Consider the following 114,491-nt stretch of genomic DNA (forward strand, 5'->3'; position numbering starts at 1 on the left):
GAATCGACAGATGTTGTAGGTCAATTCGCAAGCACGGGGTTTGACTCACGGCCCTCGCTGGTCGAAGCTTGCCGTTCTGCTATAGAACGCCAGTTCACGGAAATCTGCATGCCTCAGTCCCGCCGCTACCTGCTCATCAGCCTTGGCCTTGTGCTGCTCGTCGTCATTGCCTGGTTATCCCTGCGCTCCACCGCCCCGGTGGTGCCGGAAGCGATCAAGCGCGGCTACAGCGAAGCCCTGACGGCCGCCCGTTCCGGTCAGCCGGGAGCCGCGCGGCAGTTGTATCAGCAATTGGGTCGCCCGGACCTGTCGGTCAAACGCAGTGTCTGGCTGCTGGCCGAGCTGCCCAACTATCCGAGCCCGCAAGCGCTGAAACTGGCCGACGCCCATCTGCAGAACGAAGCCCCCGAAGTACGGCTGGCAGCGATTCAAAGTGTGGTCGGACTGGTGCCCGGCGGGCAACGCAGTCTGCTGCTCGGGCCGATGCTCGACGATGAGGACCAAAACGTACGGTTCGCTGCGATCAATGCCCTGCTGGGCCTGACGCCGGATGAACTGGGGCTGTATTTCGCCCCGCTGCAGCAGGCGATCGATGGCTGGGAACAAGCGCTCAAGGGACAGCCGGAAAGCGCCGCCACCTATGCGCAACTGGCACGCCTGTATCTGCACAACGCCGAACTCAAACAGGCCCAACAAGCGCTGGACAACACCCTGCGGCTGGAACCGGGCAACCTGCCGGCACTGGTGATGCAGATCGATGTCCTCGACCGCCAGGGTCAGAGCGACGCCGCCCGCCAGTTGCTCGCCAAACAGTTGCAGGCGCAACCGGATTCCGCCTACCTGCAACACGCGCTCGGACTGTGGCTGTTGCACCACGGCCAGCGTGAATTCGCCCTGCTCGGCTTGTCCAAAGCGGTGGAACTTGAGCCTGACAACAAGGATTACCGCTACGACCTCGCCACCACCCTGCACGCTGCCGAAGAGCTGGAAGCGGCGCAAAAGCAGTTGCAGGAAGTCGTCCAGCGTCACCCAGCCGACCGCAAGACGCGAGTGCTGCTGATCAATTACTGGAAGGAAAGCGGCCAGTTGCAGAACGTGCAGATTCTGCTCGCGCAACTGGAGCAGATGAACCCTGATGACCCGGCGTTACAGCAGGGACTCTGAGCCCTTACCCGCTGATTCAATGACATTTTGATATCGAAACATCGGAACCGTCATGACTGGCAGCGGTCAAGTAATCAGGTAGAGCACAACGGCTGATACAGCCTGCTGCCTCGATTCCCCTAGTCATGAGAGGGCATTCTTTGTCTACGTCCAACGAGTTGATCAGTGCAAAAGCCGCCACCGGCATCATTGGCCTGGATGACATCCTCGCCGGTGGTCTGTCCCGAGGGCATGTGTTTTTGCTCGAAGGTGAACCCGGTACAGGCAAAACCACCGTCGCGTTGCATTTCCTGATGGCGGGCGCCCGTGCCGGCGAACGCTGTCTCTACATCACGCTGTCGGAAACCGAGCGTGAATTGCGTCAAGGCGCGGCCTCCCACGGCTGGGAGCTGAACGAGAACATTGAAATCTTCGAGCTGACGCCACCCGAAAGCCTGCTCAACGCCGAGCATCAGCAAAGCCTGCTGTACTCGTCCGACCTTGAGCTGGGCGAAGCCACCAAGCAGATTTTCGAAGTGGTCGAGCGCTTCAAGCCCACCCGCGTGGTGCTCGACAGCCTGTCGGAGATCCGCCTGCTGGCGCAGAGTTCGCTGCGCTACCGCCGGCAGATTCTGGCGATCAAACATTACTTCGTGCGTTACGACGCCACCGTCCTGCTGCTTGACGACCTGACCACCGAGTCGCTCGACAAGACCGTGCACAGCGTCGCCCACGGGGTGATCCGCCTCGAAGAACTGACGCCCAATTACGGTGCCGAGCGCCGCCGCGTGCGCATCGTCAAGTATCGCGGCCAGAAATACCGTGGCGGTTACCACGACTTCACCATCATGGGCGACGGCGTCCATGTGTTCCCACGACTGGTCGCCGCCGAACACCGCAGCGACTACCCGCGCCTGCAACTGAGCAGCGGGATTCAGGAAATGGACGCCCTGCTCGGCGGCGGGGTCGAAACCGGCTCCAGCACGCTGATTCTTGGCCCGGCCGGTACCGGTAAATCGCTGATTTCGATGATCTTCGCCGCTGCGGCAGTGGCCCGGGGCGAAAAAGCGGCGCTGTTCATCTTTGATGAAGAGCTGGGCTTGCTGTTCGAGCGCATGAAAAACATCGGCATCGACCTCAAGGCCCTGCAAGCCACCGGCAACCTGCTGATCGATCAAGTGGACGCCGCCGAGCTGTCCCCCGGCGAGTTCTCGCACCGGGTGCGTCGTTGCGTAGACGAAGGCAACATCAAGACCGTGGTAATCGACAGCATCAACGGCTATCAGGCCGCGATGCCGGAAGAAAACGCGCTGGTGCTGCACATGCATGAGCTGCTGCTGTATCTGAACCGCAAAGGCGCGGCGACCTTCATGACCGTTGCCCAGCATGGCCTGGTCGGCGACATGCAGGCGCCGGTCGACATCACTTACCTGGCCGACACGGTGATCCTGCTGCGCTACTTCGAAGCCATCGGCAAGGTCCGTCGAGCCATTTCCATTATCAAGAAACGCACCGGCAGCCACGAATCGACCATCCGTGAATACCGCATTTCCGGCCAGGGCATGACCATCGGCGAACCGCTGGAAGCGTTCCAGGGCGTGTTGCGTGGCGTACCGACTTACCTCGGCGCGAGCAATCCGCTGTTGCGGGAAGAAACCTTGTGACAGTCTCCGTATCACTGCCAGAACGGGCGCTGATTCTGGCGCCCATGGGTCGGGACAGCCAAGTGGCGCTGATGATCCTCAATGAGGCGGGTTATGGCGGAGTCATCACCCCGGATCTGGGCGCACTGTGCGCAGAACTGGAGCCTGGCGCCGGACTCTTGTTGATTGCCACCGAAGCCCTGCGCGGCCCCGAGCTGGAAAGTCTTCTGCATTTTCTGGAGCAGCAGCCGGCCTGGTCCGATCTGCCAATCGTCTTGCTGACCCACCACGGCGGCCCGGAACCGGGCCCCTCCTCGCGCCTGAGCAAACTGCTGGGCAACGTCACGTTCCTTGAGCGCCCGTTTCATCCGGCGACCCTGGTCAGTCTGGTCTCCACCGCCCTGCGCGGGCGACGACGACAGTACGAAGCCCGCGACCGACTGATCGATTTGAGTGAAAGCGAACGCCGACTGCAATCGACCCTGGAAACCCTTGAGCAACAGGTCGAGGAACGCACCGCGCAACTGCGCCACAACGAAGAAGCCCTGCGCCAGTCACAGAAAATGGAAGCGGTCGGTCAGTTGACCGGCGGCATCGCTCACGACTTCAACAACATGCTCACCGGGATTATCGGCAGCCTTGAACTGCTGCGCCGGCGTCTGGCTCGCGGACGCCTTGATGACCTCGACAGCCTGATCGATCTCGGTGTCACTTCAGCCAACCGCGCGGCCGGCCTGACCCACCGTTTGCTGGCGTTTTCCCGCCGGCAATCGCTGGACTCCAAAGCCGTGCAGATGAACACACTGGTGCTGTCGATGGGCGAGCTGCTGCAGCGCAGCCTCAACGAAAGTATCCAGCTGGACATGCGCCTCAACGACCAGTTGTGGATCGCCGAAGCGGATCCCAATCAACTGGAAAGCGCCCTGCTCAACCTGGTACTCAACGCCCGCGATGCAATGCCCGAGGGCGGCAAACTGGTGGTCGAAACCAGCAATCAGGTGCTTAAGCCGGAATTCACCGAGGCCTACCCGAATCTCGAACCCGGCGACTACGTGATGCTCAGCGTCACCGATAACGGCAGTGGCATGGCCCAGAGCGTGGTCAGCCGCGCGTTCGATCCGTTCTTCACCACCAAGCCGATCGGCCAGGGCACCGGGCTGGGTCTGTCGATGATTTACGGCTTCAGCAAGCAGTCTCGTGGTCACGTCTCGATCGACAGCGAAATCGATCAGGGCACCACGGTCAAACTGTACCTGCCGCGCTTTCGCGGCGAAGAGCTGGAGCATCCGGTGTCCGATGCTCAGCAGGCCCCGGAAGCAATGGATGGCGAAACCGTGTTGATCGTCGAGGACGACCCTGCCGTACGCGTACTGGTCAGCGCGGTGCTCAGTGAGTTGGGTTATGCGTTTGTCGAAGCCGGCGATGCCGACGGCGCCGTGCCGATCCTCAACTCGACACAGCGCATCGACCTGCTGATCAGTGACGTCGGCCTGCCAGGCATGAACGGCCGGCAACTGGCGGAAATCGGCCGGCAGTATCGGCCGGGGCTGAAGGTGTTATTCATTACTGGGTATGCCGAGCACGCGGCAGTGCGCGGTGGTTTCCTCGACCCGGGCATGCAGATGATCACCAAACCGTTCACTTTCGATCTGCTGACCGCCAAAGTCCGCGAGATGATCCAGAACTGATCCCCCAAAACGACTGTAGGAGCTGCCGCAGGCTGCGATCTTTTGATCTTGTTTTTTAAGATCGAAAGATCGCAGCCTGCGGCAGCTCCTACATGGGGAGCATCAGCCGCTATAGATCAGGCCAGCAATTCCTGAATCTTTTCCTGCAGCACGTCCAGATCGAACGGTTTTTCCAGGATCGGCGCCTTGCGCGTGATCGGGCTGCCGGTCTCGCGGATTTCCTGCGGGTAACCGCTGATGAAGATCACCTTCAGATCCGGGCGCAGTTTTACTGCCGGCTCCGCGATCTGCACGCCGGAGATCCCGCCCGGCAGGCGGAAGTCAGTGATCAGCATGTCCAGATGCGGCTTGCTCGCGAGGATCTCGAACGCCTGCTCGCCGTTTTCGGCCTGCAACACGCGGTACCCCTGCCCCGACAGGTAATCTGTCAGCACCATCAAGATAACCGGTTCGTCCTCGACGACGAGTACTACATCTTGTGCATCTACGCTCATGGGAAGCCTTTGTTCGGTCAATAGCTGCTGATACGACCGTGCGGTCACTCAGAGGTTGCGTCGGATATGCCGTTTTCCTGGATTGGCAGACAAACGCGAAACAGGGCGCCTTCGTTGATTTGACTCTCGACGACGATGGAACCGCCATGGGCGGCGACGATCTGCTCGGAAATGAACAGACCCAGCCCGAGACCAGCCACTACCGTCTTGGCGGAAACCCGTTCGAACTGTTGGAAAATGCGCTTCTGGTTCTCTTCGCTGATGCCGATGCCACGGTCCTGAACCTCAACCCGCGCCTCGTCGCCTTCACGGTACACGCGCACCTGAATCGGGCTGCGGCCACCGTAGCGCAAGGCATTGGTCAGCAAATTGGAGACCACCTGCTCGATGCGAAATTCGTCCCAGTAACCTTCCACCGGCTGCGGCGCGGTGAACGACACTTCGGTCTCCGCCGCCTCTATCTGCTGGGCGAAATTCTGCAGCAGGTTGCTCACCAGTTGCGTCAGGTCGAAACGATTCGGCCGGATCGACAGCTTGCCGGTGCGGATGCGCGAAACGTCGAGCATGTCTTCGATCAGCCGGATCAGACTTTTGATCTGTCGCTCGTCGCGATCGACCATCGCGTGCATCTTGTCGAGGGTGAACGCCGCGGCGTTGTCCCGCGCCAGGTGCATCTTGCGCAACTGGGTTTCGAGTATCAGGCCATTGAGCGGCGTGCGCACTTCGTGAGCGACGATTGACATGAAGTCATCGCGCATGCGCACCGCCTGCTCCAGCTCCAGTTGCGTACTTTGCAGTTGTTGCAGCAGCGCTTCCTGCTCGCGACGCGCCTGCTCCAGGGCTTCGACCTGTTGTTTCATGGCCTTGCTCTGGCGGTACAGGTCGACGAACACGTTGACCTTGCTCTTCACCGCGTGGATATCCAGCGGCTTGTGCAGGAAGTCCACCGCCCCGCTCTCGTAGCCCTTGAACGCGTAGTTCAGTTCACGGCCGGCGGCGCTGACGAAAATGATCGGAATGTTCTTGGTTTTCTCGGTGCCGCGCATCAACTCGGCGAGCTCGAAGCCGTTCATCCCCGGCATCTGCACGTCGAGGATGGCCATGGCGAACTCGTGTTGCAGCAGCAGCGAAAGTGCCTCGTCCGCCGAAAGCGCCTTGTACACCGTGCGGTCCTCGCGCTTGATCAGCGCTTCGAGGGCCAGCAGGTTCTCCGGCAGATCGTCGACGATCAGCAATTTGGCCTGGATATTACTCAGCATGCGATTCGTTCCAGCTCGACAAGCAGACGGCCGATGCCGTGAATGGGTAGGACATGGTCAGGCTGCTGAATTTTCAGCGCAGCCAGAGGCATGGTGGCGACCTGCGCGTCCTGCGGGTCTTGCACGATGGTCAGTCCGCCACGCTGCTTGACTTGCGCCAGGCCGCGAGCGCCATCGTGATTGGCGCCGGTCAGCAACACGGCAGCCAGGGTTTCGCCGTAAACATCAGCGGCGGATTCAAACAAGTAATCAATGGCCGGACGGGAATGGTGCACGCGGTCTTCAAGACTCAGCGACAGACTGCGATCCTGTTCCACCGACAGGTGATACCCGGGCGTGGCGAAATAAACCGTGCCGGGCATGATGTCTTGCTTGTCGGTCGCCTCTGCCACCGGCAGCATAAGGCGCCGGGAGAACACTTCGGCCAACTGACTGCGGCGCTCCTCCGGCAGGTGCAACACAACAATGATCGGCAACACGTAACCCTGGCGCAAAGGCGCGAGCAAAGTCAGCAGGGCCTCAACCCCACCGGCTGAAGCACCGACCACGATGGCCTCGACACGAGGCAAATCCACGGCATCGTTCATAATTTGCGGTAGATCCGTTCTTGTTTGACCAGCGGCTCGAACTGGTTCGAGTAGCCGGAGAAATCCAGCGTTTCCTTGCTGCCCAGCACCAGAAAACCACGGTGGCACAGCGATTCGTGAAACAGACCGAAGGCACGATCCTGAAGTTTCTTGTTGAAGTAAATCAGTACGTTGCGGCAGGAAATCAACTGCGTTTCGGAGAACACGCTGTCCGTCGCCAGGCTGTGATCGGCGAAGGTCACGTTCTCGCACAGGCTCTTGTCGAAGATCGCGTAGCCATAGGCTGCGGTGTAGTAATCGGCAAAGGAACGCTGACCGCCGGCTTGCTGGTAATTGGCAGTGTAGGCCCGGACATTCTCCATCGAGAAAATGCCCTGTTTGGCCTTGTCCAGCGAGCGCGGGTTGATGTCGGTGGCGTAGATGATCGTACGGTCGAGCAGGCCTTCTTCGCGCAGCAGAATCGCCATCGAGTAAACCTCCTCGCCAGTGCTGCACCCGGCGATCCAGATCTTCAGCGACGGATAGGTGCGCAGCAGCGGCACCACTTCCTTGCGGATTGCCAGGAAGTGCGACGGGTCGCGGAACATCTCGCTGACCGGGATCGTCAGCAACTGCAGCAACTGCATGAACGCCGTGGGATCGTGCAGGACTTTCTCTTGTAACGCCGAGATCGTCGCGCATTCGAACTGACTCAAGGCGTGCTGCACCCGGCGCTTGATCGAAGCGCCCGAGTAATCACGAAAATCGTAGCTGTACTTGAGGTAGATGGCCTCAATCAACAGGCGTAATTCGATTTCGCTGTTGCGCTCCGCGGAGTGACTGCTATCCACTAAATGCGTTCCATCTTCGGTAACCACACGCGAATCAACGAGAACAGGCGATCCAGATCGATCGGCTTGGCCAGATAATCGTTGGCGCCCGCCTGCAGGCAGCGCTCCTGATCGTCTTTCATGGCCTTGGCCGTCACTGCGATGATCGGCAGTTTGCGCCAGCGCGGATCCTTGCGGATTTCAATGGTGGCTTCAAAACCATCCATCTCCGGCATCATCACGTCCATCAGCACCAGGTCGATGTCCTCGATTTCATTCAACTTATCAATCGCTTCGCGACCATTACGGCCGATCACCACGACTGCGCCCTTGTGCTCCAGCGCACTGGTCAGGGCGAAGATGTTGCGCACATCGTCGTCCACCAGCAGCACCTTACGGCCTTCGAAGACCTTGTCGCGGCTGCGGGCGGTCTTGAGCATCTTCTGCCGTTCATGGGACAACTGCGATTCGACTTTGTGCAGAAAGAGTGTCACCTCATCCAACAGGCGTTCCGGCGAGCGCGCGCCCTTGATGATGATCGAGCGCGAATACTTGCGCAGCTCGGCCTCTTCATCGCGGGTCAGGTTGCGTCCGGTGTAGACGATCACCGGCGGGAACGAGCAGATGTCCTCGGTCGACATGCGCTTGAGCAGATCGTTGCCGAGCATGTCCGGCAATTTCAGGTCGATCACCATGCAGTCGTAAATCGTCGTGCGCAGTTTCTCCAGCGCGTCTTGCGCCAGACCGACCGCGGTGATCTCGATGTCCTCATCACCGATCAGGCGGGCAATGCTTTCGCGTTGCAGATCGTCATCTTCGACCAGCAGCACGCGCTTGACCTTCTGAGTCAGCTTGGCTTCGAGACGGGCGAACACGTCCTTGAGCTCTTCGCGGGTGGTCGGTTTGACTGCGTAACCGATCGCCCCCATGTGCATCGCCGCTTCAACGCGGTCTTCGACCGAGATCACGTGCACCGGGATGTGCCGGGTTTCGGCGTGTTCTTTCAGGCGTTGCAGCACGGTCAGACCGGAGTGATCCGGCAGACGCATGTCGAGCAGGATCGCGTCCGGCACGAACTCGCGGGCCAGGTCATAACCTTCATCCGCTCCGTGCGCCACCAGACACTGATAACCCAGTTCGTGGGCCAGGTCGTAAAGGATGTGGGCGAAATTCGGCTCGTCTTCCACCACCAGAATGCAGCGCGTGGCGAACGGCGCCTTGCCACGGTCATCGGCAAAACGCGGGATGTGCACCGGCGCCAGCGGCGACACCGCGATCGATGGCGGCTGCACCACCGGGGCCGGGGCCGATACCGGCGGCGTGAAGGTCAGCGGGATCGCAGGGCTGTCACCCGGCTCGCTGTATTGCTGCGGCAGCACCAGGGTAAACACACTGCCCTGCCCCGGCGCGCTGCTGACGCTGATCGAGCCACCGAGCAAGGCCGCCAGATCACGCGAGATCGACAAGCCCAGACCGGTGCCACCGTACTTGCGGTTGGTGGTGCCATCGGCCTGGCGGAACGCTTCGAAGATGCTTTCCTGCTGATCTGCAGCGATACCGATCCCCGAATCGCGCACGATGAACGCAATGCGTTCGTTCGGCTGGCCGGCGATGGTCAGGCTGACCGCGCCGTGTTCGGTGAACTTCACGGCGTTGGACAGCAGGTTCTTGATCACCTGCTCCAGACGCTGGCGATCGGTGTACAGCATGATCGGCGCATCCGGCTGCAACTCGACGCTGAACGTCAGTTGCTTGTCCGCCGCCAGCGGTTCGAACACGCTGCGCAGGCCGTCGGCCAGCCGCGCGACACTGGTGTTTTCCGGGATCACTTCCAGCTTGCCGGCCTCGACCTTGGAAATGTCGAGAATGTCGTTGATCAGGTTCAGCAGATCGTTGCCCGCCGAATAGATCGACTCGGCGAACTTGACCTGCTCGGCCGTCAGATTGTCCTGCGGGTTCTCGGCCAGCAACTTGGCGAGGATCAGCGAACTGTTCAGCGGCGTGCGCAGTTCGTGGGACATGTTGGCGAGGAATTCGGACTTGTACTTGCTCGAACGCTGCAGTTCTTCGGCGCGTTCTTCGAGCTGCACCTGAGCCTGATTGAGCTCTGTGTTCTTCTGGTCCATGGCGTCGCGCTGCTCGGCCAGAGTCTGCGCCTGTTCGGCCAACTGCTCGTTGGTCTGCTCCAGCTCGACTTGCTGGGTTTCCAGATGCGCCTGGGATTCCTTGAGAATACGCGACTGTTCTTCCAACTCCTCGTTTGCGGTTTTCAGCTCTTCCTGCTGCACCTGCAACTCTTCGTTGAGCTGCTGGGTTTCGGCCAGCACTTCCTGCAGACGCTGGCGATAACGCGCCGCTTCGATCGAGGTGCCGATGTTGCCGGCAATCAGTTCCAGCAAATCGATATCGCGATCGGTGAGCGGGCGCAGGAAGCCCAGTTCGATCACCCCGTTGACCCGGTCATCATCACTGGTCGGCACCACCAGCACACTGTGCGGCAGACCTGCGCCCAGGCCGGAGCTGACTTTGAAGTAGTCGGCCGGAACCGAATCCAGGCGAATCAGTTGCCCCTGCTGGGCAACCTGGCCGACGATGCCTTCGCCGCTGTAGATCTGCTGATCTTTTTCTTCCTGTTCGCGGGAGAATCCATAGGACGCCACGCGCTTGAGGCCGCCGTGTTCTTCGCGTACGTACAGCGCCGCCACCGCAGTGCCCAGATATTGTGCGCAAAACTGCAGGATGTTGCGCCCCAGCAGGTTAAGCGTCAGTTGCCCCAGCACCTGTTCCGCCAGTTCGGTCTGGCCGCTGCGCATCCACGCCTGGCGCTCCAGACGCTCGGCGCTGGCTTGCTGCGCCGCAAGGTTGGCGCTGTAGCTGTCCGACAGGCTGACCAGATCGCGGCGACCGACATACGCGAGCAAACCGCTGATCCCGGCTATAAACAGCAGATAAAGAGTGATGCTCCAGATCGTGGTACGGCGCACCTCTTCGTTGCGCGTGGTGCGCAACTGCTGCTCCATGTCGATCACGTCTTCGAACTGCTTGCGGATCTCATCGGTCAGGCGCTTGCCGCGCCCGGCCTTGACCGCGCCCCGGTAGTCACCGCTGGAGCGCTGCAGATCGATCATCGATTGCGCGTAGTTGCTCCACTCAGTCTGCAAGGCCTGCAGACGCCGCAACCGGTCGGTCTGGATCGGGTTGTCGGCAGTGAGTTCGAGCAAGGTATTGAGCGCCACGTTGATCCGCGGCTTGGCAGTCTCGTAGGGGTCGAGGAAGTGCTCGTCGCCACTGAGCAGGAAGCCGCGCATGCCGGTTTCCAGATCAACGGTGAGTTTCACCGCTTCGTTGGCGTTATTGATCACCCGGTCGGTGTGTTCCACCCACTGGATCACCGAGAGCAAATAGGTGATCAGCGAAATGAAAAACACTGCACTGATCGCGCCGACGCCCAGGGGCAGACTGATGTTGCGCGTCAGGAGTTTACGGAACCGTGTTTCGTCAACTGTAGACCGAGTGGACATGGGGCAGCCTTGTCGAACTGTCGAAACCCGGGAGTTTGCCCCAAAACGGTACTATGGATCCATTTTTCTCACCGCCATGATGGCAATTTCCTACATTTGCTGCACTTCCCGATCAGGCAACGGGTATCCTTGCCGCCCCGATTTGCAGCTAATCTTTTTCGTATCCGCTCGGGAACTTGTGGCCATGCGCCACTTACTCATGCAAGAGCCCGGCATTTTCGACCGGTCGCCGTTCCGATTTCATTTCTTGAGAGCTATCCCTATGTCCACCCCAGCGTCCACCATCCTTGTAGTAGAAGACGACGACATCGTACGCATGCTCATCGTCGATGTGCTCGAGGAGCTGGAATTCAGTGTGTTGGAGGCCGATGACGGCGAGTCTGCGCTGGAGATTCTCGGGGATCAGAGCAAGGCTATCGACTTGATGATGACTGACTACGGCCTGCCGGGCATGACAGGCAGTGAACTGGCCGGCAAGGCACGTGAACTGCGCTCCACCCTGCCCGTTCTGTTCGCCAGCGGTTACGCCGAAAACATCGACGTTCCCGCCGGCATGCACGTGATCGGCAAACCCTTCTCGATCGATCAACTGCGTGACAAGGTCAAGGGCATTCTGACCGAGTGATTGGCTTTGATCCGGCAGCGGCTGCAGATGTGCTCTAATTGCGCGCCATTTTCAGCCGCCAGCCTGCAAGGATTACTCGTCAATGACTGCATCACCTGCCACCAAAGTTCTGGTCATCGGTTACGTCTGGCCCGAACCGCGCTCTTCGGCAGCCAGCGGGCATGTGATGCAGATCCTCGAGACGTTTTTGCAGCAAGGCTGGGACATCACCTTCAGCAGCCCGGCCGGCCCGGGCGAGCACAAGGCTGACCTGACCGCGCTGGGCATCCGCGAAGTGCCGATCGAACTCAACAACAGCAGCTTCGATAGTTTCATCAGTGAACTGGCCCCGGATATCGTGCTGTTCGACCAGTTCATGATGGAAGAGCAGTTCGGCTGGCGCGTCGAAAAGCAATGCCCGAATGCCTTGCGCGTACTGGAGACGTCCGACCTGCAGAGCCTGCGCCACGCCCGCCACCAACGGCTCAAGGAGCGTTTGAAAGACGACCCGGACAATCAGGATTTCAGTGCCCTGTTCGCACCGGCGCTGCGCGAAGAGTTCGCGCTGATGGCCGATACTGACCTGGCCAAACGGGAAATCGCCGCGTTGTATCGCTGCGATCTGAATCTGATGATTTCCGAAGTTGAAATTCAGTTGCTGGTCGAACAGTTTCAAGTCCCTGGCGACCTGCTGCACTGGTGCCCGCTGATGCTCGAACCACCGCGCGATTCGTTCGTCCCCTTTGAAGAGCGGGCGCACTTTCTGAGTATCGGCAACTTCCGTCACGCGCCCAACTGGGACGCCGTGCTGTGGATGAAGACCGCCGTCTGGCCGCTGATCCGCCAGCGATTGCCCGGCGCCCAACTGCATATCTACGGTGCCTATACGCCGCCCAAGGCCACAGCCCTGCACAACGCGGCGCAGGGGTTTCATGTGATGAACTGGGCAGAAGATGCGCTGCAAGTGATGTCGCAAGCCAGGGTTTGCCTGGCGCCTTTGCGTTTCGGCGCTGGGATCAAGGGCAAGATCGTCGATGCGATGCTCTGCGGCACGCCCAATGTCACGACACCCATCGGCGCCGAAGGCATGGGCGGCGCATTGCCCTGGCCCGGTGCGGTGGCTCAGTCGGCCCAGGCCCTGGCCGACGCCGCTGTGGCGCTGCACGAAGACAGATTGCGCTGGGCTGACGCACAGCAGGCCGGCGTCGCGTTGTTGAATGCGCGCTATCGGCAGACTGATCACGGCCCGGCGCTGATCGCTCGCCTGCAACATTGCCGCGACAACTTGTCAGCATTACGTCGCGCCAACTTTACTGGCAGCATGTTGCGTCACCACTTGCATAAAAGCACTCAATACATGGCGCAGTGGATCGAAGCAAAGAACCAGAAAAGTTGATAATTAAAGTGCAAAAGCACATTGCCAATACTTTGCAAAGAGTGCTGGCTTGTACTTTTTCCGTTTGCACCAAAGAATAACTTCCGAACTGACCAAACAAGTTGACTGGTCGGAAATTAAACTTTATCTGCAACGGAATGCACCATGAGTAATTACCCTTTCAAAAACTGGATGGCGGCTACACCGGATATGGACCGACTGACCCTTAGTGAAGTGGTCTGGCCCGGCGCGCATAATTCCGGGCTGGATTTTGATTTTCCGTACCCGACTTATCTCCAACCCGCCCAGAACTGGTTTGTCTGTCAGGACGGTCCGTTCATTCAGCAACTTAATGAAGGCGTGCGCGCCTTCGACTTGCGTCTGCATTCAGATGAACACTGGCTGGGCATCAGGAAGTTTCATACCTTTCATGGCGTGAAACTGCTCCAGGGACGCTCCTTGAGCGAGCTGGTAAAAAGTCTCAACTTTTTCCTCAATGAAAATCCGAACGAGTTCATCGTATTGGACTTACATGAACTCAAGGGCACCAACGATCAGCCATTCGATTACAAGGGTTTCCATGAAGTCATCACTACGGAACTGGCTTCGCGGCTTATTCCCCGAAACAACGGTCATCTGACCCTTGAACAACTTAAAAGGGCCAGTTCGCTACAACGCGTGGTGTTGGCAAGCGACTCGCACCCGGATTTCAATTCGCTCCTGTACTGGCCGAAAATCCGCCATGAATGGAGCGGGTCGGACATCACCTCGCCAGAGCAACTCAAGCAACACATCACCCGAACCCTGGCCAACCCGCCGGTACCCGGCAGCTTCTGGTCATTGTCGGCCACCAGCTATGGCGAACTGGCCGGCGTCAAGCGGATCACCGACGAACTCGATCAATGGTTTGGCCCAGACTCGGGATGGGCGCCGAAGTGCAGCATTATCAATGCCGACTTCATCGGTGGCACTCCACTGATCGGCCATTGCCAGCAGGTCAACCAGTCCAAAGGTCTACGCAAGGCCCGGGACTGAGGCGCTGGAACTGTCCGTGGCGCGCGTGCATGATGGGCACCTGAACACCACAACAAGACGCATCGGACATGACTCGGGCAACCAGAATCACTGATCCCTCCTACGAACTGATGGACGACCATAACGGGTTGTCCATCATCTACCGTCAGCATGGTTTTCCGTGCCCGTTAGTGCGCTGGCATTTTCACAAGGAATACGAACTGCACCTGATAGTTGCCAGTTCCGGCAAGGTCTTCATCGGCGACTACATCGGCAACTTTTATCCGCAAACACTGTTCCTCACCGGGCCCAATCTGCCGCACAACTGGATCAGCCAGGTGGCCGACGACGAAGTGGTGGAAAAGCGCGACATGCTGGTGAACTTTACCGATGAGTTGTTCGACAGCGGGCACCAGGTGTTCGCCGAACTCAAGACTTTGGCGCCGCTACTGGAGCGTGCGCAATATGGCATCGAATTTCGCGACAAGGATACGATCCGTCAGGCCATGACGTTGATGCAGCGAATTGCCGACACGCGCGGCGTTACCCGTCTCGGACACTTTTTCATTTTGATGGAGCTGCTGGCGGCGACTGACGATTATCAATTGCTGTCCGGCGCCACTAACACGCAACTGGCCGACGAGCACAACATCGACCGCACCAACCGAGCGGTCGATTTCATCTTCGACCATTACGCCCGCGAATTGACCCTGGAAGAAGTCGCCGATCATCTGGGGATGAAGCCGACCTATTTCAGCCGCGTGTTCAAACAGGCCACCGGGCGCAACTTCATCGAGTTCGTCAATCGCCTGCGCATCAGTAAATCCTGCGAACTGCTGGCCGACGGCGACAAACCGGTGACCGAGGTGTGTTTCGAGTCGGGGTTCAACAACATTTCCAACTTCAATCGGCGCTTCCAGCAACTCAAGGGCATGACGCCGTCGCACTATCGACGCCTCGCTGTACAGCGCCTGACTGAACAAAACCTCGGCTGATACCACCGCCCCCTGTAGGAGTGAGCCTGCTCGCGAAAGCGGTGTATCAGTCAACTGATCGGCAAACTGACACAGCGCTTTCGCGAGCAAGCCCGCTCCCACAAAAAGCATCCGACGCGATGAAACCTGTACTGATTCGATAGCCCCTCCCCACTGAAAAGCCCTTCCCTGCGTCTACCGCAACAAACCCCAGTGCAAAAAAGTATTGATTCGAGTGCGACGGATGATTTGTCAGTCCGTCGATTGAGGGCTGTAATCAGCGCACATTCTTCCTGCATTCGGAAGACACAAAAACAATAACTGTCCTTCTGCCGCCCGCCGGGTGCAGAAAAGGAGTGCACGATGCAACCCACTGCAAAAGCTCTGCTAGCCCTCACCTGCATGACCCTCAGCAGCGTCAGCCTTGGCGCCCAGACCCTGACCATCGCCACCGTCAACAACAGCGACATGATCCGCATGCAAAAGCTCTCGAAAACTTTCGAGTCCGAGCATCCGGAAATCAAGCTCAACTGGGTGGTGCTGGAAGAAAACGTCCTGCGTCAGCGCCTGACTACCGACATTGCCACTCAGGGTGGCCAGTTCGATGTGTTGACCATCGGCATGTACGAAGCGGCACTCTGGGGCGCCAAGGGCTGGCTCGAACCGATGAAGGATCTGCCGGCTTCTTACGCCCTCGACGACGTGTTCCCGTCGGTGCGCGAAGGCCTGTCAGTCAAGGGTTCGCTGTATGCCCTGCCGTTCTACGCCGAAAGCTCGATCACCTACTACCGCACCGACCTGTTCAAGGACGCCGGGCTGAGCATGCCCGAGCGCCCGACCTGGGAACAGATCGCCGGTTTCGCCGAAAAACTCACCAACAAGGATAAAGAGCAGTACGGCATCTGCCTGCGCGGCAAGGCCGGCTGGGGCGAGAACATGGCGTTGATCACCACTGTCGCCAATGCTTACGGCGCGCGCTGGTTCGATGAGAAATGGCAGCCGGAATTCACCGGCCAGGAATGGAAAAACGCGCTGAACTTCTACGTCGACACCATGAAGAAATCCGGCCCGCCGGGCGCGTCCAGCAACGGTTTCAACGAAAACCTCGCGCTGTTCAACAGCGGCAAATGCGCGATCTGGGTGGACGCTTCCGTCGCCGGCTCGTTCGTCACCGACAAGACCCAGAGCAAGGTCGCCGATCACGTCGGTTTCACCTTCGCCCCGCATCAGGTCACTGACAAAGGTTCGGCGTGGCTGTATTCATGGGCACTGGCGATTCCGACCAGTTCCAAGGCCAAGGACGCCGCCAAGGCATTCAGCGCCTGGGCCACCTCCAAAGAGTACGGCGAACTGGTAGCCAAGACCGACGGCATCGCCAACGTGCCGCCGGGCACCCGCGCCTCGACCTACAGCGATGCTTACATGAGCGCCGCGCCGTTCGCCAAGGTCACGCTGGAATCGCTCAAGGCCGCAGACCCGAGCAAACCGACGCTGAAACCGGTGCCTTACATCGGCATTCAGCTGGTGACCATTCCTGAGTTCCAGGGCGTGGGCACCCAGGTCGGCAAGCTGTTCTCGGCGGCGCTGATCGGCCAGACCACGGTGGATCAAGCCCTGACCGCCGCGCAGCAAACCACCGAACGCGAGATGAAGCGCGCCGGTTATCCCAAGTAACCACTGAACGACTTGCTCCTGCCTCCTGTGGGAGCGGGCTTGCTCGCGAAAGCGGTGGGTCAGTGTCATGTGTATTGACTGACACGGCGCCTTCGCGAGCAAGCCCGCTCCCACACGGGATCTTCATAGGTCCGTACGACTCGGTTGTGATCACCATGAATACTTCAACTGCCAAAGCCCACCTCGACTTGTCGCAACCCCAGCGCAAAGTCCGCGTACGCAATCCCGGCTGGTTTCTGGTCAGCCCTTCGGTGGCCCTGTTGCTGCTGTGGATGATCGTGCCGTTGGGCATGACCATTTACTTCTCGATGATTCGCTACAACCTGCTCGATCCAGGGGTGAACGAATTCGTCGGGCTGGAGAACTTCACTTACTTTCTGACCGACTCCGGGTTCCTGCCCGGTGCCACCAACACCCTGTTGCTGGTGGGTAGCGTGCTGCTGATCAGCGTGGTGTTCGGTGTGCTGATCAGCGCGTTGCTCGAGGCCAGCGAGTTTCTCGGTCGTGGCATCGTGCGGGTGATGCTGATCTCGCCGTTCTTCATCATGCCCACCGTCGGCGCGCTGATCTGGAAGAACCTGATTTTCCATCCGGTGTCGGGAATCCTCGCCTACGTCTGGCGGCTGTTCGGCGCCGAGCCGGTGGACTGGCTGGCGCACTACCCGCTGCTGTCGATCATCATCATTGTTTCGTGGCAATGGCTGCCCTTCGCGATCCTGATCCTGATGACCGCCATGCAGTCCCTCGACCAGGAACAGAAAGAAGCAGCGCGCCTCGATGGTGCCGGTCCGGTGGCGATCTTCTGGCACCTGACCCTGCCGCACCTGGCGCGGCCGATTGCGGTGGTGGTGATGATCGAAACGATCTTCCTGCTGTCGGTGTTCGCCGAGATTTTCACCACCACCAACGGCGGCCCCGGCTACGCCTCGACCAACCTTGCCTACCTGATCTACAACCAGGCGCTGGTGCAGTTCGACGTCGGCATGGCTTCGGCGGGCGGCTTGATTGCCGTGGTCATCGCCAACATCGCCGCGATCATTCTGGTGCGGATGATCGGCAAAAACCTGACTGACAAAGCCTGAGGCCCGCCATGACTCTTCAACAATCCCGCCGGCTGCAAAGCCTGCTGCTCGGCACCCTGGCCTGGGCCATCGCGATCGTGATTTTCTTCCCGATCTTCTGGATGGTGATGACCAGTTTCAAAACCGAAATCGACGCCTTCGCCACGCCGCCGCAGTTCATCTTCACGCCAACGCTGGAGAACTACCTGCACATCAACGAGCGCAGCGACTACTTCAGTTTTGCCTGGAACTCGGTGGTGATCTCGTTCAGTGCTACCGCTCTGTGCCTGTTGATCGCGGTGCCCGCCGCCTACTCGATGGCGTTCTACGAAACCCAGCGCACCAAAGGCACGCTGCTGTGGATGCTCTCGACCAAGATGCTGCCGCCGGTGGGCGTGCTGATGCCGATCTACCTGCTGGCCAAGAGTTTCGGCCTGCTCGATACGCGCATCGCCTTGATTGTGATCTACACCCTGATCAACCTGCCGATCGTGGTCTGGATGATTTACACCTACTTCAAGGACATCCCCAAAGACATCCTCGAAGCCGCACGCCTCGACGGCGCCACCCTGTGGCAGGAAATGGTCCGCGTGCTGCTGCCGATCGCCAAAGGCGGCCTCGCCTCGACCGTGCTGCTGTCGCTGATTCTGTGCTGGAACGAAGCGTTCTGGTCGCTGAATCTGACCTCGTCGAAAGCCGCGCCGCTGACCGCGCTGATCGCCTCGTACTCAAGCCCCGAAGGCTTGTTCTGGGCCAAGTTGTCGGCAGTCTCGACCCTGGCCTGCGCGCCGATCCTGATCTTCGGCTGGATCAGCCAGAAACAACTGGTGCGCGGCTTGTCATTCGGTGCCGTGAAATGAAGTTCTCAAACCGTACCCAATCCCCTGTGGGAGCGGGCTTGCTCGCGAAAGCGGTGGGTCATCCAACAATGATGGTGACTGACACGGCCCCTTCGCGAGCAAGCCCGCTCCCACCAAAAGCATGCCCGGCGCCATTGAATTAACTTAAGTGGAGGCCCATCAAAATGGCCAACCTGAAAATCAAGAATCTGCAAAAAGGCTTCGAAGGTTTTTCCATCATCAAGGGTATCGACCTTGAGGTGAACGACAAGGAATTCGTGGTCTTCGTCGGCCCGTCCGGCTGCGGCAAATCCACCCTGTTGCGGCTGATCGCCGGGCTGGAAGAGGTCAGCGGCGGCACCATTGAACTCGATGGCCGCGACATCACCGAAGTCAGCCCGGCCAAGCGCGATCTGGCGATGGTGTTTCAGACCTACGCGCTGTACCCGCACATGACCGTGAAGAAAAACATGTCGTTCGCCCTCGATCTGGCCGGTGTACCGAAAGCCGAAGTCGAGAAAAAGGTCGGCGAAGCGGCGCGCATTCTCGAACTCGGGCCGATGCTCGAGCGCAAGCCCAAACAGCTGTCCGGCGGCCAACGGCAACGGGTCGCCATCGGCCGGGCGATCGTGCGCAATCCGAAGATCTTTCTGTTCGACGAACCGCTGTCCAACCTCGACGCCGCGCTGCGCGTGCAGATGCGTCTGGAGCTGCTGCGTCTGCACAAGGACCTGCAAGCCACGATGATCTACGTGACCCACGATCAGGTCGAAGCGATGACCATGGCCGACAAAGTGGTGGTGCTCAACGGCGGCAAAATCGAGCAGGTCGGCTCGCCGCTGGACCTCTATCACAACCCGGCCAACCTGTTCGTCGCCGGGTTCCTCGGCACGCCGAAAATGGGTTTCCTCAAAGGCAAGATCGCCCGCATCGACGGCCAGACCTGCGAAGTCTCGCTGGACGCCGGCACGCGCATCACCCTGCCGTTCAACGCCGCCAACCTGAGCGTCGGCAGCGCCGTGACCCTAGGCATTCGCCCGGAACATCTGGAGCTGGCACAACCGGGCGACTGCACCCTGCAAGTCACCGCCGACGTCAGCGAACGCCTGGGCAGCGACACCTTCTGCCACGTCACCACCAACGCCGGCGAAGCCCTGACCATGCGCGTGCGCGGTGATCTGGCGAGCCGCTACGGCGAGCAACTGAACCTGCACCTGGACGCCAGCCATTGCCACCTGTTCGACGCCAACGGCGTGGCGCTGACCCGCCCGCTGCGCGCCGCGGCCTGAATTTCGAGACCTGCCCGATGAAACTGAATGCACAAAACCTGCATCGCCTCGCCCCCGAGGTGCAACTGCCGTCCTACAGCCTCAGCGACACCCGTCAGGGCATCGCACACATTGGCGTCGGCGGCTTCCACCGCGCCCATCAGGCGTATTACACCGATGCGCTGATGAACACCGGCGAAGCCCTCGACTGGGCGATTTGCGGCGTCGGCCTGCGCGCGGAAGACCGCCGCGCCCGTGACGACCTCAAGGAGCAGGACTACCTGTTCACCCTGTTTGAACTCGGTGATAGCAATGACACCGAAGTCCGGGTGATCGGTGCGATCCGCGACATGCTCCTGGCCGAGGATGGCGCGCAGGCGCTGATCGACAAACTTGCCGATCCGCAGATCCGTATCGTCTCGCTGACCATCACCGAAGGCGGCTACTGCATCGACGACAGCAACGGCGAATTCATGGCGCACCTGCCGCAGATTCAACACGATCTGGCACATCCGCAGGCGCCGAAAACCGTGTTCGGTTTCCTCTGCGCGGCGCTGGAAAAACGCCGTGGCGCGGGCATACCGGCGTTCACGATCATGTCCTGCGATAACCTGCCGCATAACGGCGCGGTGACCCGCAAAGCCCTGCTCGCCTTCGCCACCCTGCGTGACCCGGGGCTGCGCGACTGGATCGAGCAGAACGTCAGTTTTCCCAACGCCATGGTTGATCGCATCACGCCGATGACCAGCACCGCGCATCGCCTGCAACTGGCCGACAAACACGCGGTGGACGATGCCTGGCCAGTGGTCTGCGAGCCGTTTGTGCAATGGGTGCTGGAAGACAAATTCGTCAATGGGCGCCCGGCCTGGGAACAGGTCGGCGTGCAGTTCACCGATGACGTATCGCCCTACGAAGAAATGAAGATCAAACTGCTCAACGGCAGTCACTTGGCGCTGACTTATCTGGGGTTTCTGAAGGGCTACCGCTTCGTTCACGAAACCATGAACGACCCGCTGTTCGTGCGCTACATGCGTGCGTACATGGATCTCGATGTCACCCCACAACTGGCGCCGGTACCGGGCATCGACCTGACCGACTACAAAAATACGCTGGTCGCGCGCTTCTCTAATCAGGCGATTGCCGATCAGCTGGAACGAGTGTGTTCAGACGGCTCGTCGAAGTTTCCCAAGTTCACCATTCCGACGATCAACCGCTTGATTACCGATGGCCAGGAGACCAAGCGCGCAGCGTTGGTGGTGGCGGCCTGGGCGTTGTATTTGAAGGGCGTGGATGAGAATGGCGACACTTATACGATTCCCGATCCACGGGCGGAATTCTGTCAGGGACTGGTGGCGGATGATGCGCTGATTACCCAGCGGTTGCTGGCGGTCGAGGAGATCTTCGGCACGGCGATTCCACGGTCGGCGGAGTTTGTTGCGGCGTTTGAGTGGTGCTGCAACAGCTTGCGCGAGGTGGGGGTGACGCGCACGTTGGAGCGGGTTTTGGTCTGAAAAGCCCCTCACCCTAGCCCTCTCCCGGAGGGAGAGGGAACTAACCGAGGTGCCTGCAGGAGAACCTTTGGCCAAAAAAAACCGAGTCGAACTCAAGTGTTGGAAAAGTACCCAAATTGGCTCCCTTCCCCCCTCTCCCCCTTGGGGGAGAGGGTTGGGGTGAGGGGGTGGCTTTTGATCTTCAGCGCAAACCGACAGGCTCACACATGACCACCCGACAACTCTTCCTCGGCATCGACTGCGGCACCCAAGGCACCAAGGCGATCATCCTCGATGCCAGCAGCGGTCAGGTGCTCGGCGAAGGCGCCGCCACACATACGATGATCAGCGGCGCCAATGGCCGCCGCGAGCAGGACACCCAACAGTGGCTCGACGCCTTCGCCCTCGCCACCCGCCGCGCCTTGCTCGCAGCCAATGTCGACGGTCAGGCGATCCTCGGCATCGGCGTCTCCGGCCAGCAACACGGGCTGGTGCTGCTCGACGATCAGGGCCAGGTGCTGCGCCCGGCCAAACTGTGGTGCGACACCGAAACTACCGATGAAAACGACCGTCTGCTCAAACACCTGGGCGGCGAACAAGGTTCGCTAGAGCGCCTGGGCGTGGTCATCGCGCCGGGCTACACCGTATCGAAACTGCTTTGGACCAAAGAGCAGCACCCGGATGTGTTTTCGCGTATCGCACACATCTTGTTGCCCCACGACTACCTGAACTTCTGGCTCACCGGCCGCGCCTGCAGCGAATACGGCGACGCCTCCGGCACCGGCTATTTCAACGTGCGCAGCCGTCAGTGGGACTTGCAACTGCTGCGCGACATCGACGCCACGGGTCGCCTGCAAGCCGCGTTGCCGGAGCTGATCGACGCGCATCAGGCGGTCGGCACGCTGCTGCCGGCGATTGCCGAACAGCTCGGCCTCAACCCGAATGCACAGGTTTCCAGCGGCGGTGGCGACAACATGATGGGCGCCATCGGCACCGGCAATATTCAGCAGGGAGCGATCACCATGAGCCTCGGTTCCTCCGGCACGGTGTACGCCTACGCTGAGGCGCCGAAGGTCAGCGCGGATGCTTCGGTCGCGACGTTCTGCTCATCCAGCGGCGGCTGGCTGCCGCTGATCTGCACCATGAACCTGACCAACGCCACCGGTGCGATCCGCGAACTGTTCGACCTTGATCTCGAACAATTCAACGACCTCGTGGCCCAAGCACCGATCGGCGCCGAAGGCGTGAGCATGCTGCCATTTCTCAACGGAGAGCGCGTCCCCGCACTGCCCCATGCCACCGGCAGCCTGCACGGCCTGACCCTGAGCAACCTGACCCAGGCCAACCTGTGTCGCGCCGTGGTAGAAGGCACCACCTTCGGTTTGCGTTATGGACTGGATCTGTTGCGCCACAATGGTTTACAAAGCCGCAGCATTTGCCTGATCGGCGGCGGCTCGAAAAGTGCAGTGTGGCGGCAGATCGTCGCCGACATCATGAACACCCCGGTGATCTGCACCGAACACAGCGAAGCCGCAGCCCTTGGCGCGGCGATTCAGGCGGCGTGGTGCAAGTCATGGTCGAACGGCCACGAAGACACTTTGGCCGATCTGTGCCAGCGCTGCGTGAAGCTCGATCTGCACAGTGAAACCCTGCCGGTCGCCGCCCATGTCGCGGCGTTCCAGCAGGCCTATGAACGCTATCAACAGCATGTCGCAACCCTATAAAGAGCAAACAATTATGTATTTGGTGTGTGGCGAAGCCCTGTTCGATTTCTTCAGCGAAGACGATGCCAGCGGTCTGGCCTCGAAGGTGAATTTCAAGGCGATTGCCGGCGGCTCGCCGTTCAACGTCGCGGTCGGCTTGCGCCGTTTGGGTGTGGATTCGGCGCTGTTTGCCGGGCTGTCTACCGACTATCTCGGCCGGCGTTTGCAGCAAGTGCTGCAGGAAGAAGGCGTGCGTGCGGACTACCTGATCGACTTCGCCGCGCCAACCACGCTGGCGATGGTCGCGGTCGGCGCCAACGGTTCGCCGCATTACAGTTTTCGCGGCGAGGGCTGTGCTGATCGCCAATTAAGCCTCGCCCATCTGCCGCAACTGGACGCTGAAGTCCGTGGTCTGCACATCGGCTCGTTCTCGCTGGTGGTGCAACCGATCGCCGACACCCTGCTGACCCTGGTGCAGCGCGAAAGCGGCAAGCGCCTGATCACCCTCGACCCCAACGTACGCCTGAACCCGGAGCCAAACATTGACCTGTGGCGCGAGCGCGTGGCGACCCTGGTGCAACTGGCCGACATGATCAAGGTCAGCGACGAAGACCTGAGCCTGTTGTATCCCGAGCAGGAGCCAAAACGCGTGATCGAAGGCTGGCTGCAGCATCGCTGCCAGTTAGTGTTCCTCACCCGTGGCGGCGAAGGCGCCACCGTATTCAGCCGCGCCCACGGTTCGTGGTCAGTACCGGCGTGCTCGGTGAAGATCGCCGATACCGTCGGCGCCGGCGATACCTTTCAAGCGGCGCTGATTACCTGGTTGACCGAGCAGGAACTGGATTCGGTCGAAGGGGTTCAAGCACTCAGCCGCGAACAGATCGAGGCGATGCTCAGGTTTGCCGTACAGGCGGCTGCCCTTACGTGCAGCAAGACCGGTCCGGATTTGCCCTATCGTCACCAGTTGAGCTGAGCGCGTAGACTGTCGGCCTTTTTGCGCGCATGGGGATGACGGTTTGATGTCGGGGCGGATGGCGGGACTTTTGATACTGGCGGGATTACTCAGCGGCTGCGGCACCTCGCCGCCGCGTTCGCCGGAAGACATTTGCGAGATCTTCCGCGAGAAAAGCGACTGGTACGATGCGGCGCAAGTCACGCAGAAACGCTGGGGCGTGCCGATCCAGGTGCCCTTCGCGATCATGTATCAGGAGTCCGGCTACCGCTACGACGCCAAAACACCGCGCAAATACCTGTTGTGGGTGATTCCGTGGGGCCGGGTGACGACTGCCTCGGGCTATGCCCAGGCCAAGGATGAAGTCTGGTCCGACTACCAGAAAAGCACCGGCCGACACGGCGCCGACCGCGAAGACTTCGATGACGCCATCGACTTCGTCGGCTGGTACATGGACAAGACCACTTCGATCAACGGCGTGTACAAGTACGACGCCTATAACCAGTACCTGAACTACCACGAAGGCTGGGGCGGCTTCCGCAACAAGACCTACGCCAGCAAGGCCTGGCTGATGCCGACTGCACGCAAGGTACAGGCGCGTTCCGATGTGTATGCGCGGCAGTATGCCGGGTGCAAAGAGGATCTGAATCGCGGCTTCTGGAGCCGGTTCTGGCATTGGTTGTAGGGGGGCTGTGAGGACGCCTTCGCGAGCAAGCCCGCTCCACAGGGGATCAGTGCCGAGCACAAAATTTGTGTTCACCCATGATCCAGTGTGGGAGCGGGCTTGCTCGCGAAAGCGGTCATCCGGACACTGCAGCTCTCACAGTTACAACACCGAAAAGTTGTAACTCACAATCAACCGGGTCTCATCCACATCCCGGGCAAACTTTTCATAGTTGGTGCGGTAAGTCGCATTGCGCAGGCGCAGGCTGACATCCTTGAACGTGCCCGTCTGGATCACGTACTTCAGCTCGCTGTCGCGTTCCCACTCTTTGCCTTCCTGATCGCTGCCCGGGACCTTGATGTGATCACCGTTGACATAGCGGGTCAGGAAGCTCAGGCCGTTGATGCCGATGGCCTTGAAGTCATAGTCATAACGCAGCTGCCAGGAACGTTCCTGCGCGGCGGCGAAGTCGTTGACCTGCACGTAGTTGACCAGATACGGATTGCTGCCATCGAGGTACGGCATCGAATTGTCGCCGTTCATGCGCTGCCAGCCGGCGCTGAAAGTGTGGCCGCTGATGCCGTACGAGAGCATGCCGCTCAAGGCGCGGTTGTCGATGGAGCCGGCCTTGGCATCACCGCTGTCGGCGCTTTTCAGCAAACGCAGATCGGCCTTCAGCACACCGTCACCCAGCGGTTGGTTGCCGAGCAAGCCAATGAAGTGCTGGCGGTAGATGTCTTCCAGCTCGGCGTAGTGATATTGCGCGGTCAGGCGATCGTTGATCTTGTAATCGATGCCGTACATGTCGAAATGATCGGCGGTGGTGTTGCAGGCGTAGCGCTTGTTCTTACAGTGCACGCGGATGTCTTGCGAATCGGTGGAATCGCGCGCGGTGTACTTGTCCAGACGCGCGGCCATGAAGGTCAGATCCTTCACTTCCCTGGAGGTCAGCATGGCGCCGTTGAACATGGTCGGCAGCAGGCGGCCGTCGTTGTACTTGAGCAGTGGCAGATCCGGCAGCAGTGCGCCGTACTTCAACACCGTGTCCGAGACCTTGACCTTGGCGGTCAGGCCCATTTTTGCGTACTGCCCCTTCGAGCCGCGCGGGTTGTCGCCGCTGGACGGCAGCAAGCCACTGTTGCTGCGATCGGGGCTGGAGTCGAGCTGAAACCCGAGCATGCCCAGCGCATCGATACCGAAGCCGACCGTGCCCTCGGTATAACCCGATTGCAGATTGAGAATAAAGCCTTGAGCCGACTCTTCACGCTTGGAAGCGCCCTGCTCGTTGGAGGTGTGCCCATCACGGAAATCGCGGTTGAAATACACCGTGCGCGATTCGATTTTCGCAGTGGTGTCTTCGAGAAAACCGCTGGCTTGAACCTGCGCGGCAAAACCGGCGCACAGCACAACGGCTCCGAAGCCAAACGACTGGCGCGGGGTGATGAGAGGGAATGGGGGACGCATGAAAAACTCCAACAGTACAGCGTTTGCGCCGGGGCGCAGTCAGCCAGAAAAATAGCTCCCGTCCCGGGTCAAAAACAGCCGGGAAGAAGTGGACACGCAGGGGTGAGCTGCAATGATGGCAGATGGCTTTTACGGGTTGAAGGCGACTTTAGTCTGAAACTGACTGGCGATTCTTCGGCCTGCGATGGGCTCAAATCATGCGCTGACCAATGGCTCTGGACTGCGAAGCCCCCGGTTTCATTGGGTGAAAACGCCGGCATAGGGGTTTTCCCTATACCCCGCGGGGCCCCTCTCTACGGCATTTGCGCCTTGAACGAGGCGGTTTAATCCTCCATCATCCGTCACCTGCTTATTCAATGGACGGAATTCAAGGCATGCTGGACGCCAACGCTACCCACATTACCCTTACCCTCGAAGGCGCCTCCGCCGACCTGCAAGTGCTCAGCTTCACCGGTCGCGAAGCCCTCAACGAGCCTTTCCGTTTCGACCTCGAACTGGTCAGCGCCCGCCCCGACCTGAAACTCGAAGAGCTGCTGCACAAGCCCGGCGTCCTGACCTTCGGCGCCACCGGCGAAGGCAAGATTCATGGCCTGGTGTACCGCATCGAGCAAGGCGATTCCGGCAAGACCCTGACCCGTTACAGCATCAGCCTGGTGCCGCAGCTGGCCTATCTGCAGCACAACCATGACCAGCAGATTTTCCAGAACCTCACGGTGCCGAAGATCATCGCCCAGGTCCTCGAAGATCGCGGCATTCTGGCCGACGCCTACAGCTTCCAGCTCAACGCCGAGTACCCGCAGCGCGACTACTGCGTGCAGTACGACGAGTCCGACCTGCATTTCATCCAGCGCCTGTGCGAAGAGGAAGGCATTCACTTCCACTTCCAGCACAGCAGCAGCGGACACAAACTGGTGTTCGGCGACGATCAGACGGTGTTCCGCAAACTCAAGGCCGTGAGCTACCAGCAAGACTCCGGCATGAGCGCCGACAAACCGGTGATCAAGCGCTTCAACCTGCGCCTGGAAACCCGCACCACCCGCGTCAGCCGCCGCGACTACGACTTCGAAAAACCGAAGATCCTGCCCGAAGGCGCGGTCAAATCCGAGTTCGCCCCGGATCTTGAGGACTACGATTACCCCGGCCGCTTCACCACCCGCGAGCGCGGCAAATTCCTCTCGACCCGCGCCCTCGAACGTCATCGCAGCGACTACAAACTCGCCGAAGGCAAAGGTGACGAACCGACCCTGACCAGCGGCCACTTCCTGACCTTGGCCGAACACCCGCGCGCTGAATGGAACGACTTGTGGCTGCTGCTGGAAGTCTTCCACGAAGGCAAACAACCGCAAGTGCTCGGTGAAAACGTCACCAGCGACGTCACCGACAACAAAAGCGATTTCCACCAGGGCTACCGCAACAGCTTCCTCGCCACCCCGTGGGACGCGCACTACCGCCCTGCCCTCGAACACCCGAAACCGAAAGTCCTCGGCAGCCAGACCGCGGTCGTCACCGGCCCGGCCGGTGAAGAAATCCACTGCGACCAGTACGGCCGCATCAAAGTCCAGTTCCACTGGGATCGCGACGGCCAGTCCGACGACAAAACCACCTGCTGGCTGCGCGTCGCCAGCGGCTGGGCCGGCGCCGCCTACGGCGGCATCGCCATCCCGCGCATCGGCATGGAAGTCCTCGTCACCTTCCTCGAAGGCGACCCCGACCAGCCCCTCGTCACCGGCTGCCTGTACCACAAGGAAAACGTCGTCCCCTACGACCTGCCGGCAAACAAAACCCGCAGCACCTTCAAAACCCTCAGCTCCCCGGGCGGCAAGGGCTACAACGAGTTTCGGATTGAAGACAAAAAGGGTGTGGAGCAGATCTACATCCATGCCCAACGCGATTGGGACGAGAACATCGAGCACGACCAGAAGATCCGTGTGGGGAATGAGCGGCATGACACGGTTGAGGCCAATGCCCTGAGCGAGTTCAAGGTTGAGGAACACCGGATTACCCATCTGGATCGCATCAGCGAGATGCGCGCGGATGACCACCTGACGGTAGGCGTGACGCAGCATGTGAAGGTCGGTACGGCGCAGTTTGTCGAGGCCGGGACCGAGATTCACTATCACGCGGGTGACAAGGTGGTGGTTGAAGGAGGTATGGAACTCACGGCCAAGGCTGGCGGGAGTTTTGTGAAGGTCGATGCCGGTGGGGTGACCATCAGCGGGGCTGAGGTGAAGATCAATACCGGTGGGGCGCCGGGGGCGGGAACCGGGATTGGGATTCTGCCACCAAACTTGCCTCTTGATGCTCCGACATCGCCAGTTCCCCAAATACCGTTGACCGCCTTAATTAATTTTAAAAAAGCCAGCGTAGCAGGGGTACAAGTAATTCCAGTGTGCGGTAAACAATCTAATGGAATTTGTACTCGCGGGGACTGCACATGCATTTGATGTTGAAATCTTGTGACGAATTAGCGCCTACAGATTACCCTCGTGCTCAAGCTGGAATGAGCCTATGGCTTCTGGCTGATCGCGTACGCTCTCCAGAGATTCTACAAGAGCTCTACAAAGACAATAACATTGAAGTGAGTTCGCTACTCGCAGGCTCTCCGCACGGCCACTTAGGGGATGCAAGCCCGATCCTTGTGAACTTAAAACAAGGATTGCTACCTGACAATGTCAGGCAAAAGCTACAGGTAGATCGCTGCGGGATTCTGTTGGCTGCCGAATCCCCTGTTCGCAAACACCTGCAGTATCTCTTTACAAAAAATTGCCGCCAACATGGGTTAGTGTATTCACGCTATTACGACCCCATTAACTGGTCTTGCCTACACCACTCATTAAACGATAATTTCAAATCTAGATTATACGGACCAATCAAACATGTTTGGACCCTTTTGCCAAATAGCAACATCAATGAGTTTAAATGGGGTCGGTGGGACAACCCAAATACGAATACAACCTCCACTACGCCCGACTTACCGTTAGAAATCCCCGACGTTTTTTTTGACATGAGTGAAACTTTGCGTTGGCAGTACTGGATTTACCACCAAGCTTTTGAACAAAATATAGACGCAAGGGATCTTGATCTTTCAAAAGCCATTTATCAACTTAATGTATTAGTTAAATCAGGAATCGATCAGGGGGCTCACCTGCAATCGTTGGTTCCTCAGATTCTTAACGATCCTGATTTTGTCCTCATGCCCGAAGCAAAAGAGATTTTGCGTAAAGATATAAAGGCTTATGAGAAAACCGCACAACTCGAATCGTTGGCTAAGGGATGAAAGCCATGACAATTTCAACTGAACAACCTAAACAGTCGCCTGTAGTATTAGAGCCTGCAACTGAAGTTAAAATAAAAAGCACTGAAAAATTTGGAGATAATCCAGGCACTGGCTGCGCTAAAGAATATGAAGATATTATTTATGTAACAGCACAAAGAAAATTCTGGTTAATCACTAAGGAAGTGGCGGACCAACTCGAAGAAAGCGCCGTACTCATGTCGAAACGAGTGGCCGTCACGGATCGCGCCGAACGTATGCAGCAGTTAGACAAGGCCGGCCTAATGGCATGCTTCGCCTCTCCAGCGCTGTCTTCTTTTCTAGACGGACAAGACAAGAAACGCTTTGATGAACTTGACGACCAAATCAATAAGATAGAGTCGTCCAACAAGAGCTCATTAGACACCGCTAAGGCTCAGACCGATGTAGTAAGGCGCCGCATCGACATTTACGAGGCAGAAAATGCAGCAAATCTATCTCTTCGCAATGATGTTCTCGCTTTAGCAGAAGAACGAAAGCAACTTGAAAATAAAGGTCGGAAAGAAGCTCTAACGAAAGGATATATCGAAGAGAACGGCCGACTGTACAGTCCGCGAGAAATTAAAATTAGCGGCCTCATAGGAACTTACTGCAAATACCGGGAAGCTTCTAAAAAGAAAGCATTTACAGAAAACGACTTTTTCCTGAAGCGTGAAGCGCCCATCTGGGAGTTACTCACCCATTATGAAAAGCTTCTTGAACGCACAGAAAAAGAAAAAAAGGTCGACGGACTATTAAAAGAGGATATTAGCAAGCGCATTGAACACTTGGAAAGTGTCCTAGCGGAATATACGAAAATCATTCTCGACCTCGCAGACCTGGGAATTGCCACTCCAGAATTCGCCCTCAATCCTGAAAGCCAACGTGCGGGTACCTTACGCTTTCATGACTACATGCAACTGGATAAAGAGTTAGACTCTACGATAAAAAAAATTATCGCAGATTTTGAAAAGTGGTGTGCCGCAACTGGGGACAGGGCAGTACCGCCCTCTTCAGTTTTCACTGAGAACCAGAACAAATATTTAGAGATTCAGGAAAAGTCTCGTTTGATGCGGCAACAAGCAGAAAAAAACTTAACTGCTGTAAAGCCATACAGATTATTGCTCTGGGATCCGCAAGCCTATACGCCTAAGCCAGTTGACTCTCTTGTGAAGGCTAACATCCCACTTCGCGAGGTCAGCATGGCCTCTTCTAGCAAACCCCTTTCCCATCTAAGCCTTATGGACTTACGCGCTTATGCAAATAAGGGGATGTATGAGCTATTAAAAAACACTAAGATTAAGGGCATTGCAAAATCAGATGAAGATGCTGCATTCACTGAATACTTGGTTGGCAAGGGATGCAAGTCATTAGAAATCAACACCGATTGGTTTGATAAAGGACTCTTTCAGCCTGAGCGCCTCTTCAAATTCCTTGACAAGGAACACTTCAAAGTCAAAAGCATCCGGTCTCCTTCGGCCCAAAAACCATGGGGAGAAAACTTGCAAGCAATGATCTTCGAAGACGATACTTTGCGCCAACTGGCTCTCTTTGATAATAGCTATGCCGCAATGTTTGTCAGAATGCTAGGCGGCGGAGCAGCTCCCAGCATACATGGAAGAGCAGAAATTAGCGGACCGAAACTAAAGGATAAGAAGCTAGCGGGCATTGAAATCGGAATGGAAGTTTCCTTAGCCCGTGGAGAGGTGGATATACTTGATCTAAAGCTACCTGACCCGGCAAGCATAAAGCCTGTAACCTTGGAATATATTTCTTACAAGGGTGAACCAAAAACCCTGGATCTTGGCGAATACTATTTAGAAATAAACGCCAAAGCATGGGGCTTTGTAGGCGCTAGTTTGATTCTAGCCAGAGACCTGAAAGTCAGCGCCGAACACGGAAAACTGGGAATTAGCGGGTCCGATGACGCCATTGAAAAAGCGACAGAAACGGTAAAAGATGCAAGCCAAGACCCTGCGAAACCTAAAGAAACCGAACCCGATGTAAAGCTATTTCTCGGCGCTCAAGTCGGCTGTCAAGTAACAGGACAATTGAAATGGAAGCCCCCTGTAAATATCCGCCCCGCCCCTCCAGTCCCTGGCTATGCACGTACAAATGCCTGGAACACACTCGCAAAACTTGAAGTCAGCGTAGCCGGTGGCGCAGGCGCGTCTCTACATGGTGCATTCTCTATTAGCATGAAAGACGGCCGTTTGAGATTAAATGCTAAAGCTTCTTTATTTTTTGGTCTAGGGGCAACTGGCTCTGTCAGCTTTGAAATAGACGCAAAAAGTATAAGTGATTGGTTAAGGATGATTAGGACCGCCCTTATTGAAAATGACATGCATAGATTGGAATGGATTGATGAAAGTGCATTTAGCTATTTAAGCAAACTATCCTTCCTAGGTATTGTTACCATGGGAGACGTCGCTTTTTATGCAGCCCAAACTGAAGCAAGAGTTAATCAGCTATACGACTCAATGACGAATGGAAATCGGGCGAGCTTAATTGGCTACAGCATTGCAAGCTTCCCGGATAAAATGGGTTATAAAGAGTGGTTTGCGGGCCTTCAACCTGAAGCGATTGGCCCACTACTTCACACACTTTGTAGTACTCCACGGGGGTTCAAGGCAACGGACTCTTCAGATACGGCTACCGCCAAGAGCTTTGACTCAACTCAGGCGATAATGTATCAACAGCAAGCCATTGGCTTTTGTATTGAATGGATTGCTCAGTCCCCAACCAAACAACCTTTCAATGCAGTGATACCGAATGAAGCCCAACGTCAGTTTGAAGAGGCCGTTTCGCGCATGAACCGTCATGGATTAACCTCCGAAGAGCCAAAACTTGATTTCTGCAAAAACTTGTATCGCCTGAATAAATTTATGGAGGAGCAAACCGGAAAACTAGGAGCCGAGAGAACGACCATTGATTTGCGCCGCGCCGAATACAAGAAAAACGTCGCCAACTTGGGCCAGCATATAAATCATTTGTGCAGCACTACCGTTGAAAGCAGTCCCCTGGGCTTTATCTCAGACGCTTACAACACAACCACAACAGTATACTCAGGACAAAAATGAAATATAAAACTGTAGCTTTATTTTTTCTGGCATTAATTCCCAGCCTGTCATTTGGTGCACTTACACCTGAACAAGCAAGCGCCAAAAGCCACGGACTTGAGCTATACAATCAAAATCAATGGTTCAAATTAGAGCCATACCTGAAAGTATCAGCTGAAGCTGGCGACATAGAGTCCCAATATTACTTGGCAGAAGCATTACGCCATCAAAAACTTTTTATGACCAAAGACGCACAATATTGGTACGAAAAGGCAGCTTCAAAAGGTCATGTGTATTCAATGCTAAGACTCGGTGAGAACAAAGAAATTTGTACGTTGACGGATGAATGCAAGCAGGATGAAAAATACTGGATAAACACCGCACGTAAAACCGCGAAAGAATGCGCAGACGCCGGCGAAAAGAAATGCTTGCTGATGATGTACAACGCAACCGCTGACGTCGAATGGCTTAAAAAATCAGCAGAAGCCGGCACCCCCTTGGCACAGAGCCTTCTTGCGCATCGCTTCGAAGAGGGTGAAGGATGGTTTTTATTTCCATCTCAACGTAAAGAAGCCGTTATGAAATTGGCCAAGGCCTCGTCTGACGGTGGGTACCCTCCTGCGATGTTTGAATGGGCTATGGAGTTAGCGAAAGAAGGTCAACCAGAAGCCGCGAGAGAAACACTGATAAATTCAGCAAAGACCGGATATGTAGATGCAGTGTTTGAGTACGCCGCCGCTCTCTCATCTGAGGATCACGGAAAAAAATATGGCGTGGAGGTCGACAAATCAAAATCCTACGCCCTATTCAGCCTTCTTTCAGAACTCGGTGACAGTAGCCCAGGTGACTTGGCACAAAAACAGTTACCGGCATTGGCAAGTAGCATGTCAAACAAGGAGATCGATCAAGCAAAGAAAATCACCAAAGACTGGGAAGTCCTCCAATCCTCCTCTTTCTTATTTCACGCCTGAATTTGGCTTTTAAATCACGATCTCGAAGATGAGCTTTCCGACTAAAAAAACGTCACAAAAAGCCGTTATTAAATTGTTAGCGTTGATCTCGCCGCTTACATCTGTGAATGGGAGGGTGCACCTCCCTTGATTAACTCCCCTCTTTATCTTTGGCTGCAATACTATTTCCACAGTTGGAATCCGCGCAGCCAATCAAAAACAAGCAAATAACCTTCTGGGGCAATTTTATACAATCGACTATAAACAGACTCCGCCATATCTAAACTAGCAACAGGCGCAGCCTGGAATCGAGGGCTCACAGCACTATTCAGGAGAAGCACTTTTAGCGAAAAGCAACTATAGGAACGCATATACCAAAAACATGGTACGAAGCGTCTGCGCGGCAAAATAACCCTACAGTATTTGCGCCTTGAACGACAGCACAGAACCATGGGTCGCAACATATAGACGCGTGTATCATCTGGATCGCGAAGGTAGAGCCATCAACAATATTAATGGACAGCTTTTTTACTCCCCATTAGAAGGCATGACGTTACCGCCCATCGAAATCAAGGAACTGGTATGGTTCTAAAAGAAGCAATGCAAAAAATAATCGCCAAATATGGCAACGCCCCTGCGGAGACTCTCAATGAACACACGCCGACAGGGCAAAAGCCTCTAGAGCTTTTTATAACTGATGAACACACAGAAAATTATTTATCGCTAAAAACTGGCACAGACCAAAACCGCGGCTTACTCAGCGGACTCCTTGGAGGAGTTTCAGCCTTAATTGCACTTATTATTGGAGTGTGGATGGCGCTGCTCGGCAAGTGGGATGGTGTTGCTTGGATGTTAATCCTGGGCATACCTTTATTCACAGTGCCGATTGTTATTGAAGCGAGACGAAAACTGCCGCTTCCTGTGATCTTCAACCGAAGAATTAAAGAAATTTACTTCGATAACGATGGCGAACTTTACCACACACCATGGCGAGGAATAGAAGCCGTTGCCTTCGAGTTTGACATTGTAGGTATCTACTCTGGTAACATTCGACACGCTTCACTCGAAGTATTGATGAAACGACTGGGAGAGCCTGAAAACTCAATTATGGTCAGCCTAGGCGCCCCAGCAGGTAAATCATTAAACATGCAAAAAGGATTCTGGGAATACATTCGCTCCTACATGAACAATGGGCCTTGGTTCGACCACAATGGAGAACATAGCGAGTCGGATGAGTTTGTGAAAAGCCAATTAGCATTAAATCTAAAGCAGTCTGAAAATTTAAGTGCCTGGCGAAAAATAATCCAAAACAAAAAAGAAGCTAGTGGCGGAAAAAATTTCCTTACCGGCACTGACGCACTAATGCTAATAAGCAACATCATTTTTTACCCTTCCAATAAGATCCAGGAATTTGTATATGAGAGGGCAAAGCGTCGTTCACGTAATCGCTGGCCTGAAATTGTTACCGAAAGACTACGATCTGATGGCCCCACCACGAGACTGATTGATTTAGAGCGCGAGCGCGGCTTTTCCGTTTGAGTCTGAGGCTTTGCTACGTTGAACACGGGCGAGTCTCACTCCCTACCCGCGTCTACGTCTGTCAATTGCGAATCAAACCGGCGCCTTCCAATCCAGCATCTGCTGCTGTGCCACCTGCAGCAAATCATTGCCGTCCTGCGCCAGCAAGTACAGCGCATGGGTAATGTGTGGAATGTCCTGAACATCACCATGGCGGAAGCACATGCAATGCAGGGTTTCGAGCAGGTCGCTGCACGCGCGGATGCGCTGGACGGCGGACTCGAGGATGTCTTGGGGGTTGGCTTGGGTGTCGATGACCATTGGCGCGCTGTCGGTGACGCCGCTGTTGAGCGGGTGATAGCGGTTTGGGAGCGGGTTTAGTATTGGCATTTTGATTACTCGATATTTTAGAAAGTAACCGCCAGTACCGTGACCAAACAGTGGGAGGCGGCCGCATGCAGGATTGGTCAACTGAGACAACGCCAAAACTCAGCTCGCCCGAAGGCGCCCTGCACACAGCCGCCATAACAGCGCACTGCAAAGACGTAGAAGTCCGCAGCGAAAATGATGGCACATCTGCAATGGTGTCGTGCTCAGGTGACCAAACCCGAATCGCTGATTTTGCAGCGACGCCAAACCATAACCGCCCCGTTCCCGCCGCCGGAAGCAGACAAAGCATCCATCCTTGTAGGAATCGGCACCGCATTCCCGAGAAATCATCCCTCTGCCAGACAGCCGGCGTTCAGCGAGGTTAACCATCGCTTAACGCCGCAGTCCAAGACTTTACTGAACCGCACACCTCAGCCCCTGGCTGGCGCCGAGTGCGGCAGGTTCGGCCGTAAGGCGCCGAACGCTTATTCCGTCGCACGGGAGTCCGATTCATGAACATTCGCACGCTATTGCTCACCTCCGCCCTCGCCTGCAGCGCATTCGCCGGGCTGGCTCAGGCCAATGACACCAACGCTGCTACCCAGCCCGTTCCCTATCAGTACGGCATGCCGTTGCATGTGAACAAAGTGATTTCCCTGACCGAGCCACAGACTCAGCAGTGCAAGGTCATCACCGCTGACATGAAGTACATCGACAATGCAGGCAAGCCGGCGGAAATCACCTACCGGAAAATGTCTGACGCCTGCAGCTTCCAGAACTGACAGAAGGCTCTGATTTGCGGCTTTGCGGTAGGCGGTGAGGGGCTCGCGGGTTATGCTCGGGGTCACTTCTCACTGCCGCAAGGACTCGCCATGCAGTTGTCGTTTCGCACTTTGTCGATCATCACGTCTTTGTTGTGTTTCGTGCTGGCGCTGGCTTGGGGCTTTTTCCCGCAGGTGTTGCTGGCGATCTGGAGCATTGAGTATTCGGTCGCTGCCGGTTTTGTAGCGCGGCGCAGTGCGGTGCTGTTTGCAGCTTTGGGGGTGATGTTTTATCTGGTGCGCAGCGCGCCGCCGTCGCTGGGGCGCAATGCCCTGAGTAACGGGTTTATCGTCGGTTGTTTTGGTCTGGCGGTACTGGGTTTTGGCGAATGGCTGAACGGCCACGCCGGCCCCGGGATTCTGCTCGCGGTGCTGGTCGAGTTCGCGCTGGGCCTTGGCTTTGTGCAGGCCCGGCGCGTGACGGTCGAACTGGGTGAAACGGTGAGTTAAAGCGCTCTGGAGCGAGGACTGTAATGCTGTGGCGTGGTTTGTTGCGCCAGATCCGAACGCAGGCCGGCAATCAGTTCGTTGATCTCGCGACAGCCATTGAGATGGCTGGCGTCGATACCGCTGACGTGCAGATCAACCTGGTCAGTCTGGTGGTCACCGAAGACCTTGACGGTCATCGACAGGTCTGGCGACAGCGTGCACTGGCAGCGTTTAGGCAGAAAACTGCTTTCAATGATATTGCGTAGTTCCAAGGCAGACAGAAACATGGTGAACCTCTCCTTATTGATGAAACTGCCAATCAACTCTTCACGTTGACCGCTTTTGCTGCCCCTGCACGGGTGTGTCCCCGCTGATTCCCTGGTGCGGCAAACGGTTGTACTGCGAAATGCCCATTGGAGTGTAGGCGCCCGAAGCCGGTGCGCTGCACCAAAGCGACGCATAAAACGTGCCTTTCATCGGGTCATTTCGACCCTCATGAAATCAAGCACTTGGCGCGCTGGCCAGCAGTTGGCCAGTTGCAAAATGCAAGATCGACCCTCCTGAGCACTGCAATTTGCAAGTCGACGCCGGTTTGCATTCATCGCTGATGATAGTGAGAATGCCCGACATCCACCCTACACCCGCCAGGAGGCTTTCATGGGTTCTTTACGCGCTCGCGCGACAATCGGTCTGCTCGTTGCCGGCCTGTCTACCCTCGCCCACGCGGCCAAACTCGAAGACGTCGCGCCGTATCCCAAGGCGGAAAACGGCTTCACCCGCCAAGTCATCTACCTGCCCAAACAGGATCAGGAGGAGAACTTCCAGGTTGAAGTGCTCGTCGGCAAAACCCTGGAAGTCGACTGCAATCGCCAGCGCCTGGGCGGCGCTCTGGACGAGAAAAACCTCGAAGGCTGGGGCTATCCGTTCTACCGCCTGGAAAAAGTCATTGGCCCGATGAGCACGCTGATGGCCTGCCCACCCGGCACCGCGAAGAAACGCGCCTTTGTCCCGGTCGTCGGTGACGGCTTCATGCTGCGCTACAACAGCAAGCTGCCACTGGTGATCTACGCCCCGAAAGATGTCGAGGTGCGCTATCGCATCTGGTCGGCTTCGGACAAGGTCGGCACTGCTATTGCGGAATGACCTGAACAGGGAGCACCAAACTTGATTACCTGCCATGTGCGATACGTGATCGATCCGTACCAATTGACCGAGTTCGAGGCCTACGCCAAGGCCTGGCTGGGCATCGTCGAGCGCTTGGGCGGCACGCATCACGGCTATTTCCTGCCCTCCGAGGGCGCGAGCAACATCGCTTATTGCCTGTTCAGCTTTCCCTCGCTGGCCGATTACGAAAGCTACCGGCACATCGCGCTGACCGACCCGGAAAGCACGGCGCTGGTGGAATCACTGGTGCAGAAAAAATTCATCGTCAGCTACGAGCGCAGTTTCCTGCGCCCACTGCTGCCCTGAGTGTTATCACGCCGGGACGCCGCACACCGCGGCGCGCTCGGCGACATGGCGCAGGCTGTCGAAGTTGATATTCGCGCCGGAGTCGATCGCGACGAAGGTCTGCTCGCGAACAGCGCTGCGCGCCACGTATTGCTTGATGCCGGCCACCGCCAATGCCCCGGAAGGCTCGGTGATCGAGCGGGTGTCGTCGTAGATATTCTTGATCGCCGCGCACAGCTCGTCATTGCTGACAGTGACCACCTCGTCCACGCAAAACCGGCACACCTCAAAACCATAAGCGCCGATCTGCGCCACCGCCACGCCATCGGCGAACGTTCCGACACTGGGCAACACAACGCGCGCATCCGCTTGCAGCGCCGCCTTCAGGCAGGCCGAATGCTCCGATTCGACACCGATGATCCGTACCTCCGGTCGCAGGTATTTGACGTACGCCGCGATGCCGGCAATCAGGCCGCCCCCGCCCACCGGAACGAAGATCGCATCCAGCGGCCCCTGATGCTGACGGAGGATTTCCATGGCCACCGTGCCTTGGCCGGCGATTACGTCCGGGTCGTCGAATGGAGAGACAAAGGTGCGCCCGGTCTGCTCGGCGAGTTGCAGCGCATGGGCCAGGGCAAACGGAAAACTCTCGCCGTGCAGCAGCGCCTCGGCGCCCCGACTTCGCACCCCAAGCACCTTGAGTTCGGGCGTGGTCGAGGGCATGACAATGGTCGCCGCGATCCCCAGCTCCCGCGCTGCCAGCGCCACGCCTTGGGCATGGTTGCCCGCCGAAGCGGTGATCACCCCGCGTGCTTTCTGCGCATCGCTCAATTGCACCAGCTTGTTGTAGGCGCCACGGATCTTGAAGGAGAACGTCGGTTGCAGGTCTTCGCGCTTGAGCAGGATCCGGTTGCCCAGCGCCTCGGACAGCGCAGGCGCCGCTTGCAACGGCGTGCGCACAGCAATGTCGTAGACCGGCGCGGCGAGGATCCTTTTCACGTACTGCTCAAGCAGGGCTTGCTGGTCGGGGCTGTATTTCATCGTCATCTCCGTGCGCTCTGTGTAGGAGCTGCCGGAGGCTGCGATCTTTTGACTTTGTATTTCTCAAATCCAAAGCAAGATCAAAAGATCGCAGCCTTCGGCAGCTCCTACAGGGAGCCATCGTTGTTAAAACCCTGGAGACAGAAAATGAAAACCCGCCTCTAGGGCGGGTTGGGTGCTGCAGTCGTGAGCTAGCCCGCCAAATGAGGAATGGCGGTAATAATGCTTGGCTGGCAGCGCAATACGGTGGAAGTCATGGGCCTGAAATTAGCCCGGCGGCGGCCGGCGAGTCAATGGCTTATTTGCGGACGCCAAGGTAGGCTGGCGATTCTGCTCATCACCCCAAGGAAGGAATGCATGATGTCTGTCGCCCTGCCCCTCACTGCGTTGATTGCGTTTACTGGCTACACCGTATCGGTGATGCTCCAGGCCGAACAGTCGTTGATCGACTTCGGCCTCAGCCTGATGTCGCGTCCGGACACGGCGCAGGTGGTGGTTGATCTGTATCTGCTGGCGACGCTGGCCGGGGTATGGATGGTCAAGGATGCGCGAGCGCGGGGGATGTCGGTCTGGTCGGTGGTGCCATATCTGTTGCTGACGGCAGTGTTTGTGTCGATCGGGCCGTTGTTGTATCTGGTGGTGCGTGGGGTTCGGGAGCGCCGGAAAGTGATTGTGCCAGATCCAGCGGGCTGATCCTGAGCCTCCGGTGCTGCTGAAATAGCTTTCGCGAGCAAGCCCGCTCCCACAAGGGATTTGTATCAGGCACAGATCCCGTGCCAACCCGCAATCCACTGTGGGAGTGAGCTTGCTCGCGAAGGCGTAGGCCAAGTCACCACAGATCACTTGGCCAGCCGCCGCAACCCAAACAACATCCCCCCTGCCCCCAACATCATCAACAGCAGAAACGCCGGGTAGGAAATCCACCAAGGCGTGCCCGCCGTCATCATGCTGAATTCCGACATCCCGCCAATGCTCGCAATCAGGTTCAACGGCAGAAACACCACGTTGATCAACGTCAGCTTGCGCAGCAGGTTGTTCATGCTGTTATTCATCAAGTTGCCACGCGCATCGATCAGCCCGGAGAACACCGTGGAGTAGATCTCCGCCTGCTTGTAGCACTGGTTATTTTCGATGATCAGGTCGCCGATCAGCCCGATCGCCTCGCTGCCGAAATGCTGTTTTTCCGCATGATTGCGCAGCCGCGTCAGCACCGCGCCGTTGCTGTGCAGGGCATTGATGTAATAGATCAGGCTTTCGCTGAGGTTGAACATCTGCACCAGGTGCTGGTTCTGCATCGAGGCGTTGAATTTCTGTTGAAGCTCGCGGGCCACCAGTTTGATCACCTTCAGATGGCCAAGGTAATGGTGGATGTTGTAGAACAGCAAATCGAGCAACACATCCAGCGGCGCGTTGAGCGGCTGGCGCGTGCCGATGCCGTGCAGCGGCGTGTCGTCGGTAGCGATCACCAGCAGTTGGCCGGGCGCAAACAGCAGGCCACAGGACGACACTTCAAACGCCAGGCTGCCACCACCGGAATAGTTTTCCGGGCGTTTCCAGATCAGGAACAAGTGATCGGGGTGAAACTCGATTCGCGACACTTCGTCCGGGTCCAGCGCCGAGGCCAACGCGTGTTCGTCGACCTTGTAGTGGCTGTGGAGCAAATCGCGCTCGGCCGCATCGGGATTGCTGAACAACATCACCTCGGCGTCCAGCCGCTCGACCCGCTGCAGTGCGCCATGACTCAATGCGAAACTGCTGATCATCGGCGTTTCACCAAGCCTGGCCGCGACGTTTGAGCTCCAGCCGTCGCACGAACTCTTCCAGCACCAGTGAATACAGATCGTCCTGCAAGTAGGCGTCTTCAATGCCGGCGTCGAGGTTAGGGTTGTCGTTGACCTCAATCACCACCACTTTGTCGCCGGCCTGTTTCAGGTCCACACCGTAGAGGCCATCGCCAATCAGGTTGGCGGTCTTGACCGCCAGTTCCACCACCGCTCGCGGCGCCTCGTGAACGGCCAGGGTACGGCACTCGCCGTTGATGTCCTGGCCCTTGGCTTTGTGGTTGTAGATTTGCCAGTGTCCCTTGGACATGAAGTATTGGCAGGCGAAGATCGGTTTGCGGTTGAGCACGCCGATGCGCCAGTCGTACTCGGTATAGAAAAACTCCTGAGCCAGCAGCAACACCGAGTGTTCGAACAGTTCAGCGGTGGCTTCAAGCAGCGCCTGCTGGCTTTCGACCTTGATCACTCCGCGAGAAAAACAGCCGTCGGGGATCTTCAGCACCAGCGGAAAACCGAGGCGTTCGCCGACCCGCTCGAAGTCTTCCGGTCGTTCCTTGTAGAGAATTTCGGTGGCGGGCATGCCCAGTTGGTGGCTGTTGAGCAGGTCGGTCAGGTACACCTTGTTGGTGCAGCGCAGGATCGACGTCGGATCATCCATGACCACCAGCCCTTCACTTTCGGCTTTTTTTGCAAAGCGATAGGTGTGGTTGTCGACGCTGGTGGTCTCGCGGATCAGCAAGCCGTCGTACTCGGCGATCCGCGCATAATCCCTGCGCTCGATCAGTTCGACGTCGATGCCCATGCGTTTGCCGACCCGCACGAAGTTTTCCAGCGCCTTGGCGTTGGATGGCGGCAAGGCTTCCTGCGGATCGTGCAGGATCGCCAGGTCGTAACGCGCCACTTGTGGCGAGCGTGGCGCCCGCCAGACTTTACGGCTGAAGCCGTCCAGCGCATTGGCGAACTGATCTTCCTGGTCATCACGCAACTTGTGCAGAGCGCCGGACTTTATGCCTTCGATGTGCCAACCGTTAGTTCGCCGAAACTCAACTAACAGAATCGGACACGGGAACACTTCAAACAACTGTCGAGCCAGATCCTGCAGCGGCTCGATATGCGTCTTGCCGAAGTAAAGTGTCAGGGTAAAACCTTCGGTATCGCTGTAGAGATGATGACTGAGGGCCTTTTCCAGGGTTTTATCGAGATCGTCCAGTGCCAGACCGTAAAGCGATTTTTTGGTCAGCTCGCTGATGGTACGTACCGATGGAATCACCTTGTGGCCGCGGGCTTCAGCCAGCAGCGAGCAGTAGTAACCGTGGCCCAGGTACTTGTAGCTGCGGCACAGATTGATCACCTGCACCCGCTTGCCCGGCTCGCTGTCACGGGTTTGCTCAAGATATTCCTGAGCCGTGACGATGTCCTCGCTGGGAAAGTACGAGGCCCAGTCTTCCTTGCGTTCGACGATAATCAACACTTGACTAGAAGTTCTGATGGCTGGATTTAAAATAGTTGCCGCCGGCAAACTTTGCTCGGATACTTCGCGCCAATGACCCTGTACCGCTGACATAGAGATTGATCCGTTGGAGAACAAGACCATTTCTATTAAGCACGAAGTTTTTCGAAAGTCCCGTTTCGTTACGCAACTTTTACGGTGGTCATATGAGTGCTGTTTTTCGTTTGGCGGTAGTTGAAGATCTGCCAGCGTTGCTGGCCCTGGAAATGCAATGTTTCACCACCGACCGGCTCACCAGCCGCAGCTTTCAATGGATGATCACCCGCGCCCATGCGCAGCTAATGGTCGCCGAGATCGACGGTCGATTGCTCGGCTACGCACTGGTGCTGTTTCATCGCGGCACCTCGCTGGCGCGCCTGTACTCGATCGCCATTGCCGGGGAAGCTCGCGGCAGCGGATTGGGCAAACAGTTGCTGCAACGTATCGAGGCCTGCGCCGTCGAGCATGACTGCGCATACCTGCGCCTGGAAGTGCGTATCGACAACCCCACCGCCATCGCGCTTTACGAGCGCAACGGCTACCGACGCTTTGCGTTGATTCACGATTACTACGAAGACCACGCCGATGCGTTGCGTCTGGAAAAGCGCATTGTTCAGCACCGTGACTCGCGCAACATCAAGGTGCCCTATTATCCGCAAACCACTGAGTTCACCTGTGGCCCGGCCTGCCTGCTGATGGCCATGGGCGCGCTGCAACCTGAGCGCTTGCTGGAGCGGCGTGAGGAATTGCAGATCTGGCGTGAAGCGACCACGGTGTTCATGACCTCCGGCCATGGTGGCTGCAGCCCCCAGGGCTTGGCACTGGCGGCCTGGCGACGGGGGTTTCGGGTGCGTCTACAACTGAGTATGACCGGACCGTTGTTTCTCGATGGCGTGCGCGATGAGCATAAAAAAGACGTCATGCGCCTGGTGCACGAGGAGTTCACTGCGCAAATGCACGAAACCGACATCGATCGGCAGATTGGCACCCACCTGGATTTGCCGAAGTTGTTACAGGCTGGCGGACAGCCTCTGGTGCTGATCAGCAGCTATCGCCTGACCCGCTCCAAATCACCGCATTGGGTCATGGTGACCGACTGCGATGAAGACTTTGTGTATCTGCACGATCCGGATGTCGATCACAGCCAGCATCGTCAGCCGATGGACTGCCAGCATGTGCCGGTCAGCCATGGCGAGTTTGAGAAGATGAGCCGGTTTGGGCGTGGCAAATTGCGGGCAGCGGTAGTTTTGTATCCCCGGAATGAAATCTCTGGCTGACCCGTTGTAGTGAGGGGATTTAGCGAAACGTCGCACCGCCCCGATGGCGCGCGAAGCGGGCCCTCCTGAATTTTTAAGGGCCTGCTGCACAGGCCATCGGGGATAAATCCCCTCACTACAATTGAGACTGAGTGTCTGAAGTGAAGTTATTTCAGACCGATTTTGTACAACGAACCATCCTGTTCATCCGTCAGCACATACAGATAGCCATCCGGCCCCTGCCGCACATCACGAATCCGCTGTTTCAGCTCACCCAGCAGCCGTTCCTCGTGCACCACCTTGTCCCCGTCAAACTGCAAACGAATCAGCTCCTGACTGACCAGCGCGCCGATAAACAGATTCTGCTGCCAAGGCTTGAAGCGGTCAGCGTCATAGAACGCCATCCCGCTGACACCGGGGGACTTCTCCCAGACATGGTGCGGATCAACCGCACCCTCGACACTCTTGCCCTTGGCTTCCGGGATCGGTTGCAGCGAATAGTTGATGCCGTGGGTCGCCAGCGGCCAACCGTAGTTCTTGCCGCGCTCAATGATGTTCACCTCATCGCCGCCACGGGGGCCGTGTTCGTTTTCCCAGATAGTGCCATTCCACGGATTGAGCGCCGCGCCCTGCGGGTTGCGCTGGCCGTACGACCAGATTTCCGGACGCACACCGGATTGGCCCACGAACGGGTTGTCATCCGGCACCTTGCCGTCGGGGAAGATCCGCACGACCTTGCCCTGCAGCTTGTCGAGATCCTGCGCGGTCGGTCGGTCGTTGTTTTCGCCCAGGGTGATGAACAGATAACCGTCGCGGTCGAACACCAGTCGTGAGCCGAAGTGGTTGCCGGTCGAGAGTTTCGGCTCCTGACGGAAGATCACCTTGAAATCGCTGATCGTCTTCAGGTCATCCGACAGCCGCCCACGCCCCACCGCCGTACCGGCCTTGTCCCCGGCACCACCGCCCTCGGCGTAGGACAGATAGACCAGTCGATCCTGTTTGAAGTCCGGCGACAGCACCACGTCGAGCAAACCGCCCTGGCCCTTGGCCCAGACCTTCGGCACGCCACTGATGGGCTCGGAACGCTTGCCGTCGGCTGTAATCAGCCGCAGGGTTCCCGGGCGCTCGGTCACCAGCATGCCCTGACGATCTGGCAGAAACGCCAGCGCCCAAGGGTGCTGAAGGCCTTGGGTGACCGTGGTGACTTCAAGGGTGCCCTGCTCGCTTTGCAACTCTTGTGGAGCAGCGGCGAAAGCTGGAGCGCTGATCAGCGCGCTGGCGCACAGCGTGGCTAGAAGGGTTTTACGCAACATGCACGATTCCTTTTGTTCATTTCAAAGGCTGACAGGAACGCAGTCCCGCCGTTCAACGGTTGCTGTCTCCATCGCGTGGCGGTGGGTTGGGGATGAATTTGGGCGGCGTACTTGGTACCGAGCGTTGCTGCTGGCCATTGCCAATCCCGCCGTTGCCAACGGTGGGCGTACTGGGTACCGGCACCGTATTCGGCCCTCGAATCGCCGGCGCGCTGGGCTGCGTGCCCTGCATGCTGTTGGGATTGGCCCGGCGGATCGGGCTGTTGTAGGGATTGTTGTTGGTGCCGGTGGGACTTTGCGCCAGCAATAGCGGCGCGGACGGTGCCGCGACGTCGGCATGCGCCAGACCGGCCCCAAGGAGCAGAACGATAATGCCTGGCAGTAGTCGTTTCATGGGGTGGCCTCGCGGTGCACAGGTGATAGAGCCTTCGAGTCCACGCTACGCCCCGGGTTCGGATTTGTTAACCCGTTGCCCTTAAACAAGATGTAACACGGCTTGACCGGCAACGCCGCGCGCCACGCAAATGCCGGAAACTTTCGCACTGCGCCACAGGTCACCTGATCATCACTTGGAGAACTCACCATGGCTCGGGCAATCTGGAAAGGCGCGATCAGTTTCGGACTGGTACACATCCCTGTCGCGCTGGTGTCGGCCACCTCTTCGCACGGCGTGGACTTTGACTGGCTCGATAGCCGCAGCATGGATCCGGTGGGTTATAAACGGGTAAACAAGGTCACCGGCAAGGAAGTCACCAAGGAGCACATCGTCAAAGGTGTGGCCTATGAAAAAGGTCGCTACGTAGTGCTCAGCGAGGAAGAGATCCGCTCGGCGCACCCGGTGTCGACACAGACCATCGACATTTTCTCCTTCGTCGATGCCGAGCAGATCCCGCTGCAGAACATCGACACACCCTACTATCTCGCACCTGACAAGCGCGGCGGCAAGGTCTACGCGTTGCTGCGTGAAACATTGAGCAAAACCAACAAGGTCGCCCTCGCCCGCGTCGTCCTGCACACTCGGCAATATCTGGCAGCACTGATGCCGCTGGAATCGGCGCTGGTGCTGGTCAAACTGCGCTGGCCGCAAGAGGTGCGCGGCCTTGATGAGCTGGAGCTGGGCAGCGAAGTGACCAAACCGCAACTGGCCAAGGGCGAGTTGGACATGGCTAAACGTCTGGTGCAGGACATGAGCGGCGACTGGAGCCCGGAGGACTACAAGGACGAGTTTGAAGACAAGATCATGGCCCTGGTCGAGAAAAAGGCCCACGAAGGCAAGATCGAGGATGTCGAGACCGTGGGTGGCGAGGAGGAGCGCAAGTCTGCGGATGTTATCGACTTGACCGAGTTGCTTAAACGAAGCCTGGGCGGTAAAGCGCCGGCCAAAGCGAAGGCAAAAGAAAAGCCTGCCAGTAAGGCAGCCCCGGCGAGAAAGACCAAAAAGGCCTCGGGGGAGTAATCAGATGCGGTTCCTGTCAGGAAGCTGACAGGTTGGCTTTGAGAGACTCATCGCTCCCACAGTTGAAATGCGTTCTTTCCTGAACTCACATTCCACTGTAGGAGCCAGCCTGCTGGCGATGGCATAAACAGGCGCGATACACCGGTCAGATCAAAATGAAGATCGCCAGCAAACCGCCGAAAATCGCCCACTTCTCCATGTAGTAACGCGCACGATTACGCTTTTTCAGCTCTTTACCACGCAGGCGAACCTTGTAGATTTTGGTAAACAGGCGATTGATCCCACCGGTGCGGTCACCGGCGTCATTCGGCGCACCGGCCGCGGACATCACGGTACGGCTGAACCAGCTGTTGAACGCCGCCGCCCAGCGATATTTCATCGGGCGCTCGATGTCGCAGAACAGGATGATGCGGTTCTTGTCGGTGGTGTTTTCGGCGTAGTGGATGTAAGTCTCATCAAACATCACCGCTTCACCGTCGCGCCAGTGGTAGCTCTCGCCGTCGACATTGATGTAGCAACCGGCATCATTCGGCGTGTCGAGACCCAGGTGGTAGCGGTACGAACCGGCATACGGGTCACGGTGGCGAACCAGTTTCGAACCCGGTGGCAGCTCGGCGAACATTGCGGCCTTGATCGAGCCGATGCTCTGCACCAGCTCAGTGGTGCGCGGGCACAGCTTCATCGCCGACGGATGGCTCTCGCCGTACCATTTCAAGTAGAAACGCTTCCATCCACTTTTGAAGAACGAATTGAAACCGACGTCATCGTACTGATTCGAGCGCTTGATCTCACCGGCGCGCAGCAGGTTCTGCCCTTCCTGGCGAATTTCTTCCCAATGCGCCTGCAACGGGCTCAGGTCCGGAAACTCGGACGGATCGAGATACGGTTTGTTCGGCTTCTTCGAAAACAGGTAAAGGAAGCAGTTGATCGGGGCCAGAAACGTCGAGTGATCGCTCAGTTGACGGCCCAGTTTGTGACGCACACGTCCACGAAGGTGAACGTATGCAATCGAAATGACATAAATAGCGGCAATGATGAGTTTCACGGAAATCGTCACACGTCAAAAGTGAACAAACTGCGCGCCTGCCGGCCAGAGGCCCAGGGTCTGATGCAGTGGCATGAATACAAATACTATCCCGGTGGCACTTCCTTGAGCCCATGCCGTTAGCGGCTATTGGGTAATCGGATGGCATTTTAGCCATACTTTGTAACCAATAGTGAACCTGATCTGTGAAAAACTGTCCGCTGAATCTGCCAAACAGCAGGCGCGACGTCATCGCCCTATCGTTTAAAGAGCCAGACCAGTACAATCGCCGCCAAACTTTACGCGCCCCCCTTGGTTGATGACGGGACTGTCCCGCTTCAGCGCACTTTGACTCGGGCCAAGCGCTCCAGCCGCACCCTCGCTACTCAGAATGCTTCGCAGGAAAAACCTTTGATTTCTACAGCTAACATCACGATGCAGTTCGGCGCCAAGCCGCTCTTCGAAAACGTTTCGGTCAAATTCGGCGCGGGCAACCGCTACGGCCTGATCGGCGCCAACGGTTGCGGCAAGTCGACCTTCATGAAAATCCTCGGCGGCGACCTCGATCCGTCCGGCGGTCAGGTCATGCTCGAGCCGAACGTCCGTCTGGGTAAATTGCGCCAGGACCAGTTCGCCTACGAAGAATTCACCGTGATCGATACTGTGATCATGGGTCACGAAGAGCTGTGGAAGGTCAAGGCCGAGCGCGATCGCATCTACTCGCTGGCGGAAATGAGCGAAGAAGACGGCATGGCCGTGGCCGAGCTGGAAACCGAGTTCGCCGAGATGGACGGCTACACCGCAGAATCCCGCGCCGGTGAACTGCTGCTGGGTCTGGGTATTCCGCTGGAACAGCATTTCGGCCCGATGAGCGAAGTCTCGCCAGGCTGGAAACTGCGCGTATTGCTGGCGCAGGCGCTGTTCTCCGATCCGGAAGTGCTGTTGCTCGACGAACCGACCAACCACCTGGACATCAACACCATTCGCTGGCTGGAAAACGTTCTGACCCAGCGTAACAGCCTGATGATTATCATCTCTCACGACCGTCACTTCCTGAACAGCGTGTGCACGCACATGGCTGACCTGGATTACGGCGAGCTGCGCCTGTTCCCGGGCAACTACGACGAGTACATGACCGTGGCGACCCAGTCCCGCGAGCAACTGCTGTCGGACAACGCCAAGAAGAAAGCGCAGATTTCCGAGCTGCAATCGTTCGTCAGCCGCTTCTCGGCCAACGCCTCGAAAGCCAAACAGGCCACTTCCCGCGCCAAGGCGATCGACAAGATCCAGCTGGCCGAGGTCAAGCCGTCCAGCCGCGTCAGCCCGTTCATCCGCTTCGAGCAGAACAAAAAGCTGCACCGCCAGGCGGTCATGGTCGAAAAAATGGCCAAAGGCTTCGATGGCAAGCCACTGTTCAAGGATTTCAGCTTCCAGGTTGAAGCCGGCGAGCGCGTAGCGATCATCGGCCCGAACGGTATCGGCAAAACCACCCTGCTGCGCACCCTGGTCAACGAACTGACCCCGGATGCCGGTAGCGTCAAGTGGACCGATGCCGCGGAACTGGGCTACTACGCTCAGGACCATGCGCACGACTTCGAAGACGACGTGACGCTGTTCGACTGGATGGGTCAGTGGACTCAGGGCGAGCAGATGATTCGCGGCACTCTGGGCCGCATGCTGTTCTCCAACGACGAGATCCTCAAGTCGGTCAAAGTGATTTCCGGTGGTGAGCAAGGTCGCATGCTGTTCGGCAAGCTGATCCTGCAAAAGCCGAACGTGCTGATCATGGACGAACCGACCAACCACTTGGACATGGAATCGATCGAGGCGCTGAACCTGGCGCTGGAAAACTATCCGGGCACGCTGATCTTTGTCAGCCACGACCGTGAGTTCGTATCGTCCCTGGCGACGCGCATCATCGAGCTGAGCGCCAACGGCGTGACTGACTTCAGCGGCACTTACGATGACTACCTGCGTAGTCAGGGTGTGGTGTTCTAAGAGCAGCTTCGAGCCTCCAGCTTCAAGCTTCAAGCGAAAGCCCTGTCGGTGTGACAGGGCTTTTTGCATTTCGGAGCCAATATTTATGCGGGCACCAACACCATCGCGAGCAGGCTCACTCCTACATTTGAAATGCGCCCCCTCCTGTAGGAGTGAGCCTGCTCGCGATGAGGGCACCAGCAACAATCGGAATAGCCAGGAAAAATAGTTAGCCTGCTTCCTTTTGTTCCAGCACCCAGCCATGATGCCGACTCTCCCACCGCCGCCCGCGAACGAGTCCACATGTCTGCGCAGCAACCGCCTCCGCAAAGCTCCCTGGCGATCACCCTGCAGATCGTCTCCATCGTGTTCTACACCTTTGTCGCCTTCCTGTGCATCGGCCTGCCGATCGCGGTGCTGCCCGGTTATGTGCATGAGCAGCTGGGTTTCAGCGCCATTATTGCCGGGCTGGTCATCGGCTCGCAGTATCTGGCCACCCTGCTTAGTCGGCCGATGGCCGGACGCATGTCGGATACGCTGGGCACCAAACGGGCGATTGTTTTTGGCTTGTCGGGGATTGTGCTCAGCGGGCTGCTGACGCTGATCTCGACGCTGTTGCAGGACTTCCCGATGCCGAGCCTGATCATTCTGATCATCGGTCGACTGCTGCTCGGCGTCGCACAGGGCCTGATCGGCGTCGGTACCATCAGTTGGTGCATGGGCCAGGTCGGCGTCGAACACACGGCGAGGTCGATCGGCTGGAACGGTATTGCCTCCTATGGCGCAATAGCGATTGGCGCGCCACTGGGCGTGGTCATGGTCGCCGATTACGGCTTTGCCAGCCTGGGCATCGCTCTGTCGATATTGGCCGCCGGGGCCTTGGTGTTGATCCGCAATAAGCCTTCGGTGCCGGTGGTACGCGGCGAACGGCTGCCTTTTTGGGCGGTGTTCGGGCGGATTGCACCGTATGGGGCCAGTTTGACTCTGGCGTCGATCGGTTACGGCACGCTGACCACCTTCATCACCCTTTATTACCTCAACCGTGGCTGGAGCGGCGCGGCGTATTGCCTGACGGTGTTCGGCGTGTGTTTCATCCTGTCGCGGCTGCTGTTCATTTCGGCGATCAGCCGTTTTGGCGGCTTCAATTCGGCGATAGCCTGCATGAGCATCGAGACCGTCGGCCTAGTGTTGCTGTGGCTGGCGCCCTCCACCGCGTTCGCGTTGATCGGCGCGGGACTGGCGGGATTTGGCTTGTCGCTGGTGTATCCGGCGCTGGGGGTCGAGGCGATCAAGCAGGTGCCCAGCTCCAGCCGTGGCTCGGGGTTGGGGGCTTATGCGGTGTTCTTTGATCTGGCGCTGGCGATTGCCGGGCCGTTGATGGGTGCAGTGGCATTGAATCTGGGGTATGCGTGGATTTTCTTCAGCGCGGCGCTGTTGTCAGTGATCGGGCTGGGGTTGACCTTGGTGCTCAAGCGCCACTCGACATCCTGAAATTTCGTACAAATCACTGTGGGAGCGGGCTTGCTCGCGAAGGCGGTGGGTCAGTCAAAATATAGAGTGACTGATCTATCGCATTCGCGAGCAAGCCCGCTCCCACAGGGGAGATTGAGTCGTTTATTGATCCGCGGTCTGCATCCCCGCCCGGCTCGGCTTGCCCAGCGTGCGCGAGAAGAACTGCCCAGCCTCGGAGATCAGGTTGCGGTGAATATCTTCGCGATCCACGCCGTCGGCGTCGGTGCACAACGCCGGCATGGCGCGGATCTGCTCTTCATTGCACGGCGCCATGAATACGAAGTGCCCTGCCCCGGCCAGTAATTTGAAGTCCGGTGCGGTTGGCAGTTTGCGCGCCAGAGCCGCGGCGTTTTTGTCGAAGGCCACCAGTTTGTCGCCATCGCCGCTGTACAGCAGCACCGGTACATGCACATCCGCCAGGGTGCTACGACCGAATTTCAGGCTCAGCGGCGCCATCAGCAGCAAGGCATGCACGCGCGAATCGGCCACTGGCTGCAAATCGTCGCGGTCGACGATCAGTTCACCCTGGGTGTTGCAGGCATCATGGTCGTCAGGGCGTTCCAGGCAGTAGCGGCGCAGACGATCCAGATCCGGCTGCGCGCCGGAGAGAATCAACGCGGTTTCGCCACCGGCCGAATAACCAATGACCCCGACCTGATCAGCGTTGACGAACGGCGAGAGCATCGGGTCGCCGAGGGTCGCGGTGATCGCTTCGGAAATCTGGATCGGCCGCCCATACAGATTGCTCAGGGTGCCGAGGCGGCTGTGGTCTTTGGAGTTGTCACCGGGATGAATCACCGCGACCACCACAAAGCCCTTGCGTGCCAGCGAGGTGGCGAGGTCATGCAGCGCCAGCGGCGTTCCGTTGTTGCCGTGAGACAGCATCAGCATCGGAAAACGACCGATCGCGACCTTGGTGTCAGCGCCGGCCTCGACGGTGTAACCCTCAAGCAGGCTGCTGTGTTCGCGGTCGCTGGAAGGATAGAAGGCGATGGCGCGCATCGGTTGCAGATCCAGCGGATCGAGGAATGTCATTTCGTGGTAACCGACACTCCAGACAGGGTGTCGCCCGGGCGCGGCATGCACTGAACCGAGGCTGCTGAGCAGGCAAATCAGTAACGTTGCACAAAGACGCATCATGGGATGGCCCACCCTGTGTTACTCAATCGAAAGATCCTTTGTGTTCCGACACGCCCCAAACCCTGAGGTTCGGAGATCCGGCGCAACGGTGCACTCAGACGTTGATCGTTTGACTGCATAACCCGGGCCAGATTATGCAACAGTCAGAAACAAAAAACTCCGCATCTGGCCCTTGCAGAACCAGAATACAGAGTTTTTTGAGGGGCTACCTGAACGGCAGCTGGTCTTAACGCAATGCTTACGCGGCGGCGAACAACTGCTCGCTGATCTTCGCCTGAGCAGCGCTCATCGCGTTGTTGCGCACTTCATCACCGTAGGCCAGACCTTCGGCACGGACGATTTCGATGTCGGTGATGCCGAGGAAGCCCAATACCAGCTTCAGATATTCCTCGTGAGCGATGCCGCTCGCCTGACCGGCATGGATGCCGCCGGAGGTGGAGACGATCACCACTTTCTTGCCACCGCACAGGCCTTCAGGGCCGGCTTCGGTGTAGCGGAAAGTCTGGCCGGCAACGGCGACGCGGTCGATCCAGGCCTTGAGCTGGGTCGGCACGGTGAAGTTGTACATCGGCGCGGCAATGACGATGGCGTCGGCAGCGATGAATTCGGCCAGGGTCGAGGCGCTCAGTTCGGCTTCGTGCTGTTGTGCGGCGTCGCGCAGCTCAGCAGTGGTACCGGCAGCCACCAGGGTGGTCGACGAGAAGTGACTGATAGCGTCGGCGGCCAGGTCGCGGTAGGTGACCACGGCGGTTGGCTCGGCGGCTTGCCAGGCTTTGACGACTTGGCTGCTCAACTGACGGGAAGCGGAGTTGTCGCCCAGAATGCTCGAATCGATGTGCAGCAGTTTCATGTGGAATCTCCTGTAAAGAATCGCCGGCGGCGACGGAATGGAGACAATCCTACGGAAGAAACCAATAGCTGATTAGCCGCCGACAATGCGATAGTTCGTCCCACTGATAGAACGGTGGACTTTTCATGCAGGATCTCAATGATCTCTACTATTTCGCCAAGGTGGTCGAGGCCGGTGGCTTCGCGGCGGCCGGGCGTTTGCTGGGCATTCCCAAGTCCCGCCTGTCACGACGCATCGCCGAACTCGAAGAGCGCCTCGGCGCCCGTCTGCTGCAACGCACCACGCGCCAGTTGAACCTGACCGCGGTTGGCGAGCGCTACTTGCGCCACTGTCAGGCGATGTTGCTGGAAGCGGAGATGGCCGACGAAGCGGTCGCCAGCATGTCCAGCGAGCCACGTGGCCGCCTGCGCGTATCCTGTCCTACCGGTCTGGCGCGGGAAATGTTGCCGTGGGTGATCAGCGAATTCCTCGGCAAATTCCCTCAGGTGCAACTGGAGGTGGTGCTGCTCAATCGCCGGGTGGATCTGGTCGCTGAAGGCTTCGACGTGGCCCTGCGTGTACGCGAGTTGGGCGATGAAGATCCGTTGCTGGTCACCCGGCGTCTGCGCCAGGCACAAATGGTCGTGGTGGCCAGCCCGGCTTTTGTCGAGGGCAAAACCATCACTCATCCGCAGGACTTGAAGAACCTGCCGGTGCTCGGCGCGCTGGAGGCCGATCGCATGGTGCATGTGCGCTTGCTGGATGAGCAAGGCAACAGCGTCGAACTGAACATGGAGGCGCGGTTGGGCATCGATGACTTCATCGTGCGCAAGGCCTGTGTGCTCGCCGGCCAGGGTTTTACCCTGCTGCCGATGATGTATTGCGAAGCCGACCTTGAGAGCGGCGCGCTGGTGCAACTGTTGCCCGAGTGGTCGTTGCCCGGCGGCTGGTTGCAGGCGGTGTATCCGCATCGACGCGGGGTGATGCCGGCGGTGCGGGCATGGATCGATCATCTGGTCGAATCGTTCAATGCGTGTGGGGAGCGGTTGTTATGAACAAGGGAAAAATGAACGAAGCGGATGTCGCCGCCTTCTGCCTGGCCTTGCCGGGTGCGCGGGAGGATTACAAATGGGGCGGCGTGCGGGTGTTCTCGATTGCCGGCAACAAGATGTTTGCCCTGCAAGGGCTGCGCGGGGATTCACTGGCATTCAAGGTCGACAAGGATCTGTTTCTCGGCCATTGCGACCGCCCGGGTATTCACCCTGCGCCTTATCTGGCGCGGGCGCAGTGGATCATCATGCACCCGCCCTACCCGCTGGGTGCCGAGGAGCTGCAGGGATTACTGACGCGTTCGCATCAATTGGTGGTAGGCAAATTGCCCAAAAAAACCCAAATCGGATTGTTGCTCTAGCTTTTTGATTTTGATTTTGATTTTGGTGGGAGCGGGCTTGCTCGCGAAAGCGGTGTGTCAGACAACATATTCGTCCATTGGCACACCGCTTTCGTCGGAACGCCGCCCGGAGCAAGCCCGCTCCCACATGGGTCATGTGTGAAGCTTAAATATGTGAAAGCAGGTTCGAACCGAGAAACAACTGATCGATCCAGAACACCTGATGCAGCGCCACAATCACCCAGAACAGAATCTGAAACGACACCTTGCGCGTCTTGTGCCGGAATACCTGTTGGGCGATCAGCGCGCCGGGCCAGCCGCCGGCCAGTTCCAGCGCATGCAGGATGTTCTCCGGTGTGCGCCACGCATCGGCGCGGGCCTTGCGCTTGTCTGCCCAGTACATGAAAAACGCCAGCACGCTGACCACGCCATAAGCGGTCAACGGCACCAGCGAGATGCCGCGCAGCCACATCGACAGCGAGCCGAACAGCGGCAGCGCGCACACGATCAACAGCACCGCCAGTTTCAGTTTCAGATGCTGAATGCCGCTACCGGACGGTCGTCCATCCGGGCGGCGCGCGCGGGAATCACTCATGGTTTCGCCGCCGACCAATCCACCCAGCCGAACTGCCAGGTCGCCAGAATCACCAGACCGAATACAATCCGGTACCAGGCGAATGCCGCGTAACTGTGGCTGGCGATGAACTTGAGCAGACCGCGCACGGCGATCATGGCGAAGATGAACGCGGTGATGAAACCAATGGCGAACACCGGGAAGTCCGCCGGCACAAACAGATGGCGATACTTGTAACCGGAGTACACCGCCGCACCGACCATGGTTGGCATCGCCAGGAAGAACGAGAACTCGGTCGCAGTCTTGCGCGACAGGCCAAACAGCAGGCCGCCGATGATCGTCGAGCCCGAACGCGAGGTACCGGGGATCATCGCCAGACACTGCGCGAAACCGACTTTCAGCGCGTCCTTCCAGGTGATCTCGTCCACGGTTTCGGCGTGCACTTCATGTTGCCGACGCTCGGCCCACAGCATGATCACACCGCCCACCACCAGCGCGGTCGCGACGGTGATCGGATTGAACAGGTATTGGTGAATCAGGTCGGCAAAAATCACCCCCAGCACCACCGCCGGCAGAAACGCGATCAGCAGGTTGGCAGTAAAACGCCGTGCACTCGGCTGGGTCGGCAAGCCGATCACCACGTCGAGAATCTTGCGGCGAAACTCCCAGACCACCGCAAGGATCGCGCCGAGCTGAATAATGATGTTGAACGCCATGGCCCGTTCGCCGCCGAACTCGAGCAGGTCGGCAACAATGATCTGGTGTCCGGTACTGGAAATGGGCAAAAACTCCGTCAGCCCCTCTACAACTCCAAGAATCAGTGCCTGCAAGGCGGTCCAAAGATCCATCAATCCCCCAAAGAGCGATGCACGCGGGCATGCCCCGATAATATTTTTCTAACGTTCACTGCGTTCAGCGTAGCTGTACCGATTCCGCGCGCACAGGATCCACACGAAACGGTCAAAATTCCGTGAAATATCAATTCGGATTCAGGTTTTCACGCGCGGGGCCGAAATCCTAACAGACAAGCCTTAATAGTGCTGCGGCGTTATACGACTTGGGTCGCGTATGCCTGACCACGCAAACGTGGTTGGATGCTGGCGTTGATTTATTACAAGAAAAAGAAATCGGAGTGACAGCGTTATGAACAGCTTGCGCAGTGTGTCGATCAGCCGACGCTTGTGGCTCATTTTGATTGTGGCGGTGGTCATGTTGTTGACCTTGGGCGTGTTGATGCTCAAGCAGATCCACGATGACCTGTACCACGCCAAGGCGCAGAAAACCCAGCATGTGGTGCAGACCGCCAGCGGCCTGCTGACCTATTACCACGACCTGGAAACCGCTGGCACCCTGACCCGCGAAGCCGCACAGAAGCAAGCGCTGACCGCCATTCGTGGCCTGCGCTACGACCAGAGCGATTACTTTTGGATCAACGACCTCACCCCCGTGATGGTCATGCACCCGACCAACCCCAAACTCGAAGGCCAGAACCTTTCGGCGATCCGCGACCCAGACGGTTTCGCGGTGTTCAACGAGATGGTCGCGATCGCCAAAAGCAAAGGCGCGGGCATGGTCGATTACCGCTGGCCCAAGCCCGGTGCCAGCGAACCGGTGGCGAAAACCTCCTATGTAAAATTGTTCGAGCCGTGGGGCTGGGTGCTCGGTTCGGGCGTTTACGTCGATGATGTGCAGAGCGAGTTCCGGGGGCAGTTGATCAAGGCTTCGGTGATTGGTTTGGTGATCGCCGTGATCATGGCCCTGCTGGTGATTTTGATTGCCCGCAGCATCGTCCGTCCGTTGCAGGAAACCGTGAACGCCATGGCCAACATCGCCAGCGGCGAGAGCGACCTGACCCGCAGCCTCGACACCCACGGTCAGGACGAAGTCACGCAACTGGCGCATCACTTCAACGCCTTCACCGCCAAGTTGCGCCGGGTCATCGGTGACCTGCAGGTTTCGGCCAGTGCGCTGGGTCAGTCGTCCAGTGAACTGGGCAACGATGCGACTCAGGCCCAGCAGCGCAGCCAACAGCAATCGCAGCAGATGGAACTGGTGGCGACCGCAATCAACGAAGTGACCTACGGCGTGCAGGATGTGGCGAAGAACGCCGAACATGCTGCCGCTGAAATGCGCGATGCCGAAGCTCAGGCGCAGCAGGGCCAGATCAACATCGACGGCAGTCTGCAACAGATCGACAAGTTGTCCGGAACCATTGACCAAGCGGTCGAAGTGATTCGCACCCTGGCGGCCGAAAGTACGCAGATCGGCAGTGTGCTGGAGGTGATCCGCTCGATTGCCGAGCAAACCAACCTGCTGGCGCTCAACGCGGCCATCGAAGCGGCCCGCGCCGGGGAACAGGGCCGGGGCTTTGCGGTGGTGGCCGATGAAGTGCGGTTGCTGGCGCAGCGCACGCAAAAGTCGACGGCGGAAATCCAGAGCATGATCGAACGCCTGCAGAATCATTCCGAAGCGGCGGTGAAAGTCATTGGCGACAGCAGCAAGGCCTCGCAACTGACCATCGAACAGGCCGGCCTCGCCGGTGCCAGCCTTAACGCGATCGGCCAGGCCCTGCGCAATCTCAACGGCCTGAATGCCTCGATTGCCAGCGCCACACTGCAACAGGCGCATGTGGTCGAGGACATCAACCAGAACGTCACGCAGGCCGCCGGTCTGTCGCACAGTACGGCGCTGGCGGCGGAGCAGTCGAGTGCGGCGAGCGTCAAGCTTGGGCAGTTGAGTGAACAGCTGAACCAGCTTCTGCGCCAGTTCCGCGTCTGACCCCGCTCCCCCTGTAGGAGTGAGCCTGCTCGCGATAGCGTCGTATCAGTCAACCACAGAGCGGCTGACCCACCGCCATCGCGAGCAGGCTCACTCCTACAGGTTTTTGGGTACAATCCGCTCCCTCCTCAACTCCCCTAAGGAACCCCCATGTCCGGGCTTGAACTGTTTGCCGCCGCCCTCGGTGTGATCGCCGTCTGGCTGACGGTCAAACAGAATCCGTGGTGCTGGCCGATCGGCCTGGTCATGGTGTTGCTGTACAGCTGGATTTTCTATGACGTGAAGCTGTACTCGGACATGTTGCTGCAAGTGATTTACGCCGCGCTGCAAGTCTACGGCTGGTGGCAGTGGACCCGCGCCGGGACGATGCATGACGGCCGTGAAGTCACGCGCCTGGATCAGCGCTCGATACTGCTCGGCCTGAGCGTAGGCGCCCTCGGCAGCCTGCTGCTGGGTGCGGCCATGGCGCACTGGACCGACGCGGCGCAGCCGTGGCTCGATGCCGCGCTGACGGCGTTCAGCCTGGTTGCGCAATTGTGGATGGCGCAGAAACGCCTGCAATGCTGGGCGCTGTGGTTCGTGCTGGATGTGATTTTCGTCGGTCTGTTCCTGTACAAGGGTCTGTACCTCACCGCCGCGCTGTATGCCCTGTTCACCCTGATTGCTGTGCAAGGCTGGCGCGAATGGCGCGCCGATCCGGCGTTGCAGCGATGAAGGTGGTTGTCCTCACCGGCCCGGAATCCACCGGCAAGAGCTGGCTGGCCGCTGGCCTTCAGGCTCGCTTCGGCGGCCTGCGGGTGGACGAATACGTGCGCTGGTTCATCGAGCAGAATCCACGCGATACCTGCCTCAACGACATCCCCAACATCGCCCGTGGGCAGCTGCAATGGGAAGATCAGGCGCGGGCGCAGCAACCGCAATTGCTGATTCTCGATACCCATTTGCTGAGCAACATCCTCTGGAGCCAGACCCTGTTTGGCGACTGCCCGGCGTGGCTGGAACCCGAGCTGCTGGCCCGGCATTACGACCTGCATCTGCTGTTGTCGCCGGAGCAGATCGACTGGACCGACGACGGCCAACGCTGCCAGCCGCAACTCAGCGAACGCATGGCGTTCTTTCAGGCCACCCGCGACTGGCTGGAACAACAACGGCAACCGCTGCAGATCATTCAGGGCGATTGGGATGAGCGGCGGTCTCAGGCTTTCGAAGCCGTGGCGCGTTTAATGGCTGATTGACCTGGCAAACAGCTCCTTTCGGAGCCCAAGTGTCCATTCTTGAAACACCCGACTCCGCGCAAAGCAGCCGTTTAAATGGCCTTCATCATTCTGCAAGGGCATCTGTTACGCCAGTGAAACAGTCCCCGGCAAACCCTTGTTCCAGAGCTTTGCACCGCCCATGCCCCCGCCGCTGTCGACATGACTGTTTCAGCGCTGAAACAGGTTATGTATCAAGATTGCGTGCCGCAGCGCCAACCCGTTGAAAACAATAGACAACTCAAAAGCGGCACAGCTTTCGCTCTCTCCTTCCCAACGCTGACAAGAGCCAGCCCACTGAAGAAGGAATTGCCGCCGTGGGGAATATCAATAAAGGCCTGACCTGCCTTCTGCTGATTGGATCAGCCGCCAGCACATTCATCAGTTTCAACGTTCAGGCCGAAGGCAATGGCGTGATCGTTCTCAACCGCGACGTCCAGCCTATTGCAATCGGGCGCAGCGGTGGCAAAGACCCGTATCCAACCACGGTCAACGCCAACCCTTCCGATCGAATCCATCAAGCGATGACCAGCACCGAACTCAGTGACGGCGATTTTGCCAGTGTCGCCAGCGGCGCTTCGATCCGCAGCAACATGATCACGCCGAACTCGGACATGCCCGGCATGAACGTGCTGACCAACCCCAACGGCCTGCCTGGCATGAGTGCCGGTCACGGCGGCGGCGGTGGCGGCACGATCTCCAACACGATCAATCGCTCGCTGAGCACCGGTCTGGCGCCGCTGACTCGCATGGCTGGAGGTCAATGAGATGAATCGTTCCCTTCTGCTGCTTGCCCTCTTCAGCTGTGCCAGCGTCATGGCCGATCCGAGTTCCGTGAACAACGCAGACATCCAGGATACCGGTGTGCAGTACCGCGGCAACTTCAATGTCAACCAGGCCGCCGGCGACCAGATGCAACAGACCAACACCAAAGCGATCGCCATTGGCACCAATGCCAGTGCCACCACCATCGTCAGGCAAAAGCTGGATACCCCTGCCAACCCGTCGATGAACGCCAGCGCCACCATTGGCGGCACCTCTTTCAGTAATGGCAACGGGATCCTGGGCGTGAACCAGGGCGCCGGTGCCAACAACCAGATGGCCAACGTGACGCGCGTCAGCATCAGTGCTGCCCCGCAAAGCGTTGACGACAGCGCCCTGTCGCAACAGAACGTGGCGCTTTTACCGAGCTCAGGAGCAACTGGCACCTCACCCGGCAGTCGCCAGGTCACGACAAGTGATCAGGCCTTCACCGGCAGCCGAGGGGTGATTCAGGTGAACCAGAGTGCCGGGGTGGGGAACCGTATGGCTAACACCCTGAGCATCCGGGTCGCTGACTGACCCAAACAACAAAAGCAGTGCAATTAGAAAGTACCAACACTTAACCAACTAATAAGCACGATGGAGAAACACCATGAAAACTACAATGGCTCTCAAACCACTGGTTTTCGCACTTGCAGCAGTAATGGCAATGGCGGCTCAAGCAGGCGGCAATGATCATGGTAACAACGGTGGTCACGGTCACAACCCTCCTCCACCAAAAGGCCCTACCCTGGAAGAACTGCTGCAAATCGGCGCAGGTGCCGGTGCTGCAGTGCTCGACGTGCAAAACAACGGCGGTAACACCGTCCTGAACCAGGGCACCCAGAACAACGCCGGCATCAGTGGCTCGCTTAACGGCGCCAACGGCAACATCGGGGCCAACAACGTGGCCGGTGACGGCAACCAGCAAGACAACGCCGCGGCTCTGGCCACCGCTGACGAAAGCTTCATCTTCGGCTCTGCGGTGTCCGCTTCCAGCGCCACTCAAGTCAACAGCAACAACACCGTTGGCAACTACTCCAGCACCAACAACGCCGGCATGAACAACGTCGGCAACAGTGGCTCGGGTAACATTGGCGTGAACAACGCTGCCGGCAACTTCAACCAACAGAAAAACAACCTGGCAATCGCTGTGTCCGGTGGTCGTGTAGCGCAAGCCGCTGCTGCTGCCAACCAAAGCACTACCGGTCTGCAAGTCGGCAACAACGGCACTCAGACCTACAAAAAAGACACCCTCACTGGCACTGTCGCCGCCGTCGGCGTATTCGGCGCCGTGGGCGAAGCTACCATCAAAGGTGACAGCCACGGCGGTGGCGGTTATGGCAACGACGACAAAGGCCATGGCGGCAATGGCGGCAGCAAAGATCAGAAAGCCACCTTCGAAGCTGTGGGTGCCTTCGGTCTTGCTGGTGTAACCACGCAACAAGTGCTGACCCCAGACGGCTGGAAAAACCCAGTTACCAACAACGCCAGCATGACCAACGTAGGCAACAACTGGTCGGGTAACGGTGGCTTCAACAACGCTGCCGGTGTTGGCAACCAACAAAGCAACTCGCTGTCCATCGCTGCAGGTTGCAAAGCCTGCATGTAATCGCGATCGAAACGAAAGCCCCGGAAACGGGGCTTTTCCTCAGTCCGCAAAGGCGTATCGATCATGCGTAAGACTGCCTTTATCGCCCTGCTTTGCCTGTCCGGCCTGACCCAGGCTGCCCAGATGCCCGTCGCTGCCCTGCCTGGCGGCGTACTCATCTACAAGAACGTGCAAAGCATTCGTGAACGCAAGTTTGCCGACATCGTCGAACAAAAAACCGATTTCAGCTGCGGCGCCGCCGCACTGGCCACGGTACTGCGCCAGGCTTATTGGCTCGACGTCGATGAAGAGCACATCATCAAAGGCATGCTGGTCAACGCTGACCAGGACCTTGTTCGTACCCAAGGTTTCTCCATGCTGGACATGAAACGCTACATAGAAAGCATCGGCATGCGCGCCAGGGGCTACAAGATTCCACCGGAAAAACTCGACGACGTAACAATCCCGGTGGTGGTACTGATGGAAATTCGCGGCTACAAGCATTTCGTGGTGCTGCAGCGTTCGGACAAGGATTGGGTTTATATCGGAGATCCCGTCTTAGGCCACAAACGCTACGCCCATGATGACTTTGTCAAAGGTTGGAACGGCATCGTCTTCGCCATCGTCGGCCCCGGTTATGACAAAACCAATGCATTGCGCATGCCGCCGACCCCGCTGACCGCGAAGAACAAGCTGGATAACTTCAACCCTGTCAGAGATGCCGAATTGATGGACTTCGGGTTCATACAGAGCGACTTCTTTTAATCGCCGATTATAAAGAATGGGGCTGGATGTCCCGGGAGCAGCAGATGAAAACCTCATACTGGCTGGCCGCCGCCTGCCTGGCAGCGAGCGCGTCAGGCTATGCCAATGCAGGATTCAAACCCATCGAAGTTCAGGATCAGGAGCTGTCCCAGCTTCGTGGTCGTTACGTCATGCCGGGGCGGATCATCAGCTTCGGCATTGTCATGAGCAGTACCTGGCGCAACGCCAGCGGTGATCTGATCGGCGCTGCGACGTCGATGCAAATCCAGGCCGCCACGATCAAACCGGAATTCTATGTCTCGACCATCAAGGAACAGGGCAACGGCAGCACCCCGACGCCGGGCACTGGCAATGTCATTGGTGGCGCGGCACTCAACAGCAGCCAGGGCGTGACCCAAAGCGTACGCGCCGCCGGCGACGGCAACACCGCCAGCAACAATGTGGCCATCAATGTAAAAGAAGCCAACACCCCTCCTCCGCTGGCACCCGCACAAGGCCAGGCCCTGATGGCCGGGCAGACTATCGGGGCCAGCAATGCCGCTGGCAGTGTCGCCGTTTCGGCCACCAACAGTGGCGTGCAAATGGCCATTCAGGCCTCGGGCAATCAGGGCACCGCCCTGCAACAAGTGGCCCAGGGTGGCCTGCTGCAGAACACCCGCCTGCTCGGCAGCGCCAACGTGGTCAACAACATGACCCAACTCAATGTTGTGCTTAACAATAACGGCATCAGCCCCGGCGCACTGGACTGCAACCTGACTCAACTCAGGGCACTACGCAATATCGGATATTGAACTACGCTGAGTCTCGATCATTGGGCTTAAAGGGACGGCTTATTCATGTATCGATCAGTATCACTGCGTGCCGCTGTATGTCTGAGTACTCTTCTACCCGCGGCGATGCTGCAAGCAGCACCCGACGCAGATGTGGAGACCCTGAAACAGGAACTTCTGGAGCTGAAGCAACGATACGAAGTGCAACAAAAGGCCCTGGCGGTGCTCGAACAACGGGTCCGTCAGGTCGAAGATCAACCGGCAGCCCCGCAACCCAAACGGCTGGCCAAGTCGCCGTCTGACATGAAAGGCAATCCAAAAGTCGCGACCGGTACCGGGGCTCCCGGAGTTGGCGCGGCAGCAGCATCGGGGGGCGCCGCCGGGGGCAGCGGCGCTTCTTACGGCCAGTCGCTGGCCGACGATTCGCAACCGGCCCAGAGTGTGTCCAACCTCTACGACGAGGCCAGCGGCTTCTTCGGCGGCGGTAAATTCAGCTTTGAAACCGGCGTGACCTATTCGCGTTACGACACCCGGCAGCTGATCCTAAACGGCTTCCTCGCGCTGGACTCGATCTTTCTGGGCAACATCAACCTCGACCGGATCAAGGCCGACACCTGGACGCTGGACCTGACCGGGCGCTACAACTTCGACAACCGTTGGCAGTTCGACGTGAACGTGCCGGTGGTTTACCGCGAATCGACCTACCAGTCCGGTGGCGGCAACGGTGGTGCGTCCAACGTCACGACGGAACAGGATGTTTCGCGCGATCCGACCATCGGCGACGTCAACTTCGGTATTGCCTACAAGTTCCTCGACGAGTCGGTCAACACGCCGGACGCCGTGGTCACCCTGCGGGTCAAGGCGCCAACCGGCAAGGATCCGTTCGGCATCAAACTGCGCCAGACCGACGCCAACTCCAACCTGTTCGTGCCTGACACGCTGCCAACCGGTAACGGTGTCTGGTCGATCACACCCGGGGTTTCGCTGGTCAAGACGTTCGACCCGGCAGTGCTGTTCGGCAGCTTGTCCTACACCCACAACCTGGAGGAGTCGTTCGACGACATCAGCTCGACCGTCAACCAGAAAACCCCGGGCAAGGTCAGCATTGGCGACAGCTTCCAGATCGGCGCCGGTATTGCGTTTGCACTGAACGAAAAGATGAGTATGTCGTTTTCGATGTCTGATCTGGTGCAACGCAGGAGCAAACTCAAACCCGATGGAGGGGATTGGCAATCGGTGGTCTCAAGTGACGCCAACGCAGGCTACTTCAACGTCGGCATGACCATTGCCGCCACGGACAACCTGACTATCGTGCCCAATCTGTCGATCGGCATGACCCCGGATGCCCCCGACTTTTCCTTCAGCCTGAAATTCCCGTACTACTTCTAAAGCAAAAGACCGCAGCCTGCGGCATCTCCTACAGGGTTAATCCCTGTAAGAGCTGCCGCAGGCTGCGATCTTTTGGGCTTTGGTCTCTAGCGAATCTGATGCTTGTGCAGCAGGCGATAAAACGTCGGCCGCGACACGCCCAGCACTTTCGCCGCCACACTTAGGTTGTCACTGTGGCGGTTCAATACATCGCACAGCGCCTGGCGTTCGGCGCGCGTCTTGTAGTCTTCCAGCGTACCCATTGGCGTCGAAATCGTGTGCTGGCTGAGCAATCCCAGATCCCGGGCTTCGATCTGTCGGCCTTCCGCCAGAACCAGACCCCGTCGCACTCGGTTGGCCAGTTCTCGAACGTTGCCTGGCCAGTCGTGCTTGCCCATGGCAATCAACGCATCCTCACTGAAGCTGCGCGGGCGGCGGCCGGTTTCGTGGCTGTAGAAATGCGAGAAATGGTTGGCCAGCATCGACAGATCACCGTGGCGCTCGCGCAATGGCGCGGTCACCACTTGCAGCACATTGAGGCGGTAATACAGGTCCTCGCGAAAACGCTTTTTCTCGATTGCCGCCTCGAGGTCGACGTGGGTGGCCGCCAGCACGCGAACATCCACCGGGATCGGCTGACTGCCACCCACGCGCTCGATGTGTTTCTCCTGCAGAAAACGCAGCAGATTGGCCTGCAATTCCAGCGGCAGATCGCCGATTTCGTCGAGAAACAGCGTGCCACCATTCGCGGCCTCGATGCGCCCGACCTTGCGCTGATGCGCCCCAGTAAAGGCGCCTTTTTCGTGGCCGAACAGTTCGGATTGAATCAAGTGTTCGGGAATCGCCCCGCAATTGATCGCCACAAACGGCTTGCTGTGGCGCTGGGACTGGCGGTGCAGTGTGCGCGCCACCAGTTCTTTACCGGTGCCGCTTTCACCGCGGATCAGTACCGGGGATTCGGTCGGCGCCAGTTTGCTCAATAACTTGCGCAGCTCGCGGATCGGCTTGCTGTCGCCAAGCAGCTCATGTTCCGGCTGGTCGACGTGAATCGTGCCTTGTCCGCGCAGACGTGCCATGCCGAATGCGCGCCCCAGGGTCACCTGGACCCGCGAGACATCGAACGGCAAGGTATGAAAATCGAAAAACCATTCGCAGACGAAGTCACCGACGTTCTGCAACCGCAGGACTTCCTGGTTCAACACCGCGATCCACTCGGTGCCGCTGCGGCTGATCAGTTCCTTGACCGCTTCGGGACGTTCAAGGTGAAAAGGTTGCAGTCGCAGCAGCCCGACATCGCATGTCCGATCGGCGGCATTTTCCAGGGTACAACTGTCGACATCCCAGCCCACCGCGCGCAATCCGGGTAACAGGCGATGGCAGTCGTCACAAGGGTCGACTACCAATAAACGTCGTAACGCTGGCGCTTCGATCATGACTGTTCCTTGGCGCCAAATTTAGGGAAATTATTGTAAAAACAGTCATTTGGCAGACCCGACTGTAACATTAGCAAGAAATTGACAGGGCCTTGTATCGATTGCTTATAGGTGTACAAGCTAACGAGTTATAAGAAGCAAGTTTATTAGTCAGCTATCGAGTTGCTATCTTTCACCAGGCTTTCAAAAACGTTCGGAATGTTGAGCCCGAGCAATTAAGTTGAAATTTCTTTGTTTCGTGTGTGACCTGCCACGGGGTTGCGTGCATCAGTACAAGTAACCAGCCGAACGGTAAGCCCAACCGACGGCACATCACTTGATTGGGCACGACAGAGAGAAGACCCCAATGACCGCCCCGCTCCGTATCAACGAAGCTCTTTTGATTGCCAACCACGCGTTCAAACCCTTTCAGTGCGTGGCCTGGGCCCCACAAGACGGCAATGGCGAACTGAACCTGACCGTCATCGATCGTACCAACTCGCACATCGGTCGCCAGCAGATTCCAAGCAGCGCCTACTCCGATCCGGCGCAACTGGAACTGCTGTTGCAACAGGCCCGCGCTGAATTGAGCAAAGAAGGTTACCTGCTGCAATCGTGGTCGATGCCACATTGATCAGAGGCTGATGCGGATGACTTTCACGTCATCCGCTCTGTTCTTTGTTAGTTATCCGCTGCTGTTTATCTTCAATACTTCTGTACAACTTTCTTCAACCTGCCAGGCGCCACTGCTTGGCAGGCTTTCGTTTGGTTCAAAAAGACACTGTTATGGCACAGTGCGACCCTCCACCTGTTAGTTCTGTCAGTTGAACTTGCGTGTATTCAGGGATTGAATGTTCCGCTCATGCAGTTACCGCCCATTCGGGCCTGGTCAACTTGCAAGGAGAGGCATGCATGTCACCCGAGAACGCCTTTGCGCGCCCGGCACTACTCAACAGTTCCGGGCAACTCGACAAACAATTTGCCAACACTGGCGTCGCCCAAGTGTATTTCGCCGGCAGTGTTTCCAGCATGACTCAGGGTGTCGCACTGGATCGACAGGGGCGCGTGCTGGTCGCCGCCAAGGTCGGCACTGCTCAAGGCAGTCGTTTCGGTCTGGCACGCCTACTTGCGGACGGTTCGGCCGACCTCGCTTTCGGCCAGCATGGCAGCGTGATTGGCGAGTTCGAACGCGGTTTTGAGGCCACCGGTGGCAAGGTCCAGGTATTGCCCGACGGACGAATCCTGCTGGCCGGGCTGCATTATCAAAACGCCCATCGCACCCTGCCCGCCCTTGCCCTGTTCAGCACCGAGGGTATCCCCGACCCGAGCTTTGGTGAAAATGGTCGCAAAGTAGTGCGCCTGCCCGGCGACCTGTCCATCGGTTCCCGTGACTGCTGGCTGCCTCCCGGCGTACCGGGTGCTGAAGCCTGTGACATCGCCGTGCAGGACGACGGGCATATTCTGCTGATCGCCAATCACCACTTCGAACTCGCCGACCATGCCGGAATGCTGATCCGCCTGACGCCAGACGGGACGCTCGATGCAAGCTTCAATGGGCGCGGTTTCGTGATGATTCGACATTTGCTGCTCAACACGTGGCTCAGCAGCCTTGTATTGCAGAAGGACGGGCGGATCCTTGTCGCCGGCTCAATTGATTTTCCCCAGGAGGGGCTGGTGGCGCGCTACCTGCCTGACGGGCGTCTTGATGAGCGCTTCGCGGTGGATGGCTTCCTGGCTTTCAAAGCCAACGGCAAAAGCGCGATGGTCTGTCAGGTCATCGAGTCAAAGGAACATCTGCACTGTTTTGGCAGCAGTCGCGATCCGATCCGCTGCCTGGCGCTGAGCCTGCATCCTAACGGCCGCCCGGACTGGCGCAACGACACTGGCCAGCCGCATCTGCTGGAAATCGGCCCCAGTGGTTGTCAGTGGAGCGCCGCGCAACGCATGGCGGATGGTCGGATCATGGCGGTGGGTGCAACGATCGGCGGCGTCGAGGCCGACTTCATCGTTGCTCGCTATAAAGCTGACGGCCATCTCGACCGAAGCTTCGGCAACGGCCACGGCTGGTTGCGCACGCGCCTGGGCCGCAGCCTGGATACCGCCAATTCTCTCGCGATCCAGCCAGACCGGAAAATTCTTGTCGGCGGCTACTCGCTCGACGGCAACTACCGCGCCATGGTCGCGCGCTATCTGAATCAATAACTTCCCGGACTTGAACTTGCCAGACACATGCGGCAACTTGCGCGCTTCTTAATACAAGGAGCAACCGATGTCCGGTTCACTGGCCCAGGCGTTCGCGCATAATTTTCTCGGGCACTCGCCCCGCTGGTACAAGGCGTGCATCGTAGGGTTCCTGATCCTCAACGCCGTGGTGCTGTTCACTGTCGGCCCGGTCGCCGCCGGCTGGCTGCTGGTGATCGAATTCATTTTCACCCTGGCCATGGCCCTCAAGTGCTATCCATTGATGCCCGGTGGCTTGTTGCTGATCGAAGCCCTGCTGCTGAAGATGACCTCACCACAGGCCCTGTACGATGAACTGGTGCACAACTTCCCGGTGATCCTGCTGCTGATGTTCATGGTCGCGGGCATCTACTTCATGAAGGATCTGCTGCTGTTTCTGTTCTCACGGTTGCTGCTGGGCGTGCGCTCCAAGGCGCTGCTGGCGCTGATGTTCTGCTTTCTCTCAGCTTTTTTGTCGGCGTTTCTCGATGCCTTGACCGTAACCGCGGTGATCATCAGCGCGGCGGTCGGCTTCTATTCGGTCTACCACCGCGTGGCCTCGGGCAATGATCCGCGTCAGGACAGCGAATTCAGCGACGACCGCCATCTGCCGGCCCTGCACCATGAAGACCTGGAGCAATTCCGCGCATTCCTGCGCAGCCTGCTGATGCACGGCGCGGTCGGCACCGCACTCGGTGGGGTCTGCACCCTGGTGGGTGAGCCGCAGAATCTGCTGATCGGTCATGAAATGGGCTGGCACTTCGCAGAGTTCTTCCAGAAAGTCGCGCCGGTTTCGTTGCCGGTGCTGGCGGCGGGTCTGGTGACGTGCGTGCTGCTGGAAAAACTGCGCTGGTTTGGCTACGGCACCCTGCTGCCGGACAACGTCCGCGCCGTGCTGGCCAATTACGCCGCCGAAGACAACGCCGAACGCACCCCGCGTCAGCGTGCCGCCCTGCTGGTGCAAGGCGCTGCCGCATTGATCCTGATTGGCTGCCTGGCGTTTCACGTCGCGGAGGTCGGGCTGATCGGCCTGATGGTGATCGTGCTGATCACCGCGTTCACCGGCATCACCGACGAGCATCGTCTGGGCAGCGCGTTCATGGACGCCATGCCGTTCACCGCATTGCTGGTGGTGTTCTTTGCCGTGGTCGCGGTGATTCACGATCAGCAACTGTTCGCCCCGTTGATCCAGTGGGTGCTGGCGCTGCCGGCGGAACAACAGCCGGGCATGCTGTTCATCGCCAACGGCCTGCTCTCGGCGATCAGCGATAACGTGTTCGTCGCCACGATCTACATCACCGAAGTGAAACAGGCTTTCCTGTCCGGGCACATGAGCCGCGAGCATTTCGAGACCCTGGCGATCGCGATCAACACTGGCACCAACCTGCCAAGCGTGGCGACGCCGAACGGTCAAGCGGCATTCCTGTTCCTGCTGACCTCGGCGATTGCACCGCTGGTGCGCCTGTCGTACGGGCGGATGGTGTGGATGGCGCTGCCGTACACCGTGGTGATGGGGTTGCTGGGCTGGTATGCGGTAAGTTACTGGCTCTGACAACACGCGATAAAACTGTGGGAACGGGCTTGCTCGCGAATGCTGAGTGTCAGGCACTTGATGTGTTGACTGATGCACCGCATTCGCGAGCAAGCTCGCTCCCACATTGTCAGGGCGGTGAGCCAATGGCGCTGGCAACTCTCGATCAACCGGTATGAGCAGACTCACTCCCACATTGGCAGGCGCTCAGCCAATGGCTCTGACTACACGCGATTAAAACTGTGGGAGCGGGCTTGCTCGCGAAGACGGAGTGTCAGGCACTTGATGTGTTGGCTGATACTCCGCATTCGCGAGCAAGCCCGCTCCCACAGTTTGTTTCCGGGTGAATCAGCGACCGAGGATGTACTTCTCGATCGCCTGCGCCACGCCGTCGTCGGTGTTTGGCGCGGTGACCACGTCAGCCTGGCGCTTCACCGCCTCTTCCGCCTGCCCCATGGCAATCGACAATCCCGCGCAATGGAACATCGCCGGGTCGTTGCCGCCATCGCCAATCGCGGCGGTCTGCGCCAGCGGGATATCGAGGTGCGCGGCAATGGTTGCCAGTGCGGTGCCCTTGTTGGCCTCCAGCGCCGTCACGTCCAGGTACACCGGTTGCGAACGCGAGACCTGCGCCATGCCGCTGACCTTGGCTAACAGGCGCGCCTCAAGCTCGATCAGCAGATCGGTGTTGTTACTGGTGGCGACGATCTTGTCGATGCGCTCCAGGTACGGCTCGAAACTCTCGACCACCACCGGCGGATAACCGAGGCCGTGCTGTTCGCGCGGCACCATCGGCCCGTGCGGATCCTTGAGCAACCAGTCACCACCGCTGAACACCCAGATCTCCACATCCGGTTGGTCAGCGAACAACGCCAGGGCAATCAGCGCCGTCGGCACCGGCAGGTAATGCGCCACCAACAGACTGCCATCCGGATTGACGATGGTGCCGCCATTGAAGGCGGCGGTCGGCAGATCGACGCCCAAGGCTTCGATCTGCTGCAACATGGCTTTGGGTGGGCGCCCGGTGGCCAGGCTGAACAACACGCCGGCCTCGCGCAGCGAACGAACGGCGTCGATGGTGCGTTGACTCAGGCTGTGATCGGGCAGCAACAGCGTACCGTCCATGTCACTCAATAAAAAACGGATCGACTCACTCATCCCAGACCATGCCAGACGCGACCGTCGCGAGTCAGCAGATCATTGGCGGCTTGCGGGCCGTCTTCCCCGGCAGCGTAAGTCTGCACACTCGCATCCTGTTGCCAGGCATCGAGGAAGGGCTGCACCGCGCGCCAGCCGTTCTCGATGTTGTCGGCGCGCTGGAACAGCGTCTGGTCGCCGGTCAGGCAGTCGTAGATCAGCGTTTCGTAGCCGGTGGACGGCTGCATCTCGAAGAAATCCTTGTAGGCAAAACCCAGCTCGATGTTGGCCATGTTCAACGCCGGCCCCGGCCGTTTGGCCAGCAGGTCGAACCACATGCCTTCGTTAGGCTGGATCTGAATACGCAGATAGGTCGGCTGCAACTCGTCGACCTCGGTATCCCGGAACTGCGCGTACGGCGCTGGTTTGAAGCAGATGACGATCTCGGTGTCGCGCACGCTCATGCGCTTGCCGGTGCGCAGGTAGAACGGCACGCCGACCCAGCGCCAGTTGTCGATCATGACTTTCAGCGCGACGTAGGTTTCGGTGTTGCTGTCAGGCGCTACGTTGGCTTCCTGCCGATAGCCATTCAACGCTTTGCCATCGACTTCACCGGCGCGGTACTGACCGCGTACCGAATTGGCTCGCGCTTCTTCAACGCTCCACGGGCGGATCGCGCCGACCACTTTGGCCTTCTCGCCGCGCACGGCGTCAGCGCCGAACGCGGCCGGCGGTTCCATGGCGACCATTGCCAGCAGCTGGAACAGGTGATTGGGCACCATGTCACGCAGCGCACCGGTGTGCTCGTAAAAACTGCCACGGGTTTCGACGCCGACGGTTTCCGCCGCGGTGATTTGCACGTGGTCGATGTAATGGTTGTTCCAGAATGCTTCGAACAGGCTGTTGGAGAACCGGCTGACCAGAATGTTCTGCACGGTTTCCTTGCCCAGGTAATGGTCGATCCGATAGATCTGTTTCTCGGACATGACCTTGAGCAGGCAGGCGTTCAACGCTTCGGCAGTTTGCAGATCGGAGCCGAACGGCTTCTCGATGACCACCCTTCTGAATGCTTCCGGGGTTTCCTCCAACAACTTGGCGGCGCCGAGACGGCATACCACTTCACTGAAGAAACGTGGCGCGGTGGCCAGGTAGAACACCGCATTGCCAGTGCCGCTGTCGGCAATTTTTGCCGCCAGCGCGGAATAAGTGCTGTCGTCCAGGAAGTCGCCCTGGACGTAGCTGATGCCTTTGGCGAGCTTGGCCCACAAGGCCGGATCAAGCATCTGATCGCCCTTGCCGACTTTCGCCGCCACTTCGGTACGGATGAAGTCTTCGAGTTTTTGCGCGAAGGCTTCATCGGTAATGGCGTTGTGATCAACGCCGACGATCCGCAGATTCTCGTCAAGCAAGCCGTCGCGACTGAGGTTGTACAGCGCCGGCATCAGCAAGCGCTTGACCAGGTCGCCGTGGGCACCGAACAGAAACAGCGTGGTCGGTGGTGCGGGTTCTGCCTTGGATTTCCTGCGGATCGTATGGGTCATTTCTTCGGTGTCTCCACGTGGCCGCCGAAGCCGAAGCGCTGGGCCGAGAGAATCTTGTCGCCAAAAGTGCCCTGACCGCGCGAGCGGTAGCGCGAGAACAGCGAGTTGGACAGCACCGGAACCGGCACCGCTTGCTCCATGGCCGCTTCGATGGTCCATTGACCTTCGCCGCTGTCAGCCACCGAACCGGAGAAACCGTCGAGTTTCGGGTCGCTGGCCAGTGCGTCGGCGGTCAGGTCGAGCAGCCAGGACGAGACCACGCTGCCACGGCGCCAGACTTCGGCGATGTCGGCCACGTTCAGGTCGAAACGCTGATCTTCCGGCAGACGCTCGCTGGACTTGGTCTTGAGGATGTCGAAGCCTTCGGCGAACGCGGCCATCATGCCGTACTCGATGCCGTTGTGAATCATCTTCACGAAGTGCCCGGCACCGGCAGGACCGGCGTGGATGTAGCCGTGCTCGGCGCGGTGATCCTCGGATTTGCGATCCCTGGTGCGCGGAATGTTGCCCATGCCCGGCGCCAGCGCTGCGAACAGTGGGTCCAGACGGTTCACGGTCTCGGCGTCGCCGCCGATCATCATGCAGTAGCCGCGCTCCAGGCCCCAGACGCCGCCGGAGGTACCGACGTCGATGTAGTGCAGGCCCTTCTCGGCCAGGGTTTTCGCCCGGCGAATGTCATCCTTATAGTTGGTGTTGCCGCCGTCGATGATGGTGTCACCGGCTTCCAGCAAGTCGCTCAGAGTGTTGATGGTGTCTTCGGTCGGCGCGCCGGCCGGCAACATGACCCATACGGCACGTGGCTTGGCCAGGCCTGCCACCAGAGCGGGCAGGTCGGCAACGCCGGTGGAGCCCTCGGCGACCAGGTTATCGATGAAAGCGGTATTGCGGTCGTAAACAACGGTGGTGTGACCGTTGAGCATCAGACGTCGCGCAATATTGCCGCCCATGCGGCCCAGTCCAATAATCCCGAGTTGCATGTGCTGATGCTCCTTACTACAAATAAATGTGTGTCATTGGTTATAGCCCAACGCGACTGATGGAGGTTAGTCCAGAGCGTTGCGATGAAGTTTCCGGGCATTGTGCCCGATCCAGAGTGATAACGCCCCGAATCCTGCCGAAGACACACCGACCATGAAAAATAAAAAAGTTCCATTCACGGGCAAAAGAAATCAAAATTGGCGCCGATAGCAAGTCAGTAGCCCCGACGCGGGGACGATTTGCAGTTGAGACACGCCATTTGCGAGGTGAGCAATGGGCACAGTACACACAGCAATGCCGCCACAAACCCTGTACGTCACGATCCGTCGCGATGAATTGCGCCAGTTGAAAGACGAGCGCGACCAGTTGAAGCAGGAGCTGGCGCAGCTGCGCTCGCTGACCCAGGGCGCTCAGCCCAAACCTCTGCCGGTGGTCCAGCGCCATCCGCACGCCTGACCTGCCCCGCCAGCTTCGGGAACGGCGCCTGTCGTTCCCGACATGATGCTCCCCTCCCCCTGATCAGCAACTAACGAAGTTTTCACACTACCTTGGTGATACTCCGGCCCATTCTGGCCGTGCGTTTGCGCGCGGCTTCCGTTCGTCGGTTTGATGTAGCGCTCCGACGGTGGTTAGTGACGATGAGCTGGAGTGCTGAATGGCATTGTTCAAACGCAGCAAAACGACTGCGACAGGTTTCGACTGGGCCGGGGTTCTCTGGCTGTTCGCTTTCTTCTGGTATTTCTCGGGCATCACCCAACTGTTGATTCAGCTGACCGGCACCTCCGGTTTCAGCGGTTTCCGTCAGGCCTTCGTGATGAGCGCGCTGTGGCTCGCCCCGATGCTGGCGTTTCCCAAACGCACCAAACTGCTTGCCGCGCTGATCGGCGTAGTCCTGTGGGCCTGCTCGATGGCCAGCCTGGGTTATTTCTTCATCTATCAGCAGGAATTCTCGCAAAGCGTCATCTTCATCATGTTCGAGTCGAACATCTCTGAAGCCGGCGAATACATGACCCAGTACTTTGCCTGGTGGATGATCCCGGCGTTCCTCGCCCATACCGCTTTCGCCTATTTCCTGTGGACCCGCCTGCGCCCGGTGTACATGCCCCGAGGCCGCGCGTTCGTGGCTGCGATCGCGATCGTTTTCGCCGTAGTCGGCTACCCGCTGATCAAACAGACCCAACGTACCGGCAGTTTCGCCGGCGGTTTCGAGAAGTTCGAAGACCGCATTGAGCCTGCCGTGCCTTGGCAGATGGCGGTGGCTTACCACCGCTACCTCGACACCCTGGCCGGCATGCAGGACATGCTGCACAGCACCAGCAAGGTTCCGCCGCTGCATAACCTCAAGGTGACCGATGCCGATAAACCGTCGACCCTGGTGCTGGTGATCGGCGAGTCGACCAACCGTCAGCGCATGAGCCTGTACGGCTATGGACGCAAGACCACGCCGGAACTGGACAAGCTCAAGGATCAGCTCGCGGTATTCGACAACGTCATCACCCCGCGCCCTTACACCATTGAAGCGCTGCAGCAGGTCCTGACCTTCGCCGACGAAGAGAACCCTGATCTGTACCTGTCCACGCCGTCGCTGGTCAGCATGATGAAACAGGCCGGTTACAAGACCTTCTGGATCACCAACCAGCAGACCATGACCAAGCGCAACACCATGCTCACGACCTTCTCCGAGCAGGCCGACGAGCAGGTGTACCTGAACAACAACCGCAACCAGAACGCCGCGCAGTACGACGGTGACGTGATCGAGCCGTTCAACAAGGCGCTGACCGATCCGGCGCAGCGCAAGCTGATCGTCGTGCACTTGCTCGGCACTCACATGAGCTACCAGTACCGCTATCCGCCGACCTTCGACAAGTTCCAGGACCGTACCGGCGTGCCGGCCGGCGTACGTGACGATCAGGTGCCAACCTACAACAGCTACGACAACGCCGTGCTGTACAACGATTTCGTGGTGTCCAGCCTGATCAAGGACTACGCCAAGTCCGATCCGAACGGTTTCCTGCTGTACCTCTCCGACCACGGTGAAGACGTGTTCGACTCCGCCGGCCACAACACCCTCGGCCGTAACGAGAACAAACCGACCGCGCCGATGTACACCATTCCGTTCATGGCCTGGGCGTCGCCGAAATGGCGCGAGAACCACGACTGGAACTTCGCCGCCGACCTGGGCCGGCCGTACAGCAGCTCGCACCTGATCCACACCTGGGCGGACATGGCCGGTTTGAGTTTCGATGAACTGGACCGCAGCAAGAGTCTGGTCAGCGACAGCTTCAAACCGCGTCCGCTGATGATCGGCAACCCGTACGAACGCGAGCAGCGCGCCTTGATCGACTTCAGCCTGATGAAGCCGAAAAAGGTCGACCCTGCCGCAGCGAATGTCGTGCAGCAGTAACCGCTCGGAAGGCATCGGTTTCGAGAGATCGCAACCGGTGTAACGCATAAAGAAAAAGCTCCGTATCGCAAGATACGGAGCTTTTTTCGTTTTGGGCGGTCAGGTAGCCCGCTTTATGGGGCTCTACTTTACCGCCTGAGGAAAATCGGAGCAGCCAGCATGCTCGCATGTACCCTCCTCCCTGAAAGAGCAGCCAGCGCGCTCACAGGGCGCCAGTAAATTGCACCACCAGGATCAAGGATTGTTCCAGCACAAAAACAAACGCCCCGAACAAGTCGGGGCGTTTGTGGGTGCGTTCACTTGGGTGCTTTCACACCCTTCGCGATGCAGGTCCGGCGCTATCAGTAAGCCTTGCCGGTCTTGTAGAAGTTCTCGAAGCAGAAGTTGGTGGCTTCGATGTAGCCTTCGGCGCCACCGCAGTCAAAACGCTTGCCCTTGAACTTGTAGGCCATGACGCAGCCGTTCTGGGCCTGCTTCATCAGGGCGTCGGTGATCTGGATTTCACCACCCTTGCCTGGCTCGGTCTGTTCGATCAGGTCGAAGATGTCCGGAGTCAGGATGTAACGACCGATGATCGCCAGGTTCGACGGCGCGTCTTCCGGCTTTGGCTTCTCGACCATGCTGTGCACGCGGTAGATGTCGTCGCGGATCATCTCACCGGCGATCACGCCGTACTTGCTGGTTTCCTGCGGATCGACTTCCTGAATGGCGATGATCGAGCAGCGGAACTGCTTGTACAGCTTGACCATCTGGGTCAGTACGCCGTCGCCTTCGAGGTTGACGCACAAGTCGTCCGCCAGCACCACGGCGAACGGTTCGTCACCGATCAGCGGGCGACCGGTGAGGATCGCGTGACCCAGACCTTTCATTTCGGTCTGACGGGTGTAGGAGAACGAGCACTCGTCCAGCAGCTTGCGGATGCCGACCAGGTATTTCTCCTTGTCGGTGCCTTTGATCTGGTTTTCCAGCTCATAGCTGATGTCGAAGTGGTCTTCCAGAGCGCGCTTGCCACGACCGGTCACGATCGAGATTTCAGTCAGGCCAGCGTCCAGAGCTTCTTCAACGCCGTACTGGATCAGTGGCTTGTTTACCACCGGCAGCATTTCTTTGGGCATGGCTTTAGTCGCTGGCAGGAAGCGAGTACCGTAACCGGCTGCTGGGAACAAGCATTTCTTGATCATATAAGTCCTTGAAAGGGCTGTGTGTACGAGTTTCGGCGCAGTCTAATCAGGCGGCGTGCACCTTACAATGCCCCGCACTGGCTAACCGATGCCAACATAGAGAAATATTCTCGCCGATAGTTCCGTTGGCGACTTCGACCCGCGAAAACAGAGTAGCTCAAACACGCAAATACGCTGCATCACCATACGCTCATCATCCCCCAATGTGAGGATTTGTCGGTATCATGGCGCCTTTGAACCAGCGAACGAGACAGATAGATGGCCGCGGTAAAAATCATCAACGGGTATGTGATCGACAAGAAAGACGGCAAGTGGAACCTGACCACGACCAATGGCGAACACATCGCCGGTCCTTTCGACAGCGAGCAACTGGCGACTGATGTAGCGTCGGTATTCACCGACACCCCTGCGTCGTCCAAACGCCGTGGCAAAGATCAGGACTGATCTGTTGCGACACGCGCCGAGCCCTGCCCTTGTGCAGGGCTTTTTTGTGGCCGCTCGCAGCATGATGAAAACAAGTGGCCAATCGCTATAACCTTTTCATGCTGGCGCTGTCAGAGCGTTTAGCCCCTCCCTCGCTGAAGACGACACACTTATGAACATGAACAGAATGCTGCCGCTGATCGCGGTATTGGCCCTCGGTGGCTGTGCCACCTCGGAAACCACCTACCTGAACAACGGCGAACAGGGCTTGAGCATCGACTGCTCCGGGGAAGCCAACTCCTGGGCCACCTGCTACGAGAAGGCTGACGCCTCCTGCGCCGGCACCGGCTATCGCATCGTCGGTACCGACGGCACGCCGGCGCCCAAGGAGAGTGACAAAACCCTGGGGGTCGACGTCGGCAACTACAAGAACCGCAGTGTGGTGGTGGTCTGCAAATAGACCCTACATGTGGATCTCGGCGAACTTGATCCCGAGCCCGCGCACGATCTCGATCAGGTCGTCGAGCCGGGCAAAGGATTCGACTTCGTCGTTATCGTCCACCAGAAAATAGCTGCGACCGGCACTCTTCTTGAAAAACACGATCCACTCGCCCGAGTTCGCCGGATTTTGAATCACATGCGTGGCAGAGATAAGGCCCTCTGCATGCCGTTCCCGTACTTGCTCTCGCTTCATGCGCGACTCCAGAAATGAAAATGCCGTCACAGCAAGACTGTGACGGCATCGGTGCTGATGGCCGCTATTCTATCAGCCGGAAATACAGGCATTGGCGGCGTTTTGCACGTCACGGGGACGAACCGGCACATTGGACATCCGCTCATGCAGCTTGATGCTGCTGCCGCCGGAACGGTCTTCGATATCAAACACCGCAGCCGCGCCGGTGGAAAATTTCCCGGGAACAATCACTCGCACGCCATCCTTGTGCGGCTGCATCTGCAGCGCGCCGCGGCTGTTGGCAAGCTTGTCGGCCAGGCACTGAGCATACTCATGGGGTTTCTTGCCGGAAATCACGCTCATGGTGGGCAAGGTTTCGTTGATTTCGGAAACACTCGCGCAACCACCCACGACCAACATCAACGGCAGACACACCACACCCCACTTCATACAAATACCTCCCATAAAGACCCTCGGACAGCAGTAATGCCATTTTTCTCCGAGGCTTACTCCATTAAACCCGCATGGAATCGCGAATAACTGTTTTTAATTGTCAAAGCAGCGCTCGACGGCGGGATAATAACCCGTTCGGGCTGATAAACTGCGCCAATCGCACATGCTATCGTTTTGATTTAGTAGAAAAAGCCCTTCTGGAGGCGCCCATGAAATTCATTCACCAGCGCGAGCACCTCAACGAAGACGACATCGTCGTCATCCAATGCTCGCAAACCTGCAACATCCGCTTGATGAACGACGCCAACTTCCGCGCGTTCAAGAACGGCGGCCGCCACACCTACCACGGCGGCGCTTTCGACACGTTTCCTGCGCGCATCACCGCGCCGAGCACCGGTTTCTGGAACATCACCATCGACACCGTCAACCGTCGCGCCATCAGCGTCACGCGCAAGCCGACCCTGACCCACTCGATCAAGATCATCCGCCGCTCCAGCTCCAAACTGAGCTGAGTCGCCCCTGACAAAAAGGTAAGCACGACCGTGGCCCAAACGACCAAATACGTCATCAAATACAAGCTCAACGGTGAACGCCGTTTCGAGTTCGCGCAACTGGAAAACGGCACCGTCGAAGAGGCCAAGGCCGCACTGGATGCCATCCATGGCACCACCGAAGACGTGATCAGCGACATCGCCGTGAGCAAAGCCCTGTAACACCACATTACGGGATTCGACCGCAAGCGGCGGAGTGTTCTGCCGCCGGTATTTGCCCAGACTGACAGCCTCGACCAAAGGGTTCAGGAGTCAGCATGTCAATGTCCCCGTCTCGGCTGGATGCGCTCGATTGGGCAAGCCTCGAACAGCATCTGGATCAATATGGCTATGCCATCGTCCGCTCGTTGCTGTCGGCGCAAACCTGTGAACGCTTGAGCGCCCTGTATTCGCAGACCGAACCGTTTCGTTCGCAGGTCATCATGGCCCGCCACGGTTTCGGTCGCGGGGAATACAAGTACTTCAGCTATCCCCTGCCGACAGCCATCGAACGTCTGCGCACTGCGTTTTACCCGCGCCTGGTGCCACTGGCCAACCGCTGGTACGAACGCATGAATGTGCCTGTACGCTTTCCCGCAACCCATTCCGAGTTTGTGCAGCGCTGTCAGGCTGCCGGCCAGCTGCGGCCGACACCCTTGCTGTTGCAATACGGCCCGCAGGACTACAACTGCCTGCATCAGGATCTGTACGGAGAACTGGTTTTCCCACTGCAAGTGGCGATTCTTCTGTCGCAGCCCGGAGAGGATTTTGCCGGTGGTGAGTTCGTCCTGACCGAGCAGCGTCCACGCATGCAGTCGCGCCCGCACGTTGTGGCTCTGCACAAGGGTGACGCGGTTATATTCGCGGTCAACCAGCGCCCGGTCAACGGCACACGCGGCGATTATCGAGTGACCATGCGTCACGGCGTCAGTCGCCTGCACAGCGGAAATCGGCATACTCTGGGCATCATCTTCCACGACGCATCATGAACACCATGCACCCGACCACCTTCGACCTGTTCGCCGACCACGAACCCGAGCAACAACCCCGCGCCGAGCAGATCGGCGAACAATCGTGGGTGTTGCGCGGCTTCGCCCTGCCGGTGATCGATCAACTATTGCCAGCGCTGGAAGCCATTCTCGCCGTAGCACCGTTGCGCCACATGATGACCCCGGGCGGTTTCAGCATGTCGGTGGGCACCAGCAGTTGCGGAACCCTGGGCTGGATCACCGACCGTAGCGGTTATCGCTACAGCACCGTCGACCCGCTGAGTGGCCAGCCCTGGCCGGCGATGCCAGAAGTGTTGTCGGAACTGGCGCGCAAAGCAGCACAGCGCGCTGGATTTGCCGACTTTCATCCAGACTCCTGCCTGATCAACCAATATGTCCCCGGCGCGAAAATGTCTTTGCATCAGGACAAAGACGAAAATGCCTACGCGGCGCCGATCGTTTCGCTGTCATTGGGGTTGCCGGCGATGTTCCTGTTCGGTGGTTTTTTGCGCAGCGACAAGAGCCAGCGCATTCCTCTGCTGCACGGCGATATGGTGGTCTGGGGCGGGGTCGATCGCTTGCGTTTTCACGGTGTGCTGCCGATCAAACCCGGGCGGCATCCACAGTTGGGCGAACGCCGGATCAACCTGACCTTGCGTGTCGCCGGGTGATCTGAAAAGTTTGACCGCAAGGCCCGGAGTGCTACCAACATTGCCGCTGGTTAACCTGAATCAAACAGGTCAACGGACTACTCGCCATGAAAAAGCTTTCGCCCCTCATCAACGTTGAAACCGATCCACGCTGGGCCGCTGTCGTTGCACGGGACCCGCGGGCCGACGGGCAGTTTGTCTATGCGGTGAAAACCACCGGCATCTATTGCCGCCCCAGCAGCCTTTCACGTTTGCCCAAGCCGCAGAACGTCGAGTTCTTCGAAAGTGCTCAAGCTGCCGAGGCGGCGGGTTACCGCCCAAGCAAGCGCACCCGCAAGGATCAGACTGAAGTCGCCAGCCAGCACGCCGCGACCGTGGCGATGGCCTGTCGGCAGATCGAGTCGAGTGAAACAGTGCCCTCGCTCAATGAACTCGCCGAAACCGCCGGCCTCAGCCCTTTCCATTTTCATCGGGTGTTCAAGGCCGCAACCGGCCTGACACCAAAGGGTTACGCGGCGGCGCATCGTTCGCGCCGGGTGCGTGAACGGCTCGCGGATGGCGGCACGGTGACCGATGCGCTGTACAACGCGGGTTTCAATTCCAACAGCCGCTTTTATGAGGCAGCCGACAAGGTGCTGGGGATGAAACCCGGTGACTACCGCGCTGCAGGACGCAACAACGACATTCATTTTGCGGTTGGCCAATGTTCGCTCGGGGCAATTCTGGTGGCGCAGAGTGAGCGCGGCGTGTGCGCGATTCTGTTGGGCGACGATCCGCATCAACTGGTGTGCGATCTGCAGGATCAGTTCCGTCAGGCCAACCTGATTGGCGCCGATGCCGGCTTCGAGCAGTTGATTGCCAAGGTGGTGGGTTTCATCGAAGCGCCAGCGCTGGGCCTCGACTTGCCACTGGATGTGCGTGGCACAGCGTTCCAGGAGCGGGTGTGGCAGGCGTTGCGGGAAATCCCGGTGGGTCGCACCGCCAGTTACGCCGAAATCGCCCAACGCATTGGCGCGCCGACGTCCATGCGCGCCGTGGCGCAAGCCTGCGGCGCCAACCGTCTGGCCGTGGCAATCCCCTGCCATCGCGTGGTGCGTAGCGATGGCAATCTGTCGGGGTATCGCTGGGGAGTAGAGCGTAAGCGCCAGTTGCTGGAACGCGAAACCCAGTCTTAGCGCACGCCGATGTAGACCGACACGGACTCGGGGCCGGTATAGGCCTCGAAGTCGGTAGCGTAACGGCGCTGAATCTGCGGATTGGCTGCAAAGAAGTCCCAGATCTTTCCCCAGGTCGAGATGACCGCGTCTGGCAACGGCCCCTGTGCTTCGAACACCAGATACTCGCCCGCTTCGATCCGCACGGACTCAAAGTCTTTGACTGAAGCATTCACGGCAACGCCAGCGGTAACGTCAAACGCACCCGAAGCATCCGACTCGTAAGCCGAATACACGCCATAAATCGGCGAATGGGCTGACTTGCCGGGAATGGATTCGGCCAACTCCTCGCCGAAAAACCGGCCCCACATCGGGCCGATTTTCGCGGTTTCGGGTTGGTGCTCTGCGGCGTTGGTGGTGCGAACCTGCAGCCCAGCAACGGTGAAGGCGTCGATTTGCTGTCGTTTCAAATCCATCGAAATTGCGGCTCCCTGTATAGAAGTGCGGCCACACAGGGCCGCAATGACGCCTACTCTGTCAGCGATTGACGTCGACCACAACCCTGCCGCGAAGCTGTCCGGCGAGCAGTTTTGGCGCCGCGTCGATGGCTTCGCTGAGGGCGATTTCATGACTGATCAATGGCAACAGAGCGAAGTCCAGATCCTTGGCCAGACGCGCCCAGGCCTCGATCCGCCGCGCCTTGGGCTGGGTCACGCTGTTGATTCCGGCCAGGGTCACACCGCGCAGAATGAACGGCGCCACCGACGCCGGAAAATCCATGCCCTGAGCCAAGCCGCAGGCCGCCACCGTGCCTTCGGCGCGGGTGCTGGCACAGGCGTTGGCCAAGGTGTGACTGCCGACCGAATCGATCACTGCGGCCCAGCGTTCCTTAGCCAAGGGCTTGCCCGGCTCAGACAAAGTTGCGCGATCGATGATCTCGCTGGCACCCAGTTGCTTCAGGTACTCATGCTCGGACACCCGGCCGGTGGACGCCACCACGCGATAACCGAGTTTGCTGAGCAAGGCGATGGCGAAACTGCCCACCCCGCCATTGGCGCCAGTCACCAGCACTTCGCCCTGATCCGGGGACACGCCGTTACGCTCCAGCGCCAGAATGCACAGCATCGCCGTGTAGCCGGCGGTACCAATGGCCATGGCTTGCGCGGCGGTAAAGGCTTTGGGCAACGGAATCAGCCAGTCGCCATTGAGTCGCGCCTTCTGCGCCAGCCCGCCCCAGTGACTCTCGCCCACGCCCCAGCCGTTGAGCAGCACCTGATCACCGACCTGGTAATCGGGATGCGAACTGACCTCGACCGTGCCCGCCAAGTCGATCCCCGGCACCATCGGAAACTTGCGCACCACCGGGCTGCTGCCAGTAATCGCCAGTCCGTCCTTGAAGTTCAGCGTGCTGTACGCGACCTTCACCGTCACGTCGCCTTCAGGCAACTGCGCTTCGCTGATCTGCTGCAGGCTGGCGCGGTAACCGCTGTCGTCTTTGTCGATCAAAATGCCGTTGAACATGGCTGCCTCTCAATCAATGGGTTCAGATCCTCGTGCCCTGAAATAACACAAAGCAACACATTGCCCCACCCGACTTTGCGCCAATTCGCGAATCCGCCCGGTAATTATGAAGCGGGCGGCTATGCTTTTTCGACGGTCGTGCTTTCGCTGCCATCCTGCTGAAAGCGGCCCTGTCGATGGAGCTGACAATGTCTTACCCGCGCTCGTTGCTTGCGATACTGATGCTGTGCCTGCTGACGGTTGGCAACCCTTGGGCTGCCCCGGCTACCGCCAGCAAACCTGTCGCTGCCGACACTGCCCCGAGCGCGCCGACGTGGCCGCAAGTGATCAGCAGCGGCAAGGCCAAACTGACTGTTTACCAGCCGCAACTCGACAGCTGGGATGGCTACACCCTCAATGCCCGGGCTGCCGTCGAAGCCACCGGCGCCGACGGCAAACCCACCTTCGGCATCGTCCAGTTCAGCGCGCACACGCTGGTCGACAAGGCCACGCGCTGGGTCGCACTGGATCAGTACAAGATCATCAAGGCCGACTTCCCTGCCGACGCCAGTCAGGCCGACGTCTGGCTCGGCGCGCTGCAGAAAGATGCCGAAAGTCGCAAGAAAACCATCTCCCTCGATCAACTTGAAGCCGCCGTCAGCGTGCTGTCAGCCGAGCAGAAAGCCGACAGCGCGCCGCTGGAGAACACCCCGCCGACGATCATCAGTTCAGACGTCCCGGCGCTGCTCGTCTACATCGATGGCGACGCCGTGTACCGTGCGGTCGACGGCACTGCGTTGCAGCGGGTGATCAACACCCGCCCGCTATTGCTCAAGGACGCCGAGGGCAAGCACTACCTGCACGTGTTCGATGGCTGGATGGTCGCTGACAGCCTCAGCGGCGAATACACCCGTCTGACCACACCACCGGCCGATCTGGAGAAGGCCAAACAGGCGGCGATCCAGAGCCGTCAGGTCGATCTGCTGACCGGGCAGAGTGATCCGAAAGACAAGGTGCCAAATCTGGCCAAACCGCCGCAGCCGAAAATTTTCATCGCCACCACGCCCACTGAGCTGATCGTCACCGACGGCGCAGCGCAGTGGCTACCGATTCAGGGCACCAGTCTGCTCTACGTGAGCAACACCACCGGGCACATCTTCAAGGAAATCGGTGACCAGAACAGTTACGTGCTGATCTCCGGGCGCTGGTTTCGCGCTGCCGACATGCGCGGCCCATGGACGTTTACCCCGGCGGACAAACTGCCGGCAGATTTCGCCAACATCCCGGACGACAGCCCGAAAGAGAACGTCAAGGCTTCGGTCGCCGGCACACCGCAGGCCAAGGAAGCCGCGATCGCGGCGACCATCCCGCAAACCTCGGCGATCAAGAAAAGCGCAGTGAAAATGACCGCACCGCAGTTCGATGGCGAGCCACAGTTGAAGGCAATCAACAGCACATCCCTGCAGTACGTGGTCAACAGCGCGACGCCGATTATTCGTGTCGACAACGACAACTGGTATGCGGTGGAAAACGGTATCTGGTTCAGCGCCACCTCGGTGAACGGGCCATGGAGCGTCGCCAGTTCGGTGCCGGCGGTGATCTATTCGATCCCGCCGAGTTCGCCGATGCATTACCTCACCTACGTCAAAGTCTATGAGTCCAGCGGCGACACTGTGGTGGTCGGCTATACCCCGGGTTATCAAGGGTCGAATCTGGATCCGGCCACCGGCGTGGTGGTCTACGGCACCGGTTATCCTTACACGCCGTGGGTCGGCAGCGTCTGGTACGGGCCACCGGTGACCTACGGTTTCGGCGTCGCCATGCGCTATACGCCGTGGACAGGCTGGACCTTCGGTTTCGGCTTCGGCTGGAGCTGGGGCGGCAACACCGTGGCGATGGGTTGGGGCTGGGGCGCTTATCCATGGTGGGGCAATTATGGCTGGGGTTACGCCTGGGGCCCGCGCCTGTACCCCGCGCCACTGGCCTGGGGCGGCGCCGCTTATGGCTATCGTGGCGGTGCTGTGGCCTGGGGGCCCGGTGGCTGGGCAGGCACCACCGGCAACATTTATCGTCAGTGGGGGGATCGCGCGACGGTGAGTCGCTATGGCGCCGGATACAACGCCTGGACCGGCAATCGCTGGGCCGGTCAGGTTGGCTCGTCCTATAACTCGCGCACCGGCATTGCGGCGGCAGGCCAACGCGGCGCGGTGCACAACGCCTACACCGGCAAATACGCGGCCGGGCGCAGCGGTGAGGTGGTCGGCCCAAACGGTGGCGCCATCGCCGGTGGACGGGTCACCGCAGGTAATGCTCGCACCGGCACCCAGGTCACCGCCAATCGTGGCGCGGTGTACAACCCCAACACCGACAAGACCACGCAATATGCCGGCGTGAAAGGCCGCAACGGCGGCGCCGCACGGGTGGGCGACAACGTCTATGCCGGGCGCGACGGCAACGTCTACAAGAAAACCGACAACGGCTGGCAATCGATGGTCAAAGGCAGCCCGGCCCGCACGGCGCCGGTCAACAACAATGCGCAACTGCAGAACCTCAATCGCGAGTCTGCTGCGCGCAACTTCGGCAACCAGCGCACCAACAACTTTCACAACTCCTCGCAAGTCATGAACCGCTCATTTGGGGGCGGCGGGGGCGGCGGTTTTCATCGCCGCTGATGGCTGCATTGAAAATTCAGACTGGCCCCGAGCCCGGTTTTGCTGTTAAAAAACCGGCTCTGCCGTCCCTGCCCCGTTTCATCGTTCGGAGAACCGCTTTCATGAGCCAATGGCCTGACACTCGCATTCTTGACCTGCTCGGCATCGAGCTGCCGATCATTCAGGCCCCGATGGCCGGCGCCACGACTTCGGCAATGGTGATCGCCGTGTGCAACGCCGGCGGCTTGGGTTCGATGCCTGCCGCAATGCTGAGCATCGAGCAGTTGCGCGAAGAGCTGAAGACCATTCGCGAGCACACCCGCAAACCGTTCAACGTCAATTTCTTCTGCCACCAGCCACCGGCCGCCGATGAACAGCGCGCGCAAGACTGGAAAAACCTGCTGGAGCCGTACTACCGCGAATTGGGCGTGGATTTCGACGCACCGACACCGGTTTCCAACCGCGCGCCATTCGATGCGGCAGCGTGCGCCGTGCTCGAAGAGTTTCGTCCTGAGGTGGTGAGCTTTCACTTTGGTCTGCCGGAAAAATCCCTGCTGGATCGGGTCAAGGCCACTGGCGCAAAAATTCTCTCGTCCGCCACCACTGTCGATGAAGCGATGTGGCTTGAGCAAAACGGTTGCGACGCGATCATCGCCATGGGTTACGAGGCTGGCGGGCATCGCGGGATGTTTCTCAGCGATGATTTGAGCAGTCAGGTCGGCACTTTTGCGCTGGTGCCGCAGATCGTCGATGCGGTCAAGGTGCCGGTGATCGCTGCCGGCGCCATTGCCGATGCACGCGGTGTCGCCGCAGCATTGGTACTCGGTGCGTCAGCGGTGCAGGTCGGCACCGCGTATCTGTTCACACCGGAAGCGAAAGTCAGCGCCTCGCATCACCAGGCGCTGCGCAGCGCCAAGGAAAGTGAAACTGCGATTACCAACCTGTTCACCGGCCGCCCGGCTCGCGGCATTCTCAATCGGGTGATGCGCGAAATCGGCCCGATGTCACCGAAAGCTCCGGCCTTCCCGCTGGCCGGCGGGGCGCTGATACCGTTGCGTGCCAAAAGTGAAGCGCAGTTCAGCAACCTCTGGGCCGGTCAGGCGTTCCCATTGGGCGAAGAGCTGAACAGCGCTGATCTGACCCGGCAACTGGCGGATGGCGCTCTGGCAAAACTGCTCCGCCGCTGATCCGGCGCAGGGTGAGACATGGCACCACCTCACCCTGTGTTCACCAGCACTTCCTGTTTAGCGGCATTTCGCTATATATTTCGCTATATAGCGTTCCACCCTTCGCATCGGTGCAGTCCACCTCCAACAATAACTGCCCTCTGCACTCGCCCATAACGGAGCTGTTACATGACCATTCGTGCCCCACGTTTTGCCCCAACCTGCCTGGCCACCCTGCTTTCGGTATTCGCCTTCGGTGTCGCTCAGGCTGATGAAGTGCAAGTGGCGGTTGCCGCCAACTTCACCGCGCCGATCCAGGCAATTGCTGCCGATTTCGAAAAAGACACCGGGCACAAACTGGTCGCCGCCTACGGTGCCACCGGTCAGTTCTATACCCAGATCAAAAACGGCGCGCCGTTCGAAGTGTTCCTCTCGGCGGACGACACCACGCCGGAAAAACTGGAAAAAGAAGGCGACACCGTCAAGGGTTCGCGCTTCACCTACGCCATCGGCACCCTGGCGCTGTGGTCGGCGAAAGAAGGTTATGTCGACGCCAAAGGTGAAGTCCTGAAGAAGAATGAATACCAGCACCTGTCCATCGCCAATCCGAAAGCCGCGCCATACGGTCTGGCCGCTACTCAAGTGCTGGAAAAACTCAATCTGACTGAGGCGACCAAGGCGAAGATCGTAGAAGGCCAGAACATCACCCAGGCCTACCAGTTCGTGTCCACCGGCAACGCCGAACTGGGTTTTGTCGCACTGTCGCAGATCTACAAGGACGGCAAGGTCACCAGCGGTTCGGCGTGGATCGTTCCAGCGAGCATGCACGAACCGATCAAACAGGACGCGGTGATTCTCAACAAAGGCAAGGACAGCGCCGCCGCCAAAGCGCTGGTTGAATACCTCAAGGGCCCGAAAGCCGCTGCGGTGATCAAGTCCTACGGTTACCAGCTCTAAATGTCGCTGACGAGTGCCGACTTCGCGGCGATCTGGCTGACCCTGAAACTGGCGTCCCTGACCACCGCTATCCTACTGGTCGTCGGCACGCCGATTGCCCTGTGGTTGTCGCGCAGCCGTTCCTGGCTGCGTGGCCCCATCGGCGCTATCGTCGCCCTGCCCCTCGTACTGCCGCCGACCGTGATCGGCTTTTATCTGCTGCTGGCGATGGGGCCCAATGGCTTTCTCGGCCACTTCACGCAATGGCTGGGTCTAGGCACTCTGACCTTCAGTTTTACCGGGCTGGTGATCGGTTCGGTGATCTATTCCATGCCGTTTGTGGTGCAACCGTTGCAGAACGCGTTCTCTGCCATCGGCACCCGCCCACTGGAAGTGGCCGCAACCTTGCGCGCCAATCCCTGGGACACTTTTTTCAGCGTGATCCTGCCGTTGGCCCGCCCCGGTTTTGTGACGGCGGCGATCCTCGGTTTCGCGCATACCGTTGGTGAATTCGGCGTGGTGCTGATGATCGGCGGCAACATTCCCGACAAGACCCGCGTGGTCTCGGTGCAGATCTACGACCATGTCGAGGCGATGGAATATGCCCAGGCCCATTGGCTGGCCGGGGCGATGCTGGTGTTTTCGTTTCTGGTGTTGCTGGCGCTCTACTCCAGCCGCAAGACCCGCGCGGGCTGGAGCTGATCGATGATTGATGCACGTCTGAAAATCACTTATCCGGGTTTCAGCCTTGATGTCGATCTGCATTTGCCGGGGCGTGGCGTGACTGCGCTGTATGGTCATTCCGGGTCGGGCAAAACCACTTGCCTGCGCTGTATCGCCGGGCTTGAGCGGGCTGAACAGGGCTTTATCAGAATCAACGACGAAGTCTGGCAGGACAGCGAACGGCGGATTTTTGTCCCGCCGCACAAACGTGCAATCGGTTACGTGTTCCAGGAAGCCAGTTTGTTTCCGCACCTGTCAGTGCTGGCCAACCTGCAATTTGGCCTTAAACGCATTGCCAAGGGTCAGCGCCGGGTCGACATGGCGCAAGCCACCGAACTGCTGGGCATCGGTCATTTGCTGGAGCGTCATCCGCAGCATCTGTCCGGGGGTGAACGTCAGCGTGTCGGCATCGCCCGCGCGCTGTTGACCAGCCCGAAACTGCTGTTGATGGATGAGCCATTGGCCGCCCTCGACAGTCAGCGTAAAAACGAAATCCTGCCGTACCTGCAACGTCTGCACGACGAGCTGGACATCCCGGTGCTCTACGTCAGCCACGCGCAGGATGAGGTTGCACGGCTGGCCGATCATCTGGTGCTGCTCAGCGACGGCAAGGCCCTGGCCAGCGGCCCGATTGGCGAGACCCTTGCCCGGCTGGACCTGCCAATGGCGTTGGGCGATGACGCTGGTGTAATCATCGAAGGCCAGGTCAGCGCCTATGATGCCGAGTACCAGTTGCTGAGTCTGCAATTGCCGGCGACTGCCATGAACATCCGGGTGACTCACGCGCCGATGGCAGTCGGTCAGGCCCTGCGCTGCAAGGTGCACGCCCGCGATATCAGTCTGGCCCTGCACAACAGCGAGGCCAGCAGCATCCTCAATCGCTTGCCGGTGACCGTGGTCAGCGAGCTGGCGGCGGACAATGCCGCGCATGTGCTGATTCGTCTGGATGCCGGCGGCACACCGCTGTTGGCGCGGATCACGCGGTTTTCCCGGGACCAGCTCGGCATCCACCCGGGCCAGCATTTGTGGGCGCAGATCAAGGCTGTCGCCGTGCTGGCCTGAATTGGTTGGCACGACGGCCACGGCGCGCGGTCAATCGCTGTAACAGAGCGATTCGCCAAGGACACCGCCATGCCCGACACCGCACTAGCCGACGTCTTACCGCCCGACCTGCATTACGTCGACGATACCCAACCCGGCCTCACCCGTAAAAAGCTGCGCGGCAAGTTCGCCTATTTCGATCCGGCCGGGCAGCGCATCACCGACCCTGATGAGATCAAACGGATCAATTCGCTGGCAGTGCCGCCGGCCTACACCGATGTCTGGATCTGCGCCGATCCGCGTGGCCATTTGCAGGCCACCGGTCGCGACGCTCGGGGCCGCAAGCAGTATCGCTATCACCCGCGCTGGCGCGAGGTGCGTGATGCCGACAAGTACTCGCGCTTGCGTGAGTTCGGCATGGCATTGCCGAAGTTGCGCAAACAGCTTGAAACCCTGCTGGACGCCCCCGGCTTCAGCCGCGACAAAGTCATGGCCACGGTCATCACGCTGCTCGACGCCACATTGATTCGTGTCGGCAATACCCAATACGCGCGGGACAACCGCTCCTATGGCCTGACCACCCTGCGCAGCCGACATGTCGAGGTCAACGGCAGCGCGATTCTGTTCCAGTTTCGCGGCAAAAGCGGCATCGAACACCAGATCACCGTCAAGGATCGTCGCCTGGCGCGCATCATCAAGCGCTGCCTGGAAATCCCCGGACAGAATCTGTTTCAGTATCTGGACGAAAACGGCGAGCGGCACACCGTCAGTTCCCATGACGTCAACAGCTACCTGCAAACCCTCACCGGCGCCGACTTCACTGCCAAGGATTACCGCACCTGGGCCGGCAGCGCACTGGCTTTGGCGGTATTACGCGAACTGCAATGGGAGTCGGAAGCCGAGGCGAAACGGCATGTGGTGGAGATGGTCAAGAGCGTGTCCAAACAGCTGGGCAACACCCCGGCGGTGTGCCGCAAGTGCTACATCCATCCAGCCGTGGTCGAGCGCTTCCTGCTCGGCGCGCTGGCCGAACTGCCACGCCCTAGGGTGCGCAAGGGCTTGCGCTCCGAGGAAGTGGCGCTGGCGATGTTTCTCGAGCAAATGATGGACGCGTCTTGATCGCGGCGGATGGGTGATCTAGGCTAGCCACCTTTCCCCCGTCCGGACGACCGCAGACAGTGAACAATCAAGCCTTCTGAAAATGTAATCGCGATAAGCGCTGAATAGCGCCTGTCAGTCTTCACGACATTTTTCGGAGGTGCCGATGACTCACGTCTCGCGTACGCCTGCCCTCGTCTCCCTGAATCAAACCAGTTTTCAGTTCGCTAATGGCGAGACGATTTTCAACGACCTGAATCTGCAATTCGATCACACCCACACAGCCATCGTCGGGCGCAACGGCGTCGGTAAAAGCGTGCTGGCCAAGCTGATCGCCGGGCACTTGCAACCAACTGCCGGTAGCGTCACCTGCTCGGTTCCATTGGCTTATGTGGCGCAAACATTCACCGCCGATGCGCGGCAGACCGTGGCCGACGCCACCGGCACCGCCGCCGCCCTTCGCGCATTGCAACGGCTGCAGTCTGGCGAGGCGGCAGCAGAAGATTTCGACATCCTCGGCGAGCGCTGGGATCTGCCCGAACGTCTGCGCCAATCGCTGGATAATGCCGGTCTGCCGGACATTGCTCCCACGGATCTGACCCAACCGCTGAGCGGCGGCCAGCAAGCGCGGCTGGCGTTGATCAGGGCGTTTCTGAGTCCGGCGCGCCTGTTGGTGCTGGATGAGCCGACCAATCATCTCGACGGCCCCGGCCGCGACTGGTTGATGAGCGAACTGGAACGCTGGCGCGGCGGATTGATCGTCATCAGCCACGACCGGCAATTGCTTGAACGCATGTGGCGTATCGTCGAGCTGACGCCGCTGGGTGTCACGGTGTACGGCGGCAATTTTTCCGCTTACCAGCAGCAACGGCAAATCCATCAGGCAGCGGCGCAAGCGACGCTGGATCAAAGCCGAACCGAGCGCCGGCGCGAGCAGCAGCGCTTGCAAAACGAGCACGACACCATCCAGCGGCATGCCGCCCGCTCACTGCGCAATGCCAAAACCGCCAACGTCTCGGGCTTCGAGCGCGCCGGCCTCAAAGGTGCGGCGAGGCAGATCATGGGCCAGGTGCGTCATGGTCATCAGCAGCGCAAATCGGAGCTTGATGCGCAGGTGCGCGATGCCTATGCCAAAGTGCTCGCGGACGATGTGGTGCTGATGAACCTGCCCGGCAGCGCAGTGCCTGCTGCGCGCAGAGTCTGCTCGTTGATTGATACGTGCCTGCCATGGCTGCCGGCGCAACCGTTCAATCTCACGCTGAGCGGTCCTGTGCGCGTCGCCGTCATTGGTCCGAATGGCTGTGGCAAATCGACGTTGCTCAGGATGCTCGCGGGTCAACTGCATCCCGCCAGCGGCGAATGCATCACCCATGTTCCCATGGCTTATCTGGACCAGCATCTAAAGCTGCTGGATGACCGTCTCAGCGTCATCGAGCAACTGCTCGCGCTGCAGAGTCCGTTGAGTGAGAGCGAATTGCGCAGCCATCTGGCGCATCTGCAACTGGACGCGCAACGGGTCACTCGAGCGAGCGCTTCACTGAGCGGTGGAGAACGTTTGAAAGCCGCGCTGGCGGTGGCCTTGTGGGGCAAGACACCTGCGCAATTGTTGCTGCTCGATGAGCCGAGCAATCATCTGGATCTGGCATCGGTTCAGGCTTTCGAGCAGGCATTGCAGACGTTTCCCGGCGCAATTGTTGCGGTTTCCCACGATCCTGAGTTTCTACAAGCGTTGAGTCCGACGCACCGCCTGGATTGGCATGCCACGGAGTGGCGGCTGCAACCGACGAACTGACTGGCTATTTTTTGCACGATTGGCCAAGGCTTCTATAGTTGATCTGACACCTATTTGCTGTGGTGACGCCATGGAAGACATATTTGTCGTGAAGCGCTGCAACAAGATCATCATTCACGGCCGCCGCGCCGGGGAAAGCCAACATGAACCCGCTGAGGCCAGCAGTTGGTTTCGGATCAACGACACCCGCACCGGCGGCTTCATCGGCGACGGCTACGATCTTGAGGAAGATGCCCGACGCGAATGCCGACGGCTCAATGCGGCCAGCTCGCCGCTGCCGGCGCGACAATCGGCCGGCTGATGCAATTGACAGGCGGGGTCTATACTCAAAGCAGCTGACGGACCAGCGCCCCAACGGCAGAGAGCTCGCAGCCCGCGGGCTTTTTGCTGCCTCTCAACGGTTTGTCTGAACGGAGGTGTTCCATGTCCGAAAAAGAGTCCATCACCACCCTCCTCACCTTGCTCGACTCTCGTCAGGCGCGACTTGCCGCGGCCTGCAAGGAAATCGCCGACTGGGTCGATCATCAAGGCGGCCATCCGACTGCCCTGCGCATCCGCGATCGACTGAACGACATCGAAAAAGACACACCGCTGATCCGCAGCACCCTGTCGTCGCTACAACCGGTCGAACGGCCACTGCCACGTTTCAGATGACTGCACCGCGATAAACGACAGCTAAACGGCGTACCGTCTGGCCGATGTACCGAACGCCCCGAGGTGTGGGCGGTCAAAACCTGTACACGTCACCCAGGAGACGGTTCATGGTTATCCATTTCAAAACAGACGGACATCTGGCTTGTGGTCACAAGGGCGACAACCTTGCCTCAAGCCTGGAACTCAATCGCGTCAAATGCCGCAGCTGCCGCAACACCGACGCCTACAAAGAAGCACGCAAGACCCAGCGCAATGCCGCACGCCGCGCAGCGCGCCACACCAAGGCTGATCACGGTGCGTCAAACTGGCGTTCGGAGTGGATCGAACGCCTGACCGCGCTGGCCGGGCCGCAGCGCCTGCCAAGGGGCTTTTTCGGGCAAGCGTTCGTATAACCGATTGATGTCGTGTTTAAAGTCCATCACTCGACGTGAATTGTCCCGAACTCACCGCTCGAACCCATCAATGCCCTGACCTTATCGTCAGGGCTTTTTGTTGAAAACACCGGTTCGAGCAGCCCGTAGCCCTGAGGCAAGCTTGCAAATAGCCAATGCGCCCTCATAACCAGAACCGTATCCACAGTCACCGAGAGGCAAAAAATCATGACCGGACAAACCGAAACCGCGATTCTCGCCGGGGGCTGCTTCTGGGGCATGCAGGACCTGCTGCGGCGTTATCCCGGTGTGCTGGAAACCCGCGTCGGTTACAGCGGCGGCGATGTACCGAACGCCACCTACCGCAACCACGGCAACCACGCTGAAGCCATCGAAATCATCTTCGACCCGGCGGTGATCAGCTACCGGCAGATCCTCGAGTTCTTCTTCCAGATCCACGATCCGAGTACGCCCAACCGCCAAGGCAACGATCTCGGCCCCAGCTATCGTTCGGCGATCTATTATCTCAGCGAAGAGCAACGCGACATCGCCGAGGATACCGCCGCCGACGTTGACGCTTCCGGTCTCTGGCCGGGCCGAGTAGTCACCGAAATCGAACCGGCGGGGCCGTTCTGGAAAGCGGAACCTGAGCACCAGGACTACCTGGAGCGGATACCGAATGGCTACACCTGCCACTTCATCCGTCCGAACTGGAAGTTGCCCAAGCGCAGCTAATAACACACCTGCGTAATCACTCCACGCACAGCGCTGGCCTTTACTGAAGGCCGGCGCTCGCGCACCTCTGCAATTGATCATTTTGGTGAGCCCTCCGTAGCACAGTTCAAGCGCCCAAGGATGAACATACGTTCATCGCAAGCATGGCTCAAAGCGTCTAGCCTGCGGGTTCCAACATAGTGCCTACAGGAGTACCCCACCATGTTCTCGCACGAAAGCCTCCCGCTGATTGCCATTTTCACCATCATGCTACTGTGCGTACTGGCTGCGTTTTTGCACCCGGTACATGCATTCTTCAGCTGGCTGCGCAGGCGCAAGGAACGATCAAACGCCCAGGCTGCAAAAGAGGTTGATTCGCGCTGAATGTGTTCCCTCAACTGGCCCGGGTATGCCTGGGCTTTTTGTTTTCTGGCCGAACAGCAGGTACAAAAAAGCCCAGCGCGGGGCTGGGCCTGATTTTTCGTCAAGGTTAAAAACATCGCCGCCATCTTGCCGACGTTGAAGTCCATGCCGATAAACAGCGGCTCACCGGGCAGCACAGTGTCGAAGCACTGGTTCAGCTTGCGGTCGTAAGCGTGGTAGATCGACCCGGACTGCTGCCGCAACTCTCTTCGGATGCGTCGCGATTCCAGAAGAGACCTGGACCAACTTGGGTCCGTCTAATCTCGTCACCGAGGCTGGAAAAATTGTTTGCTACACAGATGCCAACATTATTGATGGCAAGCGGATTGTAGGTACTCTGTGCGCCACTCCGCGCTCGGGCTTTCTGAGCGATGGCTAGCCACAAGTTCTCGCAGGCGTGAACTACCGTCAACCGTTCCGAATAGACCTCAGTAAAGCCACAAAGGGCGAACAACTGCCATTCGGTGACAAGACGGGCCTTCTTGAATGCGAGCCAGATGAGGCCGACGGGGCAAAATCCACCCCCGTGAAATTCTGCAAGGTAACAATCAACGGACAGGCTCTAGTCAGCGCTAAGATTACCTTCGCATACAAGTAACCAAGTCAAAGCCGCAGTATCCCTGCGGCACGCCTACCGCACCATCACCACTCCGAACCACTCTTCAATGATCCGGCGCATGACTGGCTCTGTCAGGATTGCGGATGGTTTTTCGCCGGCGATCACTGAACGCACAAGGTCACAGGGCAGCACGTGGACACCGTCTTCAGCCGTTACGGTCAGGTGTGATCGCTGATCCGCAATGTCATGAATTTATGCGGTCATGCGCTGCTCCCGTGTCGCGACACAATTTGCTGATTCGCGTAACGTGTCGCGACTTGTGAAAGTGGATTTCTCCACTCCAGATAAACAGCTACCATTCATTTCTTTCGAACGGAATCGACCAATGACCTTCAGATACATTGTTTTGATGCTCGCGGCCGCTTCAGTGACCGGGTGCGGAACAATCAACACGACCTTCCGGGACGATGCCGTGACTAGCAATAAACTGGCTCGTTGGCATTCCCATTGTGACTCGGTTCCGCGAATCTACAGCGGTACAGTCTTTAATTACTGCACGCTAGACGCGGAACCACGGCGTAGCACTGGTTTCGATGGATATCCTGCGCCCGCACTTATTGTTCTCGACATGGGGCTCTCAGCGGTTACAGACACTGTCGTGCTGCCCTATTCCATCTATCTGCAAAACAAGCACGGCGATATCAAGAAGGCTCGTTTCGAGTAGCAACTGTACTGACCACTTCGATGAGATGGTGGCGCGACCTACTTGCCGCGCCGCTCGATCCCGCCCGGCGCCTTTTCACAACGCATGCAATGCTCACAGTTTAGCGTTCGGCACAGGCAGGCCTTCACCCGCCGCCACCAGATGACCATGAAGATGTGACGCATACCGGCAAGGGCCAGCGAGACGTGAAGCGTGATCCCGGCGGTGGTCGGGCCGATGATGAAGATGTTCTGGTTGCGGCTCATCACCACAAACCCGCTGATGGCGATCGCTGAATAGATAAGCTTGCCGAGGATTCCGTCCCGCACTCGACCGCTCAGAACACACCAAGTCGCCCACAAGGCAATCAAGCCGCAGGCGATAGAGTTGATCAGTTCAAGACTCATGGTGGATTGCCTCCCCCGAACCGCTGGCGAATGAGCACCCAGAGGTCAGCGGCTCAGATGGCTCGGTTGATGGCCGCAAGCAGCGATCCGCCGAAGGTGCCCAGCAGGAAGCCAATGCCGCGACAATCTTCGGCTCAGTCACACCCAGATAGGTGCTGACCATGCTCGTCAGGTACAGCGAGCAAGCGATGCCGGTGATCAGGAAGATCAGCCAGGCGCGCCAGTCGGCCAGATCGTCTTTGTGCCACCAGCTTGCGACGACAGCGCCGACCAGTCCTGCGATCAGCAATTCAAACCTGTCGATCTTGTCGAGCAGGCGCTGCAATAACTCCATGCACTCGACTCCTTAAATGCGAATGGCTATCCCTGCGGAAAAACTGGTTCAGCGCTTGTTGGAACTAGCCAGAAACATCCAGCCAAAACAAGTTGTGAAAAGCCCCCGAGGCTCCAAGGTGCCAAAGCCTAAGACGTGGGTCCAAAGCACAGCGGTGCATGCTCATGTTTCAACGGGCAGGGTAATCAAGGCCGCCAAAACGAGAAGACCTTGAAAGGGATGGTTCTAAGAGCGGGCTTTGGGATGTAGACCAGGTGCTACCAACTTTTCCGAGAGCTGATTATCTGCTGGCATCTATCAGCCATCTCCGGGAGTGATACAGCCACATCAGACAGCACTCGATCCATCTCGCGCTCGTCCAGAAACGGATAGACGTCGAGATTGAGAGCGATCTGAACCTTGCGCAAATTGGTGCCTTCTACCAGCCAACGCTCAATAGCGCGAGTCATCGCTGACCCGTTGTCCTCCGTCTGCCAGGCAAGAAAGTCGAAGAGCCGGGCCACCTGCATGAAAGAGATTGAATCGGGAATATCGGCAAAAAGCCGGTCAGCCAGATTTTCCTCCCCAAACTCAAGGACGACTGCCCGCGCAGCGCTGAACGCTTCAGTGTATTCGGGCTCGCTGCTCTCTGCTGCGATCACGTTCAACGCCCTTTCAACAACCTGATGCATAGCAATTGCGCGCTCCGAAAAGGAGTTCGATGCTACCAGCCTTCAGCGCTACGGGCTAAACAACCAGCGCCACGCAGCCTGTCGTTAACTACCCGATCCTCTCTATGAGAGCGCATCGGGGTGTGATCTGAGGCCAAGCCTCAGGCGGCGGATGTGCCAACAGGAAGTCTTCAGGACTGCCCCATCCGCTTAATGCCGGTTGAGCCCCGGTCAGATCACACCCCGATGCGAAAGAAAACTGTGGCCTACTCCCGCCCCTTTGCATCTCGGTAATAGCTATCACATATCACTTCAAGTAATTCTTGGGTGGCCTCGGTCCGCATGCGTACAACCATTTGTTCAAGCTCCGCTTTGTGTTTTGGCTGCGAGGAGAATTCCCGAATGTCGTTTGCTAATTGAGTCGACATGTGTGGATGTAGCGATATGAATTGCTCTAAAGAAAGCTCCTTTTCTGGATGCTTCTCTCCGCAGACTTGGTAGAGAGCTGCACCACCGACGGCCATCTCATGTTCGCTGGCAGCATGTGCGGTCGATGCAAGAGTGCAGCCAATAAGTGCGGCGAACACGCCAATACGCGATCTTTCCAACGGCATTTCATACTCCAGCGTTCATGTTTGGCATCAATACAGACGCAAGCCTATCGGCTTAGCCCCTTCATTTCTTTAACCCCTCCCCGCTGCCGACACCCCTCGAATGCACTCCCCCTCGCCTGCACTATGTATGTACCGGAGACATGGTGGACAGGTGTTCGGAGACATGGTGGACACTTTTTAATAGACACATTGCTCATCGCCAAGGAGATGACCTGTGTCTTGGGAAGAGGTGCACGACAAGGCTGACGCCGGACTGCGCGATGCCATGGACTTGGCCTATTTGACTGGCCAGCGAGTAACAGACACGCGGCTTATGGATGAACGAGACGTGCGCGACGGCCAAATCTGGGTGCTCCAGGGGAAAACGAAGGCCAAACGACGGATTGAGGTAACCGGTGAGCTGAAAGTTTTGATTGATCGAATCATAGCCAGGAAGTCCGGACACAAAGTCCGCTCGACGCGGCTGATCGTGGCAGAAAACGGCACTCCGATGACGGAGGCAATGTTGCGCAGGAGATTTGATGTGGCCAGGGAGGCAGTTGGTGTTGAAACGGCCGAGTTTCAAATGTGTGATTTACGCGCCAAGGCTGGTACTGATAAGGCTGAATCGAGCGGCGACATCATGCGGGCCAAGGATCAACTTGGGCATACCACCGTAGGGATGACAGAGCAGTACATTCGCAATCGAAAGGGTAAAAAGGTCATGCCCACAAAGTGAATTGCGAACCAATGTCAGAATTGCGACCCGGAAACAAACAAGGGTTTGCCTCAGCTTTCGCCCGCAAACCCTTGATTTAAGATGGTGCCCGAAGCCGGAATCGAACCGGCACGCCCTTACGAGCGGGGGATTTTAAGTCCAAGTTTTTATACAATAAAATCAATCACTTAAGTAAAGAATTTTTCCGCAGAAATCCATTTCAACCACCCTTGAGAGCCAATAAATTCGTAGCCGTTCAAAAAATTGCGGAACAATATTCATGTTGTCGCAGCATCCGACTTCAGGAAAAAACTCTCTAGGAACGGCCAGCATCAGCCAAAGTCAGGCATCCGTGAATGTCCACTTCCGGCCAAAAGCAGACGTAAGTAAGCAGCTGTTTCCGACCGACATTGAACGTCTGACTAGATATCGCCTTGCGCCAGAATGCGTACGTGCACGAATGGTGTTTGAAAATGTAAAGAACTCGAGAGGATGTTTGTGAATCTTTTCCAAAACCTCGATTTTTACTGCTTTTCAGCTATTTTGGAGTCTAGGACTAACAAGCAAAGGACGGACCTATGCAGCAGCGAAACCTAGCGGGTAGTGTTGACGCGATCAGAATCAACGCTAATGACATGTTCGAGTGTAAGTATTGGGCCAAAAAATTTGGTGTCACTGCGAGCGAGCTTAAATCCGTGGTTAAAGCTGTAGGTGATTCCCCGAGCGCGGTCCGCAGCAGAATCGAAAAAACCGCCAAAAAACTCAGTCTGCCAGCGATTTAGCACAATTAAATAGAACCGAGACGCGCAGTCCTTTCTGATTTGTCTCATCTAAAAATTTGAGCGTGACGCTTGCATCATTACGATTAGCTATCGCGCTCACAATAGACAAGCCCAACCCTGAGCCAGACTCACCGGAGCCCAAACTACGGTAAAACGGGTCGAACACTAGTGTCTGTTCTTCAGGGTTGATGCCCGGTCCCGAATCCTTGATTTCGATCAGCACGCCCTGCTCCGCCGACTCGACACTCAAATCGACCCGCCCGCCCGCCGGGGTGTAGCGAATGGCGTTGTCCACCAAGTTCTTGATCAGGATGAACAGGTCCAGTTCATTGATGACGACCTGCGCATCTTCGACGCTTTCCACGCCGAGATCGATGTCCTTTTCCTCAGCCAGGGGCAGCAGGTCTTCAAGCACACGGCGAAACACGCCGTGCACCGAAACCGGCGTCTCGGTGCACGGCGAAACTGATTGCGCAGCCGCCAGAGCTAGCAATTGCTCGATGAGATTACGGCTGCGCTGGATGCCCTGAGCCAAGGGTAAAAAGCTGTGTTGGGCGGCGTCTGACATCGGCGCCGCCGCCATGCGCTCGGCTTGCAGCGACAGCGCCGTCATCGGGGAGCGCAGTTCATGGGCGGCGTCGGCGATAAACCGTCGCTGCGTTTCCATGGCCTGTGCGACGCGCTTGAGTAACCGATTGATCGCCACCACGAAAGGCCGGACTTCGCTCGGCAGGTGCTGCTCATCGATCGGATGCAATGCCTGCTGGTCGCGCTGATCGATCTCTGCCGAGAGCGTCGCAATCGGCCGGAACAGCTTGCGCACCAGGTCGCCGACCACCAACAGCAGCACCGGAAAGAGAATCAGAAACGGCAGCAGGCTGCGCCAGGCGCTTTCCCGGGCTTCCTTGTCGCGCACGTCGGCCTCTTGCGCTACCACGATGCGTTCGCCGGTCGAGATAGTTCTGACCAACGCGCGAAAGTTTTCACCGGCAATGTTCAGTGTTGACAAACCGTCAGCCAAGGTCACCGGAAACGGCAACGGAATGCTTACGTCATCATTGCCAGTAGCCTTGGCGCTATCGGCCAGGTACTGCACGGTGATCCGCGACTCTTCGTCGTCGCCGGCGATCCGTTCGGCACCGGGATAACGCAGAGTCATGTGCTGACGATCGAACAGCACCGCCACCTGACGCAAGCTTTCGTCCTGCATTTCGTGCGCTTCGTCGAGTGTCGAAATGAACGCGAACGCACCGGCCAGCAAGGCGACTATGAGAATCGCCAGTGACAGGGTGATGGAAAGCCGCGACTGTACCGAGTCGCTCAAACGCCTTTTGAAACCATCCATCCCATTCCCCTGACGTTCTTGATGATATGGTTTCCCAATTTTCGCCGCAGAGCATGGATCAGAAACTCCACGGCATTGCTTTCTACTTCGTTGCCCCAGCCGTAAATCCGGTCTTCCAGTTCACTACGCGACAGTATGGCCCCCGGGCGTATCAACAACGCCTGTAACAGCGCGAATTCGCGACTGGAGAGCTGGACTTCGCTGATGTCAGCGGTGGCGGCCTGTTTGGAGACCAGGTTCAACGACACCTCGCCGTTATCCAGCAGCGATTGCGCGTTACCGCCGCGCCGGCGCAATACCGCGCGCATGCGTGCCAGCAATTCGGCCATGGCGAAGGGCTTAAGCAAGAAATCATCGGCGCCGCCATCAAGCCCGCGCAGACGATCGTCCAGACCATCGCGGGCAGTAATGATCAGCAACGGCACCGGATTATTGCGCGCGCGAATGGCATCCAGCACCTCGAGTCCGTCCGTTCCCGGCAAGCCGAGGTCGAGCAACACCAGATCATAGGTCTGGGTGTCCAGCGCCGCCAACGCGGTGAGGCCGTTTTTCACCCAGTCGGTGGCGTAGCTCGCGTCCTTCAGCGCCTCTTCGATGGCATCCCCAATCATCAGATCATCTTCGACCAGCAGAATCCGCATGCACCGCTCCGACAGAAAAGGCGCGACGGAGATCCCCGTCGCGCCTGTATTGAAGCACTTGAACTGGCGTTTGTCCGCCGCCGGTTCCGCCCCGACTTACGGCTGAGGGTCTTTCATCGTATCGAAAGCCTTGAGCAAGTCGTCCATCGCCGCTTTGCAGTCAGCCTGCTTCGGTGAACTAGCGCGCAGTGCATCGAGCGCACGATCAATGGCTTTGTCCAGCACATGCCAGTCAGCGGCGGCGCGCGGCTTGATGCCGGCTTCGGCGGAATCCCAAGAGGTTTCCAGATCCTTGATGCGAGTCTTGGCAGCGGGCAGATCATTTTTCTCGACCAGCGCACCGACATCGGCAGCGATACTGCGGAACTCGCTCAGATCGCCCAGTTTCGAGCCGGACTGCGCTGGCGCACTCCTCGAGCTGGTCGGCGTGCCGGCAGCGGGCTTATCTGCGGGTTTCGAGCAACCGGCCAGGCTGCCGAGCAGTACCAGAGACGAGACGAGCGCGACGTGACGAATAGCGGTTTGAAAGCGCATGTTGAATTCCTTGATGGGTATCTGAAGGTTATTGAATTGCGGCTTTACGGTTGCCGACGCTGATTTGCGCGACCGCCACCAACAGCACGATGACGGTCAGAAAAATTGCGCTGGTCCAGGCGGCGCCCATGCCCAGGCCACCGTAGGTCTTGGCCTGGGTCAGCAGATCGCCGAGAGAGGCACCGAACGGGCGGGTGAGGATGTAGGCGATCCAGAAGGTCAGCACCACGTTGGCCCCGAGGCGCCAGGCCAGCAGCGTCGCCGTAATCAGCGCCCCGAAAATCATCGCACCTAGGGTGAAGCCCAGGCCCAGCGCTTCGGTGGCCAGATCGCCGGCGGCGGTGCCGAGAGCAAAGGTGCAAAGCACCGTGGACCAGTAGAAAAGTTCGCGTCGCGGCGTGTTGATCTGACGAATCGACAGGTTGTTCTCCACGGTGAACCAGATCAGGAAATTCACCGCCAGCAGCACCGAAAATACCGCCGTGCTGACGTACAGGCTAATGTCGAGCATGTCGGTCATGATGTCGGTGATCTGCGTGCCGACGATGCTTACAAGCACCACGGTCAACCAGTAGATCCACGGCGAATACGCGGTTTGGCGCATTTGCAGGAACAGCGCGCCACCCAGCAGCAGCGCCATGCCGACGCTGGTCCAGCCAGCGCCGAACCCCGCGTCAACGGCCAGGAAGTCGGCGCCGGTTTCACCCACGGTTGTCGATAGAATCTTGATCACCCAGAAGGCTAGTGTCACTTCGGGTACTTTATTAAGCCATCCGGCTTTTGCGGGATTCATGTGCGAGTTGCCTCTCCTGAACAGCGCTGAACTTGCGCTAAGGGGAGGATACGGCTGAAGACTTAGCTGAGACTGAGGGTTTGCTCGGTCTTGAGAGTAGGGAGAATGTGATTCAGTAACACGCTATTAGCTCGTTAAACGCAATCTTTAATAGTCGCAAAATGGATCTGCATACTGACTGCTTTTGGCCGAAAGCCGCCATTCGTGAGCGGCAGCTATCTGCCAATAGCTCTCCTTCGCAGAGTTCGGTTTCGGGTCGGAAAATGCCTGTTGAGAAAGCGCCCTCAGTGCTCGCCGAATGGAGTCTTGGTATTTCGCACTTGCTCCAGCTACTCATGAAGAGCAACTGATTCTTTGTGTGCAGAAGCAGGAGCAACAACCCATACGGTCAGATTGTAACAACGCGACAGAGATGCGCGAACGTTGTCATCCGGACTCAGAGCCCGTCGGCCAGCCACCAGGTAGCGATTGGTGCACTATCCTTACAACTTCACGGACAGAGAGGTAAGGCATGCCTATATTTGAGGAAGTATTGGCTTGGTCGGAAAGGCTGCCGCCGTGGCGCAGCGACGCCTTGCGCCGTTTGTGTGTCCAGGGTGACTGGATTGATCAGGATCTTGTCGAAATTCTTGATCTCGCTAAGCAACACCATGGGGTGCGAAGCGCATTTCTGCCGGTACTTCAGCCTGTCCTATTCGCCGCAGACCACTTCCCCGCCGAGGCGAATCGGGAGCACACCGTCGTATTGCAGTCCCTGCATTCACTTACCAACGTGGGGAAGATCCCTAACAGTGAGGCTTTGGACTTCCAGCCGCATGGCCTCACTATCGTGTACGGCGGAAACGGTACGGGGAAGTCCGGTTACGCACGGGTACTGAAACAGGCTTGCCGTGCCCGGAGCCCGGGTGCAGTCTACGCCAATGCTTACGCTGCGGATTACCAGCAACTCATACCAAGCGCTACGATTGACTTCGCGCTGGACGGCACCGCCGAACAGACGACCTGGAGCAGTCATCGCGATAACGTACCGCAGCCAGAACTCCGGGGCATTTCTGTTTTTGATGGTGACTGCGCTCGGCATTATCTCCAGTCACGAGAAGCTGCCAACTTTCAGCCATCTGCTCTGACTTATCTCCAGCAGTTGGCGAATGGACTCAATCAGGCTCTGCGCCCCGCGCTACAGGCTGAGATCGCGGGCCTTGCAACAGACACGACACCGTTCAGTGTCATTCCGTCCGACACCGATGCCGGACGAGCGGTGCATCCGATTGGCCCAACCACTGATCTGACGCGAGCGCGTGGATTGGCTACGCTCGCCGATCTTGAGCAGGCAGAGCGTGTACGACTTCCGCAGGAAATCAGCGAAGCGGACCCGACTGCCCGGGCCTCTCTACTTGACCATGCTGCAACGCGGGTCGATGAATTAGCCAGCCTCATCGCTGTGGTGGCCGGCGTAGTGTCTGATGAGGCTATCGATGCCAAGTACCAGGCATATCGTACCGTCGATGAGGCTGAGACAGCTGAACGTGCAGCGTCCGCCATGTTGCAGGCCGGGGATGCTACACAGCTACTTCCTGGAACGGGGCTAGGTCCTTGGGCGTTGCTATTCAACGCTGCTCGTGAGTACTCGTCCAGCACTGCATATCCAGGACAGGCCTTCCCGGTCACCTATGACGATGCAGTTTGTGTACTTTGCCAGCAAGAGCTCAGTCCTGAAGCGCAGGACCGCTTGCAGCGATTCGATCACTACATTCGAGACCGGGCGGCGGAGACTGCTCAGGCTGCACGCAACGCTTGGCAGCAGATCGTTCGAGAAGTCGGTACGGCAAGCGTCGACTTCACAGTTGCCCCTAACATGCAGGAGAGCCTGAGGGCGCGTGTGCCAGCGCTTCCGGACTATATTCAGACCTTTCAGGATGACCTGGTCGCCCGACTTCAGTGGCTCAAAAGAGCTGTGGCTACCGGCGTATGGCAGGACTGTCCTAGGTATCGTGGAGCGAATCCGGCGGCGTCGATCACTCACGTTGCGGAAGTACTTCGCATAGAGGCGGGCCGCCTGCGCGCAAACATGGACGCAGAAGCTTTAGCGGCCAAAAAGCTACGGTTGAAAGAGTTGGAAGCGCGGCAGCTACTTTCCGAGCATATCGAAGGCATAGCACGGGTGATTGATAACCTGGTCCACAGGGCCCGGCTCCAGAATTGCCTAAATGACATTGCAGCCACTCGGCCGATTAGCGTGCTGGCTGGCCAACTGACTCGGACTTATATCAGTGAGGCTCTGGCTGGACGTATGAACGAGGAGCTCATTAGGCTGGAGCTTAGACACGTTCAAGCTGGAGTCAGCTCAGCCGGTGAGGCTGGGGCAGTTCGCCTGGGGATTCAGCTGTTGGACTGCCAGCTTGCCCCGCACCAAGTGTTGAGCGAGGCAGAGCAGCGTATGTGTGCGCTTGCCTACTTCTTCGCTGAGCTTCACCAGTCGGGATCGACTTCCGGAATCGTTTTCGACGACCCGGTTTCAAGCCTCGACCACAGCCATAGAACCGCCGTCGCGCAACGGATTGTCGAAGAGTCCACCAACCGGCAAGTCATTGTATTCACCCACGACGCCGTATTCTTCGGTGAACTGTTAACGCTCTGCCAAGATGCGGGTCTTTCACCTGAAGTGAGGTCAATCAGCTACCGGGCGGAAGGCCCTGGCTACGTCGATGCCGGTTTACCGTATGACATGCGCCGGCACCGCGAGCGCATCGCGCAACACCGTCGTGACCAGCAGCAAATTGCAGCAACCTTCAACACCCCTCCCGGAGACACTGAGCGGTATGCGATCCGTAATGCATACAGTGATCTTCGCGTGACGATCGAAATCGGTATCGAGGACACGATACTCAATGAAACCGTTGTCCGGTTTCGCGACGGAATCTCAGTAGGCCGGCTTAACGGCGTGATGGCTGTGCAGGAACATGAATTCCATGAAGTGCAACGCCTGCACGACCGATGCTGTCGCAATGTAAGCGCGCATTCACATGCAGCCGGTCAACAGCGTCCCGTAACGCATCCTGATGAGTTGCTTGAGGATATTGAGGCCGTGAACACGTTGTTTACGCGTATCCGAAGCCGAAGAGGCTGAGTTGGCCGTTAGCGGCCGTACTAAGGGTGCTTGCGCACAATCAAAGCGGAATACTACAGGTAATAACCCATTGAAATTACTTGCTTTAGTCATGGACTTGAAAACCGTCGACTGTAACAGGTCCATGAGTTCGAATCCCATCGCCTCCGCCATATTTTGTACCGACAAAGCCCTGATTATTCAGGGCTTTGTCGTTTCTGGCATTCAGACATTTTGCTCCTCTTTTCATGGATCGTTTCCGCATCTTTTCGGTCATTTCCGCAACTATGCCTCTCTGTCACTGCTGCGCCTCCCAAAAATTATTTGATTAGACCTCGAACTCAGGATTATGTGGCCGCCTTTGATAGGCAGTTTTCGCCCAACAGTGGACGGCCACAGATCAAAAAGCGCTAACATCAGACGCCTCACCATTGTGTTTGGAATTGATAAAAGTCTTTCCCGGATTCGCGCCTGTTTGCGCAAAACCCTTAAGCCTAAAGTTCGTCCTGCCAGCAACATCACACTTACTTTAGGAAACCTCATCATGAAAACGGCAATGATCATCGTCGCACTCTTGGGCTTCAGCTCTGTGGTAGCAGCGCAGGACGGTTCGGCAACGACTAAACAGATCGAGCAATATCGCTACGGTACCCACATGGATGTCGCCAAGGTCATCTCTGAAGAACCGGTGCCGGATGTTTGCGCAGTGGTACCGACGCACATGACCTACCAGGATTCGCAAGGCAAACGCCACGTACTGGCCTATAACGTCATGGGCCGTTGCAGCCAGGGCTAAGTCAGCTGTTCGCCGATCATTGCGCCTCGGAGAGTGGCTCATCGAGGCGCAAATACCTTTTTGCCCCACAGCGGTTCAATCGATCAGTGCTTGGGCCGTGGCTGCCAGCTGACTGCCAACGCGATCTTTCAGCGTTTCAATAAACCGGGTGATTTTTGCATCGACAAACTGCCGAGAGGTATAGACGGCGTACACGTTACGCTCATAGGTATGGTAGTCAGGCAAAACCCGCACTAGCTTGCCGGAACGCAAATCATCGATGGCCGTAAACCCGGCCAGCAAGCCAATCCCCGCGCCCTCTCGAATGGCCAGCGCCATCGCATCCATATCGTTAACGCTGAAACTTGGCCCTGTCGGGACAAATGTCGCGTCCCCCGCCTTGCTCTTCAGCTGCCACTCATCCCGCACATAGTCGACGGTGCTCAACAGCAGACACTGGTGATCCCGCAGGTCTTCAGGCGTCTCCGGGGCCGCATGCCGCGCCAGGTAGTCTGGCGACGCCACCAGCACACAATGGCTGACGCCGATCTTCTGGCTGACATACGCAGAATCGGGGAGCGCGCGGGCGATCAGAATCGAAACGTCCAGTTGATCTTCCAACAGGTTTGGCATGCGTTGCGAGAGCAATAAATCCACCGTCACCTCCGGGAATTGCTGACGGTACTCCAGCACGGCCCCCGTAACCAGATGTCGAGCCAGCCCGGGTACGCAATGCACCCGCAGTGTTCCCCGAGGCTCCAGCGCGGCATTGCTGGCTTCCGCTTCGGCACTCTCCAGATCAGCGAGAATCTTCGTGCAGCGCTCATAGAAGCGTCGGCCCGCATCGGTGACCGAGAGGCGTCGGGTCGAGCGTTGCAACAGACGTGCGTCGAGCACGTTTTCCAGCGCAGAGACAGCACGCGATACGTTACCGACCGTTGAGTCCAGATGATTGGCCACGGCCGTGAAACTGCCCATCTCGACAACCTTTATGTACACCGACATGTTCGAAAGCTTATCCATCGCGACCTTCCTGTAGATCTGACGCTCACCCGTGATAACGCGCATTTTTCCGGATGCTACACGTTCGGCCTGCGGCTCGATATTGCCTCTGGCGACAACAATGATTCCCTCTGGCCCGTCTAAATCAATGGCCCCTCCTTCCATAGACTTGGTTGCACAGGCTGCCTGAACCGGCGCCGGGTTTCTTACGAATCTCTGACAACCAACTGAAGGGCGCATCATGAAGACTTCCTACGACCCGCTTTATCTTTTCATCGGTGGTGAATGGATCAGTGCCGAAGGGCGCGATACCGCTGCTGTCGTCAACCCGGCGACCGGCCGGGAAATCGGCCGCGTCCCGCTCGCCACCGCTGGCGACCTTGATCACGCCTTGGAAGTGACTCGCCTGAGCTTCGAGCAATGGCGCCAGACCGTGCCTGACCAACGCGCAAAAATCCTCAAGCGTGCCGCCGACCTGATCCTTGAACGTGCACCGCAGATTGCCGCGCAGATGACCCTGGAGGAAGGCAAGCCACTGAATGAAAGCCTGGATGAAGTGACCCGTGCGGCGGAGTACTTCGAATGGTTCGCCGAAAGCGCCCGACGTATCGATGGCCGTGTGGTCCCGGCCAACCGTCCAGGCGTATTGCAACTGGTCAAACGCCAGGCCATCGGCCCGGTGGCCGCATTTACACCGTGGAATTTCCCGGCCATCACCCCGGCACGCAAGCTCTCGGCAGCACTGGCCGCCGGTTGCAGCGTCATTCTCAAACCGGGTGAGGAAAGCCCCTCCACAGCGTTGGCCCTGGCGCGCGCACTCGACGATGCTGGATTGCCCAAGGGTGTGCTGCAAGTGGTCTTTGGCGTACCGGATCAAGTGTCCAGCCATCTGATCGCCTCGCCGATCATTCGCAAAGTGACCTTCACCGGTTCGGTGCCCATCGGTCGCCTGCTGTCTGCACGCGCTGCCGAAGGCGTCAAGCCCATCACCCTTGAACTCGGTGGACACGGACCGGTGCTGGTGTTCGAAGATGCCGACATTGAAAAAGCTGCCGTTGAGGGTGTCGCGAACCGCTTTCGCGGAACCGGGCAGGTGTGCATTTCATCCACTCGGTTTCTGATCCAGCGTGGCGCCTATCAAGCTTTTGTCGATCACTTTGTCGCGGCGACCCAAGCCCTGAAGATAGGTGACGGTCTGCATCCGGACACTCAGGTCGGACCGTTAGCCAACCCAAGGCAGCTGGCAAAAATGGAAGAACTGGTCGCCGATGCCGTCGAGAAAGGTGCACGGGTATTGGTCGGTGGCGAAGCCTTGTCAGGCGAGGGCTACTTCTTCCAGCCCACCGTTCTGGCAGATGTGCCGATGAACGCCCGCGTCATGCACGAAGAACCCTTCGGCCCCATCGCCGTGCTGATGCCGTTCGATGAACTGGCCGATGGGCTGCAAGAAGCCAACCGCCTGCCCTACGGACTCTCGGCCTACGCCTTCACCTCCAACGCGCGCACGGCCATTGACGTCGCCGACGGACTGGAGGCCGGAATGATCGGCATCAACCAATACCGCATCGTCGCGACGGAGCTCCCGTTCGGCGGCATGAAAGAAAGCGGTCACGGCTCCGAAGGCGGCATTGAAGGCATCGAGCACTATCTGACCCACAAATTCATCAGCCAGGTTTAAGGAACTCGCCCATGTCCAAGCTCAATTTCAGCAGCCCTCGCGAAGCGGCGCGCGCGTTCACGCCTAAGCTGGCGCAATTCGTCGACTCGACGCTTTATCCGCAGATCTGGAGCGATCCCGCGCTGTCCCCGCGCGACCGTAGCCTGATCACCGTGGCGGCATTGATTGCCGCTGGTCATTCGGAAGAGTTGCCTGCCCACTTACGCCGCGCGGCTGGCAACGGTGTAACCCACGACGAACTGGCGGCAGCGATCACGCACCTGGCTTTCTATGTGGGCTTCCCTGGCGCCATTACCGCGTCTGCTATCGCCAACGCCACGTTCAGCGAAACGGAGAACAACTGAATGAAAGCCATCAACATCAGAGAATTCGGTGGGCCAGACGTCCTTGAACTCGTCGAAGTCGCCAATCCTGAAGTCCGTCCTGACGACCTGCTGGTGCGTGTCTATGCCGCCGGAGTGAACCGAGCGGATCTGACGCACCGGACCGGTGGGTACGGCCATCCGGATTTCGGCGACTCGCTGATCATCGGCCTGGAAATCTCCGGCGAAGTCCTCGCCAAAGGTAACGCGGTGACCGGGTTCGAGGTCGGAGATCGAGTCATGGGCGTGGTCGGCGGCGGTGCCTACGCCGAGCGGGCACGCATCGATTACCGCATGGCCATGCACATCCCCGCGCAGCTGGACTATGTACACGCGGCGGCCATTCCCGAGGTCTTCGTCACGGCCCATGAAGCGATGATGCACCTGGCTCGGCTCAAGGCCGGCGATTCGGTGTTGATTCATGCGGCCGCTGGCGGCGTCGGGTCTGCTGCGGTGCAGTTGGCTTACGCCACCGGCGCCACGGTGTATGCGACCACCGAAGGCAGCAAGCTGGCGCGTGTCGAGCATTTGGGCGCTGACGTGGCGATCGACTACAAGACCCAGGATTTCGCTGAGGTGATCGCCGATAAAACCCAGGGTCGCGGCGTCGATGTGATCATCGACTTTATCGGTGAGCCCTACTTCGCCCGCAACATCGCTTCCCTTGCTCGCGGTGGTCGCCTGGTTCAGGTGGGGATTCTCGGCGGTGGCGGCAACGTCACGGTGGCGCTGGAGGACATTCTTTACCGCCACTTGCAAATCATCGGTACGGTCATGAAGTCGCGAACGCAACCGGAGAAGCACGCCATGATCAAGCGTTTCCGCGAGCACTGGCTTGATCGCTTCGAGGGGGCCGGCAGCCTTGAGCCGGTTGTCGATAGCACGTTTGCGCTAGCACGGGTTGCTGATGCGCATCGCCGGATGGAGTCTTCCGGGAACGTCGGGAAAATCATATTGACCATGCAGCCTAATGACCTGGTTTAGTGCTGGTTTTCTTTAGATAAAACTGAAAAGGTGCCTTTCGTGGGCACCTTCAACGGGTATGGGGAACACTCTGGGCAGTGCGCTCTTAATTGGCTGATCGCCACAACCAGGCACATCGTGACAGGCGATTGGCCGAAAGTGGTCCTGCGTTAGCGGCAGCTAACGGCCAAAAGCTGCCTCTCGCGAAGGGCAGCAAGGGGTTCTCGCGGGCCTAAGAAACTAGCGGCGAAGCAGGTACGTCGGCTGAAACCTAATGTTAGGTATCAGCTAACTCCTTAGGCTTCTCGCGTGTAGCGCTGGCAGAGCGCGTTAGACCGATGGGATTGTCGCTCCCCATAGAAAAAATCCCCTTGCTGCGTGTCGGATCCCCATCCATCGCAGATGCTGCTCACCAATTGCGTCAAGAATATATCTGAGTCCGTTTGACGGTCCATCGTTATTAAGATGTATAAAATTTTTCTGTACCCATCTAGCTTGCTTGTCAACTCCCTTTCTATTCCGGATTCTTTATCAAATAGTTAGTCGAACAACGCCATAAAGTTGTTGAGCTGGTTATTGGATAATCCATAAGGTTTTCGTACGTTTCTAACCACTTATCGCGGTCATTCGGCTTCAGCGTATCCAAACCTGCGCTGTCTCGAAGAGTAATGTATACAGAACTTTGCAGGACAGAATGAACAGCGATGAGGGCTAATTTTCAACAGGTCACAGCCATTGACACCTTGGACAGACCCGAAAACAGACAATTACTATTTTGCAATTAATCATCCTTAAATGTTACATGCAACCCTTTGGACAATGGGAATTAAGACAATTCTCGTATACATTACCCCCTCCCCCAACCATAATCATTAGGCCGAAACAAATATCAATGCAACGGGAGCCTTATATGAAAAACTCTACCCTTACGACCTTGGCAATATTTTTTTTATCTGTCGTCAGCAAAAGTGCACTCGCAAACTGCACTTACAACAAAGGTCAAGGCCCACAAATTCTTAACTTCACTTTGCCAAGCACACTCTCTATTCCAGCAGATGCTCCCAACGGCACCGTCCTGTACACTTCCGAGCAAACGATCGCGGCGAATTCAGGTAATGACATGACATGCACTGCTGATTTTTATTACGGCGCAGTGGACGCACGTGGTCAAAACGTAGCATCCGGAACTTTTCCCATAGGAGATACCGGATTAGCATGGGAATGGCATTACCAAGGAACGAGATTGAGGCAATATCCCGCAGGAAGATTGAGTGCAACACCCAATGGCACGCTTTATAGTTTTGGCGCGACAACCCACGGTTTAAAAATAGTCAAAATAGGTGCTATAAAGTCAGACGCAAAGGTTCCAGCGGGAATATTAGGCAGATACAAAGACTACCCATTATTTCCGTTCACAATGGTTGTTAACGAATCAATTGTCGTTCTACCGTCCTGTAAGACGCCAGATATTACTGTTCGAATGGGCTCTTACACGCTCAGTGCAATTGGGATGACACCGGGAAGCACTTCGGACCCTGTAACTTTCGGCATAAAATTGACTGATTGCCCAGCAGGTTTTAAGAAAATAAGTTATCGCTTCCTGAGAGTCGGCGAGACTTACGATTACCGAAACGGTGTCATCCGTTTGAATGCAAGCTCCTCGGCTAAGGGTTTTGGCATCCAGATAAAACATTCCAATGGGCGACCAGCCGTAGTTGACGGCACCACCCTAGAGGGTTATGAGGGCTATGATTCAAGAGGAGGGAATTTTGAAATCCCAATGACTGCCGCATACTATCGCATACAAAATGAGGAGTTAAAGCCCGGGACAGCCAACTCTGAATTGAGTTTTGAAATTGAATATCTATGACCGGGAGACTTTACGGTATGACGGTCAAAAAAAACAGGTAGTTTATTTAAGTTTTAGTCACAGCATTGTCTGACAGTGCCGCCTCTGAAGTTATGCATTGTATTAAGTAATCATGAATATCATTCACTTTATCAACGCCGCAGGCTTCGGCTACAATTTTTTTTAGTTCCACTTAGAGCGTTAAAGCTCGCGACGCATATGAAGTAAAATCCCCGCACTGTTCGATGTTGGCGTGACACGATGTTCGATTTGAATTTTAATATTCTCAGTTAATTCAAGCATATCGCAAACAATCTCAGATAGGTTAATCGATTACGCCCCAATCCAGTTCTTCGGTACCAACAGGTGCTGCGTCCTTGGCAGCGTTGATTCGGCGCCTCCCTCAATCAGTTCCTGCATATCGCCGTCCACCGTGGCGTTGTGCTTTCGCTCCACCACCATGACCATATCTCGACCGCTCGCCTGGTGCAGATCGTCCACCGCCGTCATCAGCTTGAGCGCGCCCAGCGCCTTGATCGCTTTCACACCACCCCCCAACTCGGCCGAGCGGTCATTGACCGTCTGCGTGTAGCTCTGAAACTGCTCGCGTTTGTCCAAAGGTTCGACTTCGCGCTCGATTGCCTGGTTACGGATCTTGCGGTCGGTCTGACGCAGCCAGTTTCCCTCGGTGTCGACGCGCTAACGGCCGGCTTCGCTGTGCTGACACACCCGGTCACCTCTCAGTACCATCAGCATGCTTAGGCCGTGCGGTGTAGATCAATTGAATCGGGTTTGTTCGGCAGGCGGTAGGCGAAGCCCCCCGTGCCTTCCTCGGGAAAGGCGTAAATACCCATTTCCTCGCCACCGGTGGGGAGCGGTAACGGAACGCCAGTGAGCGACGGCATGACTGGGTATGGTTTATCGTCGGGGCTAAGCACCTCGATTACGACGGCGTAGCAGGTACGGAAGTGGTCGCACAGTCCGCCGTCCGCCGGCGCGTCGGCCAAGGCGGTAACCCCGGGCAAGACGCGGCTGGTCTTAGCCGCGGGTGAGTTCGGGGAGTTGACGCACTACAGCGCGGCGGATTACGCCGCCCATCGGGTGGGCCATCTGGTCGTTGGCGAGCGCCACCGTGGTGGTACGCTCGCCATTGTTTATCGTCGCGCCTGGTCGCAACTCGGGAAAAGCCATGACTACGGCGCTCTGGTTGCCCTATTAGCTGTCGAACAGCCCCGTGGGGATCTAAAGAAATCGCAAGCCGGTTTGCGTGTTGACCTCGGCCAACAGTGCGCGCAGGTCGACACGGCGCAGATTCAGCGGCAGCGGATTGGCCAGAACAGCGGCCAGCTCGCGTCAGAGCAGCACCTGAACTACCTCGTTGGCGGCGGTGCCTGGTCCGATAATCCGCGCGCGAATGCTGACGTCAGGGTTGCCTATATTACGTTCGCCAGTTGCTTGTCCCGTCCCTATTGCTGGGTGCTCTTGCGTGCTGCCAGCGCCGCCAAATCTTCCAGCAGCGAGTTATCTGCCGCGTAGCCTTCCAGGACCGGCAATTGCCCCACCATGGACTGCTTGGCGGCTTTGACCACCGTGCAACGCGTCCAGCGGCAGATACTGCCAGCGCGGAAGGTTAACGGCGTCGTGGAGTCGCTGCACGTCCGGGTCACCATCAAAGCAGAAGTCGGACTGGGCAATCTGCCCGAGGACATCAGCATCGATCTACCTACAAACAGCAGCGAGATCGTTGCGTCGACCGCCGCGCTGACAGGCTGCAGATACAAGTCGGGGATTCCGGGCCGCCCGGCAAATGTCAGTACCGGAATGCGGGCACTACCTCTCGTGCTGTTCGATCAACGCTGCGCCCTTCGCTGGACTCCACTGGGAGAACTGCGCAACAACACTACGCAGGCTATGTTGTCGAGGACGAATATCTGATTGCTGATATCCTAGGCTTTGCGCTGGAGGATGAAGGCCTCACCACGCCGACTACCAATAATTGCAGAAGAGCGCTCGAGGTGCTGGAACGATAATGTCCGGCCTTGATCATCACTGATTTCATGAGGCCGGTCATGGACGGCCTCGAGCTCGCTGAAGCCGTGCGTGCTCAGCAGTCCGTTAAATATCTGCCGAT

General features: G+C 58.2%; 109 protein-coding genes and 6 pseudogenes (1 of these 115 cut by a window edge). 77 read left to right on the forward strand and 38 right to left on the reverse strand.

All coding sequences use genetic code 11. The features are described 5' to 3' along the window. Positions 1-108 precede the first annotated feature (108 nt). From ACOYXI_RS05740 to ACOYXI_RS05750, 3 genes are all read left to right on the forward strand, one after another. Entirely contained in the window at positions 109-1,164 is a 1,056-nt protein-coding gene (locus ACOYXI_RS05740; RefSeq protein ID WP_461674514.1) for a HEAT repeat domain-containing protein, read from the forward strand. A 140-nt stretch (positions 1,165-1,304) separates the two neighbouring features. Then, a complete protein-coding gene (locus ACOYXI_RS05745; protein ID WP_098964109.1) occupies positions 1,305-2,807 on the forward strand; it encodes an ATPase domain-containing protein in 1,503 nt (500 codons plus the stop codon). Continuing rightward, a complete protein-coding gene (locus ACOYXI_RS05750) occupies positions 2,804-4,474 on the forward strand; it encodes an ATP-binding protein (RefSeq protein WP_461674515.1) in 1,671 nt (556 codons plus the stop codon). The genes ACOYXI_RS05745 and ACOYXI_RS05750 overlap by 4 nt, the downstream gene beginning before the upstream one ends. Positions 4,475-4,590: 116 nt before the next feature. On the opposite strand, the gene ACOYXI_RS05755 is transcribed toward ACOYXI_RS05750, so the two are convergent. The 5 genes from ACOYXI_RS05755 to ACOYXI_RS05775 are packed head-to-tail and all read right to left on the reverse strand — an operon-like array spanning position 4,591 to position 11,144. After that, a complete protein-coding gene (locus ACOYXI_RS05755; protein ID WP_003225116.1) occupies positions 4,591-4,968 on the reverse strand; it encodes a response regulator in 378 nt (125 codons plus the stop codon). Positions 4,969-5,012: 44 nt separating this feature from the next. Next, a complete protein-coding gene (locus ACOYXI_RS05760; RefSeq protein WP_027612747.1) occupies positions 5,013-6,227 on the reverse strand; it encodes a hybrid sensor histidine kinase/response regulator in 1,215 nt (404 codons plus the stop codon). After that, the gene (locus ACOYXI_RS05765) at positions 6,221-6,814 is read right to left on the reverse strand and encodes a chemotaxis protein CheB (RefSeq protein WP_097087405.1); all 594 of its coding nucleotides are present in this window, start codon (positions 6,812-6,814) and stop codon (positions 6,221-6,223) included. Before ACOYXI_RS05765 ends, ACOYXI_RS05760 begins: the two co-directional genes overlap by 7 nt. Next, positions 6,811-7,644 carry a CheR family methyltransferase gene (locus ACOYXI_RS05770; protein ID WP_027612745.1) on the reverse strand — a complete coding sequence of 278 codons (834 nt, stop codon included), beginning with the start codon at positions 7,642-7,644 and terminating at the stop codon, positions 6,811-6,813. The genes ACOYXI_RS05765 and ACOYXI_RS05770 overlap by 4 nt, the downstream gene beginning before the upstream one ends. Beyond that, a complete protein-coding gene (locus ACOYXI_RS05775) occupies positions 7,644-11,144 on the reverse strand; it encodes a response regulator (protein ID WP_223007580.1) in 3,501 nt (1,166 codons plus the stop codon). Before ACOYXI_RS05775 ends, ACOYXI_RS05770 begins: the two co-directional genes overlap by 1 nt. Before the next feature lie 262 nt (positions 11,145-11,406). Here ACOYXI_RS05775 and ACOYXI_RS05780 point away from each other — a divergent pair, with 262 nt between their 5' ends. From ACOYXI_RS05780 to ACOYXI_RS05835, 12 genes are all read left to right on the forward strand, one after another. Then, on the forward strand, positions 11,407-11,769 hold the full coding sequence (locus tag ACOYXI_RS05780) for a response regulator (RefSeq protein WP_027612743.1): 363 nt from the start codon (positions 11,407-11,409) through the stop codon (positions 11,767-11,769). An 82-nt stretch (positions 11,770-11,851) separates the two neighbouring features. Further along, positions 11,852-13,144 (forward strand): glycosyltransferase, encoded by a 1,293-nt coding sequence (locus ACOYXI_RS05785; RefSeq protein WP_461674516.1) that lies wholly within the window; start codon positions 11,852-11,854, stop codon positions 13,142-13,144. 144 nt (positions 13,145-13,288) lie between these two features. Further along, positions 13,289-14,158, forward strand: coding sequence for a phosphatidylinositol-specific phospholipase C domain-containing protein (locus ACOYXI_RS05790; RefSeq protein ID WP_461674517.1), 870 nt, complete (start codon positions 13,289-13,291; stop codon positions 14,156-14,158). Between the two features lie 68 nt (positions 14,159-14,226). Then, positions 14,227-15,132, forward strand: coding sequence for an AraC family transcriptional regulator (locus ACOYXI_RS05795; RefSeq protein WP_096796578.1), 906 nt, complete (start codon positions 14,227-14,229; stop codon positions 15,130-15,132). A gap of 342 nt (positions 15,133-15,474) precedes the next feature. Then, positions 15,475-16,785, forward strand: a complete 1,311-nt coding sequence (locus ACOYXI_RS05800) for an ABC transporter substrate-binding protein (protein ID WP_210557215.1) — start codon at positions 15,475-15,477, stop codon at positions 16,783-16,785. 155 nt (positions 16,786-16,940) lie between these two features. Beyond that, the gene (locus tag ACOYXI_RS05805; protein ID WP_003225141.1) at positions 16,941-17,867 is read left to right on the forward strand and encodes a carbohydrate ABC transporter permease; all 927 of its coding nucleotides are present in this window, start codon (positions 16,941-16,943) and stop codon (positions 17,865-17,867) included. 8 nt (positions 17,868-17,875) lie between these two features. Next, complete coding sequence (locus ACOYXI_RS05810) at positions 17,876-18,706, forward strand: carbohydrate ABC transporter permease (protein WP_003225143.1); 831 nt, start codon at positions 17,876-17,878, stop codon at positions 18,704-18,706. Positions 18,707-18,870: 164 nt separating this feature from the next. Further along, positions 18,871-19,974 (forward strand): ABC transporter ATP-binding protein, encoded by a 1,104-nt coding sequence (locus ACOYXI_RS05815; RefSeq protein ID WP_461674518.1) that lies wholly within the window; start codon positions 18,871-18,873, stop codon positions 19,972-19,974. A gap of 17 nt (positions 19,975-19,991) precedes the next feature. Further along, the gene (locus ACOYXI_RS05820; protein ID WP_461674519.1) at positions 19,992-21,464 is read left to right on the forward strand and encodes a mannitol dehydrogenase family protein; all 1,473 of its coding nucleotides are present in this window, start codon (positions 19,992-19,994) and stop codon (positions 21,462-21,464) included. 206 nt (positions 21,465-21,670) lie between these two features. Then, positions 21,671-23,167: a xylulokinase gene (xylB, locus tag ACOYXI_RS05825; protein ID WP_461674520.1), complete on the forward strand. Its 1,497-nt coding sequence runs from the start codon at positions 21,671-21,673 to the stop codon at positions 23,165-23,167. Positions 23,168-23,180: 13 nt separating this feature from the next. Next, positions 23,181-24,119 carry a carbohydrate kinase family protein gene (locus ACOYXI_RS05830; RefSeq protein WP_210557219.1) on the forward strand — a complete coding sequence of 313 codons (939 nt, stop codon included), beginning with the start codon at positions 23,181-23,183 and terminating at the stop codon, positions 24,117-24,119. Positions 24,120-24,177: 58 nt separating this feature from the next. Then, complete coding sequence (locus ACOYXI_RS05835; protein ID WP_461674521.1) at positions 24,178-24,783, forward strand: transglycosylase SLT domain-containing protein; 606 nt, start codon at positions 24,178-24,180, stop codon at positions 24,781-24,783. A 141-nt stretch (positions 24,784-24,924) separates the two neighbouring features. On the opposite strand, the gene ACOYXI_RS05840 is transcribed toward ACOYXI_RS05835, so the two are convergent. Beyond that, positions 24,925-26,226, reverse strand: a complete 1,302-nt coding sequence (locus tag ACOYXI_RS05840; RefSeq protein WP_461674522.1) for an OprD family porin — start codon at positions 26,224-26,226, stop codon at positions 24,925-24,927. A gap of 374 nt (positions 26,227-26,600) precedes the next feature. Between ACOYXI_RS05840 and ACOYXI_RS05845 the strand changes: the two genes are divergently transcribed. The 5 genes from ACOYXI_RS05845 (at position 26,601) to ACOYXI_RS05865 (ending at position 35,066) form a co-directional block, all read left to right on the forward strand. Next, positions 26,601-28,670: a type VI secretion system Vgr family protein gene (locus tag ACOYXI_RS05845; protein ID WP_461674523.1), complete on the forward strand. Its 2,070-nt coding sequence runs from the start codon at positions 26,601-26,603 to the stop codon at positions 28,668-28,670. Next, a complete protein-coding gene (locus ACOYXI_RS05850) occupies positions 28,661-29,503 on the forward strand; it encodes a DUF4123 domain-containing protein (protein WP_098964123.1) in 843 nt (280 codons plus the stop codon). Before ACOYXI_RS05845 ends, ACOYXI_RS05850 begins: the two co-directional genes overlap by 10 nt. A 5-nt stretch (positions 29,504-29,508) precedes the next feature. Then, the gene (locus ACOYXI_RS05855; protein WP_134786480.1) at positions 29,509-32,598 is read left to right on the forward strand and encodes a hypothetical protein; all 3,090 of its coding nucleotides are present in this window, start codon (positions 29,509-29,511) and stop codon (positions 32,596-32,598) included. Then, positions 32,595-33,548 (forward strand): tetratricopeptide repeat protein, encoded by a 954-nt coding sequence (locus ACOYXI_RS05860; RefSeq protein WP_461674524.1) that lies wholly within the window; start codon positions 32,595-32,597, stop codon positions 33,546-33,548. Before ACOYXI_RS05855 ends, ACOYXI_RS05860 begins: the two co-directional genes overlap by 4 nt. 561 nt (positions 33,549-34,109) lie before the next feature. Continuing rightward, complete coding sequence (locus ACOYXI_RS05865; RefSeq protein ID WP_256662014.1) at positions 34,110-35,066, forward strand: hypothetical protein; 957 nt, start codon at positions 34,110-34,112, stop codon at positions 35,064-35,066. Between the two features lie 72 nt (positions 35,067-35,138). Here the strand turns inward: ACOYXI_RS05865 and ACOYXI_RS05870 are convergent, their stop codons facing one another. Next, positions 35,139-35,435, reverse strand: a complete 297-nt coding sequence (locus ACOYXI_RS05870) for a hypothetical protein (RefSeq protein ID WP_047597132.1) — start codon at positions 35,433-35,435, stop codon at positions 35,139-35,141. 491 nt (positions 35,436-35,926) lie between these two features. Here ACOYXI_RS05870 and ACOYXI_RS05875 point away from each other — a divergent pair, with 491 nt between their 5' ends. Together ACOYXI_RS05875 and ACOYXI_RS05880 are read left to right on the forward strand one after the other, a co-directional pair. Further along, positions 35,927-36,196 carry a DUF2790 domain-containing protein gene (locus tag ACOYXI_RS05875; protein ID WP_027612725.1) on the forward strand — a complete coding sequence of 90 codons (270 nt, stop codon included), beginning with the start codon at positions 35,927-35,929 and terminating at the stop codon, positions 36,194-36,196. Between the two features lie 90 nt (positions 36,197-36,286). Next, entirely contained in the window at positions 36,287-36,685 is a 399-nt protein-coding gene (locus tag ACOYXI_RS05880; RefSeq protein ID WP_098964128.1) for a hypothetical protein, read from the forward strand. On the opposite strand, the gene ACOYXI_RS05885 is transcribed toward ACOYXI_RS05880, so the two are convergent. Next, positions 36,682-36,951 carry a DUF1652 domain-containing protein gene (locus tag ACOYXI_RS05885; protein WP_007964586.1) on the reverse strand — a complete coding sequence of 90 codons (270 nt, stop codon included), beginning with the start codon at positions 36,949-36,951 and terminating at the stop codon, positions 36,682-36,684. The two genes, ACOYXI_RS05880 and ACOYXI_RS05885, sit on opposite strands and share 4 nt — an antisense overlap. Positions 36,952-37,321: 370 nt before the next feature. Between ACOYXI_RS05885 and eco the strand changes: the two genes are divergently transcribed. After that, complete coding sequence (gene eco / locus ACOYXI_RS05890) at positions 37,322-37,807, forward strand: serine protease inhibitor ecotin (RefSeq protein WP_461674525.1); 486 nt, start codon at positions 37,322-37,324, stop codon at positions 37,805-37,807. Between the two features lie 21 nt (positions 37,808-37,828). Beyond that, complete coding sequence (locus tag ACOYXI_RS05895; RefSeq protein WP_003225174.1) at positions 37,829-38,134, forward strand: NIPSNAP family protein; 306 nt, start codon at positions 37,829-37,831, stop codon at positions 38,132-38,134. 30 nt (positions 38,135-38,164) lie between these two features. On the opposite strand, the pseudogene ilvA reads toward ACOYXI_RS05895, so the two are convergent. Next, positions 38,165-39,160, reverse strand: a pseudogene (gene ilvA, locus ACOYXI_RS05900) (threonine ammonia-lyase, biosynthetic); the annotation flags it as partial. A gap of 351 nt (positions 39,161-39,511) precedes the next feature. Between ilvA and ACOYXI_RS05905 the strand changes: the two are divergent. Then, positions 39,512-39,847, forward strand: a complete 336-nt coding sequence (locus ACOYXI_RS05905; protein ID WP_461674526.1) for a DUF2834 domain-containing protein — start codon at positions 39,512-39,514, stop codon at positions 39,845-39,847. A gap of 146 nt (positions 39,848-39,993) precedes the next feature. On the opposite strand, the gene ACOYXI_RS05910 is transcribed toward ACOYXI_RS05905, so the two are convergent. Next, a complete protein-coding gene (locus ACOYXI_RS05910) occupies positions 39,994-40,917 on the reverse strand; it encodes a magnesium transporter CorA family protein (RefSeq protein ID WP_461674527.1) in 924 nt (307 codons plus the stop codon). Positions 40,918-40,924: 7 nt separating this feature from the next. Next, positions 40,925-42,499, reverse strand: a complete 1,575-nt coding sequence (locus tag ACOYXI_RS05915) for a RimK family protein (RefSeq protein WP_139053902.1) — start codon at positions 42,497-42,499, stop codon at positions 40,925-40,927. A gap of 92 nt (positions 42,500-42,591) precedes the next feature. On the opposite strand from ACOYXI_RS05915, the gene rimI reads away from it, so the two are divergent. Next, positions 42,592-43,701 (forward strand): ribosomal protein S18-alanine N-acetyltransferase, encoded by a 1,110-nt coding sequence (rimI, locus tag ACOYXI_RS05920; RefSeq protein ID WP_461674528.1) that lies wholly within the window; start codon positions 42,592-42,594, stop codon positions 43,699-43,701. Positions 43,702-43,847: 146 nt separating this feature from the next. On the opposite strand, the gene ACOYXI_RS05925 is transcribed toward rimI, so the two are convergent. Further along, positions 43,848-44,993, reverse strand: a complete 1,146-nt coding sequence (locus ACOYXI_RS05925; RefSeq protein ID WP_210557240.1) for a PQQ-dependent sugar dehydrogenase — start codon at positions 44,991-44,993, stop codon at positions 43,848-43,850. A 52-nt stretch (positions 44,994-45,045) separates the two neighbouring features. Further along, complete coding sequence (locus ACOYXI_RS05930) at positions 45,046-45,387, reverse strand: hypothetical protein (RefSeq protein WP_461674529.1); 342 nt, start codon at positions 45,385-45,387, stop codon at positions 45,046-45,048. Between the two features lie 189 nt (positions 45,388-45,576). Here ACOYXI_RS05930 and ku point away from each other — a divergent pair, with 189 nt between their 5' ends. Further along, complete coding sequence (ku, locus tag ACOYXI_RS05935; protein ID WP_027612716.1) at positions 45,577-46,449, forward strand: non-homologous end joining protein Ku; 873 nt, start codon at positions 45,577-45,579, stop codon at positions 46,447-46,449. 145 nt (positions 46,450-46,594) lie between these two features. Here ku and lpxO read toward each other — a convergent pair whose 3' ends face one another. Then, the gene (lpxO, locus tag ACOYXI_RS05940; RefSeq protein ID WP_098968420.1) at positions 46,595-47,494 is read right to left on the reverse strand and encodes a lipid A hydroxylase LpxO; all 900 of its coding nucleotides are present in this window, start codon (positions 47,492-47,494) and stop codon (positions 46,595-46,597) included. Between the two features lie 390 nt (positions 47,495-47,884). Here lpxO and ACOYXI_RS05945 point away from each other — a divergent pair, with 390 nt between their 5' ends. Continuing rightward, positions 47,885-49,471: an ABC-F family ATPase gene (locus ACOYXI_RS05945; protein ID WP_027612713.1), complete on the forward strand. Its 1,587-nt coding sequence runs from the start codon at positions 47,885-47,887 to the stop codon at positions 49,469-49,471. 282 nt (positions 49,472-49,753) lie between these two features. Beyond that, positions 49,754-50,941, forward strand: a complete 1,188-nt coding sequence (locus ACOYXI_RS05950; RefSeq protein WP_461674530.1) for an MFS transporter — start codon at positions 49,754-49,756, stop codon at positions 50,939-50,941. A 123-nt stretch (positions 50,942-51,064) separates the two neighbouring features. Here ACOYXI_RS05950 and ACOYXI_RS05955 read toward each other — a convergent pair whose 3' ends face one another. After that, on the reverse strand, positions 51,065-52,102 hold the full coding sequence (locus tag ACOYXI_RS05955; RefSeq protein WP_461674531.1) for an alpha/beta hydrolase family protein: 1,038 nt from the start codon (positions 52,100-52,102) through the stop codon (positions 51,065-51,067). A 238-nt stretch (positions 52,103-52,340) separates the two neighbouring features. Further along, complete coding sequence (locus ACOYXI_RS05960) at positions 52,341-52,952, reverse strand: FMN-dependent NADH-azoreductase (protein ID WP_027612710.1); 612 nt, start codon at positions 52,950-52,952, stop codon at positions 52,341-52,343. Positions 52,953-53,077: 125 nt separating this feature from the next. Between ACOYXI_RS05960 and ACOYXI_RS05965 the strand changes: the two genes are divergently transcribed. Next, a complete protein-coding gene (locus ACOYXI_RS05965; RefSeq protein ID WP_007964611.1) occupies positions 53,078-53,986 on the forward strand; it encodes a LysR substrate-binding domain-containing protein in 909 nt (302 codons plus the stop codon). Then, on the forward strand, positions 53,983-54,342 hold the full coding sequence (locus tag ACOYXI_RS05970; protein ID WP_027612709.1) for an MmcQ/YjbR family DNA-binding protein: 360 nt from the start codon (positions 53,983-53,985) through the stop codon (positions 54,340-54,342). Before ACOYXI_RS05965 ends, ACOYXI_RS05970 begins: the two co-directional genes overlap by 4 nt. Before the next feature lie 145 nt (positions 54,343-54,487). On the opposite strand, the gene ACOYXI_RS05975 is transcribed toward ACOYXI_RS05970, so the two are convergent. Together ACOYXI_RS05975 and ACOYXI_RS05980 are read right to left on the reverse strand one after the other, a co-directional pair. Then, the gene (locus ACOYXI_RS05975) at positions 54,488-54,916 is read right to left on the reverse strand and encodes a DUF1294 domain-containing protein (RefSeq protein WP_139053897.1); all 429 of its coding nucleotides are present in this window, start codon (positions 54,914-54,916) and stop codon (positions 54,488-54,490) included. Beyond that, positions 54,913-55,743: an undecaprenyl-diphosphate phosphatase gene (locus ACOYXI_RS05980; RefSeq protein ID WP_098964138.1), complete on the reverse strand. Its 831-nt coding sequence runs from the start codon at positions 55,741-55,743 to the stop codon at positions 54,913-54,915. Before ACOYXI_RS05980 ends, ACOYXI_RS05975 begins: the two co-directional genes overlap by 4 nt. Positions 55,744-56,038: 295 nt before the next feature. On the opposite strand from ACOYXI_RS05980, the gene ACOYXI_RS05985 reads away from it, so the two are divergent. The 9 genes from ACOYXI_RS05985 to ACOYXI_RS06025 all read left to right on the forward strand — a co-directional run bounded on the left by ACOYXI_RS05985 (position 56,039) and on the right by ACOYXI_RS06025 (position 64,242). After that, on the forward strand, positions 56,039-57,673 hold the full coding sequence (locus tag ACOYXI_RS05985; protein WP_282413677.1) for a methyl-accepting chemotaxis protein: 1,635 nt from the start codon (positions 56,039-56,041) through the stop codon (positions 57,671-57,673). Between the two features lie 150 nt (positions 57,674-57,823). Then, positions 57,824-58,387 (forward strand): nicotinamide riboside transporter PnuC, encoded by a 564-nt coding sequence (pnuC, locus tag ACOYXI_RS05990; protein ID WP_098964140.1) that lies wholly within the window; start codon positions 57,824-57,826, stop codon positions 58,385-58,387. Next, the gene (locus ACOYXI_RS05995; RefSeq protein ID WP_098964141.1) at positions 58,384-58,908 is read left to right on the forward strand and encodes an AAA family ATPase; all 525 of its coding nucleotides are present in this window, start codon (positions 58,384-58,386) and stop codon (positions 58,906-58,908) included. The genes pnuC and ACOYXI_RS05995 overlap by 4 nt, the downstream gene beginning before the upstream one ends. Positions 58,909-59,243: 335 nt before the next feature. Then, positions 59,244-59,693, forward strand: coding sequence for a hypothetical protein (locus ACOYXI_RS06000; protein ID WP_098964142.1), 450 nt, complete (start codon positions 59,244-59,246; stop codon positions 59,691-59,693). Between the two features lies 1 nt (position 59,694). Then, a complete protein-coding gene (locus ACOYXI_RS06005) occupies positions 59,695-60,267 on the forward strand; it encodes an adhesin (RefSeq protein WP_098964143.1) in 573 nt (190 codons plus the stop codon). Between the two features lie 73 nt (positions 60,268-60,340). Further along, entirely contained in the window at positions 60,341-61,339 is a 999-nt protein-coding gene (locus ACOYXI_RS06010) for a heme utilization protein (protein ID WP_098964144.1), read from the forward strand. A gap of 63 nt (positions 61,340-61,402) precedes the next feature. Then, on the forward strand, positions 61,403-62,083 hold the full coding sequence (locus tag ACOYXI_RS06015; RefSeq protein ID WP_134786490.1) for a C39 family peptidase: 681 nt from the start codon (positions 61,403-61,405) through the stop codon (positions 62,081-62,083). A gap of 44 nt (positions 62,084-62,127) precedes the next feature. After that, positions 62,128-62,874 (forward strand): hypothetical protein, encoded by a 747-nt coding sequence (locus tag ACOYXI_RS06020; protein ID WP_027612700.1) that lies wholly within the window; start codon positions 62,128-62,130, stop codon positions 62,872-62,874. 45 nt (positions 62,875-62,919) lie between these two features. Continuing rightward, on the forward strand, positions 62,920-64,242 hold the full coding sequence (locus ACOYXI_RS06025; RefSeq protein ID WP_098964145.1) for a hypothetical protein: 1,323 nt from the start codon (positions 62,920-62,922) through the stop codon (positions 64,240-64,242). An 86-nt stretch (positions 64,243-64,328) separates the two neighbouring features. On the opposite strand, the gene ACOYXI_RS06030 is transcribed toward ACOYXI_RS06025, so the two are convergent. After that, positions 64,329-65,654, reverse strand: coding sequence for a sigma-54 dependent transcriptional regulator (locus tag ACOYXI_RS06030; RefSeq protein ID WP_098964146.1), 1,326 nt, complete (start codon positions 65,652-65,654; stop codon positions 64,329-64,331). 346 nt (positions 65,655-66,000) lie between these two features. On the opposite strand from ACOYXI_RS06030, the gene ACOYXI_RS06035 reads away from it, so the two are divergent. The 3 genes from ACOYXI_RS06035 (at position 66,001) to nhaB (ending at position 69,405) form a co-directional block, all read left to right on the forward strand. Continuing rightward, complete coding sequence (locus ACOYXI_RS06035) at positions 66,001-66,267, forward strand: hypothetical protein (protein WP_003225374.1); 267 nt, start codon at positions 66,001-66,003, stop codon at positions 66,265-66,267. Positions 66,268-66,545: 278 nt separating this feature from the next. Further along, positions 66,546-67,835, forward strand: a complete 1,290-nt coding sequence (locus tag ACOYXI_RS06040; RefSeq protein ID WP_461674532.1) for a hypothetical protein — start codon at positions 66,546-66,548, stop codon at positions 67,833-67,835. Positions 67,836-67,902: 67 nt separating this feature from the next. Beyond that, positions 67,903-69,405 carry a sodium/proton antiporter NhaB gene (gene nhaB, locus ACOYXI_RS06045; RefSeq protein ID WP_461674533.1) on the forward strand — a complete coding sequence of 501 codons (1,503 nt, stop codon included), beginning with the start codon at positions 67,903-67,905 and terminating at the stop codon, positions 69,403-69,405. Between the two features lie 327 nt (positions 69,406-69,732). On the opposite strand, the gene ACOYXI_RS06050 is transcribed toward nhaB, so the two are convergent. Genes ACOYXI_RS06050 through gnd form a run of 3 tightly spaced genes read right to left on the reverse strand, consistent with a single transcriptional unit; the run spans position 69,733 to position 73,039 of the window. Continuing rightward, positions 69,733-70,542: an HAD family hydrolase gene (locus tag ACOYXI_RS06050; RefSeq protein ID WP_096796547.1), complete on the reverse strand. Its 810-nt coding sequence runs from the start codon at positions 70,540-70,542 to the stop codon at positions 69,733-69,735. Beyond that, positions 70,539-72,062, reverse strand: coding sequence for a glucose-6-phosphate dehydrogenase (zwf, locus tag ACOYXI_RS06055; protein ID WP_461674534.1), 1,524 nt, complete (start codon positions 72,060-72,062; stop codon positions 70,539-70,541). The genes ACOYXI_RS06050 and zwf overlap by 4 nt, the downstream gene beginning before the upstream one ends. Next, positions 72,059-73,039, reverse strand: a complete 981-nt coding sequence (gene gnd / locus ACOYXI_RS06060; protein ID WP_098964149.1) for a phosphogluconate dehydrogenase (NAD(+)-dependent, decarboxylating) — start codon at positions 73,037-73,039, stop codon at positions 72,059-72,061. Before gnd ends, zwf begins: the two co-directional genes overlap by 4 nt. A gap of 274 nt (positions 73,040-73,313) precedes the next feature. Between gnd and ACOYXI_RS06065 the strand changes: the two genes are divergently transcribed. Beyond that, the gene (locus ACOYXI_RS06065; RefSeq protein ID WP_007964649.1) at positions 73,314-73,496 is read left to right on the forward strand and encodes a DUF6026 family protein; all 183 of its coding nucleotides are present in this window, start codon (positions 73,314-73,316) and stop codon (positions 73,494-73,496) included. Positions 73,497-73,695: 199 nt separating this feature from the next. Then, the gene (locus ACOYXI_RS06070) at positions 73,696-75,444 is read left to right on the forward strand and encodes a phosphoethanolamine transferase CptA (RefSeq protein WP_098964150.1); all 1,749 of its coding nucleotides are present in this window, start codon (positions 73,696-73,698) and stop codon (positions 75,442-75,444) included. 341 nt (positions 75,445-75,785) lie between these two features. Here ACOYXI_RS06070 and galU read toward each other — a convergent pair whose 3' ends face one another. Next, positions 75,786-76,625, reverse strand: coding sequence for a UTP--glucose-1-phosphate uridylyltransferase GalU (gene galU / locus ACOYXI_RS06075; protein ID WP_007912230.1), 840 nt, complete (start codon positions 76,623-76,625; stop codon positions 75,786-75,788). 258 nt (positions 76,626-76,883) lie between these two features. On the opposite strand from galU, the gene ACOYXI_RS06080 reads away from it, so the two are divergent. Together ACOYXI_RS06080 and ACOYXI_RS06085 are read left to right on the forward strand one after the other, a co-directional pair. After that, on the forward strand, positions 76,884-77,069 hold the full coding sequence (locus ACOYXI_RS06080) for a hypothetical protein (protein WP_007964653.1): 186 nt from the start codon (positions 76,884-76,886) through the stop codon (positions 77,067-77,069). A gap of 151 nt (positions 77,070-77,220) precedes the next feature. Beyond that, on the forward strand, positions 77,221-77,508 hold the full coding sequence (locus tag ACOYXI_RS06085) for a hypothetical protein (protein ID WP_007964655.1): 288 nt from the start codon (positions 77,221-77,223) through the stop codon (positions 77,506-77,508). Positions 77,509-77,511: 3 nt separating this feature from the next. Here ACOYXI_RS06085 and ACOYXI_RS06090 read toward each other — a convergent pair whose 3' ends face one another. Together ACOYXI_RS06090 and ACOYXI_RS06095 are read right to left on the reverse strand one after the other, a co-directional pair. Beyond that, positions 77,512-77,742 carry a hypothetical protein gene (locus tag ACOYXI_RS06090; protein ID WP_027612691.1) on the reverse strand — a complete coding sequence of 77 codons (231 nt, stop codon included), beginning with the start codon at positions 77,740-77,742 and terminating at the stop codon, positions 77,512-77,514. 72 nt (positions 77,743-77,814) lie between these two features. Beyond that, positions 77,815-78,171 carry a hypothetical protein gene (locus ACOYXI_RS06095; RefSeq protein ID WP_027612690.1) on the reverse strand — a complete coding sequence of 119 codons (357 nt, stop codon included), beginning with the start codon at positions 78,169-78,171 and terminating at the stop codon, positions 77,815-77,817. 212 nt (positions 78,172-78,383) lie between these two features. On the opposite strand from ACOYXI_RS06095, the gene ACOYXI_RS06100 reads away from it, so the two are divergent. The 5 genes from ACOYXI_RS06100 to ada all read left to right on the forward strand — a co-directional run bounded on the left by ACOYXI_RS06100 (position 78,384) and on the right by ada (position 81,518). Continuing rightward, positions 78,384-78,686, forward strand: coding sequence for a DUF1883 domain-containing protein (locus ACOYXI_RS06100; protein WP_024164475.1), 303 nt, complete (start codon positions 78,384-78,386; stop codon positions 78,684-78,686). 30 nt (positions 78,687-78,716) lie between these two features. Continuing rightward, a complete protein-coding gene (locus ACOYXI_RS06105; RefSeq protein WP_096796544.1) occupies positions 78,717-78,887 on the forward strand; it encodes a hypothetical protein in 171 nt (56 codons plus the stop codon). A 95-nt stretch (positions 78,888-78,982) separates the two neighbouring features. Beyond that, positions 78,983-79,693, forward strand: coding sequence for a 2OG-Fe(II) oxygenase (locus ACOYXI_RS06110; RefSeq protein WP_210557249.1), 711 nt, complete (start codon positions 78,983-78,985; stop codon positions 79,691-79,693). Positions 79,694-79,698: 5 nt separating this feature from the next. Beyond that, entirely contained in the window at positions 79,699-80,364 is a 666-nt protein-coding gene (alkB, locus tag ACOYXI_RS06115; RefSeq protein WP_210557432.1) for a DNA oxidative demethylase AlkB, read from the forward strand. An 86-nt stretch (positions 80,365-80,450) separates the two neighbouring features. Next, on the forward strand, positions 80,451-81,518 hold the full coding sequence (ada, locus tag ACOYXI_RS06120; protein ID WP_210557251.1) for a bifunctional DNA-binding transcriptional regulator/O6-methylguanine-DNA methyltransferase Ada: 1,068 nt from the start codon (positions 80,451-80,453) through the stop codon (positions 81,516-81,518). Here ada and ACOYXI_RS06125 read toward each other — a convergent pair. Beyond that, positions 81,515-81,973: a GyrI-like domain-containing protein gene (locus ACOYXI_RS06125; protein ID WP_139053887.1), complete on the reverse strand. Its 459-nt coding sequence runs from the start codon at positions 81,971-81,973 to the stop codon at positions 81,515-81,517. The genes ada and ACOYXI_RS06125 overlap by 4 nt on opposite strands. Positions 81,974-82,034: 61 nt before the next feature. Continuing rightward, a complete protein-coding gene (acuI, locus tag ACOYXI_RS06130) occupies positions 82,035-83,018 on the reverse strand; it encodes an acrylyl-CoA reductase (NADPH) (protein WP_098964154.1) in 984 nt (327 codons plus the stop codon). Positions 83,019-83,206: 188 nt separating this feature from the next. On the opposite strand from acuI, the gene ACOYXI_RS06135 reads away from it, so the two are divergent. From ACOYXI_RS06135 to ACOYXI_RS06190, 12 genes are all read left to right on the forward strand, one after another. Beyond that, positions 83,207-85,669, forward strand: coding sequence for an autotransporter (locus ACOYXI_RS06135; RefSeq protein WP_461674535.1), 2,463 nt, complete (start codon positions 83,207-83,209; stop codon positions 85,667-85,669). 101 nt (positions 85,670-85,770) lie between these two features. Continuing rightward, positions 85,771-86,835, forward strand: a complete 1,065-nt coding sequence (locus ACOYXI_RS06140; RefSeq protein ID WP_096796538.1) for an NAD(P)H-dependent flavin oxidoreductase — start codon at positions 85,771-85,773, stop codon at positions 86,833-86,835. Between the two features lie 168 nt (positions 86,836-87,003). Then, entirely contained in the window at positions 87,004-87,771 is a 768-nt protein-coding gene (gene modA / locus ACOYXI_RS06145) for a molybdate ABC transporter substrate-binding protein (protein ID WP_461674536.1), read from the forward strand. Then, on the forward strand, positions 87,772-88,452 hold the full coding sequence (modB, locus tag ACOYXI_RS06150) for a molybdate ABC transporter permease subunit (protein WP_003225407.1): 681 nt from the start codon (positions 87,772-87,774) through the stop codon (positions 88,450-88,452). It abuts the gene before it with no gap. A 3-nt stretch (positions 88,453-88,455) separates the two neighbouring features. Further along, positions 88,456-89,535, forward strand: a complete 1,080-nt coding sequence (gene modC, locus ACOYXI_RS06155) for a molybdenum ABC transporter ATP-binding protein (protein WP_461674537.1) — start codon at positions 88,456-88,458, stop codon at positions 89,533-89,535. A 69-nt stretch (positions 89,536-89,604) separates the two neighbouring features. Then, a complete protein-coding gene (locus ACOYXI_RS06160; RefSeq protein WP_096796534.1) occupies positions 89,605-90,633 on the forward strand; it encodes a DNA topoisomerase IB in 1,029 nt (342 codons plus the stop codon). Positions 90,634-90,778: 145 nt separating this feature from the next. Beyond that, the gene (locus ACOYXI_RS06165; protein ID WP_461674538.1) at positions 90,779-92,404 is read left to right on the forward strand and encodes an ABC-F family ATP-binding cassette domain-containing protein; all 1,626 of its coding nucleotides are present in this window, start codon (positions 90,779-90,781) and stop codon (positions 92,402-92,404) included. A gap of 70 nt (positions 92,405-92,474) precedes the next feature. Beyond that, a complete protein-coding gene (locus ACOYXI_RS06170) occupies positions 92,475-92,705 on the forward strand; it encodes a hypothetical protein (RefSeq protein WP_007964938.1) in 231 nt (76 codons plus the stop codon). A 122-nt stretch (positions 92,706-92,827) separates the two neighbouring features. Further along, the gene (locus ACOYXI_RS06175) at positions 92,828-93,058 is read left to right on the forward strand and encodes a hypothetical protein (RefSeq protein WP_007964939.1); all 231 of its coding nucleotides are present in this window, start codon (positions 92,828-92,830) and stop codon (positions 93,056-93,058) included. A gap of 107 nt (positions 93,059-93,165) precedes the next feature. Beyond that, positions 93,166-93,450: a hypothetical protein gene (locus tag ACOYXI_RS06180; RefSeq protein ID WP_027612677.1), complete on the forward strand. Its 285-nt coding sequence runs from the start codon at positions 93,166-93,168 to the stop codon at positions 93,448-93,450. A 207-nt stretch (positions 93,451-93,657) separates the two neighbouring features. Beyond that, positions 93,658-94,164 (forward strand): peptide-methionine (S)-S-oxide reductase MsrA, encoded by a 507-nt coding sequence (gene msrA / locus ACOYXI_RS06185; protein ID WP_461674539.1) that lies wholly within the window; start codon positions 93,658-93,660, stop codon positions 94,162-94,164. A gap of 201 nt (positions 94,165-94,365) precedes the next feature. Beyond that, entirely contained in the window at positions 94,366-94,527 is a 162-nt protein-coding gene (locus ACOYXI_RS06190; RefSeq protein ID WP_166495875.1) for a hypothetical protein, read from the forward strand. 74 nt (positions 94,528-94,601) lie between these two features. On the opposite strand, the pseudogene ACOYXI_RS06195 reads toward ACOYXI_RS06190, so the two are convergent. After that, a pseudogene (locus ACOYXI_RS06195) lies at positions 94,602-94,802 on the reverse strand (terminase); the annotation flags it as partial. 732 nt (positions 94,803-95,534) lie between these two features. Here ACOYXI_RS06195 and ACOYXI_RS06200 point away from each other — a divergent pair. Next, entirely contained in the window at positions 95,535-95,849 is a 315-nt protein-coding gene (locus tag ACOYXI_RS06200; protein WP_461675550.1) for a YceK/YidQ family lipoprotein, read from the forward strand. Between the two features lie 38 nt (positions 95,850-95,887). Here ACOYXI_RS06200 and ACOYXI_RS06205 read toward each other — a convergent pair whose 3' ends face one another. Continuing rightward, positions 95,888-96,235, reverse strand: a complete 348-nt coding sequence (locus ACOYXI_RS06205) for a hypothetical protein (RefSeq protein ID WP_461674540.1) — start codon at positions 96,233-96,235, stop codon at positions 95,888-95,890. 53 nt (positions 96,236-96,288) lie between these two features. Continuing rightward, positions 96,289-96,569, reverse strand: a pseudogene (locus tag ACOYXI_RS06210) (MFS transporter). 28 nt (positions 96,570-96,597) lie between these two features. Between ACOYXI_RS06210 and ACOYXI_RS06215 the strand changes: the two are divergent. Beyond that, positions 96,598-96,783: pseudogene (locus tag ACOYXI_RS06215) on the forward strand (IS4 family transposase); the annotation flags it as partial. A 43-nt stretch (positions 96,784-96,826) separates the two neighbouring features. Here the strand turns inward: ACOYXI_RS06215 and ACOYXI_RS06220 are convergent. Both ACOYXI_RS06220 and ACOYXI_RS06225 read right to left on the reverse strand, forming a co-directional pair. Further along, on the reverse strand, positions 96,827-97,240 hold the full coding sequence (locus ACOYXI_RS06220; protein ID WP_098964166.1) for a hypothetical protein: 414 nt from the start codon (positions 97,238-97,240) through the stop codon (positions 96,827-96,829). A gap of 245 nt (positions 97,241-97,485) precedes the next feature. After that, entirely contained in the window at positions 97,486-97,833 is a 348-nt protein-coding gene (locus ACOYXI_RS06225) for a hypothetical protein (protein ID WP_098964167.1), read from the reverse strand. A 229-nt stretch (positions 97,834-98,062) separates the two neighbouring features. Here ACOYXI_RS06225 and ACOYXI_RS06230 point away from each other — a divergent pair. Further along, positions 98,063-98,551, forward strand: a pseudogene (locus tag ACOYXI_RS06230) (tyrosine-type recombinase/integrase); the annotation flags it as partial. 557 nt (positions 98,552-99,108) lie between these two features. Beyond that, positions 99,109-99,312, forward strand: coding sequence for a DUF3606 domain-containing protein (locus ACOYXI_RS06235; RefSeq protein WP_461674541.1), 204 nt, complete (start codon positions 99,109-99,111; stop codon positions 99,310-99,312). Here the strand turns inward: ACOYXI_RS06235 and ACOYXI_RS06240 are convergent. From ACOYXI_RS06240 to ACOYXI_RS06255, 4 genes are all read right to left on the reverse strand, one after another. Then, entirely contained in the window at positions 99,293-100,657 is a 1,365-nt protein-coding gene (locus tag ACOYXI_RS06240) for an ATP-binding protein (protein WP_461674542.1), read from the reverse strand. The genes ACOYXI_RS06235 and ACOYXI_RS06240 overlap by 20 nt on opposite strands. Next, on the reverse strand, positions 100,633-101,298 hold the full coding sequence (locus ACOYXI_RS06245; RefSeq protein WP_461674543.1) for a response regulator: 666 nt from the start codon (positions 101,296-101,298) through the stop codon (positions 100,633-100,635). Before ACOYXI_RS06245 ends, ACOYXI_RS06240 begins: the two co-directional genes overlap by 25 nt. A 96-nt stretch (positions 101,299-101,394) precedes the next feature. Then, complete coding sequence (locus tag ACOYXI_RS06250; RefSeq protein WP_461674544.1) at positions 101,395-101,832, reverse strand: hypothetical protein; 438 nt, start codon at positions 101,830-101,832, stop codon at positions 101,395-101,397. A gap of 28 nt (positions 101,833-101,860) precedes the next feature. After that, positions 101,861-102,625 carry a COG4705 family protein gene (locus tag ACOYXI_RS06255; RefSeq protein ID WP_461674545.1) on the reverse strand — a complete coding sequence of 255 codons (765 nt, stop codon included), beginning with the start codon at positions 102,623-102,625 and terminating at the stop codon, positions 101,861-101,863. Positions 102,626-103,136: 511 nt separating this feature from the next. Between ACOYXI_RS06255 and ACOYXI_RS06260 the strand changes: the two genes are divergently transcribed. Next, the gene (locus tag ACOYXI_RS06260; protein WP_461674546.1) at positions 103,137-105,752 is read left to right on the forward strand and encodes an AAA family ATPase; all 2,616 of its coding nucleotides are present in this window, start codon (positions 103,137-103,139) and stop codon (positions 105,750-105,752) included. 523 nt (positions 105,753-106,275) lie between these two features. Then, positions 106,276-106,527 carry a DUF2790 domain-containing protein gene (locus tag ACOYXI_RS06265; protein WP_461674547.1) on the forward strand — a complete coding sequence of 84 codons (252 nt, stop codon included), beginning with the start codon at positions 106,276-106,278 and terminating at the stop codon, positions 106,525-106,527. A 75-nt stretch (positions 106,528-106,602) separates the two neighbouring features. Here ACOYXI_RS06265 and ACOYXI_RS06270 read toward each other — a convergent pair whose 3' ends face one another. Then, positions 106,603-107,529, reverse strand: coding sequence for a LysR family transcriptional regulator (locus ACOYXI_RS06270; protein ID WP_461675551.1), 927 nt, complete (start codon positions 107,527-107,529; stop codon positions 106,603-106,605). Between the two features lie 220 nt (positions 107,530-107,749). Here ACOYXI_RS06270 and ACOYXI_RS06275 point away from each other — a divergent pair, with 220 nt between their 5' ends. The 4 genes from ACOYXI_RS06275 (at position 107,750) to ACOYXI_RS06290 (ending at position 112,381) form a co-directional block, all read left to right on the forward strand. Further along, entirely contained in the window at positions 107,750-109,186 is a 1,437-nt protein-coding gene (locus tag ACOYXI_RS06275; RefSeq protein WP_461674548.1) for an NAD-dependent succinate-semialdehyde dehydrogenase, read from the forward strand. A gap of 11 nt (positions 109,187-109,197) precedes the next feature. Next, positions 109,198-109,530: a carboxymuconolactone decarboxylase family protein gene (locus ACOYXI_RS06280; protein ID WP_257354868.1), complete on the forward strand. Its 333-nt coding sequence runs from the start codon at positions 109,198-109,200 to the stop codon at positions 109,528-109,530. Next, the gene (locus ACOYXI_RS06285; RefSeq protein WP_461674549.1) at positions 109,531-110,532 is read left to right on the forward strand and encodes an NAD(P)H-quinone oxidoreductase; all 1,002 of its coding nucleotides are present in this window, start codon (positions 109,531-109,533) and stop codon (positions 110,530-110,532) included. Positions 110,533-111,421: 889 nt separating this feature from the next. Then, positions 111,422-112,381: a fimbrial protein gene (locus ACOYXI_RS06290; protein ID WP_461674550.1), complete on the forward strand. Its 960-nt coding sequence runs from the start codon at positions 111,422-111,424 to the stop codon at positions 112,379-112,381. Between the two features lie 312 nt (positions 112,382-112,693). On the opposite strand, the gene ACOYXI_RS06295 is transcribed toward ACOYXI_RS06290, so the two are convergent. Further along, complete coding sequence (locus ACOYXI_RS06295) at positions 112,694-112,978, reverse strand: hypothetical protein (protein WP_461674551.1); 285 nt, start codon at positions 112,976-112,978, stop codon at positions 112,694-112,696. Between the two features lie 444 nt (positions 112,979-113,422). On the opposite strand from ACOYXI_RS06295, the gene ACOYXI_RS06300 reads away from it, so the two are divergent. The 3 genes and pseudogenes from ACOYXI_RS06300 to ACOYXI_RS06310 form a co-directional block, all read left to right on the forward strand. Continuing rightward, on the forward strand, positions 113,423-113,896 hold the full coding sequence (locus tag ACOYXI_RS06300) for a hypothetical protein (RefSeq protein ID WP_461675586.1): 474 nt from the start codon (positions 113,423-113,425) through the stop codon (positions 113,894-113,896). Positions 113,897-114,001: 105 nt separating this feature from the next. After that, positions 114,002-114,295 (forward strand): hypothetical protein, encoded by a 294-nt coding sequence (locus ACOYXI_RS06305; protein ID WP_461674552.1) that lies wholly within the window; start codon positions 114,002-114,004, stop codon positions 114,293-114,295. Next, positions 114,229-114,491: pseudogene (locus tag ACOYXI_RS06310) on the forward strand (response regulator) (its annotated part continues 22 nt past the right edge of the window); the annotation flags it as partial. The gene ACOYXI_RS06305 and the pseudogene ACOYXI_RS06310, both read left to right, overlap by 67 nt.

The organism is Pseudomonas sp. G3-19 (assembly GCF_054855875.1).

Coding starts and splice junctions, on each gene's coding strand:
- ACOYXI_RS06040 (WP_461674532.1), top strand. CDS start 66,546: ATGTCACCCGAGAACGCCTTTGCGCGCCCGGCACTACTCAACAGTTCC.
- ACOYXI_RS05910 (WP_461674527.1), bottom strand. CDS start 40,917: ATGATCAGCAGTTTCGCATTGAGTCATGGCGCACTGCAGCGGGTCGAG.
- ACOYXI_RS05870 (WP_047597132.1), bottom strand. CDS start 35,435: ATGCCAATACTAAACCCGCTCCCAAACCGCTATCACCCGCTCAACAGC.
- ACOYXI_RS05810 (WP_003225143.1), top strand. CDS start 17,876: ATGACTCTTCAACAATCCCGCCGGCTGCAAAGCCTGCTGCTCGGCACC.
- ACOYXI_RS06090 (WP_027612691.1), bottom strand. CDS start 77,742: ATGAAGCGAGAGCAAGTACGGGAACGGCATGCAGAGGGCCTTATCTCT.
- ACOYXI_RS05915 (WP_139053902.1), bottom strand. CDS start 42,499: ATGTCAGCGGTACAGGGTCATTGGCGCGAAGTATCCGAGCAAAGTTTG.
- galU (WP_007912230.1), bottom strand. CDS start 76,625: ATGATCAAGAAATGCTTGTTCCCAGCAGCCGGTTACGGTACTCGCTTC.
- ACOYXI_RS06200 (WP_461675550.1), top strand. CDS start 95,535: ATGCTCGCGGCCGCTTCAGTGACCGGGTGCGGAACAATCAACACGACC.
- ACOYXI_RS05880 (WP_098964128.1), top strand. CDS start 36,287: ATGCAGTTGTCGTTTCGCACTTTGTCGATCATCACGTCTTTGTTGTGT.
- ACOYXI_RS05780 (WP_027612743.1), top strand. CDS start 11,407: ATGTCCACCCCAGCGTCCACCATCCTTGTAGTAGAAGACGACGACATC.
- ada (WP_210557251.1), top strand. CDS start 80,451: ATGAAAAAGCTTTCGCCCCTCATCAACGTTGAAACCGATCCACGCTGG.
- ACOYXI_RS06290 (WP_461674550.1), top strand. CDS start 111,422: ATGAAAAACTCTACCCTTACGACCTTGGCAATATTTTTTTTATCTGTC.
- ACOYXI_RS05740 (WP_461674514.1), top strand. CDS start 109: ATGCCTCAGTCCCGCCGCTACCTGCTCATCAGCCTTGGCCTTGTGCTG.
- ACOYXI_RS05955 (WP_461674531.1), bottom strand. CDS start 52,102: ATGATGCGTCTTTGTGCAACGTTACTGATTTGCCTGCTCAGCAGCCTC.
- ACOYXI_RS06235 (WP_461674541.1), top strand. CDS start 99,109: ATGCAGCAGCGAAACCTAGCGGGTAGTGTTGACGCGATCAGAATCAAC.
- modA (WP_461674536.1), top strand. CDS start 87,004: ATGACCATTCGTGCCCCACGTTTTGCCCCAACCTGCCTGGCCACCCTG.
- ACOYXI_RS05790 (WP_461674517.1), top strand. CDS start 13,289: ATGAGTAATTACCCTTTCAAAAACTGGATGGCGGCTACACCGGATATG.
- ACOYXI_RS06065 (WP_007964649.1), top strand. CDS start 73,314: ATGGGCACAGTACACACAGCAATGCCGCCACAAACCCTGTACGTCACG.
- alkB (WP_210557432.1), top strand. CDS start 79,699: ATGCACCCGACCACCTTCGACCTGTTCGCCGACCACGAACCCGAGCAA.
- ACOYXI_RS05950 (WP_461674530.1), top strand. CDS start 49,754: ATGTCTGCGCAGCAACCGCCTCCGCAAAGCTCCCTGGCGATCACCCTG.
- ACOYXI_RS06080 (WP_007964653.1), top strand. CDS start 76,884: ATGGCCGCGGTAAAAATCATCAACGGGTATGTGATCGACAAGAAAGAC.
- zwf (WP_461674534.1), bottom strand. CDS start 72,062: ATGACCCATACGATCCGCAGGAAATCCAAGGCAGAACCCGCACCACCG.
- ku (WP_027612716.1), top strand. CDS start 45,577: ATGGCTCGGGCAATCTGGAAAGGCGCGATCAGTTTCGGACTGGTACAC.
- ACOYXI_RS05970 (WP_027612709.1), top strand. CDS start 53,983: ATGAACAAGGGAAAAATGAACGAAGCGGATGTCGCCGCCTTCTGCCTG.
- ACOYXI_RS05755 (WP_003225116.1), bottom strand. CDS start 4,968: ATGAGCGTAGATGCACAAGATGTAGTACTCGTCGTCGAGGACGAACCG.
- ACOYXI_RS05925 (WP_210557240.1), bottom strand. CDS start 44,993: ATGTTGCGTAAAACCCTTCTAGCCACGCTGTGCGCCAGCGCGCTGATC.
- ACOYXI_RS05860 (WP_461674524.1), top strand. CDS start 32,595: ATGAAATATAAAACTGTAGCTTTATTTTTTCTGGCATTAATTCCCAGC.
- ACOYXI_RS06205 (WP_461674540.1), bottom strand. CDS start 96,235: ATGAGTCTTGAACTGATCAACTCTATCGCCTGCGGCTTGATTGCCTTG.
- ACOYXI_RS06030 (WP_098964146.1), bottom strand. CDS start 65,654: ATGATCGAAGCGCCAGCGTTACGACGTTTATTGGTAGTCGACCCTTGT.
- ACOYXI_RS06165 (WP_461674538.1), top strand. CDS start 90,779: ATGACTCACGTCTCGCGTACGCCTGCCCTCGTCTCCCTGAATCAAACC.
- gnd (WP_098964149.1), bottom strand. CDS start 73,039: ATGCAACTCGGGATTATTGGACTGGGCCGCATGGGCGGCAATATTGCG.
- ACOYXI_RS06005 (WP_098964143.1), top strand. CDS start 59,695: ATGAATCGTTCCCTTCTGCTGCTTGCCCTCTTCAGCTGTGCCAGCGTC.
- ACOYXI_RS05815 (WP_461674518.1), top strand. CDS start 18,871: ATGGCCAACCTGAAAATCAAGAATCTGCAAAAAGGCTTCGAAGGTTTT.
- ACOYXI_RS06095 (WP_027612690.1), bottom strand. CDS start 78,171: ATGAAGTGGGGTGTGGTGTGTCTGCCGTTGATGTTGGTCGTGGGTGGT.
- ACOYXI_RS06240 (WP_461674542.1), bottom strand. CDS start 100,657: ATGGATGGTTTCAAAAGGCGTTTGAGCGACTCGGTACAGTCGCGGCTT.
- ACOYXI_RS05830 (WP_210557219.1), top strand. CDS start 23,181: ATGTATTTGGTGTGTGGCGAAGCCCTGTTCGATTTCTTCAGCGAAGAC.
- ACOYXI_RS06260 (WP_461674546.1), top strand. CDS start 103,137: ATGCCTATATTTGAGGAAGTATTGGCTTGGTCGGAAAGGCTGCCGCCG.
- ACOYXI_RS05835 (WP_461674521.1), top strand. CDS start 24,178: ATGGCGGGACTTTTGATACTGGCGGGATTACTCAGCGGCTGCGGCACC.
- ACOYXI_RS05820 (WP_461674519.1), top strand. CDS start 19,992: ATGAAACTGAATGCACAAAACCTGCATCGCCTCGCCCCCGAGGTGCAA.
- ACOYXI_RS06140 (WP_096796538.1), top strand. CDS start 85,771: ATGAGCCAATGGCCTGACACTCGCATTCTTGACCTGCTCGGCATCGAG.
- ACOYXI_RS06245 (WP_461674543.1), bottom strand. CDS start 101,298: ATGCGGATTCTGCTGGTCGAAGATGATCTGATGATTGGGGATGCCATC.
- ACOYXI_RS05840 (WP_461674522.1), bottom strand. CDS start 26,226: ATGCGTCCCCCATTCCCTCTCATCACCCCGCGCCAGTCGTTTGGCTTC.
- acuI (WP_098964154.1), bottom strand. CDS start 83,018: ATGTTCAACGGCATTTTGATCGACAAAGACGACAGCGGTTACCGCGCC.
- ACOYXI_RS05775 (WP_223007580.1), bottom strand. CDS start 11,144: ATGTCCACTCGGTCTACAGTTGACGAAACACGGTTCCGTAAACTCCTG.
- ACOYXI_RS06135 (WP_461674535.1), top strand. CDS start 83,207: ATGTCTTACCCGCGCTCGTTGCTTGCGATACTGATGCTGTGCCTGCTG.
- ACOYXI_RS05985 (WP_282413677.1), top strand. CDS start 56,039: ATGAACAGCTTGCGCAGTGTGTCGATCAGCCGACGCTTGTGGCTCATT.
- ACOYXI_RS06020 (WP_027612700.1), top strand. CDS start 62,128: ATGAAAACCTCATACTGGCTGGCCGCCGCCTGCCTGGCAGCGAGCGCG.
- ACOYXI_RS05965 (WP_007964611.1), top strand. CDS start 53,078: ATGCAGGATCTCAATGATCTCTACTATTTCGCCAAGGTGGTCGAGGCC.
- ACOYXI_RS05855 (WP_134786480.1), top strand. CDS start 29,509: ATGACAATTTCAACTGAACAACCTAAACAGTCGCCTGTAGTATTAGAG.
- ACOYXI_RS06010 (WP_098964144.1), top strand. CDS start 60,341: ATGAAAACTACAATGGCTCTCAAACCACTGGTTTTCGCACTTGCAGCA.
- ACOYXI_RS05980 (WP_098964138.1), bottom strand. CDS start 55,743: ATGGATCTTTGGACCGCCTTGCAGGCACTGATTCTTGGAGTTGTAGAG.
- ACOYXI_RS06085 (WP_007964655.1), top strand. CDS start 77,221: ATGAACATGAACAGAATGCTGCCGCTGATCGCGGTATTGGCCCTCGGT.
- ACOYXI_RS05795 (WP_096796578.1), top strand. CDS start 14,227: ATGACTCGGGCAACCAGAATCACTGATCCCTCCTACGAACTGATGGAC.
- ACOYXI_RS05765 (WP_097087405.1), bottom strand. CDS start 6,814: ATGAACGATGCCGTGGATTTGCCTCGTGTCGAGGCCATCGTGGTCGGT.
- ACOYXI_RS05865 (WP_256662014.1), top strand. CDS start 34,110: ATGGTTCTAAAAGAAGCAATGCAAAAAATAATCGCCAAATATGGCAAC.
- ACOYXI_RS06050 (WP_096796547.1), bottom strand. CDS start 70,542: ATGAGTGAGTCGATCCGTTTTTTATTGAGTGACATGGACGGTACGCTG.
- ACOYXI_RS05875 (WP_027612725.1), top strand. CDS start 35,927: ATGAACATTCGCACGCTATTGCTCACCTCCGCCCTCGCCTGCAGCGCA.
- ACOYXI_RS05845 (WP_461674523.1), top strand. CDS start 26,601: ATGCTGGACGCCAACGCTACCCACATTACCCTTACCCTCGAAGGCGCC.
- ACOYXI_RS05785 (WP_461674516.1), top strand. CDS start 11,852: ATGACTGCATCACCTGCCACCAAAGTTCTGGTCATCGGTTACGTCTGG.
- ACOYXI_RS06070 (WP_098964150.1), top strand. CDS start 73,696: ATGGCATTGTTCAAACGCAGCAAAACGACTGCGACAGGTTTCGACTGG.
- ACOYXI_RS05930 (WP_461674529.1), bottom strand. CDS start 45,387: ATGAAACGACTACTGCCAGGCATTATCGTTCTGCTCCTTGGGGCCGGT.
- ACOYXI_RS06255 (WP_461674545.1), bottom strand. CDS start 102,625: ATGAATCCCGCAAAAGCCGGATGGCTTAATAAAGTACCCGAAGTGACA.
- modC (WP_461674537.1), top strand. CDS start 88,456: ATGATTGATGCACGTCTGAAAATCACTTATCCGGGTTTCAGCCTTGAT.
- ACOYXI_RS06170 (WP_007964938.1), top strand. CDS start 92,475: ATGGAAGACATATTTGTCGTGAAGCGCTGCAACAAGATCATCATTCAC.
- ACOYXI_RS06265 (WP_461674547.1), top strand. CDS start 106,276: ATGAAAACGGCAATGATCATCGTCGCACTCTTGGGCTTCAGCTCTGTG.
- ACOYXI_RS05960 (WP_027612710.1), bottom strand. CDS start 52,952: ATGAAACTGCTGCACATCGATTCGAGCATTCTGGGCGACAACTCCGCT.
- ACOYXI_RS05800 (WP_210557215.1), top strand. CDS start 15,475: ATGCAACCCACTGCAAAAGCTCTGCTAGCCCTCACCTGCATGACCCTC.
- eco (WP_461674525.1), top strand. CDS start 37,322: ATGGGTTCTTTACGCGCTCGCGCGACAATCGGTCTGCTCGTTGCCGGC.
- msrA (WP_461674539.1), top strand. CDS start 93,658: ATGACCGGACAAACCGAAACCGCGATTCTCGCCGGGGGCTGCTTCTGG.
- ACOYXI_RS06275 (WP_461674548.1), top strand. CDS start 107,750: ATGAAGACTTCCTACGACCCGCTTTATCTTTTCATCGGTGGTGAATGG.
- ACOYXI_RS06285 (WP_461674549.1), top strand. CDS start 109,531: ATGAAAGCCATCAACATCAGAGAATTCGGTGGGCCAGACGTCCTTGAA.
- ACOYXI_RS05805 (WP_003225141.1), top strand. CDS start 16,941: ATGAATACTTCAACTGCCAAAGCCCACCTCGACTTGTCGCAACCCCAG.
- ACOYXI_RS05850 (WP_098964123.1), top strand. CDS start 28,661: ATGCATTTGATGTTGAAATCTTGTGACGAATTAGCGCCTACAGATTAC.
- rimI (WP_461674528.1), top strand. CDS start 42,592: ATGAGTGCTGTTTTTCGTTTGGCGGTAGTTGAAGATCTGCCAGCGTTG.
- ACOYXI_RS05975 (WP_139053897.1), bottom strand. CDS start 54,916: ATGAGTGATTCCCGCGCGCGCCGCCCGGATGGACGACCGTCCGGTAGC.
- pnuC (WP_098964140.1), top strand. CDS start 57,824: ATGTCCGGGCTTGAACTGTTTGCCGCCGCCCTCGGTGTGATCGCCGTC.
- ACOYXI_RS06280 (WP_257354868.1), top strand. CDS start 109,198: ATGTCCAAGCTCAATTTCAGCAGCCCTCGCGAAGCGGCGCGCGCGTTC.
- ACOYXI_RS06160 (WP_096796534.1), top strand. CDS start 89,605: ATGCCCGACACCGCACTAGCCGACGTCTTACCGCCCGACCTGCATTAC.
- ACOYXI_RS06110 (WP_210557249.1), top strand. CDS start 78,983: ATGTCAATGTCCCCGTCTCGGCTGGATGCGCTCGATTGGGCAAGCCTC.
- nhaB (WP_461674533.1), top strand. CDS start 67,903: ATGTCCGGTTCACTGGCCCAGGCGTTCGCGCATAATTTTCTCGGGCAC.
- ACOYXI_RS06270 (WP_461675551.1), bottom strand. CDS start 107,529: ATGGATAAGCTTTCGAACATGTCGGTGTACATAAAGGTTGTCGAGATG.
- ACOYXI_RS06025 (WP_098964145.1), top strand. CDS start 62,920: ATGTATCGATCAGTATCACTGCGTGCCGCTGTATGTCTGAGTACTCTT.
- modB (WP_003225407.1), top strand. CDS start 87,772: ATGTCGCTGACGAGTGCCGACTTCGCGGCGATCTGGCTGACCCTGAAA.
- ACOYXI_RS06220 (WP_098964166.1), bottom strand. CDS start 97,240: ATGCATCAGGTTGTTGAAAGGGCGTTGAACGTGATCGCAGCAGAGAGC.
- ACOYXI_RS05885 (WP_007964586.1), bottom strand. CDS start 36,951: ATGTTTCTGTCTGCCTTGGAACTACGCAATATCATTGAAAGCAGTTTT.
- ACOYXI_RS06125 (WP_139053887.1), bottom strand. CDS start 81,973: ATGGATTTGAAACGACAGCAAATCGACGCCTTCACCGTTGCTGGGCTG.
- ACOYXI_RS05905 (WP_461674526.1), top strand. CDS start 39,512: ATGATGTCTGTCGCCCTGCCCCTCACTGCGTTGATTGCGTTTACTGGC.
- ACOYXI_RS06225 (WP_098964167.1), bottom strand. CDS start 97,833: ATGCCGTTGGAAAGATCGCGTATTGGCGTGTTCGCCGCACTTATTGGC.
- ACOYXI_RS06175 (WP_007964939.1), top strand. CDS start 92,828: ATGTCCGAAAAAGAGTCCATCACCACCCTCCTCACCTTGCTCGACTCT.
- ACOYXI_RS05760 (WP_027612747.1), bottom strand. CDS start 6,227: ATGCTGAGTAATATCCAGGCCAAATTGCTGATCGTCGACGATCTGCCG.
- ACOYXI_RS05995 (WP_098964141.1), top strand. CDS start 58,384: ATGAAGGTGGTTGTCCTCACCGGCCCGGAATCCACCGGCAAGAGCTGG.
- ACOYXI_RS06035 (WP_003225374.1), top strand. CDS start 66,001: ATGACCGCCCCGCTCCGTATCAACGAAGCTCTTTTGATTGCCAACCAC.
- ACOYXI_RS06250 (WP_461674544.1), bottom strand. CDS start 101,832: ATGCGCTTTCAAACCGCTATTCGTCACGTCGCGCTCGTCTCGTCTCTG.
- ACOYXI_RS06190 (WP_166495875.1), top strand. CDS start 94,366: ATGTTCTCGCACGAAAGCCTCCCGCTGATTGCCATTTTCACCATCATG.
- ACOYXI_RS06180 (WP_027612677.1), top strand. CDS start 93,166: ATGGTTATCCATTTCAAAACAGACGGACATCTGGCTTGTGGTCACAAG.
- ACOYXI_RS06015 (WP_134786490.1), top strand. CDS start 61,403: ATGCGTAAGACTGCCTTTATCGCCCTGCTTTGCCTGTCCGGCCTGACC.
- ACOYXI_RS06100 (WP_024164475.1), top strand. CDS start 78,384: ATGAAATTCATTCACCAGCGCGAGCACCTCAACGAAGACGACATCGTC.
- xylB (WP_461674520.1), top strand. CDS start 21,671: ATGACCACCCGACAACTCTTCCTCGGCATCGACTGCGGCACCCAAGGC.